Origin of the sequence: Winogradskyella haliclonae (assembly GCF_014635865.1) — a bacterium.
Lineage (GTDB): Bacteria > Bacteroidota > Bacteroidia > Flavobacteriales > Flavobacteriaceae > Winogradskyella > Winogradskyella haliclonae.
The window spans coordinates 402,973-518,315 of sequence record NZ_BMDQ01000001.1 but is presented as its reverse complement, the minus strand read 5'-3'; the positions used below and the strand labels follow the sequence as shown (position 1 = coordinate 518,315).

Annotated in this window: 107 protein-coding genes (2 of these 107 only partly in view); 44 read left to right on the top strand and 63 right to left on the bottom strand. The window is 34.1% G+C overall.

Going from position 1 to position 115,343, the window contains the following annotated elements; genetic code table 11:
- The 4 genes from IEV10_RS02370 to purN form a co-directional block, all read right to left on the bottom strand.
- Positions 1 to 401: the 5' portion of a PfkB family carbohydrate kinase gene (locus IEV10_RS02370; protein ID WP_188373090.1), read on the bottom strand. It extends 529 nt beyond the left edge of the window; only the first 401 of its 930 coding nucleotides appear in the window; its start codon is at positions 399 to 401; the stop codon falls past the left edge of the window.
- Positions 402 to 457: 56 nt separating this feature from the next.
- On the bottom strand, positions 458 to 1,075 hold the full coding sequence (locus tag IEV10_RS02365) for an START domain-containing protein (protein ID WP_188373089.1): 618 nt from the start codon (positions 1,073 to 1,075) through the stop codon (positions 458 to 460).
- Positions 1,076 to 1,156: 81 nt separating this feature from the next.
- Entirely contained in the window at positions 1,157 to 1,798 is a 642-nt protein-coding gene (locus IEV10_RS02360) for a ribonuclease H1 domain-containing protein (protein WP_188373088.1), read from the bottom strand.
- The gene (gene purN / locus IEV10_RS02355) at positions 1,791 to 2,357 is read right to left on the bottom strand and encodes a phosphoribosylglycinamide formyltransferase (protein WP_188373087.1); all 567 of its coding nucleotides are present in this window, start codon (positions 2,355 to 2,357) and stop codon (positions 1,791 to 1,793) included. The genes IEV10_RS02360 and purN overlap by 8 nt, the downstream gene beginning before the upstream one ends.
- A gap of 183 nt (positions 2,358 to 2,540) precedes the next feature.
- Between purN and IEV10_RS02350 the strand changes: the two genes are divergently transcribed.
- From IEV10_RS02350 to pyk, 5 genes are all read left to right on the top strand, one after another.
- On the top strand, positions 2,541 to 2,774 hold the full coding sequence (locus IEV10_RS02350) for an acyl carrier protein (protein WP_008269813.1): 234 nt from the start codon (positions 2,541 to 2,543) through the stop codon (positions 2,772 to 2,774).
- Between the two features lie 13 nt (positions 2,775 to 2,787).
- Positions 2,788 to 4,038, top strand: coding sequence for a beta-ketoacyl-ACP synthase II (gene fabF / locus IEV10_RS02345; protein WP_188373086.1), 1,251 nt, complete (start codon positions 2,788 to 2,790; stop codon positions 4,036 to 4,038).
- Positions 4,039 to 4,045: 7 nt separating this feature from the next.
- Positions 4,046 to 4,789 carry a ribonuclease III gene (gene rnc / locus IEV10_RS02340; RefSeq protein WP_188373085.1) on the top strand — a complete coding sequence of 248 codons (744 nt, stop codon included), beginning with the start codon at positions 4,046 to 4,048 and terminating at the stop codon, positions 4,787 to 4,789.
- 131 nt (positions 4,790 to 4,920) lie between these two features.
- Complete coding sequence (locus tag IEV10_RS02335) at positions 4,921 to 5,394, top strand: IPExxxVDY family protein (RefSeq protein WP_229719569.1); 474 nt, start codon at positions 4,921 to 4,923, stop codon at positions 5,392 to 5,394.
- 5 nt (positions 5,395 to 5,399) lie between these two features.
- Positions 5,400 to 6,839, top strand: a complete 1,440-nt coding sequence (pyk, locus tag IEV10_RS02330; protein WP_188373083.1) for a pyruvate kinase — start codon at positions 5,400 to 5,402, stop codon at positions 6,837 to 6,839.
- Between the two features lie 149 nt (positions 6,840 to 6,988).
- On the opposite strand, the gene IEV10_RS02325 is transcribed toward pyk, so the two are convergent.
- The 5 genes from IEV10_RS02325 to dinB all read right to left on the bottom strand — a co-directional run bounded on the left by IEV10_RS02325 (position 6,989) and on the right by dinB (position 10,559).
- Complete coding sequence (locus tag IEV10_RS02325) at positions 6,989 to 7,501, bottom strand: GNAT family N-acetyltransferase (protein WP_188373082.1); 513 nt, start codon at positions 7,499 to 7,501, stop codon at positions 6,989 to 6,991.
- On the bottom strand, positions 7,498 to 7,938 hold the full coding sequence (locus tag IEV10_RS02320; protein WP_188373081.1) for a GNAT family N-acetyltransferase: 441 nt from the start codon (positions 7,936 to 7,938) through the stop codon (positions 7,498 to 7,500). Before IEV10_RS02320 ends, IEV10_RS02325 begins: the two co-directional genes overlap by 4 nt.
- Before the next feature lie 95 nt (positions 7,939 to 8,033).
- Positions 8,034 to 9,023, bottom strand: a complete 990-nt coding sequence (locus IEV10_RS02315) for a TolB family protein (RefSeq protein WP_188373080.1) — start codon at positions 9,021 to 9,023, stop codon at positions 8,034 to 8,036.
- Positions 9,024 to 9,047: 24 nt separating this feature from the next.
- Positions 9,048 to 9,410 carry a DUF8817 family protein gene (locus IEV10_RS02310; RefSeq protein ID WP_188373079.1) on the bottom strand — a complete coding sequence of 121 codons (363 nt, stop codon included), beginning with the start codon at positions 9,408 to 9,410 and terminating at the stop codon, positions 9,048 to 9,050.
- A 39-nt stretch (positions 9,411 to 9,449) separates the two neighbouring features.
- Entirely contained in the window at positions 9,450 to 10,559 is a 1,110-nt protein-coding gene (gene dinB, locus IEV10_RS02305) for a DNA polymerase IV (protein WP_188373078.1), read from the bottom strand.
- A gap of 21 nt (positions 10,560 to 10,580) precedes the next feature.
- Between dinB and IEV10_RS02300 the strand changes: the two genes are divergently transcribed.
- Complete coding sequence (locus tag IEV10_RS02300) at positions 10,581 to 11,048, top strand: CYTH domain-containing protein (RefSeq protein WP_188373077.1); 468 nt, start codon at positions 10,581 to 10,583, stop codon at positions 11,046 to 11,048.
- Here IEV10_RS02300 and IEV10_RS02295 read toward each other — a convergent pair whose 3' ends face one another.
- Entirely contained in the window at positions 11,049 to 11,954 is a 906-nt protein-coding gene (locus IEV10_RS02295) for a PorP/SprF family type IX secretion system membrane protein (protein ID WP_188373076.1), read from the bottom strand.
- Between the two features lie 2 nt (positions 11,955 to 11,956).
- Complete coding sequence (locus tag IEV10_RS02290) at positions 11,957 to 12,901, bottom strand: endonuclease/exonuclease/phosphatase family protein (RefSeq protein ID WP_188373075.1); 945 nt, start codon at positions 12,899 to 12,901, stop codon at positions 11,957 to 11,959.
- Between the two features lie 124 nt (positions 12,902 to 13,025).
- Here IEV10_RS02290 and hflX point away from each other — a divergent pair, with 124 nt between their 5' ends.
- Positions 13,026 to 14,237 carry a GTPase HflX gene (gene hflX, locus IEV10_RS02285; RefSeq protein WP_188373074.1) on the top strand — a complete coding sequence of 404 codons (1,212 nt, stop codon included), beginning with the start codon at positions 13,026 to 13,028 and terminating at the stop codon, positions 14,235 to 14,237.
- A gap of 44 nt (positions 14,238 to 14,281) precedes the next feature.
- Here the strand turns inward: hflX and IEV10_RS02280 are convergent, their stop codons facing one another.
- The 18 genes from IEV10_RS02280 to IEV10_RS02195 all read right to left on the bottom strand — a co-directional run bounded on the left by IEV10_RS02280 (position 14,282) and on the right by IEV10_RS02195 (position 30,529).
- Complete coding sequence (locus IEV10_RS02280; RefSeq protein WP_188373073.1) at positions 14,282 to 15,190, bottom strand: DUF3078 domain-containing protein; 909 nt, start codon at positions 15,188 to 15,190, stop codon at positions 14,282 to 14,284.
- 77 nt (positions 15,191 to 15,267) lie between these two features.
- Complete coding sequence (locus IEV10_RS02275) at positions 15,268 to 15,777, bottom strand: DUF2480 family protein (RefSeq protein WP_188373072.1); 510 nt, start codon at positions 15,775 to 15,777, stop codon at positions 15,268 to 15,270.
- On the bottom strand, positions 15,777 to 17,219 hold the full coding sequence (locus tag IEV10_RS02270; RefSeq protein WP_188373071.1) for a hydroxymethylglutaryl-CoA synthase family protein: 1,443 nt from the start codon (positions 17,217 to 17,219) through the stop codon (positions 15,777 to 15,779). The genes IEV10_RS02275 and IEV10_RS02270 overlap by 1 nt, the downstream gene beginning before the upstream one ends.
- Before the next feature lie 10 nt (positions 17,220 to 17,229).
- The gene (locus tag IEV10_RS02265) at positions 17,230 to 17,556 is read right to left on the bottom strand and encodes an iron-sulfur cluster assembly protein (RefSeq protein WP_188373070.1); all 327 of its coding nucleotides are present in this window, start codon (positions 17,554 to 17,556) and stop codon (positions 17,230 to 17,232) included.
- A 2-nt stretch (positions 17,557 to 17,558) separates the two neighbouring features.
- On the bottom strand, positions 17,559 to 17,981 hold the full coding sequence (locus IEV10_RS02260; RefSeq protein WP_188373069.1) for a SufE family protein: 423 nt from the start codon (positions 17,979 to 17,981) through the stop codon (positions 17,559 to 17,561).
- Positions 17,982 to 18,006: 25 nt separating this feature from the next.
- The gene (locus IEV10_RS02255; protein ID WP_188373068.1) at positions 18,007 to 18,525 is read right to left on the bottom strand and encodes a hypothetical protein; all 519 of its coding nucleotides are present in this window, start codon (positions 18,523 to 18,525) and stop codon (positions 18,007 to 18,009) included.
- Between the two features lie 46 nt (positions 18,526 to 18,571).
- Positions 18,572 to 19,810 carry an aminotransferase class V-fold PLP-dependent enzyme gene (locus IEV10_RS02250; protein WP_188373067.1) on the bottom strand — a complete coding sequence of 413 codons (1,239 nt, stop codon included), beginning with the start codon at positions 19,808 to 19,810 and terminating at the stop codon, positions 18,572 to 18,574.
- The gene (gene sufD / locus IEV10_RS02245) at positions 19,811 to 21,124 is read right to left on the bottom strand and encodes a Fe-S cluster assembly protein SufD (protein ID WP_188373066.1); all 1,314 of its coding nucleotides are present in this window, start codon (positions 21,122 to 21,124) and stop codon (positions 19,811 to 19,813) included.
- Between the two features lie 11 nt (positions 21,125 to 21,135).
- Positions 21,136 to 21,888 carry a Fe-S cluster assembly ATPase SufC gene (gene sufC / locus IEV10_RS02240; protein ID WP_188373065.1) on the bottom strand — a complete coding sequence of 251 codons (753 nt, stop codon included), beginning with the start codon at positions 21,886 to 21,888 and terminating at the stop codon, positions 21,136 to 21,138.
- Positions 21,889 to 21,896: 8 nt separating this feature from the next.
- The gene (locus tag IEV10_RS02235) at positions 21,897 to 22,316 is read right to left on the bottom strand and encodes a hypothetical protein (protein WP_188373064.1); all 420 of its coding nucleotides are present in this window, start codon (positions 22,314 to 22,316) and stop codon (positions 21,897 to 21,899) included.
- Positions 22,316 to 23,197, bottom strand: a complete 882-nt coding sequence (locus IEV10_RS02230) for an N-acyl homoserine lactonase family protein (RefSeq protein ID WP_188373063.1) — start codon at positions 23,195 to 23,197, stop codon at positions 22,316 to 22,318. Before IEV10_RS02230 ends, IEV10_RS02235 begins: the two co-directional genes overlap by 1 nt.
- A 13-nt stretch (positions 23,198 to 23,210) precedes the next feature.
- Entirely contained in the window at positions 23,211 to 24,659 is a 1,449-nt protein-coding gene (sufB, locus tag IEV10_RS02225; protein ID WP_188373062.1) for a Fe-S cluster assembly protein SufB, read from the bottom strand.
- Between the two features lie 49 nt (positions 24,660 to 24,708).
- Positions 24,709 to 25,038 carry a HesB/IscA family protein gene (locus tag IEV10_RS02220; protein ID WP_188373061.1) on the bottom strand — a complete coding sequence of 110 codons (330 nt, stop codon included), beginning with the start codon at positions 25,036 to 25,038 and terminating at the stop codon, positions 24,709 to 24,711.
- Between the two features lie 161 nt (positions 25,039 to 25,199).
- Entirely contained in the window at positions 25,200 to 25,418 is a 219-nt protein-coding gene (locus IEV10_RS02215; protein WP_188373060.1) for a hypothetical protein, read from the bottom strand.
- Between the two features lie 109 nt (positions 25,419 to 25,527).
- Positions 25,528 to 26,604 (bottom strand): cytochrome-c peroxidase, encoded by a 1,077-nt coding sequence (locus IEV10_RS02210; RefSeq protein WP_229719567.1) that lies wholly within the window; start codon positions 26,602 to 26,604, stop codon positions 25,528 to 25,530.
- A 6-nt stretch (positions 26,605 to 26,610) separates the two neighbouring features.
- Complete coding sequence (locus IEV10_RS02205; RefSeq protein WP_188373059.1) at positions 26,611 to 27,381, bottom strand: MbnP family protein; 771 nt, start codon at positions 27,379 to 27,381, stop codon at positions 26,611 to 26,613.
- A 12-nt stretch (positions 27,382 to 27,393) separates the two neighbouring features.
- Positions 27,394 to 28,695 (bottom strand): hypothetical protein, encoded by a 1,302-nt coding sequence (locus IEV10_RS02200; RefSeq protein ID WP_229719566.1) that lies wholly within the window; start codon positions 28,693 to 28,695, stop codon positions 27,394 to 27,396.
- A gap of 43 nt (positions 28,696 to 28,738) precedes the next feature.
- Positions 28,739 to 30,529 carry a choice-of-anchor B family protein gene (locus tag IEV10_RS02195; protein WP_229719565.1) on the bottom strand — a complete coding sequence of 597 codons (1,791 nt, stop codon included), beginning with the start codon at positions 30,527 to 30,529 and terminating at the stop codon, positions 28,739 to 28,741.
- Positions 30,530 to 30,639: 110 nt separating this feature from the next.
- Here IEV10_RS02195 and thiL point away from each other — a divergent pair, with 110 nt between their 5' ends.
- The gene (thiL, locus tag IEV10_RS02190) at positions 30,640 to 31,701 is read left to right on the top strand and encodes a thiamine-phosphate kinase (protein ID WP_188373057.1); all 1,062 of its coding nucleotides are present in this window, start codon (positions 30,640 to 30,642) and stop codon (positions 31,699 to 31,701) included.
- Positions 31,702 to 31,808: 107 nt separating this feature from the next.
- On the opposite strand, the gene IEV10_RS02185 is transcribed toward thiL, so the two are convergent.
- Both IEV10_RS02185 and IEV10_RS02180 read right to left on the bottom strand, forming a co-directional pair.
- Positions 31,809 to 32,072, bottom strand: a complete 264-nt coding sequence (locus IEV10_RS02185) for a DUF1660 family phage protein (protein WP_188373056.1) — start codon at positions 32,070 to 32,072, stop codon at positions 31,809 to 31,811.
- Between the two features lie 61 nt (positions 32,073 to 32,133).
- Positions 32,134 to 32,910, bottom strand: coding sequence for an alpha/beta fold hydrolase (locus IEV10_RS02180; protein ID WP_188373055.1), 777 nt, complete (start codon positions 32,908 to 32,910; stop codon positions 32,134 to 32,136).
- A 98-nt stretch (positions 32,911 to 33,008) separates the two neighbouring features.
- On the opposite strand from IEV10_RS02180, the gene IEV10_RS02175 reads away from it, so the two are divergent.
- The gene (locus tag IEV10_RS02175) at positions 33,009 to 34,559 is read left to right on the top strand and encodes a serine hydrolase (protein WP_188373054.1); all 1,551 of its coding nucleotides are present in this window, start codon (positions 33,009 to 33,011) and stop codon (positions 34,557 to 34,559) included.
- On the top strand, positions 34,559 to 35,866 hold the full coding sequence (brnQ, locus tag IEV10_RS02170) for a branched-chain amino acid transport system II carrier protein (RefSeq protein ID WP_188373053.1): 1,308 nt from the start codon (positions 34,559 to 34,561) through the stop codon (positions 35,864 to 35,866). Before IEV10_RS02175 ends, brnQ begins: the two co-directional genes overlap by 1 nt.
- On the opposite strand, the gene IEV10_RS02165 is transcribed toward brnQ, so the two are convergent.
- On the bottom strand, positions 35,844 to 36,497 hold the full coding sequence (locus IEV10_RS02165; protein WP_188373052.1) for a hypothetical protein: 654 nt from the start codon (positions 36,495 to 36,497) through the stop codon (positions 35,844 to 35,846). The genes brnQ and IEV10_RS02165 overlap by 23 nt on opposite strands.
- A 108-nt stretch (positions 36,498 to 36,605) precedes the next feature.
- On the opposite strand from IEV10_RS02165, the gene IEV10_RS02160 reads away from it, so the two are divergent.
- Positions 36,606 to 37,934 (top strand): aspartate kinase, encoded by a 1,329-nt coding sequence (locus tag IEV10_RS02160; protein WP_188373051.1) that lies wholly within the window; start codon positions 36,606 to 36,608, stop codon positions 37,932 to 37,934.
- A 49-nt stretch (positions 37,935 to 37,983) separates the two neighbouring features.
- On the opposite strand, the gene IEV10_RS02155 is transcribed toward IEV10_RS02160, so the two are convergent.
- The 10 genes from IEV10_RS02155 to IEV10_RS02110 form a co-directional block, all read right to left on the bottom strand.
- Positions 37,984 to 41,109, bottom strand: a complete 3,126-nt coding sequence (locus IEV10_RS02155; RefSeq protein ID WP_188374172.1) for a type I restriction endonuclease subunit R — start codon at positions 41,107 to 41,109, stop codon at positions 37,984 to 37,986.
- Positions 41,096 to 42,310: an AAA family ATPase gene (locus IEV10_RS02150; protein WP_188373050.1), complete on the bottom strand. Its 1,215-nt coding sequence runs from the start codon at positions 42,308 to 42,310 to the stop codon at positions 41,096 to 41,098. Before IEV10_RS02150 ends, IEV10_RS02155 begins: the two co-directional genes overlap by 14 nt.
- 4 nt (positions 42,311 to 42,314) lie before the next feature.
- On the bottom strand, positions 42,315 to 43,514 hold the full coding sequence (locus IEV10_RS02145) for a restriction endonuclease subunit S (RefSeq protein ID WP_188373049.1): 1,200 nt from the start codon (positions 43,512 to 43,514) through the stop codon (positions 42,315 to 42,317).
- On the bottom strand, positions 43,511 to 45,055 hold the full coding sequence (locus IEV10_RS02140; protein WP_188373048.1) for a type I restriction-modification system subunit M: 1,545 nt from the start codon (positions 45,053 to 45,055) through the stop codon (positions 43,511 to 43,513). Before IEV10_RS02140 ends, IEV10_RS02145 begins: the two co-directional genes overlap by 4 nt.
- Before the next feature lie 106 nt (positions 45,056 to 45,161).
- Positions 45,162 to 46,289, bottom strand: a complete 1,128-nt coding sequence (locus tag IEV10_RS02135; RefSeq protein ID WP_188373047.1) for a DUF4268 domain-containing protein — start codon at positions 46,287 to 46,289, stop codon at positions 45,162 to 45,164.
- Between the two features lie 121 nt (positions 46,290 to 46,410).
- The gene (locus IEV10_RS02130) at positions 46,411 to 47,778 is read right to left on the bottom strand and encodes a hypothetical protein (RefSeq protein ID WP_188373046.1); all 1,368 of its coding nucleotides are present in this window, start codon (positions 47,776 to 47,778) and stop codon (positions 46,411 to 46,413) included.
- 1 nt (position 47,779) lies between these two features.
- Positions 47,780 to 48,325 carry a hypothetical protein gene (locus tag IEV10_RS02125; protein WP_188373045.1) on the bottom strand — a complete coding sequence of 182 codons (546 nt, stop codon included), beginning with the start codon at positions 48,323 to 48,325 and terminating at the stop codon, positions 47,780 to 47,782.
- 164 nt (positions 48,326 to 48,489) lie between these two features.
- The gene (locus IEV10_RS02120) at positions 48,490 to 48,786 is read right to left on the bottom strand and encodes a DUF2188 domain-containing protein (protein ID WP_188373044.1); all 297 of its coding nucleotides are present in this window, start codon (positions 48,784 to 48,786) and stop codon (positions 48,490 to 48,492) included.
- A 3-nt stretch (positions 48,787 to 48,789) separates the two neighbouring features.
- Positions 48,790 to 50,082 (bottom strand): aminopeptidase P family protein, encoded by a 1,293-nt coding sequence (locus tag IEV10_RS02115; protein ID WP_188373043.1) that lies wholly within the window; start codon positions 50,080 to 50,082, stop codon positions 48,790 to 48,792.
- A gap of 136 nt (positions 50,083 to 50,218) precedes the next feature.
- Entirely contained in the window at positions 50,219 to 50,518 is a 300-nt protein-coding gene (locus IEV10_RS02110) for a hypothetical protein (RefSeq protein WP_188373042.1), read from the bottom strand.
- Between the two features lie 205 nt (positions 50,519 to 50,723).
- Here IEV10_RS02110 and IEV10_RS02105 point away from each other — a divergent pair, with 205 nt between their 5' ends.
- The 10 genes from IEV10_RS02105 to IEV10_RS02060 all read left to right on the top strand — a co-directional run bounded on the left by IEV10_RS02105 (position 50,724) and on the right by IEV10_RS02060 (position 64,018).
- Positions 50,724 to 53,573, top strand: coding sequence for a WD40/YVTN/BNR-like repeat-containing protein (locus tag IEV10_RS02105; protein WP_188373041.1), 2,850 nt, complete (start codon positions 50,724 to 50,726; stop codon positions 53,571 to 53,573).
- Between the two features lie 150 nt (positions 53,574 to 53,723).
- Entirely contained in the window at positions 53,724 to 54,974 is a 1,251-nt protein-coding gene (locus IEV10_RS02100; RefSeq protein ID WP_188373040.1) for a hypothetical protein, read from the top strand.
- A 98-nt stretch (positions 54,975 to 55,072) separates the two neighbouring features.
- The gene (locus tag IEV10_RS02095; RefSeq protein WP_188373039.1) at positions 55,073 to 55,759 is read left to right on the top strand and encodes a succinate dehydrogenase cytochrome b subunit; all 687 of its coding nucleotides are present in this window, start codon (positions 55,073 to 55,075) and stop codon (positions 55,757 to 55,759) included.
- An 11-nt stretch (positions 55,760 to 55,770) separates the two neighbouring features.
- A complete protein-coding gene (locus IEV10_RS02090) occupies positions 55,771 to 57,771 on the top strand; it encodes a fumarate reductase/succinate dehydrogenase flavoprotein subunit (RefSeq protein WP_188373038.1) in 2,001 nt (666 codons plus the stop codon).
- 4 nt (positions 57,772 to 57,775) lie between these two features.
- Positions 57,776 to 58,318 (top strand): hypothetical protein, encoded by a 543-nt coding sequence (locus IEV10_RS02085; RefSeq protein WP_188373037.1) that lies wholly within the window; start codon positions 57,776 to 57,778, stop codon positions 58,316 to 58,318.
- Positions 58,319 to 58,330: 12 nt separating this feature from the next.
- On the top strand, positions 58,331 to 58,690 hold the full coding sequence (locus tag IEV10_RS02080) for a hypothetical protein (protein ID WP_188373036.1): 360 nt from the start codon (positions 58,331 to 58,333) through the stop codon (positions 58,688 to 58,690).
- 17 nt (positions 58,691 to 58,707) lie between these two features.
- A complete protein-coding gene (locus IEV10_RS02075; protein WP_188373035.1) occupies positions 58,708 to 59,454 on the top strand; it encodes a succinate dehydrogenase/fumarate reductase iron-sulfur subunit in 747 nt (248 codons plus the stop codon).
- A gap of 102 nt (positions 59,455 to 59,556) precedes the next feature.
- The gene (locus tag IEV10_RS02070) at positions 59,557 to 60,456 is read left to right on the top strand and encodes a M28 family peptidase (protein ID WP_188373034.1); all 900 of its coding nucleotides are present in this window, start codon (positions 59,557 to 59,559) and stop codon (positions 60,454 to 60,456) included.
- Positions 60,457 to 60,519: 63 nt separating this feature from the next.
- On the top strand, positions 60,520 to 62,214 hold the full coding sequence (locus IEV10_RS02065; protein ID WP_188373033.1) for a M61 metallopeptidase family protein: 1,695 nt from the start codon (positions 60,520 to 60,522) through the stop codon (positions 62,212 to 62,214).
- 31 nt (positions 62,215 to 62,245) lie between these two features.
- On the top strand, positions 62,246 to 64,018 hold the full coding sequence (locus IEV10_RS02060; protein WP_188373032.1) for a MutS-related protein: 1,773 nt from the start codon (positions 62,246 to 62,248) through the stop codon (positions 64,016 to 64,018).
- A gap of 61 nt (positions 64,019 to 64,079) precedes the next feature.
- Here IEV10_RS02060 and rpmA read toward each other — a convergent pair whose 3' ends face one another.
- Positions 64,080 to 64,340, bottom strand: a complete 261-nt coding sequence (gene rpmA, locus IEV10_RS02055) for a 50S ribosomal protein L27 (protein ID WP_188373031.1) — start codon at positions 64,338 to 64,340, stop codon at positions 64,080 to 64,082.
- 39 nt (positions 64,341 to 64,379) lie between these two features.
- Positions 64,380 to 65,075 carry a 50S ribosomal protein L21 gene (gene rplU / locus IEV10_RS02050; RefSeq protein ID WP_188373030.1) on the bottom strand — a complete coding sequence of 232 codons (696 nt, stop codon included), beginning with the start codon at positions 65,073 to 65,075 and terminating at the stop codon, positions 64,380 to 64,382.
- Positions 65,076 to 65,376: 301 nt separating this feature from the next.
- On the opposite strand from rplU, the gene IEV10_RS02045 reads away from it, so the two are divergent.
- The gene (locus tag IEV10_RS02045) at positions 65,377 to 66,714 is read left to right on the top strand and encodes a M16 family metallopeptidase (protein WP_188373029.1); all 1,338 of its coding nucleotides are present in this window, start codon (positions 65,377 to 65,379) and stop codon (positions 66,712 to 66,714) included.
- Positions 66,715 to 66,724: 10 nt separating this feature from the next.
- Entirely contained in the window at positions 66,725 to 68,803 is a 2,079-nt protein-coding gene (locus IEV10_RS02040) for an insulinase family protein (protein ID WP_188373028.1), read from the top strand.
- Positions 68,804 to 68,855: 52 nt separating this feature from the next.
- Here IEV10_RS02040 and IEV10_RS02035 read toward each other — a convergent pair whose 3' ends face one another.
- On the bottom strand, positions 68,856 to 69,734 hold the full coding sequence (locus IEV10_RS02035; protein WP_188373027.1) for a DMT family transporter: 879 nt from the start codon (positions 69,732 to 69,734) through the stop codon (positions 68,856 to 68,858).
- Between the two features lie 89 nt (positions 69,735 to 69,823).
- On the opposite strand from IEV10_RS02035, the gene IEV10_RS02030 reads away from it, so the two are divergent.
- The gene (locus tag IEV10_RS02030; protein WP_188373026.1) at positions 69,824 to 70,351 is read left to right on the top strand and encodes a cation transporter; all 528 of its coding nucleotides are present in this window, start codon (positions 69,824 to 69,826) and stop codon (positions 70,349 to 70,351) included.
- A 52-nt stretch (positions 70,352 to 70,403) separates the two neighbouring features.
- Here IEV10_RS02030 and IEV10_RS02025 read toward each other — a convergent pair whose 3' ends face one another.
- From IEV10_RS02025 to IEV10_RS02015, 3 genes are all read right to left on the bottom strand, one after another.
- The gene (locus IEV10_RS02025) at positions 70,404 to 70,766 is read right to left on the bottom strand and encodes a hypothetical protein (protein ID WP_229719564.1); all 363 of its coding nucleotides are present in this window, start codon (positions 70,764 to 70,766) and stop codon (positions 70,404 to 70,406) included.
- Between the two features lie 63 nt (positions 70,767 to 70,829).
- Positions 70,830 to 72,239, bottom strand: a complete 1,410-nt coding sequence (locus tag IEV10_RS02020) for a DUF5689 domain-containing protein (RefSeq protein ID WP_188373024.1) — start codon at positions 72,237 to 72,239, stop codon at positions 70,830 to 70,832.
- 30 nt (positions 72,240 to 72,269) lie between these two features.
- Entirely contained in the window at positions 72,270 to 75,131 is a 2,862-nt protein-coding gene (locus tag IEV10_RS02015; protein WP_188373023.1) for a TonB-dependent receptor, read from the bottom strand.
- 136 nt (positions 75,132 to 75,267) lie between these two features.
- On the opposite strand from IEV10_RS02015, the gene IEV10_RS02010 reads away from it, so the two are divergent.
- A complete protein-coding gene (locus IEV10_RS02010; protein WP_188373022.1) occupies positions 75,268 to 76,329 on the top strand; it encodes an endonuclease/exonuclease/phosphatase family protein in 1,062 nt (353 codons plus the stop codon).
- A 69-nt stretch (positions 76,330 to 76,398) separates the two neighbouring features.
- Here the strand turns inward: IEV10_RS02010 and IEV10_RS02005 are convergent, their stop codons facing one another.
- The 5 genes from IEV10_RS02005 to IEV10_RS01985 are packed head-to-tail and all read right to left on the bottom strand — an operon-like array spanning position 76,399 to position 85,986.
- Positions 76,399 to 76,836, bottom strand: a complete 438-nt coding sequence (locus tag IEV10_RS02005; RefSeq protein WP_188373021.1) for a hypothetical protein — start codon at positions 76,834 to 76,836, stop codon at positions 76,399 to 76,401.
- 52 nt (positions 76,837 to 76,888) lie between these two features.
- The gene (pbpC, locus tag IEV10_RS02000) at positions 76,889 to 79,240 is read right to left on the bottom strand and encodes a penicillin-binding protein 1C (RefSeq protein ID WP_188374171.1); all 2,352 of its coding nucleotides are present in this window, start codon (positions 79,238 to 79,240) and stop codon (positions 76,889 to 76,891) included.
- On the bottom strand, positions 79,240 to 79,548 hold the full coding sequence (locus IEV10_RS01995; protein ID WP_188373020.1) for an antibiotic biosynthesis monooxygenase family protein: 309 nt from the start codon (positions 79,546 to 79,548) through the stop codon (positions 79,240 to 79,242). The genes pbpC and IEV10_RS01995 overlap by 1 nt, the downstream gene beginning before the upstream one ends.
- Positions 79,549 to 79,552: 4 nt before the next feature.
- A complete protein-coding gene (locus tag IEV10_RS01990) occupies positions 79,553 to 85,126 on the bottom strand; it encodes an alpha-2-macroglobulin family protein (RefSeq protein ID WP_188373019.1) in 5,574 nt (1,857 codons plus the stop codon).
- A 29-nt stretch (positions 85,127 to 85,155) separates the two neighbouring features.
- Entirely contained in the window at positions 85,156 to 85,986 is an 831-nt protein-coding gene (locus tag IEV10_RS01985; protein ID WP_188373018.1) for an SH3 domain-containing protein, read from the bottom strand.
- Positions 85,987 to 86,222: 236 nt separating this feature from the next.
- On the opposite strand from IEV10_RS01985, the gene amaB reads away from it, so the two are divergent.
- The 3 genes from amaB to IEV10_RS01970 all read left to right on the top strand — a co-directional run bounded on the left by amaB (position 86,223) and on the right by IEV10_RS01970 (position 90,442).
- The gene (gene amaB / locus IEV10_RS01980) at positions 86,223 to 87,776 is read left to right on the top strand and encodes an L-piperidine-6-carboxylate dehydrogenase (protein ID WP_188373017.1); all 1,554 of its coding nucleotides are present in this window, start codon (positions 86,223 to 86,225) and stop codon (positions 87,774 to 87,776) included.
- 108 nt (positions 87,777 to 87,884) lie between these two features.
- Positions 87,885 to 89,252: a DUF1800 domain-containing protein gene (locus tag IEV10_RS01975; protein WP_188373016.1), complete on the top strand. Its 1,368-nt coding sequence runs from the start codon at positions 87,885 to 87,887 to the stop codon at positions 89,250 to 89,252.
- 2 nt (positions 89,253 to 89,254) lie between these two features.
- Entirely contained in the window at positions 89,255 to 90,442 is a 1,188-nt protein-coding gene (locus tag IEV10_RS01970) for a DUF1501 domain-containing protein (RefSeq protein ID WP_188373015.1), read from the top strand.
- A gap of 77 nt (positions 90,443 to 90,519) precedes the next feature.
- Here the strand turns inward: IEV10_RS01970 and IEV10_RS01965 are convergent, their stop codons facing one another.
- The 4 genes from IEV10_RS01965 to IEV10_RS01950 form a co-directional block, all read right to left on the bottom strand.
- Positions 90,520 to 90,720 (bottom strand): dodecin family protein, encoded by a 201-nt coding sequence (locus IEV10_RS01965; protein WP_188373014.1) that lies wholly within the window; start codon positions 90,718 to 90,720, stop codon positions 90,520 to 90,522.
- Between the two features lie 268 nt (positions 90,721 to 90,988).
- Entirely contained in the window at positions 90,989 to 92,122 is a 1,134-nt protein-coding gene (locus IEV10_RS01960; RefSeq protein WP_188373013.1) for an ATP-binding protein, read from the bottom strand.
- A gap of 5 nt (positions 92,123 to 92,127) precedes the next feature.
- Entirely contained in the window at positions 92,128 to 92,880 is a 753-nt protein-coding gene (locus IEV10_RS01955) for an SDR family NAD(P)-dependent oxidoreductase (RefSeq protein WP_188373012.1), read from the bottom strand.
- 34 nt (positions 92,881 to 92,914) lie between these two features.
- Positions 92,915 to 93,781: an aldo/keto reductase gene (locus IEV10_RS01950; protein ID WP_371862924.1), complete on the bottom strand. Its 867-nt coding sequence runs from the start codon at positions 93,779 to 93,781 to the stop codon at positions 92,915 to 92,917.
- Between the two features lie 196 nt (positions 93,782 to 93,977).
- Between IEV10_RS01950 and IEV10_RS01945 the strand changes: the two genes are divergently transcribed.
- The 12 genes from IEV10_RS01945 to IEV10_RS01890 all read left to right on the top strand — a co-directional run bounded on the left by IEV10_RS01945 (position 93,978) and on the right by IEV10_RS01890 (position 107,513).
- A complete protein-coding gene (locus tag IEV10_RS01945; RefSeq protein ID WP_188373011.1) occupies positions 93,978 to 94,979 on the top strand; it encodes an AAA family ATPase in 1,002 nt (333 codons plus the stop codon).
- Positions 94,980 to 95,053: 74 nt separating this feature from the next.
- A complete protein-coding gene (locus tag IEV10_RS01940; protein WP_188373010.1) occupies positions 95,054 to 95,920 on the top strand; it encodes a DUF58 domain-containing protein in 867 nt (288 codons plus the stop codon).
- Positions 95,921 to 95,923: 3 nt separating this feature from the next.
- Positions 95,924 to 97,630 (top strand): hypothetical protein, encoded by a 1,707-nt coding sequence (locus IEV10_RS01935; RefSeq protein WP_229719563.1) that lies wholly within the window; start codon positions 95,924 to 95,926, stop codon positions 97,628 to 97,630.
- Positions 97,630 to 98,634 carry a vWA domain-containing protein gene (locus IEV10_RS01930; protein WP_188373009.1) on the top strand — a complete coding sequence of 335 codons (1,005 nt, stop codon included), beginning with the start codon at positions 97,630 to 97,632 and terminating at the stop codon, positions 98,632 to 98,634. Before IEV10_RS01935 ends, IEV10_RS01930 begins: the two co-directional genes overlap by 1 nt.
- The gene (locus IEV10_RS01925) at positions 98,627 to 99,664 is read left to right on the top strand and encodes a VWA domain-containing protein (protein WP_188373008.1); all 1,038 of its coding nucleotides are present in this window, start codon (positions 98,627 to 98,629) and stop codon (positions 99,662 to 99,664) included. Before IEV10_RS01930 ends, IEV10_RS01925 begins: the two co-directional genes overlap by 8 nt.
- Entirely contained in the window at positions 99,651 to 100,553 is a 903-nt protein-coding gene (locus tag IEV10_RS01920) for an aerotolerance regulator BatC (protein WP_308693947.1), read from the top strand. Before IEV10_RS01925 ends, IEV10_RS01920 begins: the two co-directional genes overlap by 14 nt.
- Positions 100,554 to 100,567: 14 nt before the next feature.
- Positions 100,568 to 102,337 carry a BatD family protein gene (locus IEV10_RS01915; protein WP_188373007.1) on the top strand — a complete coding sequence of 590 codons (1,770 nt, stop codon included), beginning with the start codon at positions 100,568 to 100,570 and terminating at the stop codon, positions 102,335 to 102,337.
- Between the two features lies 1 nt (position 102,338).
- Positions 102,339 to 103,106: a tetratricopeptide repeat protein gene (locus IEV10_RS01910; RefSeq protein ID WP_188373006.1), complete on the top strand. Its 768-nt coding sequence runs from the start codon at positions 102,339 to 102,341 to the stop codon at positions 103,104 to 103,106.
- A gap of 36 nt (positions 103,107 to 103,142) precedes the next feature.
- Positions 103,143 to 103,433, top strand: a complete 291-nt coding sequence (locus IEV10_RS01905; RefSeq protein ID WP_188373005.1) for a hypothetical protein — start codon at positions 103,143 to 103,145, stop codon at positions 103,431 to 103,433.
- Between the two features lie 90 nt (positions 103,434 to 103,523).
- A complete protein-coding gene (locus tag IEV10_RS01900) occupies positions 103,524 to 105,113 on the top strand; it encodes a SulP family inorganic anion transporter (RefSeq protein WP_188373004.1) in 1,590 nt (529 codons plus the stop codon).
- A gap of 32 nt (positions 105,114 to 105,145) precedes the next feature.
- On the top strand, positions 105,146 to 105,775 hold the full coding sequence (locus tag IEV10_RS01895) for a carbonic anhydrase family protein (RefSeq protein WP_188373003.1): 630 nt from the start codon (positions 105,146 to 105,148) through the stop codon (positions 105,773 to 105,775).
- Positions 105,776 to 105,848: 73 nt separating this feature from the next.
- Positions 105,849 to 107,513, top strand: a complete 1,665-nt coding sequence (locus IEV10_RS01890; protein ID WP_188373002.1) for a SulP family inorganic anion transporter — start codon at positions 105,849 to 105,851, stop codon at positions 107,511 to 107,513.
- Positions 107,514 to 107,536: 23 nt separating this feature from the next.
- Here the strand turns inward: IEV10_RS01890 and IEV10_RS01885 are convergent, their stop codons facing one another.
- Positions 107,537 to 108,052: a CvpA family protein gene (locus tag IEV10_RS01885; RefSeq protein ID WP_188373001.1), complete on the bottom strand. Its 516-nt coding sequence runs from the start codon at positions 108,050 to 108,052 to the stop codon at positions 107,537 to 107,539.
- A gap of 70 nt (positions 108,053 to 108,122) precedes the next feature.
- Between IEV10_RS01885 and IEV10_RS01880 the strand changes: the two genes are divergently transcribed.
- Both IEV10_RS01880 and pheS read left to right on the top strand, forming a co-directional pair.
- Positions 108,123 to 108,479 (top strand): hypothetical protein, encoded by a 357-nt coding sequence (locus IEV10_RS01880; protein ID WP_188373000.1) that lies wholly within the window; start codon positions 108,123 to 108,125, stop codon positions 108,477 to 108,479.
- A 35-nt stretch (positions 108,480 to 108,514) separates the two neighbouring features.
- A complete protein-coding gene (gene pheS, locus IEV10_RS01875) occupies positions 108,515 to 109,534 on the top strand; it encodes a phenylalanine--tRNA ligase subunit alpha (protein ID WP_188372999.1) in 1,020 nt (339 codons plus the stop codon).
- On the opposite strand, the gene IEV10_RS01870 is transcribed toward pheS, so the two are convergent.
- A complete protein-coding gene (locus IEV10_RS01870; protein WP_229719562.1) occupies positions 109,535 to 109,933 on the bottom strand; it encodes a hypothetical protein in 399 nt (132 codons plus the stop codon). It abuts the gene before it with no gap.
- A 127-nt stretch (positions 109,934 to 110,060) separates the two neighbouring features.
- On the opposite strand from IEV10_RS01870, the gene IEV10_RS01865 reads away from it, so the two are divergent.
- Positions 110,061 to 110,456 carry a hypothetical protein gene (locus tag IEV10_RS01865; protein WP_188372998.1) on the top strand — a complete coding sequence of 132 codons (396 nt, stop codon included), beginning with the start codon at positions 110,061 to 110,063 and terminating at the stop codon, positions 110,454 to 110,456.
- Positions 110,457 to 110,476: 20 nt separating this feature from the next.
- On the opposite strand, the gene IEV10_RS01860 is transcribed toward IEV10_RS01865, so the two are convergent.
- Positions 110,477 to 111,478 (bottom strand): NAD(P)H-dependent glycerol-3-phosphate dehydrogenase, encoded by a 1,002-nt coding sequence (locus tag IEV10_RS01860; RefSeq protein WP_188372997.1) that lies wholly within the window; start codon positions 111,476 to 111,478, stop codon positions 110,477 to 110,479.
- A 133-nt stretch (positions 111,479 to 111,611) separates the two neighbouring features.
- Here IEV10_RS01860 and IEV10_RS01855 point away from each other — a divergent pair, with 133 nt between their 5' ends.
- Entirely contained in the window at positions 111,612 to 112,559 is a 948-nt protein-coding gene (locus tag IEV10_RS01855; RefSeq protein ID WP_188372996.1) for a nicotinic acid mononucleotide adenyltransferase, read from the top strand.
- A gap of 91 nt (positions 112,560 to 112,650) precedes the next feature.
- Here the strand turns inward: IEV10_RS01855 and IEV10_RS01850 are convergent, their stop codons facing one another.
- The 3 genes in view from IEV10_RS01850 to IEV10_RS01840 are tightly spaced (at most 56 nt apart) and all read right to left on the bottom strand, a layout consistent with a single transcriptional unit that may run on beyond the window.
- On the bottom strand, positions 112,651 to 113,169 hold the full coding sequence (locus IEV10_RS01850; protein ID WP_188372995.1) for a hypothetical protein: 519 nt from the start codon (positions 113,167 to 113,169) through the stop codon (positions 112,651 to 112,653).
- A 1-nt stretch (position 113,170) separates the two neighbouring features.
- A complete protein-coding gene (locus IEV10_RS01845) occupies positions 113,171 to 114,469 on the bottom strand; it encodes a TlpA family protein disulfide reductase (protein ID WP_188372994.1) in 1,299 nt (432 codons plus the stop codon).
- Between the two features lie 56 nt (positions 114,470 to 114,525).
- Positions 114,526 to 115,343, bottom strand: partial view of a DMT family transporter gene (locus tag IEV10_RS01840; RefSeq protein ID WP_188372993.1) — the 3' portion only. The gene runs 46 nt beyond the window's last position; the window shows 818 of its 864 coding nt (coding positions 47–864); its start codon lies beyond the right edge, outside the window — the gene reads right to left on this strand; the stop codon is at positions 114,526 to 114,528.

The following is a 115,343-nucleotide window of genomic DNA, read 5'->3' as shown; positions in this document are numbered from 1 at the left end:
CTTTGTTGTGTTAAAGGATGTAAGTTACCTAACATTACAATATCTGCATTTTGATAATTTTCAGGAACTACAGGTGTAAACGTCTCTAAAACATTTAGTTCGGTAGCTAAAGTATCACGAGAATTCATATCGTTATGGTATTTACCACTCCAAAAAAATGTTTTACCATCTTTTACGATTTCAACACCATCTATATTTACTTTTCTATCAGTTAAAAGGTCTAAGTATTCTTGTGGGAAATCACCACCAACTACAGAAACAGCAGCTGCATCTACATTGTCAAAATTGGCAGCAGAAAGTCCTATATATGTTGCTGCTCCGCCTAAAATTTTGTCGGTTTTACCAAAAGGTGTTTCAATAGCATCAAAAGCTACAGTTCCAACAATAACTAACTTGCTCATACGTAAAATTTCGAATTTCAGTGCAAATATAATGTGATTAATGACAATGACATATTTTATTTACCCAAAACAGTATCTTCGTAATTATTAAGTGTTGCTCTTAATTCTGAAAAGGTTTTAAAAGGTCCTTTAATAAGTAAACTATTGGTCACAAATGCTGGAAGTGAACCTTCTGGGTTTACAAAAAGTTGTTGGGTAACTTTAGTAGAATTATCGATTTCTTCCAATAACCAAAAACCCATGAGTTTTTTAATGCGAATCGTCTTTTCACGCTCTTCTATAGCATTTGGCAAAGATTCTAACTTTAATTTGTATTTAGTATCTGTGATTTTTTCCACGGTTAAGAGTGTTATTAAATCTCTATCCTTAACTGGCCACGGTAAATCTTTACGAGCGTAAAACAGATGTTGATTGTCTTTAAGTTTTTTTATGTGATAGCTAATCCCAGGTTCACATTGGTCATAATATTTTGGAGCAGATAAAAGTTCTTTAAGTACGTTTTCAATTGGTGTCTTGATGGTTGTTTCCGCTTTATACTCATCTAGCTTTTCATTGGGGATAGACCTCGTATATATTTTAATATTATCAGCATCTTTTTTTAGTTTCCATTCGGTTTGGGCAAATGAAAAAGATGTAATAATCACAAAAAATATTGAAAGTCTAAACTTTTGCATTGAAACTTAATTTATAAGTGCTCTTAGTAGTGGCAACTTTCGATGCATTACAAAACAAGCTGTTAAATTTTATGGAAAAGATTATTTACGACCAAAATCCGCTGGGATTTCGCCCCAAGCTTTGGTTTCCCACTTTACAATTGTGGTTTTGTAAGAATTGGTTTCTAACCATTTTATAGCACGGTCTATAAGCTCAAAAACTGGTTTGTTTTTTTCGTTACGTTCTAGCTTAGTATTACATGTTTTTTTTCGCACCCAGCTCATTGCTGTGCGAGAGTCGGTATACATAATACGGTCACTCTTGTGTTGTTTTAAAAATGCTAGACCATGTACCAAGGCCAAAAATTCACCAATATTATTTGTGCCTTCATCAAAAGGCCCTTGGATAAAGAGTTGTTTTTTGGTTTTGGTATCTACGCCGCGATATTCCATTTTTCCGGGATTACCACTAGAAGCTGCGTCGACTGAAATAGAATTATAATTTGGTTGCCCTATTTTTTTAAGCTGCTCATCAGAAAGTTCGCTTTTAAAGGTTTTAGATTTACCGATGTAATCCTTATAATTACCTTTTAATGCTTTTTTTGCAGCTTCAAAAGTTGCAAAAGATTTGTATTGTGCGCCTTCAAAGTTTTTAATTTGAGCTTTGCAATCATCCCAAGATTCAAAAACACCTGTGTGATGCCCTTTCCAAACAGTATAATATTTTGTTTTCTTTTTACTCATTTAAAAGTCTATCAACAACTTCAGGGAAGTACTCCATTTCTAATTCATGGATTTTTAAAGCCACATCTTCAGCAGAATCAGAAGTCAAAACCTCACATTTTGCCTGAAAAATAATAGCGCCTTCATCATAGTTTTCGTTCACATAGTGAATAGTAATACCAGTTTCGGCTTCATTATTTTCAACAACTGCTCTATGAACATGCATGCCATACATGCCTTTTCCGCCATAGTTTGGTAAAAGCGCAGGATGAATATTAATGACTTTATTCGGAAACTCTTTAAGAATGTTTTCAGGAAATTTCCATAAAAAACCTGCTAAAACAATGAGGTCCGGTTGAGATACTTTTAAAAGGTTAAGCACATCTTCGGTTTTTGTAAATGCTGTTTTATTGAACGACAAAGCAGATACACCAAGGCGTTTGGCGCGGTCTAACACTTTGGCATGAGGATTGTTAGTGAGTACCTGAATAACAGACGCATGTTCACTGTTTTGAAAAAACTTTATCAAATTTTCAGCATTACTTCCCGAGCCGGACGCAAAGATTACAATACGTTTCATATACAGTTAATCATGATTAGATTACTCAAACAAAAAAAAGAATAATAATTAACAATTAGGCTCAAAAATTAAATACTTATTTCTATTTTTATCTGTAAGAGGCACATTTTACTGGTAAAACTATTTTTTAAAATAAAGTTTTTTATTTTTGCCCTCTAATTAAAACTTAAAAACTAAAAGATTATGTCAGACATTGCATCAAGAGTAAAAGCGATTATCGTAGACAAATTAGGTGTTGATGAAAACGAAGTTGTAACAGAAGCTAGCTTTACTAACGATTTAGGAGCAGATTCATTGGATACAGTAGAGTTAATCATGGAATTCGAAAAAGAATTCGATATTCAAATACCAGATGATCAAGCTGAAAATATTGCAACAGTTGGTCAAGCTATCTCTTATATAGAAGAAGCAAAATAACAAACTAAATTTTATGGAATTAAAGCGAGTTGTAGTTACCGGTTTAGGTGCACTTACACCTATTGGCAATACCAAAGATGAATATTGGAATGGTCTTGTTAATGGAAAGAGTGGCGCTGCACCAATTACACATTTTGATGCTGAAAAGTTCAAAACACAATTTGCTTGTGAAGTAAAAAACTTTAACGTTACTGACTTTATTGACAGAAAGTTAGCAAGGCAAATGGATAAGTTTTCGCAGTACGCAATGGTAGCTTCAGATGAAGCAATTGCAGACTCAAAACTTGATTTAGATGCTGTCAACAAATTAAGAGTGGGTGTCATTTGGGGCGCTGGAATTGGAGGCTTAGAAACATTTCAAGAAGAAGTGTTAAACTATGCCAAAGGTGATGGAACGCCACGATTTAACCCACGATTCATTCCCAAAATGATTGCCGATATAGCACCAGGAAACATATCTATTAAATATGGATTTATGGGACCTAACTATACAACGGTATCTGCTTGTGCCTCTTCTGCTAATTCAATGATAGATGCTTTAAACAATATTCGTTTAGGACATTGTGATGTTGTAATTACAGGAGGAAGTGAAGCCGCTGTGACCATTGCTGGTATGGGTGGTTTTAATGCTATGCACGCCATGAGTACTCGTAATGATAGCCCAGAAACAGCTTCAAGACCTTTTGATGCAAATCGAGATGGATTTGTCTTAGGTGAAGGTGCGGGAGCTATCGTTTTAGAAGAGTACGAGCATGCTAAAGCTCGAGGCGCAAAAATTTATGCTGAAGTTGTTGGTGGAGGTTTATCCTCTGATGCTTATCATATGACGGCACCTCATCCAGATGGGATAGGTGTTATGGCGGTAATGAAAAATTGTTTGCATAATGCTGGCTTAAATCCTGAAGATGTAGATCATATAAACACACATGGAACATCAACGCCTTTAGGCGATGTTGCAGAATTAAAAGCTATATCTGAAGTATTTGGCGACCACGCTAAGAAGATTAATATTAATTCTACAAAATCTATGACGGGTCACTTACTAGGTGCTGCTGGAGCTATAGAGGCTATTGCTTCTATAATGGCAATAGAGCATGGTATTATCCCACCAACCATCAATCATGAAACAGTTGATGAAAACATAGATCCAGAATTGAATTTAACACTCAATAAAGCTCAAAAACGTGATATTAAAGTAGCAATGAGTAATACATTTGGATTTGGCGGTCACAACGCTTGTGTATTATTCAAGAAATTAGACTAAATCCCGAATGAGCTTCATTCGTAACATATTAAAAAATTCCCGTTCTGAAGAAGACGGGAATTTTTTTTTACAACTTCAACAGATTCTTGGGTTTAAACCCAAAAACAAATCGTTCTACATTAAGGCATTTACGCATCGTTCTATGAATATTAAGGACAAAAAAGGTAATCCTATTAATTACGAACGTTTAGAGTTTGTAGGTGATGCTATGCTTAGTTCTGTAATTGCCTCTTATCTTTTTAATGAAGTACCCCATGGCGATGAAGGTTATTTAACAAAGATGCGTTCTAAAGTAGTAAGTCGTGAGCATTTAAATGAATTAGGACGAGAGCTAAAACTTATTGATTTGGTAACCAGTAGAATACCAAAAGATAACTTTGGCAGTAATATTCACGGCAATCTTTTCGAAGCTATTGTTGGTGCCATATACCTAGATAAAGGTTATAAAGCTTGTGAGAAGTTTATTTATAAAAATGTTATTCTTCCGCATGTCGATATAGAAAAACTCGAAGGTAAAGTGATTAGCTATAAGAGTTTATTGATAGAATGGTGTCAAAAAGAGAAAAAGACCTTTGACTATGAAGTCTATGAAGACACAGGGAATGATGCGCTAAAGCATTTTGCAGTTAAGTTGAGTATTGATGACAAAGTGGTAGCAAAAGGTCGTGCAACTTCTAAAAAGAAGGCTGAAGAAAAAGCATCGAAGCGTGCATTTTTTGCGTTCCAAGGACAGATAAAGACACACACTTAATTACCCTAAAGCACTATCATTTAGCGCAAACGTTTTCGTAATTTTATTCTCTTAAGTTTGATATAAACTTAATATTTCCCCTAATTTTATACCTTATATTTACCTAATTATTTGCAAATAGGAATATGGCAATGCATAAGCTTTTAGTTGATGATTTTTATGACGATTCGTACGTGCTTATTGCCATTCATTGCGGGTTAGAAGATTACCGATTGGCGTATATGATTAATAAGTTTTTGGGTATCAATTTAGAACGAAAGGAAAAAGATTTGGACCTAAATTACACTTCGTCATCATATGCTGTATATGAGTATTACAATGTCTCTGGTGATACAACTTGGAATCTTATTGCAAATATTTGTAAAAAGGAAGAAGAGAGCTTATCTAGTAGTGGTGTTTTATTTAGTGAGGACAAAAGGGTAACCAAAACGTATAATTTGCTTCCTGAATTAAAACAAGTAGATTTTTTTATAAAAATATCTAACGAAACGCAACAAATTAACGAAAAACTGATGATTAGTAAGCTACAAAACGTACCTCAAATTATTACGAGTTACGCTGTAGATTTGACTAAAATAAAATCGAAGGAACATTTAATTTTTTAGAATTAATGAAGAATAAGAAAACAAAGATAGTAGCTACGCTTGGTCCAGCTACAAGCAGTAAGAGTGTTTTAAAACAAATGTTAGAAGAAGGCGCAAATGTGTTTAGAATTAACTTTTCTCATGCCGATTATGAAGGTGTAAAAAAGAGAATTAAGATGATACGTGACCTTAATGAAGAATATGGCTATAACGCAGCAATTTTGGCAGATTTACAAGGTCCAAAATTACGTGTTGGTACTATGAAAGAGGAGGTTGTTGTTAACCCTGGAGATGAAATAGTCTTTGCTACAGGAAAACGTTTTGAAGGCACTAAAGAGCGTGTTTACATGACTTATGATAAGTTTCCTCAAGATGCAAAACCAGGCGAACGTATTCTTTTAGATGATGGAAAATTAATTTTCGAAGTTGTTTCTACTAACGGAAAATCTGAAGTAAAAGCCAAAGTTATTCAAGGTGGACCATTAAAATCTAAAAAAGGGGTTAACCTTCCAAATACAAATATTTCTCAGCCCGCATTAACAGAAAAGGATGTTGAAGATGCCGTTTTTGCAATTGGTCAAGATGTAGATTGGATAGCACTATCTTTTGTAAGACATGCCGAGGATTTAATGGAGCTCCAGAAGTTAATTAGTGAGCATAGTAAAGAGAAAATTCCAATTATAGCAAAAATCGAGAAACCAGAAGCAGTAGCTAATATCGATAAGATTGTAGCCTATTGTGATGGCTTAATGGTAGCTCGTGGTGATTTGGGTGTCGAAATCCCAGCGGAAGAAGTCCCATTAGTACAAAAGCAATTGGTACATCGTGCAAAACGTGCACGCATACCTGTAATTATTGCGACACAAATGATGGAAACCATGATTTCTAGTTTAACACCAACACGTGCTGAGGTTAATGATGTGGCTAACTCTGTTATGGATGGTGCAGATGCGGTAATGTTATCCGGTGAAACCTCTGTGGGTAAATACCCAGTAGAAGTGATACGTCAAATGGCCAATATTATCCGTAGTGTTGAGGACTCTTCGTTGATTGAAGTGCCACAATTACCGCCACATATCCGTACCAAAAGATATATTACTAAATCTATTTGTTATCATGCTGCTAAAATGGCAAATGAGATAGATGCTAAAGCGATTTCAACATTAACTAATAGTGGTTATACAGCGTTTCAAATTTCGGCATGGCGACCTTCGGCACATATTTTAGTGTTTACCTCAAATAAACGCATGTTAACACGCTTAAGTTTACTTTGGGGTGTTACAGCATTTCATTACGATAAGTTTGTGAGCACAGATGAAACCATTGAAGACGTTAATGCTATTGCTTGTAAAAAAGGCTACCTGGGCGTTGGTGATATGCTCATTAGTTTAGCGGCGATGCCAATAAAAGATAAGGGTATGGTAAATACTTTGAGAGTTACTGAAATAGAGAGTTGTAATTTTTAGGGAGTTTCGTTATCGGTTTTGTGTATGATTTCGTTGCGTGGTTTAGGTACTAAAGTTAGCAAATAAATCACAGATAGAAAGTCCGCGAGGATTTTAAGAAATAGGTAAGTACTAGCAATGAATTATACAAGTTGTTAGCTACTGGCTTTTTAATTTAGTTTAAGTTTCATCATTATATCTGTTTGTTCATCATCTCCAAGTTTGAAAATATGCTTGTCAAATTCTACAAATCCATTTTTTTTATAAAATCGGATTGCTCTAGGGTTTTTTTCCCAAACACCTAACCAAATATATTCCACCTTTTTTTCATTCGCTAACTCAACAGCTTTTTCATAAAGAATTTGTCCAATTTTTTTTCCGTGAAACTTTTTTAACACATAAATCCGTTCAATTTCAAGTGAGTTTTCATCTTGTATCTCGGTTTGAGATTTTCCGCTATTTACTTTTAAATACCCTATTATCTTACTATCAAGTTCTGCAAAATAAAATTCAGCATTTGGGTCAGCGAGTTCAGTTCTTAGTTTTTTGGAAGAAAATCTGTTTTCTAAATATTCGGTCATATTTTCTTCACTATTTTCAGATGAAAAAGTTTCGAAAAAAGTTCGTTTTCCGATTTCTGCTAATTTATTAATATCTTGAATTTTTACTTTTCTGATTTTCATTTGTTGATTTTTTCCATTTCGTACAAATCAAGCCCTTTTCCCCAATAATTTTTTTCAACTCGAATAATTTCATAACCAAATTTTTCAAAAAACTTATATGCTAACTGGGAAGTGGTTACAATAAATTTTTCTACTCTACTATCTTCGCGTAGCAGTTTTAAACAGTATTCTACAGACTGCTTTCCTAACCCTTGCCCAGAATAATTTGGATCAAAGAAGATCCAAGTAATTCGTCCAGATTTATCATTTCCATTGACATAGTAACCAGTCCCGCCAACAATTTTACTATCCAGTTCTATTGTTAAATAAGTATTAGACTTTTTTTCAAGATACTCTTTGAAATCATTTAGTTCGTTTGTATCAAAATATTTAGGAATGTTAAGCTTAAATATTTTTAGTAAACTCTCTTTATCCTCTGGTATGTATGGTCGAATCATAGTTTTTTGCTTGCAGCTAATGCTTAGATAAATTCAGTTTTAATTGATTTTATCGGTCGATAACGAAGTTCGTGGTAAACTTTTAGAAAGTCAAATCAATCATTTAAAAGGCTGCTAAAATCCACTTTATAAATCCTGCTGGCTCCATTATCGTATCTGTTAATCTCTGAGAGTAATTCTTCAGCATTTGTATAGCCATCTTCTTTTTTTGTAACGTTACTTCTACGACTAGTAAAGTAAAGTGTTTCGTTATTTACAAAAGGGCAAAATTCCATGTCTTTAGAATTAATCTTTTCTCCAAGGTTTTCGGCTTTTGTCCATTCGCCATCTACATTTTTGCATATATACATATCGCCAGAGCCCAATCCATCTGTGCGTCGCCAACCACCAAAAATAATGTAAGACTCATCGGGAGCAATAAAGGCATTATATTCCGCACCTTTTGTGTTAACGCCTTCACCTAAAATTACAGGTTCAGTATATGTGCCGTTTTCCCATTTACTCATAAAAATATCATCTGCAGATTCTAGCTCTTTTTTTATGGTCGTAAAATAAAGATTGCCATTGGTAGCTACAGCAGGGTAAAACTCATCACCATCAGTATTAATAGGCGCACCAATATTTTTAGGGGTAGACCAAGCATCAGTTATTGTTGCGCGCTCCACATACCAAATGTCCATATCCTTAGTATTTGTACTATCTTTTGAAAAGGGTCTGTTAGACACAAAATAAAGTTTGAGGTTATCTGGTGATAAAAAGGGTTCTAAATCGGTAAACCTGCCTGAGAAGTTTGTAATTTCTGGTGCTTGCCAACGATTGTTTACTTTTTCAATTTTCATAATTACTGATAACTCTCGCGCTGGGCTTTGCAACGAAAAATAGGCTTCGGTTTCATCTCTATTTATTGTAAAATCTCTAACATTGGTAAATTTCGAAAAGATGTCTTTAGCAAATGGCTGAACACCTTCTTTTATGGCTTCGGTTTGTGTTGTTTTATTATCAACTTCAGGAGTTTTTACCTTTTCGTCACATGATAAAACAAGCGAAAAAGTAAATATTGAGATAAAAAGCTTTAGTAGTTTCATGATTGACGATGTGTTAAAAAAGGCTTATAAATCTTGAACAAAGAAAATAGCATTAGTATTCAAGTCATAAAAACCAAACTCGCTGGTACCCCAATCGGTTTTTAGTCTCAGTTTTTCAGGTTTTATAGTGCCACGTTCAACAAATTCTTCAAAAATAGGTTGTATATCATCAACAAATATTTTCATCACAGAACCGCCAAGTAAAGGATCGTCTTCAGTGTCGGCATGCCATTGTAAGTGAAAGTAGATATTTTCTCTTCGCATAACGGCATACATTGCGTCTTTGTATAAGAGTGAAAATCCAAGGTATTTTTCATACCAAGCCACATCTCTATCAATATCTTGACTAGGCAGTACAGGAGATGCATGTAATAGTTTTGTCTTCATAGTGGTTACAATTTACATGAATTAATACAAGGGCTTTTTTTAAAACTCAAATTTTAACTGTACGCTAACAGATTTCTTTTGCTTTTCCGTGGATTTCTTTTTTGTAACTTCAGTATTTAAATTAGATAGAGAGATGCCTAAAAGGCGAACAGAATTATTTAACTTTTCTTGATACAATAAATCTTTAGCAGTTTCTAAAATAATGGCTTTATCACTAATAAAATAAGGCAATGTCTTGCTGCGAGTCTGTAGTGTAAAGTCGCTGTACTTTATTTTTAGTGTTACTGTTTTCCCTGCTACTTTGCTTTTGTCTAATCGTCTAGAAACCTCTTCAGCAATGTGATTCAGCTTTTCGAGCATAAAAACCTCTGAAGACAGATTTTCGCTAAATGTGCGCTCAGCGGCTAGAGATTTTCGGATACGGTTTGGCTTTACTGGACTGTTATGGATGCCGCGAACAATATAGTAGTAATAGCTGCCAGATTTTCCGAAGTTTTCAGTGAGGTATTCCAATGATTTAGACTTTAAATTTTTACCTGTAAAAATGCCTTTTTGGTACATTTTTTCGGCTGTGACTTTACCGACACCATAGAATTTTCGGATATCCAAATCCTCTAAAAATTGTAAAACATCTTCAGGGTTTACCGTTTTTTGACCGTTAGGCTTGTTATAATCGCTAGCCACTTTAGCTACAAATTTGTTAATAGAAATACCAGCAGAAGCTGTTAAGCCAGTATCTTCAAAAATACGTTGCCTTATCTCTTGAGCAATAATTGATGCACTAGGCATTCCTATTTTATTTTCGGTCACATCGAGATAGGCTTCATCTAAGGAAAGTGGCTCGACTAAATCGGTATACTCATGAAATATTTTTCTAATGTTTTGAGACACTTCATTATAGCGTGCAAAGTTGGTTCTCACAAAAATAAGATCTGGGCACAATTTTTCTGCCAGACGACCAGACATGGCACTTCTCACACCAAATTTACGAGCTTCGTAGCTAGCAGCACTGATGACACCACGTTTGCCACCGCCACCAACAGCAATAGGTTTTCCTCGCAACTCAGGATTGTCTAACTGTTCTACAGATGCATAAAAGGCATCCATATCTACATGAATTATTTTTCGGATTGGTAAATCGTTAGACATACTGTAAATTTAGGCAATATTATGACTGAAATAGAACGAAAATTTTTAGTAAAATCTGAAGCTTTTAAAGACGCATCTTCTAATTCTTACCAGATAAAACAGGGATTTTTAAATAGCCACCCAGAACGAACCGTTAGGATTCGGTTAAAAAAAGATAAAGGTATTTTAACTGTAAAAGGAAAATCTTCATCGGATGGTTTAAGCCGTTTTGAATGGGAAAAAGACATCTCTAAAGAAGACGCCGAAGCTTTATTAGTACTCTGCGAAAAAGGGATTATTGATAAAACTAGATATGAGATTAAAGTTGGAAATCATATGTTTGAAGTTGATGAATTTTATGGAGATAACGAAGGATTAATTATAGCCGAAATAGAGCTTAATTCTGAAACAGAACCCTTTGAAAAACCTGAATGGCTAGGAGAAGAAGTGACGGGAGATGTTAAATATTACAACTCTAATTTAAGCCAATATCCATTCAAAAATTGGTAACTAAAAAAAGCGAGGAGATTTAATTCGGGTTTCTTTTTTAGTAAAACTGTAGCGTATCAATACTTCATGAGAAGACAGTGCAAATTCTCTGATGTCTGACGTAATTGCATCGTAAGCATATCCTATGTTGAGTTTTGGTGTTATGGCAAAGTTTACTAAGCCAGAAAACGAATCGTCATTACGATAAGAAATGCCAAGTTCAAGTTTGTTGTATAGAAGCACATTGGTATTTAAGTCAAAAGACAAAGGGGCATCAAAGGCAGACTTAACTAAAAATGAAGGCTTTAGTTTGGCCTTTTCAGAGCATACAAACACGTAACCTCCAGTAACAAAAAAGTGTTGAATCTCCGATCCTAAACGATTACCATTAGCGTTGAGATGCACTGAGCTTAAAAGATTAGGTACAGAAATACCTGCATAATAGTTTTCAGTAAAGTAGAATATTCCAGCGCCAATATTTGGGGTTGTACTGTTTATGTTTTCACTAAAAAAAGGGTCGTTTGGGTCAAAAACAATTAAATTATTTAGCCCAATATCATGGAATGTAGCTCCTATTTTTAATCCAAATGCAAGTTTATGATTTTCTTTAAGGCTTATGGTATAACCTATATCTGCATAAACATTAGTTTCTTTTACGGGGCCTAATTGATCTGCAATAATAGAAAGTCCAGCACCTATATTTTCAGAGAGTTTAAAGTTACCAAAAAAAGTGCTTGTTTGTGGCGCACCATCAATTTCTGTCCATTGATTGCGATATAATAGACCAAGATTTAGATTTTCTGTAGCACCAACATAAGCTGGATTTATCACAGGCATATTGTACATGTATTGGGTGTATTGTGGGTCTTGTTGTGAGAAGCCAATAAGACAATACAGATACAAAATTGTACAATAGAAATGTTTCATTTTTAGCCGTCTTCTTTCAATTCAATATAAACAGGGAAGTGGTCGCTATAACCGCCTTTGTAACGTTTACCTACATATGTCCTAAAAGGTTGCCCTTTGTATTTACCATGGTATTGCGTTAAGAATTTTGAGTTAAACACATCTGCTTCAGATAAATTGAATTGGGTAGAAGTAGCATTAAAAAAGTTGGTAGATATTAAAATTTGATCAAACAAATGCCATTCAAAATTATGGTTTAAGCTCCCTTTTTCTTGAGTAGAAACTTTTTTAAATGGGTTATAGAGATTTGATTTCTCTTCTATAGATAGCAAACTATTATTCTGAGGTGTATCGTTAAAATCACCCATGACAATGATTTTTGGATCATCATAGTTTTTTTGTAAGACTTCAATAATACGATTAACAGTATCCGCCGCAGTCAGTCGTTTGTGTTCAGTTTCTTGCTGTCCTTGACGTCTTGACGACCAATGATTAACTATAATATGTACTTGTTCATTATTCAAACGACCGGTAACTAATAGAACATCTCTTGTATAATCACGACTTCCATCTTCTTTTGTAAGGTAAACTGCAAAAGGTTCGGAATGTGAAACTTTAAACACATCAGCATTATAAATCAAGGCCACATCAATACCGCGTTCATCAGAGGAGTCGTAATGCACAATATCGTAATTGTAATGTTTTAGATATTTGCTTTTAATCAAATCCTTCACCACGTATTTATTTTCAACTTCAGCTAGGCCTACAATTGCGGGCGGAAAATCAACATCTTCTTCGCCAATTTGTGAAATAACCCGACCTAATTTCTTTAGTTTTTTCTCATAGCGTTTGGTGGTCCAACGTTTGGCAGAAGTTGGTAAAAAATCATCATCATTAGTATGTTCGTCATCTTTTGTGTCGAACAAGTTTTCTATATTATAAAATGCAATCGTGTATTTGTTACTCATAAGGCTAAAGATATGACTAAAATTGATAAATTGATATGAGGCAATTGCCTAAATTTGCACTTTAAATATTCCAAAACAAAACGGATTTAAAGCCTTATTTAATTTTAAGGCACTACACTAATCTATGCTAGAAAAAAAAGACACCAATCTGGAGAAGGTTGTGCTTATAGGAATTGTGACCAAAGACCAAGATGAAATTACATCTAAGGAATACTTGGACGAACTTGAGTTTTTGACCTATACTGCAGGAGGAGAAGTCGTAAAGCGTTACACTCAGAAACTGGATATGCCTAATCCAAAAACTTTTATTGGTAGCGGTAAGATGAATGATGTGCAGGAGTTTGTAAAAGCTCACGAAATAGGCACTGTTATTTTTGATGACGAATTATCTCCGGCTCAAGAACGTAATATTAGTAAAATCCTAAATTGTAAAATTCTTGATCGGACAAATCTTATCCTTGATATTTTTGCTCAGCGCGCGCAAACGAGTTATGCGCGTACTCAAGTAGAATTGGCGCAATGCCAGTATTTATTACCGCGATTAAAAGGCATGTGGACTCACCTTGAACGTCAAAAAGGAGGTATTGGTATGCGTGGTCCTGGTGAGACAGAAATAGAAACAGATAGGCGTATTGTACGCGATAAAATATCGCTTTTAAAAGCTAAGATTAAAACCATTGATAAGCAAATGGCTGTGCAACGTGGCAACCGAGGCAAAATGGTACGTGTGGCTTTAGTAGGTTATACCAATGTTGGTAAATCTACATTGATGAATGTCATTAGTAAGTCTGAGGTTTTTGCCGAAAATAAACTTTTTGCAACCTTAGACACAACAGTTCGTAAAGTAGTGATTGGCAATTTGCCTTTCTTAGTTAGTGACACGGTTGGTTTTATTAGAAAACTACCTACACAGCTTGTAGAGTCTTTTAAAAGTACTTTAGATGAGGTTAGAGAAGCGGATTTATTATTGCATGTGGTAGATATTTCGCATTCTAATTTTGAAGAACACATTGAATCTGTGAATCAGATTTTGGACGAGATACAAAGTAAAGACAAACCAACCATTATGGTGTTTAATAAGATTGATGCTTATGAAGCGCAACCCTATGATGAAGAAGATTTAATCATAGAGAGAACAAAAGCCAATTACTCTATTGATGAATGGCGACAAACATGGATGTCTAAAATTGGCGATAATGCGTTGTTTATTTCTGCATTAAATAAAGAAAACTTAGACGAGTTTAGAAAGCGTGTGTACAAAGAAGTCCGAGAAATACATGTGACACGTTTTCCGTACAATCATTTTTTATATCCTGACGTTGAAGATATTCAATAAAAAGAGGTCTCAATTGAGATCTCTTTTTATTTGACGGTTATTTTTTAAAAATTATAACTCATACCAATGGTGTAATACGATTGTAAATCGTTATCGGCTGCTTCTAAAGTAGTGCCTTGGAAGTTAGCAGCTTCTTGTCTATTACTACGTAGCCCAAAATCAAAACCGACACCAATACCTTTCCATAAAGTATAACTAAAAGAGTTAATCCATGTCCAGTTAGACAAGTCACTATCTTTATAGCTTTGAAAAGCTGATAGGTTAGTTTTAAATTTTACTTTACCTAATTGCTTCGTATAATCTGCTACGATTTTAGCACCAAAAGAAGAATCGAAAACAGTGTCACCGCTAGAGAATACAAAGTTGTAGTTAGCAGGATGGATTACAACAACTAAATCTGTAATTGGTGTCCAAGTAAAGCCAACACCAAGATCAAGGTAACCAGGGTCGTTAAAGTTATTTAATAATGTTGTTCTGTATTCCATTAATCCAGAAACAGCCCATTTATCATTTAACCTCTGTCCATAAAGTGATGTCAGGTTAAAAACATCAGTTGTTGGCTCAAAATCATCACTATCTAAAGGATTGTCTTCGTCATCTAGTTTTGTCCAGTTAAGATTTAAGTTTAAGCTATTTCTCCAGAAATAGGTGTCTTCTATTTTATTAGCAAATGCATTTACTGTAAAACCAATACTACCAGAAGAGTTATTTGGAGCACCTTGTGCATACCAATTGTTAAAGTTGCTTAAACTTCCTCCAATAGTTCCAAAAGCACCAACGCGCCAACCTGGTAAGGCATCTATTTGAGCTTGCAATGCATTTGCTTCACCTTGATATTTGTCAGCCTCAGCTTGCTTTTCGTCTTTTTGCTTTTGTAATTCTTCTTTAGTTTGAGAAAACCCAAAACTAAAGGTTATTACGAGTATTAATGATAAAATAAATTTGATCTTCATAAGTTAAAAGTTTTATGGATTGTTATACAAATATAGTAATTGTAAGAAATGAAGTACTTAGTTATATAAAACTCAGACTATTTTTTTCTCTTGTATAATGGCACAGAAGAACAAGCTTCACCAAACATAATAGATTTGGCAACAGGTTTTAATTTTTGTGATAATAAAACAAGAGCATTTGCTGGCACTGGTTTATTGGAACAGCCTTTGATAATAACAGGCATATCTTTATAAGCTGAAGTATCTAATTCTGAAATTATATGTGCGTAAATAATGGATTCTAAATGGTCTAAATTGCCTATTACACTCAATTTTGCAATATCTTGAAGCTGAAGAGAAATTAGCATGTATGCCCAATCAGGTACAATGGCATCTGTTGAGCAATACAATGCGACATAAGCATTTTGATATTGAGACCAATTGTGCTCAGCAACATGTTTTCTAAAGTCTTTTTCACGAAGCACTAAGCCTTCAAATAACCAATCCTTAATATCAAAGGCAATGCGTTTTCCTTCAGGATAAAAGTCTTCTAAATCAACAACTTGTAGCTTACTATTAGCTACCCTATTTATAATTTCATCTGGCATTATTCATTGACTTTATAGCGCCTTAAGCCATAATTAGTATCTTCTTTCTCAACGTAGTTTAAGGCAATTTTACTGCCGTTAAAGACTGGTTTTTCTAGTTTAGAACAATGAATTTTTTCATAGGTTTCTACATCAATTGAGGTTCTATGTTCTAAATATTCGAACAATTTTATGGTCTTAATTTTTGAAGCCCAATCTGATTGAACAGTGCCTTCAAAAACTTTAGATTTTGAACCACTACCATAACCAATAAACCCAATAGTATCACCTAAGATTTCTTTGGAAGTATTTAAACTATGAGATAAATAACTCAATAGCGACATAAATATTGATGCGGTATACATGTTACCAATCTCGGATGATGCTATTTCGCCAGCAGAAATATTTTCTGAAATAAAGTCACTATAAAGTTTAGATTTATAAGCGCTCTTTTGCCAAGTTTTTGCATCAGTATCTTCAGGCTTGCCCACTTCTTCGATTAAAGCTTTGTAAATAGGAGTTTCTTTTATCCAGTTCAACCAATTATCAAAAATAATACGGCGACCGTGATAAGCATAAGGCAAATGAAATACCATCTGGTTCCAGCTATTTGCAAAATCTGTTTTTTTCTGGGTATTAAAATGTTCTAAAGCTTCGGTTATTCTATCGGCATAACACGTATTAGAAAATTGACCATCAAAAACAGGTTCTTCTTTAAAGACTTCTACAACCTCATTAGTATCTGACCAAAACTGTGAGGATGTAGACTTTATGAACGTATCAATTGTTTCTGCAGAAGCATCAATGTTAAGTTCTGTAAGTACAGATTTTAATAATTCAGCCTTTTTATACGTGCGTCGAGGTTTAAAGAAATCACCTTCACTTTTAGACGCTACACCCCAAGTATTGTTTATAGATAAAATAGAAGGATTATGACTTACTAAAACAGCAACTGCTCCTGCGCCTTGAGTATACTCACCGGTAGAATTTATATCGTATTTAGATAAGTCTGAAGCAATAACCACAGCCTTTCTACTTTTATCTTGTTTTACCCAATCAAGACTATTGTGTAATGCATCAACAGCTCCAACACATGCAAAGGTCATATCTAGAATATCACAATTTTTAAAACTGCGTTCTCCATAAGTTTTTGCTAATTCTCTTTCTACAATTTCAACGGCATAAGTTGCTGTTGGTTTAGAACCATCGACAGCACTTTCGGTACCTAAATAAACACGACCAATGTCATTAGGTCTTATATTATTTTGAGAAATTAAATTTAAAAGTGCATTTGCCGCAAATGTTGCTGCATCCTCATCAATATTAGGCACAGCCATTTTCTGTAAGCCCAGACCACGTTTTAGTTTTTCTGCAGGAATACCTCTGGCTTCTGCCAAATTACCCATTGACACATAAAGTTGTGGAACGTAAAAAGCGATAGCATCAATTCCTGTGACATTCATAATTGTGGGGTTATAACATTCCTAATTCTAGTTTGGCTTCTTCACTCATTAAGTCATTTGACCAAGGCGGATCGAATGTAATTTCTACTTCAGCGCCTTTAACCTCGTTTATAGACTTTATTTTTTCTTCAACTTCTAGTGGCAAAGTTTCTGCTACAGGACAATTTGGAGATGTCAAGGTCATTAAGATTTTTACATCAAAATCTTCGTTTACAAAAACATCATATATTAATCCAAGTTCGTAGATATCTACAGGAATTTCAGGGTCGTAAATGGTTTTTATGACCTTCACGATTTTTTCGCCAAGTGCATTTGTATCTATTGTTGTTTCACTCATTTTTAATTCAATTGTGTTTGGTATGCTATGGCATACATTTTTAACTGCTTTATCATACTGACCAAGCCATTAGCTCTAGTTGGTGATAAATGCTCTTTGAGCCCAATTTTATCTATAAAATCGGTATTTGCCTCAATAATAGCTGTGGGATGCTGATTAGAAAATGCACGAATTAAAATGGCAATAATACCTTTAGTAATAATAGCATCGCTATCTGCTGTAAAAGCCACTTTGTCATCATTCATATTAGCATGGACCCAAACTTTACTCTGGCAACCTTTAATAATATTGTCATCCGTTTTATGGATGTCATCTATAAGAGGAAGTGTTTTCCCCAAATCAATCATGTATTGGTAACGTTCTTCCCAATTGTCAAACATTGAAAATTCGTCAATAATTTCGTTTTGAATCTCTTCAATTGTCATTGCTAATTCTTTGGAAACAAAATTACTACTGTTTTTTTACTTTCTCAGCTATTGCTAACACTTTATTAACGAGTTTTTCAATCTCTTTTGGTGGGAAACCCTCGTCAAAAGTAGGTGTCATATATACGACGTCACCTTGTTTGATAGATAAGGTCGTATGAGCTGCGCCATCGTAGAGTCGTTTATCTGTTGGAGCTTTAAGATTTTGAAATGTTTTTCTTTCAATAGCATCTAGTAGTTGCTCTATATCTTCCCAGTCTTTAGTATCGCATACATAATTGTCCATTTTTTGAAGACTTCTGTCTTCTGATAGCATTACTTTAGCTTTAGAGATATAGGCATACTTTGCAAAACCTCTTGAACGCGCTTCATATATAACTGCAACATCATAATTTTGACCAATAGTTTTTTGTTTATCTGATATCATTTGTTTTTCTGCTACTGAAGCTGCACTAGACGCTTTAGAATTTGTTGTTGCTTCCTTTTGCGAATTACATGACCCTGTTAAAAAGACTAAGGTCACTAAACTGAATAAAAATTTCATAATAAAGGTATTTTAAAAGTGTAAGTTACACTTTTGATGCCAAAGTTTAAGATAACATCATGACTGCCTTTTTAAGTGCAGCAATAAAAGTGTCTATTTCTTCTTTAGTGTTGTAAAACATAAAAGACGCACGAATAGTACCAGGAATTTGATAAAAGTCCATTATAGGTTGTGCACAATGATGACCCGTACGTAAAGCAATTCCCATTTTATCAAGTATAGTACCAATATCGTAAGGGTGAATATTGCCGACATTAAAAGAGATTACAGATGTTTTTTCTTTGGCTGTGCCGTAAATTTTTAAGCCGTCTATCTGAAGCATTTGATTAGTAGCATACTCTAACAGCTCGTTTTCGTAACTGGCGATAGCATCAAAACCAATGGCGTTCATATAATCTAAAGCAGCACCAAAAGCAATACCTCCGCAGACGTTTGGTGTCCCAGCTTCAAATTTATGAGGTAAATCTGCATAAGTGGTTTTCTCAAAAGAGACTTCAGCAATCATTTCACCACCACCTTGATAAGGTGGTAATTTTTTCAGCCATTCTTCTTTTCCGTACAACATACCAACACCTGTTGGACCACATATTTTGTGAGCAGAACACACATAGAAATCTACATCCAAAGCTTGTACATCTGGTCGTATATGCGGGCAAGATTGTGCGCCATCAACTAAAACGGCAGCATTAACAGCATGTGCTTTTTCTATGATGGCTTCGATAGGGTTAATTGTACCTAATGCATTAGATATGTGGTTCACAAAAACCAGTTTGGTGTTTGCATTTAAAAGCCTTTCGAATTCACTTAAAATTAATTCTCCATCCGTATTCATAGGAATAACTTTAAGCGTTGCGCCTGTACGCTCACATAACATTTGCCAAGGCACAATATTACTGTGATGTTCTAAAGCAGAAACGATGACTTCATCTCCCTTTTTTAATAAAGAAGAAAAGCTATTTGCCACTAAATTAATACCATGCGTAGTGCCTGAAGTGTATATAATTTCATGTGCATGTTTGGCATTAAAATGCTTCTGGATTTTTATACGAGCTTGCTCATAAGCGTCAGTGGCTTCTTGGCTTAAAGCATGTACACCACGATGAATATTAGCATTATAATTACTGTAATAATCGACAATGACATCAATCACCTGTTGTGGTGTTTGCGATGTGGCGGCGTTATCGAAATATATTAGAGGCTTACCATTGACTTCTCTATTGAGAATTGGGAAGTCTTTTCTTATAGCTTCGACATGAAAGTCAATATGTTTTTGAGTTGTACTCATCTACAAATCAAACCCGATATTTACGCCTAATTTTTGAGCGATTAGTTTTGTGATTCTACTTTTAATTTCAGGAATTTTCACAGAATCTAATACGTTGTTACTAAATGCAAACATTAACAACCCTCTTGCCTCTTTTTCAGGAATGCCTCGAGAACGTAAATAGAACATGGCACTTTCGTCTAATTGTCCAATAGTACAGCCATGCGTACATCTTACATCATCCGCAAAAATTTCTAATTGAGGTTTTGTGTTTATTGTTGCTTTATCACTTACTAAAATATTATTGTTAGCCTGAAAAGCATTTGTTTTTTGCGCTTCCTTTTCAACCACAACTTTACCATTAAATACGCCAGTAGAATTAGCATCAAAAATACCTTTGTAATCTTGATGAGATTCGCAATTAGGCTCTATATGATGCACTAAAGTATTGTGGTCAACATGCTGTTTATCGCCAATGATAGTAATACCTTTCATTGTAGAATCTATACGTTCACCGTTTTGATAAAAATTAAGGTTATTACGTGTTAATTTTCCACCAAAAGAAAAGGTATGAACTTTAGCGATACTTTCTTGTTTTTGATTGACAAATGTATTGTCTATAAGAGATGCGGATTGCTTGTCATTCTGAATTTTGTAATAATCTACAATGGCGCGCTTATTTGCAAAAATTTCAGTAACACTATTAGTAAGTACAGGGTTTTCCGTTAAGCTCTGATGTCTTTCAATAATCTGAACATGAGAATTCTCATCAACGACAATCAAATTTCTTGGCTGAAGCATTAAAGCGGCTTCATTCCCGGTGGAAAAATGAATAATTTGTATAGGTTTTTCAACCACTTTATTCTTAGGAATATGGATGTAAGCACCTTCCGCAGAAAACGCTGTATTTAAAGAAGACAGTCCATCTTTTGTGGCTATTTTATTGAAATAGTTGTCAATAATCACTTTATACTTTGGCTTAGCTAATGCAGAAGACATTAAGCAAACATCAATACCATCATGTGTGGTTGCAGACAAATGAGAAGAGTACTTTCCATCTACAAATATGATTTTGTAAGCATCTATATCATGAATAAAATACTTCTTGATGTCTTTATAATCTAAAGCTTCATTTTCCTTTGGGAATACACTAAAATCATGTTTTAAAATAGATTTTAAAGAGGTGTATTTCCACGCTTCAAGCTTTTTATGAGGAAACCCTTGAGCTTCAAATGCTTTCATAGCATCTATTCTTATATCATGCACCGAAGAATCTACATCTACAGTATTTTCAAAAGCCATGAAAGACGATACTAGTTTTTCTTTTAATTCCATGTGCTTATTAATTAAGCGTTTACTTCTTCTTTAATCCAGTCGTAACCTTTAGCCTCTAACTCATGAGCCAACTCAGCAGTTCCTGATTTTACTATGCGTCCATTGTATAAAACATGTACAAAATCTGGAACAATATGATCTAAAAGACGTTGGTAGTGTGTAATTACAACAACAGCATTGTCTTTAGATTTTAGTTTGTTAACACCATTAGCAACAATGCGTAATGCATCGATATCTAAACCAGAATCTGTCTCGTCTAATATGGCTAATTTTGGCTCTAACATTGCCATTTGAAAAATCTCGTTTCGCTTTTTTTCACCACCAGAAAAACCTTCGTTTAAAGAACGCGATAAGAACTTACGATCTATTTCTAATAGTTCAGCTTTTTCACGGATAAGCTTTAGCATTTGATTTGCTGGCATATCTTCTAAGCCTTTTGCTTTACGAGTTTCGTTTATAGCAGTTTTCATAAAGTTAGTAACACTAACCCCAGGAATTTCTACAGGATATTGAAAGGATAAAAATATACCTTTATGCGCGCGCTCTTCTGCACTTAACTCTTCTAAATCTTCACCATCTAAGATAATTTCGCCATCTTCTACTTCATAGTCTTCTTTACCAGCAATGACTGAAGCCAAGGTACTTTTTCCAGAACCATTTGGACCCATGATTGCATGCACTTCGCCAGGCTTAACATCTAGGTTAATACCTCTTAAAATTGGTTTGTCCTCAACACTAGCGTGAAGGTTATTTATTTTTAACATAATCTTACTTAGTTTTCTATTTTTATAACGTCGTTTTGTTCTGGGTTAGGTGCTTCGACTATAATTGTTTCTTTTATTTCTAGTCTAAAAGGCCAACCTTCTTCACCTTCAGGTTTTGCAAAGCGTTTGGCCCTAACTGTAACGGGTACCATATCTGTTGGTTCTTTTTTGAACGCTTTAACCTTTTCGTTTAAGGCTTTCATATTATCGTCGATAACAACACCGTAGATAGAATTCTGTGTTTGAATAACTGCGGCATTCTGATTTTCGTCATATATAAAATCGCCTTTCAATGTAATAAGACCATCATTTTGATCATAAGATTTTGAAACCTCAGCATCTGTATTTACCGTTTCAGTTTTCGAATCATTTTTACACGAAACAAATAGTGTAACGCATAAAAGAACTGTGAAAATATGTTTTATCATTAGTCTAGGTACTTTGGGTATTTTGGTAATCTATTGAAATCGTCTTTGCTATGCTGAATGTAAACATCTGCATTGTTTTCCTTGGCAAAAGCCTCAAAAGCATCCATACTTTTTAATGTCATTTCTACATCGAAATTAAAACTAGGAACACCACGAGAATCTCTATTTTCTTGAAAATGATATAAATCACCGGTAAGTAATATATTACCAGCATTTTCCAACTTTAAAAACAATACTTGATGTCCTGGTGTATGTCCAGGCATTGACTTAATAACTACTGTGCCATCTCCAAAAACATCATGGTCTCCATTAAGTTTTTGAATCTTAGTTAATACAGCGATTGGAGGATAGTTATCTCCTTTTTTCTGTTCTTCGCTAGTTATAAAATCATATTCTGCTTCTTGAACCAACCAAGTTGATTTAGCAAATTTTGAAGCAGAACCGGTATGGTCAAAATGTGTATGCGATACAGAAATATAATCGAAATCTTCTGGTGTTAGTTTTAGTTCTGCTAATTGAGACACTACAGAATCTTTACGTGATACAGTAAATGCACCATTTGGTGTTGTAAATGGTTCTTGACCTACAAGCCCTTCAGCTAAACCTCCATCCCATAATAATCGTCCTTTAGGATGCTCTATAATATAAAATGCATCTGCAAAAATTTTGGTTTGGCCAGTATAAGTTGTGTCTTGAGAGAATACTTCAAGCATATTTACTATTACAGTACCACCATCAAGAGTATATAGCTTTATACCTTCTTTTTTTGAAGCCTCAGCTTCTTTTTGAGCATCATTATAGCCATCCTTTACACCTTCTTTAAAGTCTTTACATGACGAAAAAGTTAAAGTAATTGCTAATAAAATGATTAATTTTTTCATGGTTGTATATATTTTATCCAACAGAACCTTCTAAAGAAATCTCAAGTAATTTTTGAGCTTCAACAGCAAATTCCATAGGGAGTTTATTTAATACGTCTTTGCTAAATCCGTTTACGATTAGTGCAATGGCTTTTTCTGTATCAATACCACGTTGATTACAATAGAAAATTTGGTCTTCACCAATTTTACTAGTAGTTGCTTCGTGTTCTATTTGAGCAGATTTGTTTTTAGCCTCTATGTATGGAAACGTATGAGCACCACACTCGTTACCCATTAATAAACTATCGCATTGCGAGAAGTTACGTGCATTTTCTGCACGCGAGCTAATTTGTACCAATCCACGATAAGAGTTTTGAGATTTACCTGCAGATATACCTTTTGATATAATAGTAGACTTGGTGTTTTTACCTAAGTGTATCATCTTAGTACCTGTATCTGCTTGTTGGTAATTATTTGTGACTGCTATAGAGTAAAATTCGCCAATAGAATTGTCACCTTTTAAAACACAAGAAGGATATTTCCATGTAACAGCACTTCCTGTCTCTACTTGAGTCCAAGATATTTTTGCGTTCTTTTCGCAAAGCCCACGTTTGGTTACAAAGTTATATACACCGCCTTTTCCTTCTGCATTTCCTGGATACCAATTTTGTACAGTACTGTACTTTATCTCTGCATCGTCAAGTGCAATAAGCTCAACAACTGCAGCATGCAGTTGGTTTTCGTCACGACTTGGTGCAGTACAGCCTTCAAGGTAACTTACATAACTGCCTTCATCAGCAACTACTAAAGTTCTTTCAAATTGTCCAGTTCCAGCTTGATTAATACGGAAGTAAGTAGAAAGTTCCATTGGGCAGCGTACACCTTTTGGAATGTAACAAAAACTACCATCACTAAACACAGCAGAATTTAGTGCTGCATAAAAATTATCTTTGGTAGGAACGACAGTGCCGATATATTTTTTCACTAATTCAGGATGTTCCTGAATAGCTTCTGAGATACTCATAAAAATAATCCCTTTTTCTGCTAAAGTCTTTTTAAAAGTCGTTGCAACAGAAACCGAATCTACAACCACATCCATCGCAACACCTGCGAGCTTCTTTTGCTCGTCAAGAGAAATTCCTAGTTTTTCGAAAGTGGCTAATAACTCTGGGTCAACCTCATCAATACTATCGTATTTTGGTTTGCTATTTGGTGCAGAATAATAAGAAATAGCTTGAAAATCTGGTTTCTGGTAATGTACGTTTGCCCATTCTGGCTCAGTCATTTCTTTCCAAACTTTAAAAGCTTCAAGACGCCAGTTGGTCATCCATTCTGGCTCTTCTTTCTTTTTAGAAATTGCTCTTACTATATCTTCGTTAAGACCATTAGGAAAAGTTTCAGATTCAATATCTGTATAAAAGCCATACTCATACTCTTTGGTTTTTAATTCTTCTCTTAAATCGTCTTCAGTATATTTTGACATCTTATATTTTTTTGAAATCTTTCCTTAAAAAGGAAGTTTTTAGAAAAGTTTATAGCGAAAATGATTCGCCACAGCCGCAAGTTCTATTGGCGTTAGGGTTATTAAATACAAAACCAGTTCCGTTAAGTCCTCCGGAATATTCTAGAGTTGTGCCTATGAGGTATAGAAAGCTTTTTTTGTTGACGATAATTTTTACACCGTTGTCCTCAAAAACTTTATCGCCTTCTTCTTGGTTTTTGTCAAACTTTAAATCGTAAGACAAGCCTGAGCAACCTCCGCTTTTTACACCAACTCTTACATAATCTGTAGAAGCACTAAAGCCGTCTTCTTGCATCAATTGCACGACTTTTTGCTTTGCTGTTTCAGAAACCTTTATCATATGCTTATATAGATTTTCTCTAAATAGAGTGCAAAGATACGATATAGCTAGGTTCTTACAACATTTACTAACATTATATTAATATATGATTTAATAGTATTTAGCTATACTAAAAAGCGAAAAGGGAAACAGCCATAACTATAAGGAAAATAAAAAACCAATTATGCAATTCTCCGTTTTAGAAGAAAAAGTTTACGAAGTGTGTTTTCAAATGTTTTGTCTGCACCACTTGGATTAAAGTCTCCATGCTTGTCCATGATTACAGTTGTATTGCAATGCTTACATTTTAATTGGTCATTTTTATAAGCCTCATTTTGAGACTTATAAAAATTATGACCAAAAATTATACAAGATATATTATCTGTATTAGTAGGTTTCATATTTGGTAATTTGGGGGAGACTAATATAGACAAATAATTGACCTAAACAAGCTGAAATACTTATTTTTTCGATGAAATGCATAAAATTTATAAGATTTTACTATAAATTTTAATTCTGAAAGTCTGGATTGGTTAAAAAAGAAGGGTCAGATAAGGTTAATAAGAAAGCTTTTAAGTCGGCTTTGTCTTGAGCAGAAAGTTGTACACCACCTTGAGCGATGTTTTTCATTAATGGATCTATGGTAGGTGAGTTTTGTAGTCCTTCACTGTAATGATCTATAACTTCATCTATAGTGGCAAAACGGCCATCGTGCATAAAAGGAGCAGTATATGCTAAGTTACGTAATGAGGGTGATCTAAATTTGCCATTGTCATTAGGGTCACCAGTTACTGCACCAAGACCTAAGTCAGTAAAAGCTGTATCTAGTCCATTGTTATGAAAATCGTTATCTGTCCAAAGCGGGTTATTAGGATTACCATGACAATGAAAACAATCGCCTTTATCCTCGCGAAGAAAAACATCTAATCCATTTAGCTCTTGCGATGTTAAAGTTTCTTGCCCCAATGAGTACCTGTCAAATTTTGAATTTGCAGAAATTAAGGTTCTCTCAAATTGTGCTATAGCTTTAGCCGCTAATTCTTTTGTTATGGTTGAGGTATTAAATGCTAGTCTAAAAAGTTCAGGATATTCGGGATGATTTTGAAGTCTATTAACTACATTCTCCCAATCACTATGCATTTCAATAGGGTTTTCAACAGGTTCTAAAGCTTGCCTTTCTAAACTTAGTTCTTTACCATCCCATGCAAAACGCTCATTATAATTCCATGCGAGATTAAAAAGAGGCATAGAATTTCTTGTTCCAAAAACACCATCTATTCCCACACTTGTTGGGGTGTTATCTGTGAACGCATTTTGGGGCGAATGACAACTTGCACAGGATATGCTTTGATCTCCAGACAGGATGTTATCAAAAAATAAACGCTTTCCTAAAGCAATACCTTCAACAGTTTGGGTATTATCATTTGGGATTACAGGAGGAATGATATTATTTGAAAAAATTTCTGGAATATCTAAATCTAAGGCATTAGGAGTCTCATCAACTGGTGTGAGGCCTTCATTTTCATTATCACTGGAACATGAAGAGAAAAGGAAACATAAACATATTATGTAGATTAGTTTTTTCAAATTAATTTATTGAGAAACAGAACCTAGGGTAAATACGCTTTGACCATTTTGATACATTTGTATTTGAGCTGCAGAATTTGGCATAAGAACTGTATTCAATTGGTTTAAATCCCATGTGTTAGGGTTTGTAAACCATTCTGCAATATTCATTTCAATATTAAGTGTCGTATCACCACTTACGGTAACAGCTCCTAAATTAACTGTAAAAAAGGTGTCTTGAGGAAATGTTGGGTTCATACCAGGATTATCGACGGCTCTAATTGCATGATAATTGAAATTTGCTTCCATATTCGTATTGTCTATATACTTTCCATCAAATTGCATATAATGATAACCGCCACCTAGCATATCAGGAACGTTAAAAGAAGCAGAGTTTAAGTCTAAATAATTTTGAGAATTATCTTCGTTATCAAATCCAAATGTAAAAGACACATTACTGTAACTTCCTGGAGGAATTTGTGTTCCTAAACTGAAATCAAGATTAGTACCATTGGTAAGATCTATTAGGTTATAATTATTCAAATTTAGAACCTCATTTGATGTTGTGGTAAAAGTGATGTCTGATATAAGGTAGCGTAGGCGTTCTATACTTAGCATTTCGCCATTCTCATTAGTAAATTGAATGGTATTAAAATCTGCATTACTTACAGGGGTGCCATTCCAGTTATGAGAAAAACTTAAAGTTGTAGAGGCTGGGCTTAAACCACTATTGTTATCGTCATCACTACATGATGCAAAGTATAAGCTGATAAATAATAGGACAAAAATCTTTTTCATAAGTTGTATTTTCTAATTTATTTTGAGAAGCAAAAGATCTGTAAATCCTTTGTTTTCTTCAATATCTCCATCATTACTTGAGGTGTCTCCAACAACGACTATAGATTGGTCATTTAACTCTGCAATACCATACGCAAAGTCAATATTACTGCCTCCAAAAGATGTTTCCCAAACCAGACTTCCATTAGCATCTACTTTAACGGCCCAGGCATCATTCTGCCCTTTATTTTCAGAAACATCACCATCGCTACTTCTTGAACTTCCAGATAAAACAAAGCCGTTATCTTGAGTTGTATTTATATCACGAGCGACATCAAAACCACTTCCGCCTAATGTTTTTTGCCAAATGAGGTTTCCATCTGTTGAAATCTTTATGAGCCAAAAATCAGCAGCTCCATTATTGCTAGTTATATCCAAATCATTACTTCTTGTTTCGCCTGCAATAACGATATTTCCATCATTAGTTTTTATCATGGCTCTAGCTTCATCAGTTTCTGTACCGCCAAAGGATTTTTCCCAAACTAGGTCTCCATTTGCATTTACACGTACAACCCAAAAGTCGTATGTGCCTTTATTTGCAGAAATATCAGTGTCTTCACTATCGGAACCTCCAGCAATTATGAATCCGCCATCATTCACTTCTACAGCGCCTACAGGAGTGTCGGTAAAATTTCCTCCGAAGTAGCGACTCCATTGTAGATTTCCTGAAGCATCTAGTTTTATTGCCCAATAGTCACCACCTGCATGACGTGCTGTGCTTCTATTTGTGTTTCCTTGCCCGTTAGATGAGGTAACATCAAGAACACCTGTTAAAAGATATCCCATATCTGAAGTTTGAATAACTGAAACGCCCATATCGTCTCCTTGAAAACCAAAAGATTTTTGCCAAGATATATTTCCCGTAGTATCTAATTTAGCTATCCAAAAATCTTGTGAACCGTTATTTTCTGTAACATCAAAGTCATTGCTTTCGCTAGTGCCAATTATAGCATAACCACCATCTTGAGTTTGTATAATTTCTTGACCTCTATCATCTTGAGAGCCGCCATATGTTTTCTGCCACTCAAGGGTGTTTTCAGGTGAAAATTTTAAAAGCCAATAATCAAAACTTTCGTCTTGTTTATCTGTAATGTCGTCATCATTACTTTGGGTAAATCCTAAAATGGCATAACCCCCATCATTTGTAGCTACAACAGATTGGGCACTGTCATTTTTTGAACCACCTAAAGTTGTTAATTCAAAACTAAGAGTATTGTTAGAATTAGAATTGCCTAGGTCATCTGTATCAGTACAACTTAAAATTAGACTGATCATTATAAAACATAATAAAGATTTTTGGGACTTCATTTTTAATACGTTACATACTTTTTTTGACAATAATAAGTCCACGTTCAATATCACCTATCATAATGTTTCCACTGGCAAAATAAGGATAAACACTCCAAACACCATTAAATTCTGAAGCATCATTAGGCAGGTATGTGTCTATAAAATGAGTTTCAGTCATTGGGTTTGTGGTTGAACTAATATTAGAAATATCCAAGATGCGTAATCCAGCTCTATAATTAGATAAGTAATACTCATTACCAACAACATAACCATTATGGTCAATTGCTGGTGTTGGACCAAAATAATTTGCCGATGGCACTGGGTTATCTAAATCTGAAAAATCGAATATTAAGGTTTTAGTATTAAAACCAAAATTACGTTCGTCAATTTCGTCACCAAGTATAAAGTATCTTTGATCTTCGGTAAACCAACCTTGATGCGCATATGCAGTTTGCGGATATGTAAAATCACTAATAGGAATAACGTTAGACTTATCTGTAACATCTAATATTACGACTCTATCTGTATTGCCATTACTTCCTACATAGATTTCTCGACCCTGATAATCTGGATCAGGACCAGTATAAGTAACAACTTGCGCATCGTGAGAATAACCGCCAGCAGTATAGTCTCCCAAGAATGTAGGATTCATTGGATTAGAAATATCAACAAAGATTGGTCCACCTCCATTTGTACCTGTACATCCAACTAAATACGCCACAGCCTCACTCTCGTTAATTACAATATTATGACAACTCCCAACACCAGTATAAAGCGCATCTACAGTAAAGGTTTCTGGAGGATTTGTTACGTTTCTTAAGCGTGTCAAGTCAAAGACTTGCATACCATGATTTCCTACATTGTCAGCAACTATAAACGCATGATTATTATATACTTTTACATCTCGCCAAAAATTTATACCCGCACTAGAATTTAATCGTCCCAGGAATATAGGATTGAATGGATCAGTTACATCTACGAATGCCGTAGTATTTGTCAGACCAACTAAAGCATATTCTTTATTTGTAGTTGGATCTGTCCAACCCCAAATATCACTACCTTCTATATTAGAGGCAGAACTACCACCAAGTGTTTCGGTATCTATGGCACCCATGACATCAATACCATTACAAGGGAAGATACCAGCCATTCCATTTACGCAAGGCGTATCTAATGTATAGGGGCTGATATCACAAGCGTTACCAACACCGTCGTTGTCAATATCTTCTTGATTAGGATTTGCTGTATTAGGGCAATTATCACAAGCATCGCCTATGCCATCACTGTCAATGTCTTCTTGATTAGGATTTTCTGTATCAATGCAGTTATCACAGGCATCGCCTATGCCATCACCATCAGTGTCTTCTTGGTTAGGATTTGCTGTATTAGGGCAATTATCACAAGCATTACCAATGCCATCACCATCAATGTCTTCTTGATTAGGATTTGCTGTATTAGGGCAATTATCCATTGCATCTTCTATGCCATCACCATCAGTGTCTATGTTGGAATCACAAGCATCGCCTATGCCATCATTGTCTATGTCTTCTTGATTAGGATTTGCTGTATTAGGGCAATTATCAGACTCGTTTGTAATGCCATCACCATCAATATCATCATCACAAGCGTCACCAACACCATCGTTGTCGGTGTCTTCTTGATTGGGGTTTGCTATATTTAGGCAATTGTCATTTATGTTTACTATAGTATCGTTATCTGAATCTTGATTACTTAAATCAACGGTCTCATCATTACAACTTAATGTAAAAAGTGTCATAAGACATAGTAGGGAAATAAGTGTAAGTTTTGATATTTTCATGGGGTGTTTTTTTGCAATTTAATCATTAATTAAGAATTGCTCTAAATACTTAACTGAAATTAGATGAATAAATTATGTGTTAATTGTTAAAAGCATAATATTTTTGCAGGATGATAGAAGATAAAAATCCACAAAGAACACCATTAAGTGAGCTCGGTGAGTTTAAACTCATTGAACATTTAACAGAGCAATTTAAAATAAATCATAAGTCTACAGTTAAAGGGATTGGAGATGATGCAGCTGTTTTAAGTCCTGAAAAAAAACAAATCGTTGTTACTACAGATTTATTGGTCGAAGGCGTACATTTTGATTTGAGTTATGTGCCCTTAAAACATTTAGGTTATAAATCGGTTATGGTTAATTTGTCCGATGTCTGCGCTATGAATGCCAATGCAACGCAGATTACAGTTTCTATTGCTGTATCTAATCGTTTTCCTCTTGAAGCTTTAGAAGAGTTATATGCGGGTATTGAAACTGCATCAAGGGTGTATAACATTGATGTTATAGGTGGAGATACAACATCTTCTACGTCTGGACTTATCATCTCCATTACTGCAATTGGTGAAGTAGAGGAAGATAATGTTGTGATGCGTTCAGGAGCTAAGCCTAATGATTTATTAGTCGTTACAGGTGATTTGGGAGGTGCCTATATGGGACTTCAGATATTGGAACGCGAAAAAGAAGTCTTTAAAGTTAACCCTCAGAATCAGCCAGACTTATCGATGTATACTTACATTGTTGAACGTCAGTTAAAACCTGAAGCTCGAAAAGATATTGTGGATTTGCTCAAGCAATTAGAGGTAAAGCCTACAAGTATGATTGATATCAGTGATGGCTTATCGTCTGAAATTATGCATATATGCAAACAAAGTAATGTTGGTGTAGATATATACGAAAATAAAATTCCTTTAGACCCGCAAGTTATTAACACCTGTGAAGAATTTAATATAGACAGTACAACTATTGCTTTAAACGGAGGCGAAGATTATGAGCTGTTGATGACTATAGCACAAGAAGATTTTCCAAAAATTAAAGGGAACCCTAATTTAACAGTTATTGGTTATATGACTGAAGCCAATCGAGGCTTACATTTAGTAACTCGAGCAGAAACTAAAGTGCCAATTATAGCCAAAGGTTGGAAAAATTTCAACGAGACTGAAAACGAAAATTAAGGTTAGTAGCTATTTACTTTTTAGCCTTACTTGTTTTATTTTTTAGAATACATTTAAGAGCCGAGAAACTTTTTTTAATGAGTAACAGATCATTATAGTCTATTAATTTATGCCGCAGAAGTATTAAACCTTTGCGCATTCATTCTCGATAGCTTATTAGAATAAATTTTAGCTAGGGTAGCATTTATCTCTTTGAATTTTGGTGTAAGTTCAGTAAGCCGACCATTACTGTTTGTCGTTAACTGTTTCTTACAACAAGAGCATGTATATTCTTTAACATGGTGTGTCACTTTTTTAGTGACTTTATAATTATGACCAAAAAAATCGCAATATAGTTTCAATGGAGTAATCGCTGAAGTAGATTTTTTCATAATTAGTTAGATTTGGAAAGACTAACATAATTAAAAAATCAAATTAAAACGCTAAAACGTATTATTTTTCGTTAAAATGATTTATAAAGTAAGATAATTCTTTCTTATTTTCAATATAACTCATATGCCCACCTGAAAATAGTTCTATTTTTATTGTAGTATCCTTTACTTTTTGCAGGACTAATTCTTGATTATAGATTGTATCTTTTTCTCCTATGATTATTACTTTTTTTCCTGTGATGTTTGCAAATGTTTCAAATCTATCTGGTCTTATGGCCATGCCTTTATGTGCGGCAATAAAACCTTGTTGAGATGTTTTAAGACCTATGGCTAATGCCTTTTCAAAATCATCCTTAAATTTTTCTTTACTATTTGGAGCAAACAAATTGGTAAATGACATCCGTACCAGAGCTTCGTAATTTTCCGTTGCCATTTGAGCGGCACGGGCTCTCAAAATTAATCGTTCATTATCATCTGCTTCAAATGTAGAATTCATTAAACAAAGATTCTTAATTAAGTTGGGTTTTAGCTCAGCTAAAGCCAAAGCTACATAGCCGCCCATAGAATGTCCTATACAACTTACATCATTAATTTTTAATTCATCTATTACAGAATAAACAGCTTCTGCCATAGTTTCCATACTATGTATATACCCAAGGCAGTTCGTTTTCCCGTGACCCAATAAATCGATGCAGAGCACATGATTATTTTCTGAAAGCTCTTCAACAAAATCATCCCACATGTGTAGAGTTTCTAAAAAACCGTGAAGCAATACTATTGTGGGTCCTTCTCCAATTGAAGTATAATGAATCTTACAATTTCTGTGAGTTACAAACATGATTGCAAAGATAAATTTATCATAGATTTATTCAGTACAAATCATCACTAACTATTCACTATATTTGAAACTATTCTAAATCAAAATATATAAATTTTATGGCTTTAAGACGCTGGATCATCCTATTTATTTTTGCACTATCTGCGGGCCTAAATGCTCAAATAGAAGAGGCAGAACTCGATAAACTTATTCAAGAAACATTAAGCACATTTGATGTTCCAGGCATATCCGTTGGAATATTAAAAGACAATCAAATAGTATATGCCAATGGTCATGGTGTGCGGTCTTTAGAGAATAACAGACCAATGGATCCAAACACGCTAGTGGGTGTGGCCTCTAATAGCAAAGGATTTACCTGTTTTGCTTTGGCTATGATGGTCGATGCAGGAAAATTAAATTGGGATGACAAGGTCCGTAAACATATTCCAGAGTTTCAGATGCAAGACCCGCATGTAACCGAAGCGTTTACAGTTAGAGATTTGGTGACTCACAGAAGTGGCTTGTCTCTCGGCGCTGGAGATTTAATGTTTTTTCCTGAAGGCAGTGATTTTACGGTTGATGATGTTATAGCTAATGTAAAACATCTAAAACCCGAATCTTCTTTTAGAAGTAAATTCCGATATAATAATAATATGTACATCATTGCTGGTGAAGTTTTAAAACGTGTTAGCGGCATGTCTTGGGAAGAATTTATTGAAACTAAAATCATGAAACCAGTCGGAATGTTAAACAGTAAAGCATCTTACAATCGTGTGACTGATAAAAGCAATATCATTGATGCTCATACGAGAACAGAAGGCAAGGTCATTAAAATTCCTCATGATTGGTCACCTTTAGCAAATCCTGCAGGCGGTATTATGAGTAATGTTCGTGATATGCTAACATGGGCTCAGTTTTTAATGAATGACGCCGTTACTGCAGACGGTACGCGTTTGCTTGATAAAGATTTATTCCATGAGTTATGGCAATTACAAACCCCTCTTAATGTTAGGGCTGGCGATTGGTATAATTCTAATTTTAGAGGTTACGGCTTAGGTTGGTTTGTCACTGATGTTAAAGGCGGACACAAGCAAGTCTATCATACAGGAGGTTTATTAGGTACTGTAACGCAGTTTACAATGATTCCTGACTTAAATTTGGCAATAGCCGTATTGACAAATCAGATGAATGGTTCTGCATTTAATACCATTACAAATACCATTAAGGATTCTTATTTAGGGTACGAAAATCGTAATTGGTTAAAAAATTATGGCGGAAGAAATGCCAGATATATTAAGTATAACGACAGCATTAAAGCTGCTGTTTATACTCAAGTCGACAAACTAAAAGGCAGTTCCAAATTACCAAAACCAAATCAAATTACTGGGACATTTAACGATGCTTGGTTTGGAAATATTCTAATATCTCATGATGGCAAAAATTATAAGATAAAATGCGAACGTTCCTCTCAACTCGTTGGAGAGTTATTACCATACAATGCAACAACGTATGTCGCCAAATGGAATAACAGGAGTTTTGATGCAGATGTTTTTGTAAAGTTTACCTTTGATAAAGACGGCAAAGCACAATCTGCCACTATGGAATATATAGCGCCAATTACCGATTTTAGTTTCGATTTTGGAGACTTAGAACTTAAAAGAATCGACTAGTGTATAAACGTAAAGTCCTCCTCGTAACAGCATTTGGCTTATTCTCTTTATTCTTTGGTGCAGGAAATTTACTAATCCCACCATTATTAGGTTACAATGCTGGTGAGCAATGGTTTTGGGTCACCTTAGGATTTATGATTACTGCGGTAATTATTCCTATTATTGGTATCATGGCACATGCTAAATTGCAGGGCACCATGTACGACTTTGGCAAAAAAGTTTCCCCATGGTTTAGTTCTATTTATTGTGTTATTGTTTATATCATTTCTATAGCAATTCCATCACCAAGGACTGCTTCTGCTACGCATGAAATTGCCATTCATCCAGCTTTTGGCACGGACCCATTATGGACAAGTTTAATTTACTTCGCTTTGGTATTGGTCTTTGTTTTAAACCGTTCGAAAATTTTAAATGTTATAGGTAAATTTTTAACGCCACTGATTGTTATTATGTTGCTTATGGTCATTGGAATTGGTTTGTATAATAGCAGTTTGGCTAATCCTGCAACATTTCAATCGCCAATTGTAAGCGGAATATTAGAAGGCTATCAAACCTTTGATGCTATTGGCGCTGTCGTAGTTGGTGCTTTTATTATAGTGTCATTAAAGTTTAAAACTATTGATGTTGAAGCTTATGAAGCCAAAAAATCTTTAATCCGAAAAGCAGGACTTATTGCTGGTTTAGGCTTGTTTGTTATCTATGCAGGATTGATTTCTGTAGGCGCCTATTATGGTACAGAAATTAGTGTCGATAGTACTTTGAGTAATGATATGCAACGCGCCAATTTGTTAAGAGGTATTAGTATTTCGGCATTGGGCACTTTTGGTAATACGGTGTTAAGTGTTCTGATTTCACTAGCTTGTTTCACTACAGCTGTTGGCATTGTTGCCGGAACAGCAGATTATTTTAGAGGCTTATTTCACAGTTCCAACAACGCGTATATTATTACTGCAATTTTAGCGTGTTTGGCTGGTGTTGGTGTTGGGCAACTTGATTTTCATTCTATCATAGTCATCGCTTATCCGATACTATTATTTATTTATCCGATAACTATCGTATTAATAATTTTGAATGTACTTCCTGAAAAGTTAGCCACACCATTGGTATTTAGAGCTGTAGTTATAACTACCTTTATCTTTAGTATACCAGATGTTATAGGCTTTATAAGTCCATCTGATAGCTTGAAAAATCTAACCAATTACATTCCTTTAGCAAACCATAGTTTAGGTTGGATATTGCCAGCTTTAGTCGCTTTTGTTTTAGCTAATGTATTTTTTAAGACATCTACTGAGCGTTCAGATTCTTAATGGCAGAAAAGGCTTGATCTACTAAATGACTTTCTACTAAAACGGTAAACTCGTTGGTTGTAGAAATCACTTCGTGAAGCGAAATTCCTTCCCAGGCAAAGCGCTTAAAAATTTGATAGTATAAGCCAGAAATTCGCTGATTATTTTTAGGCAAACGTATGCTTATGGACGATAGATTGTCTTGGGAATCTATCATTTTTTCATTTTTAAAGCCCTCTAAAACAATACGTTTTTCTGAAGCTGACACAACAATATTACTTTCGTAAACACCTTTAGAAAACCCATAGAACGATTTTGTATCTAAAGTTTCCATAACATTAGAGTGACTTTTAATTAAAGTATCCGAATTCTGAAACGTGTAGTCAATTAAGTTAGAGCGTACAGTAATATCTCCCAACTGTTTTAGTACAGCTTTTAGTTGATGCGATTGTCGTAAATGCACTGGTGGTGCATAACGTCTTAAGGCCATCATAATAGCACCCGTTTTTACAGGTTTGCCTAACATTTTACTTACAGGAGTTTGTAGCTCTTCCGATAAAGCCGAAAAGTTTATGATTTGTCTAAACAAGGCTTCTTCTAAAAAAGGTTGTTTAACTAAAATGTCTTCTACACAAGAGGCAATAGTTTTCATTTTTGTTTGTTATATAATTAACAATGTGTGCAAATATAAACTATTTCTTCAAAATATTAGTATCAAGGAAAAGTATAAACTTATTTTTGGGCTTTAAAATTGAAACACATGTTAGTATATAAGTTTGGCGGTACATCTGTTGGTTCTGTGGTGAATATGAATCATGTCAAAGATATCATCAATACCAATGACCAAAAAATAGTGGTATTGTCAGCCATGTCAGGCACTACAAATGCACTGGTTGCGATTTCAGAATCTATAGCCGCTGGAGATGTAAAAGCTGCTGAAGAACAAATAGACAATCTTAACGAAACTTACAATGCCACCGTTTACGATTTGTTGCATGAAGCGTCGTTACAGCAAGACGTGAGTGATTATGTTAATGGGATTTTTAGAAACTTGCGCCAAGCTGCCACCAGAAACTATTATGCACAATTACACAATAGTATTTTGGCCAATGGAGAGTTGTTGTCGACGTATATGTTCAGCCGGTTTTTAGAACAAGAAGGGTTTAATGTGGTAGTATTACCTGCTTTAGATTTTATGCGTGTAGACCGAAATAATGAGCCTGATAATTTTTACATTAAACAAAGTTTATTTCGTTTGATCGATAGCCAACCAACGGCAGACATCTATATTACACAAGGGTTTATTAGCTTGGATGCCGATGGCGCTATTACCAATTTACACCGTGGTGGTAGCGATTATACCGCAACAATTATTGGCGCAGCCATTGATGCCGATGAGGTACAGATTTGGACAGATATTGACGGCTTCCATAACAACGACCCACGTTTTGTAAACGATACACGAGCCTTATCGCATTTGTCTTATGACGAAGCAGCTGAGCTTGCCTATTTTGGAGCAAAAATATTGCACCCGCAAACGGTAATGCCTGTAAGGCGTTTAGACATCCCATTACGATTAAAAAACACCATGGCGCCAGAAGCACACGGCACATTAATTACCAACCAAATTCATGGCGAAGGCATCAAAGCCATTGCCGCCAAAGATGGCATTACTGCCATCAAAATAAAGTCGGTACGGATGCTTCTGGCACATGGGTTTTTAAAGAAAATCTTTGAAATTTTCGAAACCTACGAGACTGCTATTGATATGATTACCACCTCTGAGATTGCGGTGTCATTAACGATAGACAACACTACTAATCTTGAGGCTATTGTAACTGAATTGCAAAAGTTTGCTGAGGTCGAGGTTGAGGATTACATGAGTATTGTGTGTTTGGTGGGTAACCAAATTATTTACCATCCAGATACGCCAGAACTCTTCCAAATATTACAAGATGTTAATGTACGAATGATTGCTTATGGCGGTAGCAATAATAACATCTCCTTACTCGTTAATACCAGTGATAAGTTAGAAACTTTACAAAAGCTACAACGTTACGTGTTTAATGGTTATTCCGTATTAGTTTAGTAGAAGAAAAGCGCCGAAAGGCGCTTTTTTAATTTTTCAAGGTTAATTTTTATAATTGCCCACCAACATCTTTAAATTTCTCTACAAAAGATGAAATCTTTTGGAATACACTTTGTTTTTTAGTTAAATATTTAGGATTCAAAGGGCTCATTTTTGGTAAAATTGAATTTAGCTCTGTACCGTTATCACTCGCGTATTTTCGTTTTAAAGAAGTTAGAATATAACGTTTTGCAGCTTCCTCATTTAAATTCTCATCCACAATTAACTCTGATGCCTCTGTTTTCTGTTTTCCTTGAGCATAGGCAAAGAACGCATCTATTATAGTTGCTTTTTCTTTTATCTCATCTAAATCAGTTTCATTAATAAAATCTACAATTAACCCTTCTTTAGCTCTATTTCCTATACTTGCACGAATCACACGTCTAATTTCTTCTACTAATTCAGATTTATTTTTATTCTTTTTATTGTTTTCAAAAATTAATTCCAGAATATAATCCAAGTTAATTTCTTGTGATTTCAATAAATCTACTTCAAACACCACATCATCCCAATCGATATCTGATTCTTCTGCTTCTTTACCCTGTTTTTCTCTTCTTAACCAATCACGTATATCATTATATGTAGAGCGGTAATCTTGAAGTGTTCTTTCTGAGGGTACTTCTATTTCTTTCATAACAGCAATATCTTCATCTGATATAAAGTGTTTTAGTTTAAACTCTTCAATAGCATCAGGATTATCTAAATCAACTGATTGAAACGCTTTTAAATGAATAAACTCATCATAATTCTGAAGTATATTTTCAACACGTAAATACTCTCCAAAAAGTTTAGAAAATATTTTCTTGTCTTTCTCTGTTATTATAGATTCAGGGTCTGGAAACTTTTCATTTAATTCCTTTACCACTTCAATGAAGCCCATACGTGCTTTTCCTGTTACTATATCTGTAAAGCCTTCTAAATATTCTTTATAGCTTTTCTCTAATACTACATCTCTTGTGTTACTATCGCCAAAGGTTTTTATTGCATCAATCGTAGCTTGTTCTAAATCTCTAAAGGTGACTATGTTTCCAAAGGTTTTTGTTGCGTTAAAAATTCGGTTTGTACGAGAGAATGCCTGTATTAGTCCATGATAACGCAAATTTTTATCTACAAATAATGTATTGAGCGTAGGCGCATCAAAACCTGTTAAAAACATACCTACTACAATCAACAAATCAACCTCTTTCCTTTTAACACGATTGGATAAATCACGATAGTAATTCTGAAATTCTTTGCTTTCAACACTATAGTTCATTTTAAACATCGTGTTATAGTCATTAATAGCTTTGGTTAAAAATTCTTTTGCACTGACATCTAGCGCTGTTGGTTCAAAATTTTCATCAGGGATTTCACCAATAGCATTTTGCTCTTCATTGGCTGCAAACGAAAATATAGTAGCAATTTTTAAAGGTTTGTCACTACCTTGTTGCAACTTATTTATTTCATCGTAATAACATTTGGCTGCATCAACACTACTTACTGCAAACATGGCATTAAATCCAGTATTACCGCCTTTGGTTCTATGTGTTTTTTGTCTGTAGTTATTTAAAAGATATTGTGATATTTCTGTAATTCTTACAGGATGTAGAAATGCCCTCTTTTTTTCCGCAGCACTTAATTTCTTTTCATCTAACTCTGTTTCTATACCTCTAAATTGTGGCCTTACATCGTTATAATCTACTTTAAATTTTAATACTTTTTCGTCTCTAATAGCATCCGTAATAACATAGGAATGTAATTCACGACCAAAAATACTTGCAGTGTCTTCACTTCCTAAAGAATTTATCCCCGCAAAGATTGGTGTCCCTGTAAACCCAAATTGATAATATTTCTTAAATCTTTTCTTTAAATTTTTTTGAGCCTCGCCTTTGCCAGTTTTTCCAAATTGCGAGCGATGTGCTTCGTCAAATATGAATACGACTTGTTTTTGATATATAGACAAATCACTTTCACTTTTCATCAGATTATTTAGTTTCTGAATTGTTGTTACTATAATCTTATTATCTTCTTTGTTTATATTTCTTTTTAAACCTGCTGTACTATCTGAACCATTAACACTATCTGGTGAGAAACGTTGATACTCTTTCATGGTTTGAAAGTCTAAATCTTTCCTATCTACCACAAAGAATACTTTATCTACAAAGTCAAGTTTTGTTGCTAATCGAGCCGCTTTGAAACTTGTTAATGTTTTTCCAGAACCTGTAGTATGCCATATATAGCCACCACCCTCTGTATTAGACCATTTTTTAGAGTTAAATGAACTTTGTATTTTCCATAAAATACGCTCTGTTGCTGCAATTTGATAGGGTCTCATTATTAGCAGTGTATCATTTACATCGAAGACAGAGTATTTTAGTAATATATTAAGTAGCGTTCTTGTTTGAAAAAAAGTAGCTGTAAAATCTTTAAGGTCTTTAATTAATGAGTTATCCGATTTTGCCCAATTCATCGTGAAGTCGTAACTGTTTTTGTTACGCTGTACTGTATTAGCAAAATACCGACTGTCTGTACCATTAGAAATTACAAACATTTGTAGGTACTTAAAAAGTGAGTTGTCTGTATTAAAACTCTCTTTAGAATAGCGATGCACTTGATTAAATGCCTCACGAATAGGTACACCACGTTTTTTTAACTCTACTTGTACTAATGGTAAACCATTTACTAAAATAGTAACATCATAACGATTGGCATGTATGCCTTTCTGCTCAAACTGTGAAATGACTTGAACCTTATTACGTAAAATATTGTTCTTATCTACTAAATATATATTTTTAATACGCCCATCATCAAAAACAAAATCATAAATATAATTATCGTGAATCTTCCTTGTTTTATCTACAAGATTATCATTTGGTTTATCTAAAAATTCTTCTATAAAACGCTTCCACTCGCTATCTGTAAATTGCATATTATTGAGGTTCTGCAATTGTGTGCGCACATTAGCGAGCATACTTTTTTGATTGGTAAGATTAGGCAAATAATCATATCCTTGATTTTGTAAATCTTGAATAAGTTCTTTCTCTAAATCTGCCTCTGTCTGATAACCAGAAGGTGTTTCGTTTACCTCTGAAAACTTTTTGTAGTTATCTAAAACAATAAAATTGTTTGATTCTGCTATGGTTTTATACTGTTGCATTCTCTGTTTCTGTTGATGAAGCTTCATCTGCTATTGGTTGCGCTTCAATTTCTTCTATCCAATACTTGCTATTAACTAAATGGTCTAATAAAAACTTCACAATCTGCTTTTCTGGGTCAGTTGGTTCAGCTACGGCTTCATTTGATAATGTGGAATGGCTTGTAAACTGAATAATTCGATTATAATAAGTTTGCTTATCATCAGGTAATAACTCTGACCACTTAGGATATCCTAAAAAATTGGCTGTCTTTTCATATAGATTACGTAGTAATGTAAAGTGATATTTTTCAATAGTATTTGATTCTATTGCTTGTTCTATTGTATGTTTAAGATAAAGATGGTAAGAGAAGCTTTTATTTGAATCGCCCTTTTTCTCTTCAATTTCAAATGTACCATCTTCAAGTTTACTTAACATATAGCATTTTTTACTTCCTAATTCATTATACAAAACATTGTAAAAAAGTGGACTATGTGTAGAAACTATGAACTTTAAATTATTTGATTGCTTAATAAGTTCTGCTAAGTTAACTGCTAATTCTATTAAATGATTTTCATCTAACGAGCTAACAGGGTCATCAATAAAAACGTATTCTAAATCGTTGAATTGGTCAGTAGAACGATTTTCAATTTCTGGAATTTTTAATATTTCTACAGCCTGTTCTAATAAACTGTAAAATACGCACCAAATAAAATTACTTTCTTCTCCTTTAGATATTTTTACATTATTTAAAGTGTCGTCACCACCCCTTGTAATTGAAAATGTAACCTCTGAATATGCAGGAACAATTATATCTTCATCGTCTTCATTCTTAGTTGTATATTCCTCATTAAATAAAGGCGTTAATTTATCATTATTTGTATAGTGTTGTAAATTTGATGCTATATTACCATCTAAATCTTGGTCTTTAAGAAATTGAAGCACCAGATTTGTAAAGTTATTTGGGCGTATAATTAGTTTTCTGTCACTATCACCATGTAAATCATTATCCCAATAAAATAAATCTTCTGTAAAGGCATTGTAATACAGTACTTTAATACCTGATTCATCTTGCACATCTTCATCATCATCCTTTGGGTATACTAATGACCTAAAGATACGTGATAAGCGTGTTTTACCTGTACCATTAAAGGCATATATAAGTTGTACCTTTTTGTTAGCATCTCTAAGTGCTTCTGCTATTTGAGTTAATGATTGACTCATAGTTTTACGCTTCTGTTTTTTCTTTTGAAAAGGTTAGCAACTTTTCTCTATAATATTCGTATTGTTTTTTACGTAATTCTATTTCTTTTGGTAAACCTTCACTTATTGAAGTTGTTAAAACATCAAATTTATCTAGGATAGCAACGATACGTTCTTGTTCTTCCGGTGATGGAATTGGAATCAATGCTTTACCTAATCCTTTTGAGTTAATTGCTGAAATTTTACCTGTTCGGATATGTTTCTTTATTTGGTCATGAAATTGTCTTGTTCTGGTAAAATAAGCAACATATTTAGGGTTTAAATTGCTTTTATAATAAAAACAAGCATCATGAATAACAACTCCTTCTTCACCTAACCAAGCTGTTCCTTGTCCTATATCTTCTATGGTTTCACCGGCTGCTACAATGATAACGTCTCCTTTTTCGGCACGCCTTAGTTTTTTCCTTTCTACAAGTTCTGTACTTACAAATGATTTCGTTTTATCTGCCCAAGTACCATAATGTGTATACATTTCACCATAGTGTATGCATGGGACACCTTCAGAAATCATATCGGTTTTTACAAATCGTTTACCTCTAATAAATTCGCCAACTTTTTCATCTCCCATAGGTGCGTGTTGCACTTCATTTTCATTAAAAGTTAGTAATTGTTCCCGATAATAACTATACTGTTTTTTACGTGTAGTAAGTTCTGTAGTAAGTTCTGTAGTAAGTTCTGTAAAGGTTTCTAAAATGCTAACTATTTCTTTTTGGATTTCTATTGGTGGTACAGGAATTAAGATTTTCGCCATTTGGTTACTCATTAATTTAGGATTACCCATTCCAGAATAGACATGTTTTTTTGCTTCAATGGATAACCAATAAAACAAAAATTTATAGTTTAATTCTTCTACATCATTGATTTTTATTAACCCACATACATTTGTAATTGAAAATTTACTTGTTCGATAAAACACTGTGCCTGCATTAGCACCATCAGTTGTCCATGTCACTGTCTCACCATCAAAATCATAAGTTTTAATCTTTCCTATTTCACCATTATTGATAGTTTGAGAACTGTAAACTGGATATTTACCAGCGTTTTTGAGTAAATAAGTTTTTGACATTACACGCCCTCTTGTCAATTCTGCCAAACCATTTTCTTTATGAGATAAAGGTTTCCAAATTACATCAATACCATTTAACAATTCATCTAAATAACTCATGCTTCAATTTCATTTAAGATGGTATCAATATCGGCACGCAATTGGTCTATTTTCTCTACAGTCCTTTTAATCTGTTTATTCAATTCCACAATATCAATCTTCTCACGTGTATCTTTTGGTTCCACATAAGAACTTACAGAAAGGTTATAATCGTTTTCAGCAATATTGGTATTGTCTTTAGAGGTTGCAATGTGTGCTACTTCCTCTTTGCTGTCAAACATTTTAATAATGGCTTCAATGTGCGTATCTGTCATCACATTGTTATTCGTTTCTTTATTAAAGAAATCTTCTCCAGAGGCATCTATAAACTGCGTTTTAGTGTCTGTTTTACTTTTAGACAACACTAAGATATTTACAGCTATAGATGTGCCGTAAAACAAGTTAGGTGCTAATGAAATAACGGTTTCCACATAGTTATTATCTACCAAATACTTTCTGATTTTTTGTTCTGCACCACCTCGATAAAAAATACCAGGAAAACATACTAAAGCAGCTCTTCCTTTACTTGAAAGGTAACTTAATGCATGTAGTACAAAAGCAAAATCTGCTTTAGATTTTGGTGCTAACACACCAGCAGGTGCAAAACGGTCGTCGTTAATAAGAGTAGGGTCATCGCTACCTTTCCATTTTACGGAATATGGTGGATTAGATACTATAGCATCAAAAGGTTTATCATCTCTTAACTTTGGGTTTATTAATGTATTCCCTAAAACAATATGAAATTTGTCATAATTCACATTGTGCAAAAACATATTCATACGTGCTAAGTTGTAGGTGGTATGGTTTATTTCTTGCCCAAAGAAGCCTTCTTCTATAATATGATTATCAAATTGCTTTTTAGCCTGTAATAGTAATGAGCCAGAACCTACAGCAGGGTCATAAATCTTATTTACCTTTTCTTGTTTATGGATAGCTAACTGCGCAATTAATTTGGATACGTTTTGAGGGGTAAAGAACTCACCACCAGATTTACCTGCATTGGCTGCATAATTAGAGATTAAAAACTCATAAGCATCACCAAATAAATCTATTTTAGAGTTTTCGATACTTAGTTTTAAACCTTCTACACCTTTTATAACCGCGGCTAAACGTTGGTTTTTATTTTCTACAGTATTTCCAAGTCTGTTACTTGTAGTATCAAAATCTGCAAATAAGCCTTTTATATCTTCTTCTGACGGGTAGCCATTTGCAGAACTTTCTATAGCTGTAAATATTGATGCTAAGTCAGTATTTAAATTAGGATTGCTATTGGCTTCTTTTGCTACGTTGATAAACAACTGACTTGGATAAATAAAATAGCCTTTAGTCTTAATGGCGTCCTCTTTTATTTCAGGTGTAATGACGCTATCTGGTAAACTTGCGTAGTTAATATTTTCATCACCAGCTTCAATGTAATTGGTGAAATTCTCACTTATGAAGCGATAAAAAAGTGTGCCTAATACAAATTGCTTAAAGTCCCATCCATCTACTGAGCCACGTACATTGTTGGCAATACTCCATATTTGTCTCTGTAATTCTGCTCTTTGATCTATGCTTGTCATTGATTAGTTTTAAGATATTCTTCACCAATTTAACGAAATTGAATTGACTCCTTTAAAAGTGAATTTATAATCTATAAAAATAAAAATCTTTTATGGCTATACAGAATTAATTAAAAGCTTTTAGTTTTTTATTAATCGTATTAAGATGTGGTTGTATAGCTTTCTCTAACTTAACCATACTATCGGTCATAAATGTAATAGCTTCTGGCCAGAGTTCTTCTTTAAAGATATCAAAACTTGAATCCTGTAATTTAATACGGCAAGCTCTTTTAGTCTCTAGATATTCCCATTCTAAACCTTGACCTATCTTAGCTTCTAAACTTTCTTTATGTTTTAACAATTCATTGAACACAAACTCATTTTCTTCTTTATCACCTCTGTCAATATAGAGCTCTGCTCTCCCATAATTTTTTGACGCCGCGAAGTTAAATCCAACACCTCTTACTCCAGATCCAGCACCTATCCAATTATACTTTCCAGGACTGATATTTTGATACAACTTGGATTTTTGATTCATTGCCTTTATCAACTGAGTCCAGAATTTTATTCTCACTATATGTCTACTCTTAAGTTCTTCCTGTGCAGAAATATCATCTTGGGTTTTTTCTGCCATTTTAATGGCATACTCCTCAGCTTCTTTCATTGGTATAATTTGCTCTACATTTAAAATTAGCTGTTCAGCTAGTTGAAAGGGAGTAACTTTAAAACATTGGATTCTTAAATTATAATTGAGCAACCACAAAATGGTTGATGTGACTTCTTTTCTATAATTACCAGCCACAAGTATGACGCGTTGGGTGGTACCTTTATTAAGAAAAATTTCTTCTATATCTTGGCCATCAAAAAATTCAGATAAAGCTTCTTCGGCATTTTTTGACTCTCCAATCGAAACCAGATAGTCTTGATAAATTTTTATGATTTGAGATTTGCTTAAGCTGGAACAATAAGATGCATATTTTAAAACTTGCCATGTGACATCTCGACCAGTGTCATCTAATTTATTTTCAATAATCACAAGATTACCTTGCTTATCAAGAGCTAATAAGTCTAAACGTTCCCTTGTATCATTAAAGCCAGCAAATTCCTTTTGAATAATTAACAAATCCTCTCCTAAAGAAGAAGGATTATTGGCAAGCCATTCTTGAAGGTTATCTCGCTCTTTAAATTTTAATTCTGAGAATGTTTTTTCCTGTATTCTCTCTATACGGTTGGTTTCTTTATTGATTAAAAACATAGATTAAGTTATATATAAAAAGCATCTTCTGATGACTTACAATTATTAATTAGGGAATAGCTAAAGATAACAAAAGCCCTTGTTTGTAAAGAATTATATTAAATAAATATAGAGTAAATTTTTAATCCACTATCTCAGCTCCTTTGAAAGCGAATCTTGCGACTAAGCCAAATAATATCCTGTCTCCAAAAGTAGCTTCTGGTTTAGAATTAGCTCCAAATAAATCATTAGTTTGTACAAATAACCCACCCAATAATTGGTTTTTCTGTGTACTGAGCGCATATATACCTCCCCCTAAAACCATATGATCTTTTATCGTTTCAGCATTACTATAAAAACGTTGTCTTAAAAATCCATTTAAAGAAATATATAGTCCGTTGTCAGTTCTTGAAATTGGCACTAATTGAGTGTAATCTATGTTTATAGAATGTCTATTAAAATTATCTAAATCTCCTTCAAAGGCATTTATTGATTCTGTTGTTGTAAATGTACCTTCAGTAATTGTTAGGTCTTCTTTTCTGATTGAGTATGAAATTTCATCTAAGGCAGATAAATTATTTAAGTAAGCTGTTTCTCCACTTATTCCTATATACGTCCTACCAATATTAATATTATACCCTAGCTCTAGATTCCAGCCATTAAAATTTTTTTTTGCAAAACGTGTATCTACAGTCGTAGAGTCATTATCTAAATCATATCTAAAACTATTTCCATTAAACCCTCCTCTTAGATACAGTAGATGATTAATAAAAGAAACATCGAAAGTAAAATCAGTGTAATCCCTTGAGGCTTTTTCTGAATTTTTCGCTGCATTATATGCATTATTGAGATTAGAATTGATGGTATTATAAACGACTAGAGAATTAGTTTTAAATGCTTGAATTTGAAATTTTCTTGCATCAGGAGTAGTGCTTTTGGCATATTCTTCATTTAAATCTTCAACCTTGGATTTATATGCTTTTTTAAATTTGGATCTGACATCTCCTACTTTCTTTTTATTTATATTTCCACCGCTAATTTTACTATTATTCTTTAATACCCTAATTATGGGATTAGAGTTTGGGTTAGAAAGAGACGATATGTAGTTGTTGTTCGTTTGTACTAAATTATCCTTACTCTGTTCTGCACTTATTTTTCTGCTTAGAAGAGCTTGTTCCCGAGTTGATGTTCTATCAATTGTTACTCTGAATTTTCTCCCCACAAGAAAATTCATACTTGCACCGCCAGCAATTTTTTCTTCAGAAAAAATAACAGACACTCCATTTTCCGTTTTACCAGATAATCGTGCACCGAATATATACTTATCATCATTTGAGGGCTGCACAAACTCAAATGATGCAATGTTATTTGCTATGTCTAAACTTAATTGTGTTGCGGGCACAATGATATTTGTATATCCATCTCCATCTTGTCCAAAAGTCTGACAATTTATATAGTCGATAGAGACCACAAAAAATAATGCTATAAAAATTAAATTATATTTTTTCATTTTACTCTGGCTTTTCTGTAAAAATTAGATTTTTCCTAATATTTCTGTTCCCATCTGTATGCACATTATCACTTGGTTTTGGTGTAAGATTCCTTTTCTTTTCTTCATTTTCGTACTGTAAATCTGTAAGTTCTAATTTGTAATTCCCAATTCCATCCTTAATTGTAACTCTCGTTAATATTTCACCAGAGGAAAAAACATCTACACCTGAGATTTTACCATTAGAACTATTATTTACTTTCTCACCACCAATGATGATTTCAAAACTCACGATACTTTCATCTTTAATAAGTTTGTATTTAACAGTGGCGTTATCCTGAGATAGGAAATCATATTCTAATCGATTCATAGGACGAAAAAACCTTTCATCTAATTCTTCTAGACCTCTTTCTAGTGACAAGTCTTTGATACTAAAAAAAACTGCTTTCCTCTTTATTTCTTTTGTCTTAATGTCTTCTTTATTGCTTTTAGATGGTCTTCCACAATTAAAAACCATTAATAAGGGAAAAGTTATAATTAGTAAATAGATAAACTTTGTTGATTTCATAATTCGTTGGTTTTGGTTAGTTGATAAAATTAATAGCAAGCACCATAATAAAACATACCCAATGCTGGGTATTTTATATAGTGTACAACAACGAATTAACCTGTAAGTAACTGTGAATTAAATAGCTGAACTAAAATTATATAAAAATTCTTACAGCTCCAAAATTAATCTTTAAAACTTATGCGGTCTCGGATACCACCACTTTCGCGATGGATAATGACATCGGCTTTTTTACGTTTAGCTAAAGTCTTGGCTTTGTTAATGGCGGTAGATTGTTTGCGGTGTTTGGATGTGATGCGCTTGTTGCCTTCACGCCTAACTGCCCAACCGTCTTGGTAAGGCACCACATGTTGGTGCCATGTTCTTTTGGAAGCTGAGCCTGTCGAAGCACCCAAATCTTCCAGAATAACTTTAATAATATCTGAAAGCGCATTTATCCATGATTTTGAAGGTTTAGACATAGATTAAGCATTCATGATGTCTTCAATCTCCTCAGCTTCAATTGGGATATTGCGCATTAAGTTAAATGGCTCACCAGAATTTTGGATGACCACATCATCTTCTAAACGGATACCAAAACCTTCATCTGGAATATAAATACCAGGTTCTACGGTAAAGACCATATTAGCTTGCATTGGTTCATGTAATAATCCGTAATCATGAGTGTCTAAACCAATATGATGACTCGTGCCATGCATAAAATATTTTTTGTATGCTGGCCAATCTGGATTCTCGTTTTGTACATCAGCTTTGTCTAATAGACCTAAGCCTAATAATTCTGAAGTCATCAATTTGCCAACTTCTACATGGTATTCTTCCCAAAATGCACCCGGTACTAATAGTTTTGTGGCTTCGTTCTTTACACGATTTACGGCATTATACACCTGCTTTTGCCGTTCTGAAAAACGCCCAGAAACAGGAATTGTACGACTCATATCACTACTATAATTGGCATATTCCGCGCCAACGTCCATTAAAATTAAATCGCCAGCTTTGCATTGTTGATTGTTCTCAATGTAATGCAAGACATTGGCATTATTACCAGACGCAATAATTGGCGTATACGCAAAACCTTTAGAACGATTATTTAAAAACTCGTGCATAAACTCGGCTTCTATATTGTACTCCCAAACGTCTGGTTTTACAAAATTAAGCACTCGCTTAAACCCTTTTTCGGTAATATTACAAGCATGCTGCATCAAATCTAATTCTATCTGATCTTTGACCGAACGTAAACGTTGCAAAATAGGATTGCTCTTGGCAACAGAATGTGCAGGATACTTATGAGTTAGCCATTTGGTAAAACGATCTTCACGGGTTTGGGTTTCTACATTGGCACGATAGTGTTCATTGGTATTGATGTAAACGGTATCACATTGTGTCATGAGTTCAAACATGACTTTTTCCATATCCTGAAGCCAATACACGGTTTTGACACCCGAAGTTTCAAAGGCTTTTTCTTTGGTTAGTTTTTCGCCTTCCCATACCGCAATATGTTCGTTGGTTTCTTTTAGGAATAAAATTTCGCGATGTTTTGCTTTTGGACAATCTGGGAATAATACCAGAATACTTTCTTCTTGATCTACACCACTTAAATAAAAGATATCACGGTGTTGCGCAAAAGGTAAGGTGCTATCTGCACTTACTGGATAAATATCGTTAGAATTAAATACCGCTAAACTACTTGGCTTCATGGCTGAGGCGAAATTTTTGCGATTGTTTATAAAGAGATTGCGGTCGATTAGATTATACTTCATAGAAAGATTTATTTTTTGTTCCTTAAAACAAGGAGAAACAGACTAAACTAAGTTATAATCTCAAAAGTACCATTTTGAAAGGCATAAAAAAAGGCAATCTTTTAAAGACTGCCTTTTTTTAAGATATTATTAAAAGTTATTTTGCCATTGCCTTTTTAACAAAGCCAATAATAGCCATTAAGATACCACCGCCAACACCACCGCCAGCAACGCTACCTAAAATACTAGTAAGGTCCATTCCTGTTGATGCTTCAGCTGCTGCAGCACCACCTAGACCTAGCATTCCAAGAACTTTACCGCCAAGCCCACCTCCTAGAATACCAGCTACAGAATTCCATAGCGTACCTAATGAGGATCCTTTCATAAGTTTACCAGCGACATTTCCACCGACGGCTCCACTGACTAATTGAATAATTAAAGGTAAATACTCTTCCATTATAATAATATTTTGTTAGTTAATTCGCTCAAAAGTAATCAAAAGCTTTAAAAAAATGTTAAAAAATTAAATAAATATCATTTTTTAAGCAAAAATGATATCAAATAATTAATGATAAATTTTAAAGTGCTTTGTTAAACTTTAGTTTATACTTATGGTAGGTAATGGGTTTATTTTTAACTTGAATCCTTATAAACTAACCACCATGAAATATTCAAAATTTTTAGGCTTTGTCTTAAGTCTAATTTCTGTATTTGCCATTGCGCAACAACCAGCAACCTCTCCAGAAACTATTAAAAAAGCTTTAGAGCAAAAAAACGCAATGACAGAAGCTTCATTGGTTAAAAATGTGCCTTTCAAAAATATTGGACCAACGATTATGAGTGGTCGTGTTGTGGATGTGGATGTTAATCCTGATATGTCCTCAGAATTTTATGTAGGATATGCTTCTGGCGGCGTTTGGCATACTACAAATAACGGTACTACGTTTCAACCTATTTTAGATGCTTCTGACACACAAAATGTTGGTGATATTGCTGTGCATTGGCCTACACGAACCATTTATGTAGGTACTGGTGAGAATAATGCGTCACGTTCATCTTATGCAGGTATTGGCATTTTGAAATCTATAGATAACGGAAAAACTTGGGCCAATGTGGGGCTCATGGATGCACATCATTTTGCACCGATATTAATTCATCCAGATAATCCAGATGTGGTTACCGTAGGTGTTACAGGGCATTTATATTCTGAAAACGATGAGCGCGGGATTTACAAAACTACCGATGGCGGAGCAACCTGGAAACAAACCCTATTTGTAGATAATATGAGTGGGATTATTGACCTTCAGCAAAACCCTAATAATTACAACCTCATGTTTGCGACGTCTTGGACAAAAGACCGAAAAGCATGGAATTTTACCGGAAATGGAACGAATTCGGCCATTTATAAAAGTACTGATGCTGGGGAAACGTGGACTAAAGTTTCAGTAGAAGGAAGTGGTTTTCCAACTGGAGAAGGTGTTGGACGTATTGGTGTGGCTGTTTTTGATGACAATACGGTTTATGCCATCCATGATAGCCAATTTAGACGTCCAGATGACGCTTCGACAAGCTCAGACGCTAAGAGAGGTCTAACCAAAGATGATTTTAAAACCATGTCTAATGCAGATTTTTTAGCACTAGAAGACAAAAAATTGAATGCTTTTTTAAAGACCAACGGTTTTCAAGAAAAATACCGTGCCGAAAATGTGAAACAAATGGTACGTAGCGGAAATGTAAAGCCTATTGACTTGGCGAAATATCTTGAAGATGCCAACTCTATGTTGTTTGACACGCCTGTTGTTGGTGCAGAGGTATATAAAAGTACTGATGGTGGAACAACTTGGAAAAAAACACATGACGCTTATTTAGATGGTATTTATTTTAGTTATGGTTACTATTTTGGACATATCCACGTATCTCCTGCAAATGCAGACGATATTTATATCTATGGAGTACCAATTCTGAAGTCTAAAGATGGCGGACAAACATTTAAATCTATAAGCGCAGAAAATGTTCATGCCGATCATCATGCACTTTGGATCAACCCTAAAAACCCAAACCATTTAGTTAATGGTAATGATGGTGGTGTAAACATCACATACGACGATGGCGAAAATTGGATTAAGAATAATTCGCCTTCAGTAGGTCAGTTTTATGCAATTAATGTAGATAACGAAAAACCATATAATGTTTACGGTGGGCTTCAAGATAATGGGGTTTGGAAAGGTGCAAATACAGCTCGTGAAAATAAAAGTTGGCATCAAAGAGGGCAATATCCATGGAAATCGATTATGGGTGGTGATGGTATGCAAATTCAGATAGACAATCGCAATTCGGACATTGTTTACACGGGTTATCAGTTTGGAAATTATTTTAGATTAAATCTCGAAACAGGAGACCAAAAATACATTCAGCCTAAACATACTTTAGGCGAAAACCCTTATCGTTTTAATTGGCAAACACCAATTTTACTATCACCTCATAATCAAGACATCTTGTATTTAGGCGGTAATAAATTGATGCGTTCTATGAACCAAGGGAATGACTGGGAAGCTATTAGTGAGGATTTAACCAATGGTGGTAAAAAAGGAAATGTCGCTTATGGCACATTAACATCTATTAGTGAGAGTCCGTTCAGATTTGGATTAATCTATACAGGAAGCGATGATGGTTTAGTTCATGTGACAAAAAATGCAGGAGGTAATTGGACAACGATTTCGAACAGTTTTCCTAAAGATTTATGGGTGAGTCGTGTTGTGGCATCTCAACATAAAAAGGAACGTGTTTATGTAACACTTAACGGCTACCGTTGGGATGATTTTAATGTTTATGTCTATATGAGTGATAATTATGGTCAAACGTGGAAAAACATTAGTAGTAACATTCCGGCGTCTCCAGTAAATGTGATTACTGAAGATTCTGAAAATGAAAACATCTTATATTTAGGCACAGACAACGGTGCTTACGTGTCCTTTGATATGGGAAAATCTTGGGAAGTATTCTCTAATGGCCTGCCTAATGTAGCAGTGCATGATATTGTGATTCAGCCTGAAGCTAAAGATGTATTATTAGGTACACATGGACGAAGTATTTATAAAGCTAATGTGTCTCCATTACAGCAAATGAATGCTAATATGGAGGCTAAACCCTTGACGCTTTTTAAATTGAATCCTATTCGTCATTCCAGCCGATGGGGTAGTTCATGGAGCAAATGGCTAGATGCTTTTGAGCCAGAAGCTACGATTAAGTTTTTTAGCAATACTTCAGGCGAAAAGACGATTAAAATAGTATCAGAAAAAGGTGCAGAATTAAATCGTATATCGGTTAAAGCAGACAAAGGTTTTAATTATACAGATTACAATTTAGAGCTAACAAAAAAAGGCAGAAAAGCTTTGATGAAAGAAGATACAAGTATAGATGTTAACGAGGCTAGTAACAGAAAATATTACTTACCTAAAGGAGAATATAAAATTGAAATAGATGGTGTTAAAACCAATTTAAAAATCAAATAATTGACATTTCTTTTGCAAATTTTTTACAGTGTTTGAAGTTATAAACTCTAGTTTCGTACCATAATTTAGTGAGGATACTAAAATAATTTTTTTACGTTTTATAGTATAAGGCCATTTGGTCATAGATAAACAAGCATCAATCAAATTTATATGCTAAACCGCTTTTTTCTACTGGCATTTCTATGCTTTTCATGTCATCTTATTGCTCAAGAAGAACCTATTGAACAGGTTAAAATCTTCTTGGATTGCGACCGTTGTGACGACGAGTTTCAACGACAAAACCTTGGGAATGTTCAATTTGTAAGAGATCAAGATTTAAGTGATGTTCATATTTTCGTAGTAACCCAACGTAATGGTGCTGGTAGCCGTAGTTATGAGATGGATTTTATAGGCAAGAATGAGTTTGAAACGATTAATTATAAACTAACGTTTGCTACTGATGCAAATATGACCAACGATGAGGTTAGAAAGCGTGTTTTAGAATATTTGAAGCTTGGATTAGTGCGTTTTTGGATTGCCAAAGGTACCACTGCGGAGGTTGCAGTAAATGTCCCAACGCCTGAAAATGAAGAGGAAGAAGTTGAAGAGAAAGACCCTTGGGATTATTGGTTATTTCGTGTAGGTGCTAATGGGTTTTTTAATGGACAAGAGCTCAATAATAGAAGTAATTTTAATGTAAATCTTTCAGCAAGGCGAGTGACAGAGAAGAATAAATTTTCACTTTTTATGCGTTATGGTGAAAATAGATCCACATTTACATTTATTAATGATCTAGATGAAGAAGAGGACTTTAAAGTTTTTAATAACAACAAGCGTTTAAATGTTAATGATGTTTTAAGTATCAACGACCATTGGTCTTATGGTTTTTTTGGAAGTATAGGCACATCGACTTTTAGTAATTTTGACTTATTCGCAACATTTAGACCGGCTTTAGAGTATAGTTTTTTTGATTATGTAGATTCAGCAAAAAAGCAGTTAACCATTTCTTACCGAAATGGCATTAGATATAACGAATATATAGAGCGCTCTGTTTTTAATGAGACTGAAGAGCTTTTATGGGAGCACGGGATTCAGTTAGGTGGTCGTATTAATCAAGAGTGGGGAACTATTAATGCTGAAGTGTCTTTTAATCAGTTTTTAAACGACCCTACTTTAAATGCAACAAACTTCTTTTTAAGTACAAATGTGCGTCTATTTAAAGGCTTTAATTTTAATGTTAGCGGCAGTTATTCTATCACAAGAAACCAAGTCAATATTCCTGGCGGTGATCTAACCGTCGAAGAGTTATTACTACAACAACAGCAGCTTCAATCAGGCTTCAATTATTTTGTAAGTGTTGGATTTAACTACGCTTTTGGGTCTATTTACAATACGATAGTTAATCCACGATTTGATTTTTAATTATAACCATTCTAAATAACTAATTAGAAACAAGCACAGTTGTCAAAACCCTATCGGAGTAGTATCTTTGTTGGACTAACAAAAAGATTTATTCTACAATGAGCGGAATTTTAAATTCTTCGATTGGAAGAAAGTTTGCCATGGCGCTTTCGGCACTCTTCCTCATGTTTTTTTTACTTCAACATTTTGCTATAAATATCTTATCAGTTTTCAGTCCAGACACTTTTAATGAGGTTTCTCATTTTATGGGGACGTTTTGGGTTATTCAGTATGTGTTGCAACCCATATTAATTTTTGGTGTAATTTTTCACTTTGTAATGGGCTTTGTTTTAGAAATAAAAAACAATAAAGCTAGAAAAATAGGGTATGCAAAGACAAGTCGCGCAGCTAATTCTACTTGGATGAGTAGAAACATGCTTTTAACTGGCGCGGTGATTTTAGCTTTTTTGGTGTTGCATTTTATAGATTTTTGGATTCCAGAGATAAACACAAAATATATTGCAGGTGATATGAGCGGTCTTATTGACCCCGCAAACACTGAGAGTGGTTTTAGGTATTACGAAGAACTAGTACATAAGTTTCATAGCCCATTAAGAGTTGGTGCTTATGTCATAGCATTCGTTTTATTAAGTCTGCACTTATTACACGGCTTTAACTCAGCTTTTCAGTCTATAGGCGCAAATAATAAATACACAAACGGTCTTAAAGGCTTTAGTAAGGTTTATGCCATTGGTATTCCTTTAGGATTTGTATTTATTGCATTATTTCATCACTTCACCCACTAAAAAAATAGAATATGTCAATATTAGATTCTAAAATACCAGAAGGTCCTTTAGCGGACAAGTGGACAAAACATAAAAATGATATTAACCTCGTTAACCCTGCCAATAAGCGTCTTATTGATGTTATTATTGTGGGTACTGGTTTAGCAGGTGGTTCTTCTGCTGCAACACTTGCAGAATTAGGTTATAATGTAAAAGCATTTTGTTTTCAAGATTCTCCAAGACGTGCACACTCTATTGCTGCCCAAGGAGGAATTAATGCTGCTAAAAACTATCAAGGTGATGGTGACTCAACATACAGGTTGTTTTACGATACTGTAAAAGGAGGCGATTACAGATCTAGAGAGGCAAATGTTCATCGTTTGGCCGAGGTATCTACAAATATTATTGATCAGTGTGTCGCTCAAGGTGTACCTTTTGCTAGAGAATATGGAGGCTTATTAGACAACCGCTCATTTGGTGGTGTTTTAGTGTCGAGAACATTCTATGCTAAAGGGCAGACAGGACAACAATTATTACTAGGTGCCTATGCGGCTATGAATCGTCAGATTGGTCGTGGTAAAATAAAAATGTACACACGTCATGAGATGTTAGACGTGGTTATCGTAGACGGCAAAGCAAGAGGTATTATTGCACGTAACTTAGTGACTGGAGAGATTGAAAGACATTCTGCTCATGCTGTAGTTTTAGGAACTGGTGGTTACGGTAATGCGTTTTACCTTTCAACTTATGCCATGGGATCTAATGTTACTGCTGCTTGGAAAGCACACAAGCGTGGTGCATTCTTTGCAAATCCATGTTATACTCAAATTCACCCAACATGCATTCCTGTTTCTGGAGATCATCAATCTAAATTGACATTGATGTCAGAGTCGTTAAGAAATGACGGACGTATATGGGTGCCAAAGCACAAAAAAGATGTAGATGCTATTAGAAATGGTAGCTTAAAACCAACGGATTTAAAAGAAGAGGATAGAGATTATTACTTAGAGCGCCGATATCCAGCATTTGGAAACTTAGTCCCTAGAGATGTTGCCTCTCGTGCGGCTAAAGAACGTTGCGATGCGGGTTATGGTGTTAACCAAACTGGCGAAGCAGTTTACTTAGATTTTGCTTCAGCTATTGAACGTTACGGAAAAGAACAGGCTTACGTAAAAGGCTTAAATGTTGATGACACCAAATTAGTAACTGACCTTGGTAAAAAAGTGGTAGAGAATAAGTATGGAAACTTATTTCAGATGTACGAAAAAATTGTAGATCAAAATCCTTACGAAACACCAATGATGATTTATCCTGCAGTACACTATACAATGGGAGGACTTTGGGTAGATTATAATTTAATGACAACTGTACCAGGATTATATGCTATTGGTGAAGCTAATTTCTCTGACCATGGCGCAAACCGCTTAGGTGCTTCAGCATTAATGCAAGGTTTAGCGGATGGGTATTTTGTCTTACCATATACCATTGGAGACTATTTGGCTCACGATATTAGAACAGGAACAATTCCTACAGATACTAAGGAGTTTGACGAAGCTGAGGAAAACGTAAGAGCAGGTATCAATAAGCTTATCAATAACCAAGGCACAAAGTCTGTTGACCATTTCCATAAGCGTTTAGGAAAAATTATGTGGAATAAATGCGGAATGGCTCGTAATGAAAAAGATTTAAAATCTGCCATTTCTGAGATAGCTCAATTACGCGAGGAGTTTTATAAAGATGTATTTGTTCCCGGAACAGAAAACGAGTATAATGAAGAGTTGGCAAAAGCGGGAAGAGTAGCAGATTTCTTAGAATTAGGAGAGCTGTTTGCAAAAGATGCTTTAGAACGTGAAGAGTCTGCTGGAGGTCATTTTAGAGATGAGTATCAAACAGAAGGTGGTGAAGCGTTAAGGCGACCAGAGTTTCAGTATGTTTCTGCATGGGAATATAAAGGAAAACCAAGTGAAGCAGTACACCATAAAGAAGAATTAAAATACGAAAACATAGAAGTAAAAGAACGTTCTTACAAATAGAATTATGAGATTTTTAGTAGCCTTTTTTATTGTAATAGCCTCTTTTAGTAGTTATTGTCAAGTATTAAAAAAACCTTCTGAAGGTAAATCATTAGTTTACATAATGAGGAGTAATGATTTAGGAGGCGCAATGAATTTTAGAGTTTATGATAAAGATTTGTTTTTAGGAGCATTACCTTCAAGAGCATATTTTACTTATGAGTGCGAACCTGGTGAGCATTTGTTTTGGGCTGCTTCAGAAAATAGAGATTATGTAGAAGCAAATCTTGAAGCTGGAAAAAGCTATGTGATTGATTTAAGAGCAAAAATGGGCATGTTTATAGCTGCCGTTGGTGTTGAGCCTTATTCTCCCGATAACAAAAAACATATAAGGAGAGTAAATAAAGTGCTTAAAAAGCACATTAATGCCAATATTGTAGACGCTAGTCGTACTGAAGAAAAAGAAGAAAACATTGCTAAGGCAATGGACGCTTATAAAAGAGCAAAGTCTAGATCCAATAATAAGATTAAGACACTATTGCCAAGCATGAATTTTAATACTAACTAACACTAACTAACCATGACAAATCAAACATTAAAATTAAGACTTAAAAAAGTAGATCCTGTTAAGTATGCATTAGTAACTACATTGGTTTACCTTTCTATCCTATTAATTGTATACACACCATTTATTTTATTATTCTCATTAATTGGTGGAGCCAGCGACTTAGGAGCAGGAGCAATGGTACTTGGCGGAGGACTTTTTGGAATTATTATGATGTTAATTATTGGTGGAATTATCGTTTTCGTTATTACCATAATTGCAGCTCTAATTCTAAATTTCATTTTAAGTAAAACAGGAGGTTTAGATATCGATTTCGAAAAAATTGGTTTTGATTTTGATTCTCAACAAGGCGACCAAGGTCGTATAGAACAATAAAAAATAAAATTGCTATGATGAATTTAACGTTAAAAATATGGCGTCAAAAAAACGCTAGTGATAAAGGACAGATTGTAGACTACCCTATTAGCGGTATTTCTCCAGACATGTCTTTCTTAGAGATGCTAGATGTTTTAAATCAGGAGCTTATTGAAAAGGGTGAACAACCTGTTGCTTTTGATCACGATTGCCGTGAAGGTATTTGCGGAACGTGTTCGTTATATATTAACGGTAGAGCGCATGGTCCACAAACAAAAATCACAGCATGCCAATTGCACATGCGTAGCTTTAAAGATGGTGATACAATCTATATTGAGCCATGGAGAGCTGAGGCTTTTCCTGTTGTAAAAGATTTGATTGTAGACCGTACATCTTTTGATCGTATTCAGCAAGCTGGTGGTTTTATCTCTGTAAATACTTCTGGTAATACACAAGATGCCAATGCGATTCCTATTGAAAAGGAAAACGCAGACAAAGCCTTTGATGCAGCAACTTGTATTGGTTGCGGTGCTTGTGTGGCAAGTTGTAAAAACTCTTCTGCAATGTTGTTTGTATCTGCAAAAGTGTCTCAATTTGCCTTATTACCGCAAGGTCAAGTAGAAGCAACAGACCGTGTTTTAAATATGGTTAAACAAATGGACGAAGAAGGATTTGGAAACTGTACAAACACAGGAGCTTGCGAAGTAGAATGTCCTAAGGGTATTTCTTTAGAAAATATAGCTCGTATGAATCGCGAATACCTTTCAGCGAGTTTAAAAGGTTAAAAACTTTATAAGTCATACAGATTTATAAATAGTACTAATTTATTATCCTAAGGTAAATTTTATCTTAGGATTTTTTATTTATTTTGATGTCAAACCTCCCATATGAAAACTATAATTAATTCCCTTATGAGCCTTCTGTTTTTTATTACAATTGGCTATTCACAAAAAAGCATCCAAAAATTCAATGAAGATAAACTTTTAAATAGGTTAGAAGTTTTAAGCTCAGATAAGTTTGAAGGCAGACGAACAGGAGAAAAAGGAAATGATTTAGCAAGAGCATATATTATAAAAGAATTTAAAAGTTTGAATTTGCCTGGGTTTAATGGTAAATATGAGCATTCATTTTCTTTCGACTCGCGTGTAGGTAAATTTGATGCTAATAATATTCTGGTAGAAATTAAAGGAACAGAATTTCCTGATAAATATATAGTTGTTAGTGCGCATCACGATCATCTTGGTATTTCTGGAGATGTCATATATAATGGTGCCGATGATGACGCATCAGGTGTATCGGCCTTATTTGCCTTTGCAGAATATTTAAAGCAAAACCCACCAAAACATTCTGTGATATTAGCAGCTTTTGATGCTGAAGAACTAGGCTTAAGAGGTGCAAAGTATTTTGTGGATAAAATGAAGGAAGAAACCATAGTCGTTAATATTAATATGGACATGATTAGTAGAAGCTCTAAAAATGAATTATATGTTGTTGGTAGTCGATACAATAAGACGCTTCAAGAAGTCATAACATCTTTTAAAAACCCTACTGATACCAAATTGCTTGTCGGTCATGATGGCTCTGATGGAAAGCAAGATTGGACATATGCATCTGACCACGGCCCTTTTCATCGTGCTAATATTCCGTTTTTATATTTTGGAAACGAAGATCATGCCGCCTATCATAAACCAACAGATGATTTTAAAGATATAACGCCTAAATTTTATAAAAATGCTGTAGAAATTATAGTGTCAGTGTTTAGAGATATTGATAATAAGAGTTTATAAATAGTTTGTCACATTTATACATTTGATTCGTCTTTTAGTTGAAAACTGAAACCAATCAAAAAAATGAACAGACTAATTATTGCATTTATTATTTGCGGATTTTTATCTTCTTGTAATAAAAGCCCAAATTATAACATAAATTATGTTGTAAGCCCTGTATACGAAGAGACTTCTAATTTATTAAAAGTAAAAACCTCTTTTCAACCAAATGCAATAGGAGAAACTATACTATTATTTCAAGATGAAGCTTGGGGGCAAGATAGCTTACATAACGTAATTAAGGATGTTAAGTTAATATCTGAAAAGGGAGAGATAAAGGCTAATAGAGATAGTGGTTGGTATAGCATAAAGCATCCCAAAAATTTAGACATACTAGAAGTTGAATATACTATCAAGCAGGATAGTGAAGGGGAATTGACCACTTGGGATACATACAGGCCAATTATTCAAAAGGAGTATTTCCATTTATTTTCGCATAATTTTTTTATGCTACCAAAGCATATAATCAAAGATTCAGAAGATAATTTTAATGTTTCTATAAAATGGAAAGACTTCCCAAAAGATTATCACCTAGCAAACAGTTTTGCTATACCCAAAGAATATCAAGAAATTGAAAACACATCAGAAGAGGAGTTTCATACTGCAGTTTTTGTTGGAGGAGATTTTAGAGTTCATAATATAGATGTAAATAATAATAACATCGCTTTTATAATTCGAGGAAATTGGGAAGTGTTTAAAGATTCTACAATGGTAGATATATTAAAGTCAACAGTAAGTGCACAAAGAGATTTTTGGCAGGATCATTCACAAGATTATTTTGCTGTGACTATGATTCCTACAGTTCAAGAAAGAGGTAGTTCGTTTCAGGGGTCTGGACTAACAAATTCTTTTGCCACCAATGCCTCTAATAATAAGTATCTAGATATCGAAGGTTTAGTTTATTTATTTAATCATGAATTACAACACAATTGGACAGGACATGTTATTAAAAATGACGATGAAGAGAAACAATACTGGTTTAGTGAGGGATTCACGGAATATTATACCTTAAAAAATATTGCTAAGGCTAAAATCTATGATTTGGATGAAAGCTACTTCATAAAAAAGTTCAACGAGTTTGTTAGAGAGTTATATACTTCTCCAGTTAAAGAAATGCCAAATAGTGAACTGACTTATGAAACATTTTGGAGTGGTAAAGAAGGCGTTCAGAAATTACCTTATAGAAGAGGTGCTATTTTTGCTTTTTATTTGGACAACAAAATTAGAAAGGATACAAATGGAGAAAAGAGTCTTGATGACTTATTACTAAACTTCAAAGAAGATGCGCTTAAGAATGATCAAAAAATCAATCACGACTATTTTATAAAAACAGCTAACAAGTATCTAAAAGAAGATTTAAAGTCGTTTTTTGATAAGCATGTTGAAGATGGACAACTTTTTAGTTTAGAAGAAATTTATAAAGCCTTTGATTTTGAATTTGATTCAAAAACCAAAGCATATGACTTAGGGTTTGACTTTTCAGAAGATAGGAGTAGTATTAGTTCAATCGATATAAATTCTGAAGCTTATAAATCTGGTTTAAGAAAAGGAGATGTTTTTAAAAGTATCAGTTATTATCATAATTCTACGGATTACAAAGCAGAATTTATTGTATTAAGAAACAAAAAAGAAATTGAGATAAGCTATTACCCAGCTAAAGAAATAGACTTACCTCAATTAAAGGATAATATTCATAATAAATCTCGGTTAGATTTCTAGTTTTCTTATATTTCTGCTTTGTTAGAATATTATGCAGAACCCTTTAAAATTTTATAAAAATCAATTAGAAAACCATCAAGCCAAAGCTCGAGACTTATTTAAAACACTGAGCTTGTATAGTCTGCTGAGACTTACTGTTTTTGTAGTTACAACAATTGGTATATACTTTACGTTTGAGCAATGGCAATTAGCTACAGGCATAGCTATTTTTGGGATTGCTATTTTCCTGTTTTTATTGTCTAAATACACGGACTTAAAATCCGAAAGAGCGCGTTACAAGCGTTTAGTAAAAATCAATGAAGAAGAGATTGCAATTGCATCAGGAGATTTCCACAAAAGAGAGGATGGGTCTAAATTTCAGAATCCAAAGCATTTCTATAGTTTAGATATAGACTTATTTGGCAGAGGATCGTTTTTTCAGTTTATAAATAGAACTACCATAAAAGAAGGAACACAAAAGCTTGTTGATTTTTTATTAGCAAATACAATTACTGAAATTCCTAAACGTCAAGAAGCGATAAAAGAATTGTCTGGACAGGCAGAGTGGCGGCAAAATTATACAGCTATTGCTCAAGGTGTAGAGGTGGAACATTCCGCCAATACTATTATAAAATGGTTACAGCATTACAAACCATTTTTGAGTAAGACCTGGTTTGTAATAACCATAGGGTTTAGTATAGCCTCTTTGATTATTCTATGCTTGGCTATAACAGAAATGATACCTGTCGAATCTTTATTGTATTGGTTGTTATTAGGCCTCGGACTTACAGGACGTTATTTAAAACAGATAAATAGTATTTCTCAACAAACCTCAAGAGCCAAAGACACATTTAGGCAATATGCTTTGCTATTACATGAGATTGAAATCGCTACTTTTTCTTCAGATTTATTAAAAGAACAACAAAGCAGAATTGAACTGGAGGGTAGGAAAGCCTCAGAGATATTTTCTAAATTTTCTAAACATATAGATGCCTTAGATAATAGAAACAATTTGCTTTCAGCCATTTTTGGAAATGGGTATTTTCTCTGGGATATAAGACAGACCTATTATATTGAACAGTGGATTAAAACCTATGCCGATAAGGTCGAAGACTGGTTTGAGGTTGTCACCTTTTTTGATGCTTATAACAGCTTAGGAAATTACGGGTTTAACCATCAAACATTCTCTTATCCAGAAATCATAGAAACAAAACACACCATTCTGGCTCAAAATTTAGGACATCCGCTATTAGAACCAAACAAACGTGTGGATAGTAATTTAGACTTGCAGCAAGAGCAATTCTTTATTGTTACAGGTGCAAACATGGCTGGAAAAAGTACCTTTTTAAGAACAGTAGCCTTACATATCGTTATGGCAAATGTTGGACTGCCAGTTTGTGCAAAAAGCAGTAGATACAAACCAATTAAGCTCATTACAAGTATGCGAACAACAGATTCGCTTACGGATGATAGCAGTTATTTCTTTAGCGAACTCACCCGCTTAAAATTTATTGTAGATACTATTGAAAAAGACAATAACTACTTCATCATATTAGATGAAATTTTAAAAGGTACTAACAGTACAGATAAAGCGATAGGCTCGAGAAAATTTGTGGAAAAATTAGTGAAGCTTAACGCCACTGGAATTATAGCTACGCACGACTTAAGTCTTACAGAAATCGAAGCGGAGTTAGAAGCCGTTAAAAATTACTTTTTTGATGCACAGATTGTTAATGATGAACTTTATTTCGATTACAAACTCAAGCAAGGGGTTTGCCAAAACATGAATGCAAGCTTTTTATTGAAGAAGATGGAGATTGTTTAAAAAACAAAAAGCCCTTTCTAGAAATAGAAAGGGCTTTTATAAAATTATAAAGAGTGTTTGATTAAGCTTTAAAAGGCTCAATAGAAACATAAGACTTGTTGTCTTTTTTCTTTGTAAATTTTACAATACCATCAACTTTAGCATGTAAAGTGTGGTCTTTTCCTTGGTATACGTTTTCACCTGGGTGATGCGTGTTACCACGTTGTCTAATGATAATGTTCCCCGCGATAGCAGCTTGACCACCAAATATCTTAACACCTAAGCGTTTCGATTCTGATTCTCTACCGTTTTTCGAACTACCAACTCCTTTTTTATGAGCCATTGTCTTAAGGTTTTATAGTGTTATACTTAAGTGTTAAGCTTACGCTTTACCACCATCTAATTCGTCTTGCCATTTTTTAAGCTCGTCCCACTTACCATCAGCAGCTAATTTAGCTTGCTTTGGCCAAGTATCTGTAACATGGTTACCACGAACTCCTGCGATAATCTCAGAAATTTTAGCTGGCTTAGCTTTAGCTAAATCAGCAAAAGTAGCAATACCTGCTTCTACTAAAGTAGATGCAATCTTTGGTCCAATACCTTCAATTTTCTTTAAATCATCAGCTTTACCTGTTGCTTTTTTAGCAGCTGGTTTTGCAGCAGCCTTTTTAGGTGCAGCTTTTTCAGCTTTAGGAGCAGCAGCCTTTACTTCTGCTTTAGGCTCAGCTTTTTTAGTTTCTTTTTTTGGAGCTGCTTTTTTAGCTCCAGAAGCTTTAATTCCTTCGATTACGATTTCAGAAAGTGCTTGACGGTGACCATTCTTAACACGGTAACCTTTACGTCTCTTCTTTTTGAAAACAATAACCTTATCACCTTTAAGGTGCTTTAAGACTTTTGCACTTACTTGTGCTCCGTCTATAGCTGGGGCGCCTAAAGTTACCTTGTCACCGTCGCCAATTAAAAGAACGTTATCGAAATTTACTTTCTTCCCTTCTTCTGTAGCTAAACGATTAACAAAAACTTTTTGGTCTTTCTCAACTTTAAATTGATGCCCTGCTATCTCTACAATTGCGTACATAGCGTAACGTTTTTATTAATTTGTTATTCAATAAATTAAGCCTTCTTCTCAGAAAGCGGATGCAAATATACGCTTAAATTCGTAATTCACAAACGTTTTATTGCTTTTGAAAAACATTTAAAATCCTTGATATCAGCTTTATTGTCACCAAAATCATAAGATAATAGTTGAAAGGCATACTTATTTCACATTTTATTTAGATAAAAAGGCGCATTTGTTCGTTATTTTTGTGTGAATTGCTGTAACAAATAGTTATTAGACAAGACAAACACTTGAAACTTTATACTTAAAAAACACAAAAATGAAAAAAAACTTATTAAGTCTAGCACTTTTGATGTTTGTAGGATACTTATCCACAGCGCAAGAGGTAGAATTTGAAGAATTTGATTTGGATAACGGATTGCATGTAATCCTTCACCAAGACAATTCTGCACCTATTATTAGTGCAGGATTTATGGTTGATGCAGGAGGTAAAGATTTAGGAGGAAATAACAACCCTGAACGTACAGGTTTTGCCCATTTCTATGAGCACCTTCTAGCCTCTGGACCAACAAAAAATATAGAAAAAGGAACTTGGAGGAAAATCAGAGCAGCTAGAGGAGGTAATGGTAATGCCACGACTTCTTTAGACAGAACTTTTTATTATCAAACTTTTCCATCAAACAATTTAGAATTGGCCTTATGGATGGATTCTGAGCGCTTATTACACCCAATAGTAGATCAAGATGCTGTTGACACTCAAAACGAAGTTGTAAAAGAAGAAAAGCGTTTGCGTTACGATAACTCAGCCTATGGTCAAATTCTATTTGCAATAAACGAGAATTTATTCACCAAACATCCATACAAAAATAAGAATATTGGTGAAATGGAACATTTGGATGCAGCTACTTTAAAAGAGTTTCAAGATTACTTTAAAAAGTGGTACGTTCCGAGCAACATGGTATATGTGCTTGCAGGAGATTTTGATACCGATGAAGCTAAAAAAATGATTAAAGAATATTTCAGTGCTATACCTAAAGGAGATAAGCCTGTTAGAAATTTCCCAAAAGAAAGTCCAATTACAAAAACTAGAAAAGCTAAGTTCTACGATTCTAATATTCAATTGCCAGCAATAGTAGCGGCTTATCGCACACCTCCTCAAATAGAACGAGATAATTATGTGCTAACTATGATTTCCTCTTATTTAAGTGCTGGAAAAAGTTCTGTACTTTACAAAAAAATGGTAGATCAACAAAAGCAAGCTTTAGCTGTGCAAGCAGTTAATTTAAGTCAAGTAGATGGTGGTATTTATGCTTTATTTGCATTGCCTTTAGGTGATGTTACATTAAAGAATTTATTAGCAGAAATGGATGAAGAAATTGTAAAATTACAAACCGAATTGATTTCTGAAAGAGATTATCAAAAGCTTCAAAATCAGTTCGAAAATCAATTTGTGAATTCCAATTCTAGTATTCAAGGTATTGCAAGTTCTTTGGTGACTAATTACTTGTTATATGGAGACACTAATCTCATTAATACACAAATTGATATTTATCGTTCTATCACACGCGAAGACATTCAATCTGTTGCAAAGAAGTATTTAAATCCTAACCAACGCGTTGAAATAGAGTATTTACCTAAGAATGATTCTAATGATTAATAAAAAAACCATGAAAACAAAATTATTTTCTTTATTCCTAGCATTAGTATTTAGTCTAGGTATAACTGCTCAAATAGACCGTTCTAAACAACCAGAACCAGGTCCAGCTCCAAAAATTTCAATTGACAAACCTCAAGAGTTTGAATTAAAAAATGGCTTAAAAGTTTTGCTTGTAGAAAATCATAAGTTACCTCGTTTGTCTTATTCGCTTAGAATTGACAATAAACCAGCGGTTGAAGGCAATAAATCTGGTGTTTCTAGTATTTTAAGTGCAATGCTTGGTAATGGTACAACTTCAATTTCTAAAGATGAGTTTAACGAAGAGGTCGATTTCCTTGGTGCTAATATAAGTTTTGGCTCTTCTAGCGCCTTCGCTAGTTGTCTAAGCAAATATGCAGATAGAATTCTAGAATTAATGGCGGATGCAACTAAGAATCCACTTTTAACAGAAGAGGAATTTCAAAAGGAAAAAGATAAGTTAATAGAAGGTCTAAAAACAAATGAAAAATCTGTTTCAACAGCAGCAGGCAGAGTAAGCAATGCTTTATCTTATGGCGTTGCGCATCCTAGCGGAGAATTTACAACCGAAGAGACTGTAAATAATATCACTTTATCAGATGTATTAGCTTATTACGAAACACACTTTAATCCAAAAAACTCTTATTTAGTTGTAATAGGAGATATTGATAAAAAGACCTTAAAAAAATCTGTTGAAAAGAATTTTGGTTCTTGGTCTAACTCTGTGATTGAAGATGTAAATATCGTAGAGCCAATGTCTAATGTGCAACAGACACAAATTAATTTTGTTGACATGCCTAACGCAGTACAGTCTAACATTATTCTTACAAATAATGTAGACCTTAAAATGGGAGATGACGACTATCATGCGGCACTAGTTGCTAATAACATTCTTGGTGGAGGTGCCACGGGTTATTTATTTCAAAACCTAAGAGATGATAAAGCGTATACTTATGGCTCGTATTCTAGTATAGGTGCTTCTAGATTTGGTGCTTCTAGATTTTCAGCTACTGCAGAGGTAAGAAACGAAGTTACTGATAGTTCTGTGGTAGAAATACTTAAAGAAGTAGATAGAATTAGAACAGAGAATGTTGCTCCAGAGACTTTAGAAAGAGCCAAGGCGTCTTACTTAGGAAGTTTCGTTATGGCCTTAGAAAGCCCTCAAACTGTAGCTAATTTTGCAATGAACATTAAGCTTAATAAGCTGCCGAGCGATTATTATGAAAACTATCTCGAAAAAATTAATGCAGTTACTGTAGATGATGTAAAGCGTGCTGCCAAAAAGTATTTTGAGAAGGATAATGCAAGAATAATAGTTGTAGGTAAAGGAAGTGATGTGATACCTAACCTTGAAAAGGTTGGCCTTCCTATTAAATATTACGATAAGTACGCTAGCGCAACAGAAAAGCCAGTATTTTCAAAACCATTACCAGAAGGTTTAACTGCTTCGGACGTTGTTAAAAACTATGTAAAAGCTGTTGGAGGAGAAGCTAAATTAAGAGAGGTTAAATCTACTTTAACTATGGCAGATGTTACAATTACTGGAGCACCTTTCAAGCCAAAAGCTACGATAAAGCAAATGGCACCAAATAAGTTTTCTATGGAAATGAGCATTGAAGGTATGGGAACTATTATGAAGCAAAAGTTTGATGGTAATTCAGGTTATCAAGAACAACAAGGACAAAAAATCCCAATGTCTGATGATGATGTTAATTCTCGTAAAGCTGAAAAAGGTTTATTCCCTGAGTTATATATGGAAGCATCTAATATAGAATTAGAAAGCCTAACAGATGTAAATGGTGTAGACGCTTATAAGATTGTAGTTACTAAAGATGGTAAGTCATCTGTAAAATACTATGCTGCTGATTCAGGCTTATTACTTAGAACCGAAGAGACTAATGAAGCTGCTGGACAATCTATCACTACAGTTACAGATTATTCTGATTATAAAGAAGTGAATGGTGTTATGTTTGCACAAAAAATGAAAATAACTCAAGGGCCTCAAGTTTTTGAGATGGCTATTACAGAAGTAAAGGTTAACGAAGGTGTAACAGCTGAAGATTTTAACTAAGATTAAAATCATTAAATATATTTAAAACCGAAGCCTAATGGCTTCGGTTTTTTTATACCTTTTTTCTATTGGCAATATAAACCCCTGCTAATATAATTAGAGTAGCAATACCTTGTAGTGGTGTAAAATTTTCACCATCAAGCAACCCCCAAATCAAAGCCACTATAGGCATTAAATAGGTGACTGAAGTAGCAAAAACAGGTGTTGATATTTGTATAAGTTTATTGAATAAAACCTTAGCTAAAGCAGTTCCGAAGATGGATAATATAGCAACACAGATTATGGCATTCCATATGGTTTCAGAATTAAATGTTTCAGAAGAAAAGAAGTCCGTAAATAACAAAACAACAAATGCAGGAATAATAATAAACACGTAATTACCAGCAGCAATTGTTAATGGTTTTACATCCTGTAAATAACGCTTAATTATGTTAACATTGGCTGCATACATTAATGTAGAGATGATTATAAAACTGGCATATAGGTAATTCTGATTAGGATTAATTTCGGCCCCTTTAAGAATAAGTAATGCCGTGCCAATAAATCCAATAATAACACCAATAACTTGCCGCTTAGTCGAAGCAATCTTAAAAACCGCAGCTCCCATAAGAATAGTGTTAAGCGGCACAAGAGAGTTTAAAATAGAGGTAATGGAGCTATCAATTTCGGTTTCTGCGATAGCAAATAAAAACGCTGGAAAAAATGACCCTAAAAAACCAGAAATAGCAATCCATTTCCACTGTGTCTTTTTAATGCTTTTTAAACTATTGTATCCAAAAATTAACAAAATAATTCCTGTTAGCACATTACGTAAGCTTCCTATCTGAAAAGGCGTTAATCCAATTAAAGCTTTTTTAATAAGGATGAATGAACTGCCCCAAATCACTGATAGAATAACGAGATAAAGCCACTTAATGTTAATGTTCTTCATAAAGACAGGTTAGCGGTCACAAAATTCGTTAATTATTTTTCAAGAAACCTCGTATTTAGTAGATTTGTTCAAAATAAGATTTTTGACCCATGAAAGTATTTAAAAACATAATAACAATTGCAGTTTTAGCACTAGTTGTTGTTGCATGTAAAAATAATGCTGAACCAGAAGTAAAAACTGTTGAAGTTGCGGTTAGTAAAAAAGATGTAAAACCTACTTTAGACCCTAATGCGACTTATGCAAAGGTCGAATTTAATATTAAAGGAATGACATGTGCTGTTGGATGTGCCAAAACTATTGAAAAGAAAATGGCAAAGATGGAAGGTGTGAAAATGGCAAAAGTAGATTTTGATAAAGAACTAGCCATGGTAGAATTTGATGAAGCTAAAGTGACTCCTAAGTCTTTAAAAGAAGCGGTTTCTAAGGTAAGTGATATCTACGAAGTAAAAGAGATTAAAACGGTAGAAGAGTTTTCGTCTGAGAAAAAATCTGAAGTCAAGAAAGCGTGCAAGGCAGACTGTAAAATGGCATGTTGCAAAGACAAAGCTGCTACTAAAGACAAGATGGCTTGTGCTAAAGATTGTAAGAAAGACTGCTGTAAAACTGAAAAAGCGTAACACTTAAAAAAATAGAACAAATTACGTCGTCCATTGGATGACGTTTTTTGTTTTATATAGCCTGATAAAATATAATAGTTAAAACTATACATGCTATAGGAAACATTACTAATTTCCATTGCTGTACATTGTTTTTTGGGGATTTAGCATTTAATACATTTCTACGTTTACCATTATAACGCATCCAATTTTTTAAGTAAATAAAAAATACACATAATACAGAGAGTATTATGGCTTTTTCTGAGCTTATTTTACCAATATTAAGCTGACTAGCAAAAGCCGCAAAGAAAGATGTTATAAGACCATAAAAAGCGATTTCAACAACATTTACATAGTATAAAGATACTGGCATAGCTTTACGACCTAATTTAGATTTGGTGTAGTTTAAAAATGAGATGTAGAAGTTGTCAAACATAGTTGTAAAAATAAAAAACCGCATCTAATTTAGATGCGGTTTAAATTTTTAATACTAACCCTATTACATTGGATTTATTATTTTAACGTCACTTAAATCTATCGTAGTAGATACAGTGGCACCCATACTATCGTAAACAAAAGCTAGTTTTGCCATTCCAGTAATGCCTGAAAGGTCAATTAGGTTTGTTTGGTCATATTCGTTATTAAAGAAACCTGTATTGTCTGGTAAGGCATCAATTTCGTCAGCACCAATTTGAATCCATGTTGCTAATGATGGATCACCAGAATCATAGTCATTAGAATAAAAAGCTGTTAGTGGCTGACCATTGCTAAATGCATCGGCAATCTCTAAAACAAGGCTTTCGTTATCTTGAGCATCAAAATCGAAAGATTCTGAAATTAACCAACTTGTCATTTGAAGAATATTTCCACTTTGGAATGCAGAACCTCTAGCATAAAACTCTCCACCAAAATCTCTTGGATCCCATTCTCTTGTTCCAGATGTGTTTTCTACTGTCCAGTTTGCGAAACCGTTGTTAAAATCTTCTTCGAATAGGATATTGAAATCTGCAATATCAAAAGGATCGCAACGTTCTACACTATCAAAATTGATGTCTTCAGGAGAATTAACCACAACATAATAATCATCGCCGAAGAAGGTTCTTGATAATACAGCCGTCATAGAGCCACTGCCAGTTGGTAAATTCAATGATTTGAAATCAGAAAATGTGCTTGTAGCAAAAATACGTGTAGTACTAGAGTTACAACTTTCTAAGATACGTTCAGCATCAAACTGATCTCCAGGCTCAGAAGCAAAACTTAATTGCTGATTTACAGCTTCATCTTTATTGAACTGTACATTAGTGATTTCTATCATTAAGTTGGTTTTGTCTTCTGTAAAATCTTCCAAAGCCAATGGAAGTGGCACTATAGAGGCTACTTCAGTATCTCTTATAATAAATTGATTTTCTTGAGCCGCAGAAATTTTTCCTGGACGTTCACCGTCTAAAGGGCCAAGAGTAACAACACCATTAGAGATAGCAGCTACAAGGCCATTTAGTTTAACATATACTTTACGTCCCACTTCGTAGCGAATAAATAATGGATTAACATCTATAAGTACTCTAATACCTAAAGTTGGATTTTCAGGAGCATCCTGTAAAATTAATTCTTCAAAGTAATTCCCGCCTTCGTCAGAAGAGATAACATAACCTTCTACAAAAATGTCTGCGCCTTCAGCATCAAAGGTTAAAATAGTTTCATCATCGTCATAATCTAATTCACCACCAAAATTATTTTGTTCTTGGGCCAATTGCCCAGTAATTTCACTAATATCTTGAATCACACCCGAGATTACTGGTTGAACAACTGCAGTATTTGGCACATTAAAATCGTCGTCTTCTACACAGCTATTAAAAGCTACTAAGCCTATTAGTAGAAGTATTATTTTATTAATTTTTAAAGTTTTCATTTTGTGTGTATTTTATTTTTCTTTTTTCAATTAAAATCTTACATAAACATTAAGGTAGTACGTGGTACCATTACCAAAGAAATAACGTGAACCAAAAACAGGACCGTTATCTCTTGCTTTATCTTCTCTAATACGTCTAAAGTTAGCTAATCTAGATTGCTCAAAACCACCAGTTCTGTAATCTTGATCAAATACATTATTTATAGTCGCAAAGAAACCAATGAAATAATCATCGACTCTCCAGGATTTACCACCTATAATGTTTACCAACATATAATCATCAAATTGTTCTTGCTTTAATAACTCTTTTGCGAGTACAGGATCAAAATCATTAAATGTATTACCGTCAAAGTCCGATGTAAAGTTAGCAGATCTAGCTAAATTACTAACATCTATATAGGCATTAGAGAAAAAGTTACTCGTTACACCTATATTCCAGAAATCAGGATCTCTATATTCAAAGCCTAGTTGGAAAGCACGCTCTGGACCCCCAGCAACATGAACATCTTTTAGGTTAGTAGTACCATCTCCAAAAGTAAGTGGACCATCTATGTCAACACTAGTTAAATATAGATTTGGATTATTTTGGAATGTATACTGACCAATTGATGCAGCACCTTTAAGTTTTATTGTTGGTGTTACTTGCGCTTCAATACCAACTTCAACACCTACATGACGTCTTTCTACATTAGTAAGTACTTCTTGAACAAAGGCATCACCATTGTCTATACCTAAACCGGCTAAGTCTTCAGTAAAGTAAAATCCAATATCTGTTCCGTTTTTAAACCCTGAATAAAAACCAGTAACTCTGGCTTTTAATATTGGAGAACGGTAAATATAACTTACATCTACAGATTGAATATCTTCACTCTCTAAGCCAATTACTTTAGCATTGGTTTGTCTAGCATTACTAAAAGAACTTCTAATGCCTGGAGCTTTACTAAACATACTCCCGTTAACATCTACTAAATGCTTACCAGTAATCTTGTAAGTAAATCCAGCTTTAACACCATAATTTGTAAAATCTAGCTCATCACTCTTTCCAAAAGAACCATCATTTCCTCCACCTTGAAAATTACCATTTTCGTATAGACCATTTCTTTGATAAGATGTTTTAGAAATATTACCACCTAAGTAAAAATCTATTTTATTGTATTTAAACTGTACTTGTGCAAAAGCACTAGCTACTTCTGCATCAATCTCATAGTTGTACTTGTAACGGTCACCTTCTCTAACAATACGATTAGGATTCCGTACGTCACTTTGCGCAACTTCTTCTAATGTAGAACCAACTGTATTTGCAGTTTCTTCAGCAAAGAAGTCAACATCTAAATAACCTGTTCCGCCAAGTAAATCTTCTATTCTAGCATAGTTTTGACTATTTAAATTTCTGTAGTTTAAAGCAGCATTTAGGCGAATATTTTCAGCTAAATCAGCATCCAATATAGAATTGAAGCTCCATTGCTTATCTTCGACAACATCTGCTTGTATAGCATAAAGAGAATTTCCGCCTTGTGCTAATAAAGATGCATTAGCTTCGTATAATTGATTCCAATTCAATTGTCCATCATTAACAAAAGCTTCTTGTGCTAAGAACGCATTTTGAAAATCAAAAGCAGTTGGATTTGGGTCTTGCAAAAAGAAACTTGGTAAATTTTGATAATACTCTGGAGTAGGGTTACGAGCACCACCAATATAAGCACTTTGATTGCCAAAAGTAACTAAGCGTGTACCGCCATTATCTATACGTGTATTTGCAATTTCACCAAATTGGTAAGCTACATTTGTGTTTAAACGCACTTTATCAGAGATATCCCAATAGTGGTTAAGCATTAAAATAGGCTCTTCAATCTCTCTAATTCTAGAGTTGCGTTGTTCGCCGTTTAACTCTCCCCAAAACGGATTGTATTGTCTTCCTTTTAGTCTATTCACTTCGTCAGTTACAGCTGTAGAACGACCACGTCTGTTTTGAGCATATATACTCGTAAAGTTAATACTATGCTTATCGTTAATACGTTTTTCTACTGCAGCAAAAAATGAATTTGCATCATATAATGTACCGTCTATATAACCTTGATCACCAAAACGCCTAGACAATAACACAGAGTATGACCAGCCATCTTTTAAAAGCCCCGAGCTGTAACTTCCCATGATACGTCCTTGGTAACTTCTGTTGGCAGCAGCATAAGATATACGACCGCCTTTTCTGTATTGTGAGGCACGCATTACAATATTATTAGTACCTGCAAGATCACCAAAATTATAATCATTTGCAGACATCCCCATTGTAAATTCTTGATTACGTTGTACATCATTTAAGCCACCCCAGTTACCCCATTGTGGGCGACCGTTAAACTGCTTGTTCATTTCAATACCATTGATAAGAACTTTACCATTAGCATTGTCTAAACCTCTTGGTCTAAAGAATGTTGCACTAAAGTCAAAAGCTGCGGCACTTAAAAACACATCTCTAGAAGCTTGCAAAAGCCCAGAAATATTATCCGTTAGACCATCATCCTCACTATTTAAGTTGTCATCAGAAATAGAAATAGTGTACAAATCCTTTTTGTCGGTAGGGTCAAAATCTAATGTCATACCAGAGATATCAACGGTTTGACCTTCATTGACGACTATTGGATAACGTTTAGTCTCATAACCTACTTTTTCAATTTTAAGTACTTGCTCTCCAAGAGGGACATTAGCCGAAAAACTAAATTCGCCTTTTGCATCAGTAGTTGTACTTAAATCTGTACCTTCGATAGTTACAGTTACATCAGGAATAGGCTCTCCTGTTGTTCCATCCAAAACGCTACCTTTTACAAGTGTTTGCTGTGCAAAGCTTGTAAGCGAAAAAGCGATTCCAAACAGAAATAGTAAAAAACTTTTTTTCATGCTTAATTCAATATTGATTTTATTTAAGATACCCTTAACGATTTTTTAAAGGCGGACAAAGTTACATTATTTATAATAAATACATACTTTTGGCATCTAAATTGCTATAAACTTTACAATTAGATAATATAAACAAATGAGACCAATAAAATTACTATTAGTTTTAGTTACATTTTCTTTAACATTTAGTGCTTCTGCCCAAAAAGAAAAACGCTTTAAAATACATACCATTGCGTTTTATAATTTAGAAAATCTTTTCGACACCATTAATGATCCTTTAAAGTATGATGAGGCTAGTCCAATGATGGAAATGGCAGCTTCTAATAGAGGCGAAGTATACAAAAAGAAAGTAAAAGGAATGGCAAGAGTTATTGCTGATATCGGTCGTGATCAAAGTAAAAATTCGCCTGCAGTCATCGGTGTTTGCGAAATTGAAAATCGTAAAGTCTTAGAAGATGTGGTAAATGATCCATTACTATTAGGTAAGGATTATGGTATTATACACTTTGATGGTCCAGATGCAAGAAGTATTGATGTGGCATTACTTTATCAAAAAGCGCTATTTCAACCTATAACAACCAGTTCTCATGAGTTAAAAATATTTGATGATCAAACGAAAGAACGAAAATATACTAGAGATCAATTACTGGTAAGTGGTAAATTAGATGGTGATTTAATTCATCTTATTGTTAATCACTGGCCATCACGTAGCGGTGGTGAAGCAAGAAGCAGACCTAAGCGTGTAGCTGCAGCAAAAGTGAATAAACGCATTATTGATTCGTTACAATCTAATGACCCATATGCAAAGATTTTTACGATGGGTGACCTTAATGATGATCCAACAAATGAGAGTGTAAAAAAAGTGCTAAAAGCAAAAGCTAAAAAAAATAAAGTTGGATTAAAAGGGATATACAATCCTTTTGAAAGTATGTTTAAAGACAAAGGTTATGGTACAACAGCTTATCGTGATGCATGGAGTTTATTTGACCAAATTATGGTAACCAAACCTCTTTTAGAAAAAGATTATTCGTCTTTTAGATTTTATAAGGCAGGCATTTATAACAAGCAATATTTAACTAATAAACGCGGGAGATATAAGGGTTATCCATTTAGAAGCTTTGCTAATGGAAGTTACACAGGTGGATTTAGTGATCACTTCCCAGTATACGTATATGTTATAAAAGAAGTAGAAGAATAAGATTCTTTTAATTTTAAATTATAAAAAAGGCTTCAATTCAATTTTTGAAGCCTTTTTTATAATGTGTTTCTAAAACCATTGATTCCAAGGAATCATATATAATACTAGTGCTAATGCTATAGTATAAAAAATTGCAAGCACTTTAAACTTTGGTTTAGATACTAATTTCTTTTTATGTTTAGAGTAGCCAATAGTAACTAAGGCAACTGCAATAATCATGGTAGTAGGATGTTCAACAATAAGCTTTCTTAGAGCATCATTCTTCATGACTTCTCCCATACCACCAACTTGTTCAATAGTAGAAAAGTAATCTTTTAAGAAAAACAGGATGATACCTATGAGTAACTGAATATGCATGGTGATTAATGCAAAAAGCGATATTCTAAAATCTTTTGCATCAAATTCCTTATCACCAAAAAACTTAATAAGTGCATTAAAGGTTGCTAAAACTAAAACAATTAATACCAAATAGGCCCAATAAGAGTGGATAAACTGAACAACTTCCATACGTATATATTTATATTGAGTAGCAAAAATACACATTACGAGTTATAAGTAATTATTCCGAAATAGTTATTTTATGTTTCAATTCGTTTCCGAGCGCATCAACAACTGTAATAAGATGTTCGCCAGGTTGAGGCAAAATGGCCATATCATGAATATTTTTTGTTGCACCAATATATTTTGCATCGACATACCAAAACAATTCTAAATCGGGTTTTGAGTGGGCAACTTTTAAGACTAAATCGTTAGTAGTACCATCAAAATCTTTAGGTAAAAAAATTGTGCTTTGCTGATTAGGATAGATAAATTCCATTTTAGTGGATGCAGCCTTTATACAATCGGTTCTATATGCCGGAAGTTCTTTATAAAACGGATTTTTAGACTTGTAATAATAGGCTTGTAAAGGTGGAAGCGAAAACCAAGCTTGGCTTTTAATGTTTGAGATATCTTCGCAAGATGAATTAATCTGATAACGTCCTGATGCATCCAAATGAACGAGTTTATGAAACGGGCAAGGTGCCGTTTTTTGTCCACTCAGTTGAATATAGTCTTTAATGATATCATTACAGATAGATGATGCACGATAACCACTCTTTTTACAAATATCTACTTCAATCATTTCGTCATAGGGTTTTGCAAACCATTGGCTTTTTGGCAATAAATCAAAAATATCAAATAGAATTGGAGCAGCGGTTTGCACACCAACTAAACCAGGGCGCCCTTCTCCATCCGCATTACCAACCCATACACCAACTACATAATCTGAGGTTGTGCCAATTGCCCATGCATCTCTAAATCCAAAACTCGTTCCTGTTTTCCATGCGATGTCTTGTGCAGAATCGTAAAATTCCCAACTATCATCTTCTTCAGGTCTGTTAACTTGTTTCATACTCTCAAAAGTGAGGTAGGTTGAAGCCGCATCGAAAATGATTTTTTCTTGGGAGGGTTTTCCGAAATCAATAGACGCTATACTTTTAATTATAGGGTCACAAAATTCATTGCTATAATATTGACTACTATTTTCATTAAAATGATTTAATGTTGACGCCATAGCAGCATAACTTTTGCATAAGTCCCAGAGATTACTTTCTGCACCACCTAACACCAAAGACAAGCCATAATGATTAGCGTTGTATTTTAAATCTTTAAGTTCTAGTTGTTTTAGATATTGGTAAAAACGGTCTAAACCAAAGTCTTTAAGCATTCTCACAGCCGGCACATTCAATGAACGAGACAAAGCCCTTTTGGCAGAAACGGCACCATCGTATTGTTTATTAAAATTTTCGGGTTGGTAACTTCCAAATTGTGTTGGGACATCTGGCACTAAAGTATTAGGTAATAAATCTCCAGCATCTAGCATTGAAGCATATAAAAAAGGTTTTAGAATACTGCCTGTACTTCGAGGTTTATCAATAATATCTACTTGATTTTGATGAGCTTTGTCGGTTGGGGAATTACCAATGTAAGTCAATACTTTTCTGGTTTTTACATCTAAAACCAAAACCGAAATATTAAAAATCTCATTTTGTTTTAGCTGATTATAGTGCTGTTTTACAACAGTGTTTCCTTGCTCTTGTAATGCAATATCCAATGTTGTTTTAATTCGCTGACCTTTTTGAGTTTTGGCGATTTTTTGGAGTAAATGTGGTGCGATTTGAGGTAAAGGATATGGCTTTTGAGGTAAGCCTTCAGAAATAGATAATTGATAGGTTAGCTTATCAATTGTGCCATTATCAAACAGTTTTTTCAGTAATCGGTTGCGCTTTTTGAGCAAGCGTTTTTGATTTTTCCCAGGGTAAATAAGACTTGGCGAATTTGGTAAAACTGCTAGTGTAGCACTTTCTGCCCAGGATAAATCCGAAGCATTCCTGTTAAAATAACGCCATGATGCGGCATCTATACCAACGACATTTCCGCCAAAAGGCGCATGACTCACATAGAGATTTAGTATTTCTTCTTTTGAATGCCTAAACTCTAGTCTGGTAGCTAAAATCAATTCTTTCAACTTTTCAAAATACGTGCGTTTTTGGCCTTTTCGAGATAAGCGAATCACTTGTTGGGTAATGGTGCTTCCACCACGCTTTACTTTACCAGAACTTATATTTTGTTTTAAAGCTTTAAAAATTGAAATAGGATTAAAGCCTGGATGTTTGTAAAAATAATCGTCTTCAAAAAGAAGAATGCAGGTTTTAAATTTCTCCGGAATAGTATCCATCTTTGGGAACCGCCATTGTCCATCATCTGCAATTAATGCACCTAATAGCTCATCAGAATTACTAGTGATTACAGTTGCTGTTGGGTCTTTAAATAGTTGCTTTGGTAAACAGAAATAATAAGCAATTAATGCAATAGTTATAATTGCACTTTTAAGTTTATGACGTTTTATGTAAGCAAGAATTTTCAATATTATTTTTCAAATTCATATTCACGTTCTACTCTGCAAATGCGCACCTTATACCAGTTGTACCATTGTTCACGCCCCCTTTGTTGCGCAAATAGATGTTCGGAGTTTTGTTTCCACTGTTTAATAGCTTCTAAACTTTCCCAATAACTTACGGTTATTCCAACAGAGTTTCGAGCACTTTCTATGCCCAAATACCCTTTTTGTGTTTTGGCTAATGTTTCCATTTGATTTGCCATTTCAGAATAACCCACAATGTCTTCAGTCTGAGTTGAGGTAAAAATAACGGCGTAATACGGTTTTTGATTTTGCATATATTTATTTTTCTACTGTGACCCAACGGCCTTTATTTCTAACCAAATAATCATTGTCATACATCGCTTCTGCTTGTGTGCCAGGCAAATAGTAGGTGCCTAAATATGACGCATTCAACATAACAGTAAATGTTTTTGTGCCATGTTTACCTCTTCTATTCATATCAAAATAGAAATTAACGCGGTCGTCTCTAATATCAGTGTATCTCGCTTGACTAACCGTTGTATCACCAAAATCTGTAAATCTTGTATTTACAATATCCCAACCTGATGGAAAAACTTGAGTCAATGCCACATCTTTTACTACCTCGTTATTAAGGTTTGTAATGCTAACCGTTGCCACAAAATCCTGTCCTTGTTGTAATTTTGAAACATCAATTATGTTGCCTTGTAAATCTTTGAAAATTGTAGAAATTGAGAAACCTCGTTTAACCGAAAGCTCTTGTCCTAGTTTTAACTTACCAGAATTTAAAAGGCGGACATAAACCAAATTACCATCTTTATTTTCCAAAGCAATTTCATTTAATCCATCTATAACTGGAATTTTGCGTTGTGCAATTCCGTTTTTAGTAGTTATTGTTTCTGATGTCCCATTCACAGAATAACTAATATTTAAGTCTTTACCTCCATTTTTAGATATCAATTTTCCGATGGATAATAAACTATAAGCTGTAGTTTGCGTACTCATCCAATCGTTGCTTGATAAAGCTTTACCAATAGCTTTTGCTAAATCAACGGCTTTAGGATTGTCTGTAATAAGCATTGTTTCTAGAGCCATTGCACGATTTCTATTTAAAGAGCCATAGGTGTAATAGTTTGATTTTGGAGGCTGGAAATCGATATTTGCTGTTTTAGAAATGGCATTACTAGCTTCTTTTTGCCCCGCTAAAGCATAAGCTGCTGCTAGTCGCCACTTGGCTTCGTTAGAAATTTCGGTAAATTCTCTAAGTCTATTCATACTTGCTAAGTCTGGACTACCAGCTAAGGCCAATGTATATAATCTATAGGCTTGTGCTAAATCACTATTATAGTTTCTATAGCTTGGCCTCCAGTTTCTAGCGGCTTGTTTTTGATAAGCCAACCAATTGCTCTTAAAAGTAAGTGGAAGAACAAAGCCTTTTTTCTCAGCTTCTATCATAAAATGACCAGCATAACTCGTGCCCCAATCGTTAGAGGTGTTTTCGCCAATCCAATAACTCATACCACCATTGGCTTGTTGAAAATGAGATAATCGGTTGATGCCATTTTCAATATTACTCTGAATTTCTTTCTTCTTTTTTGAATCTAAATCAAAAATCTCAGCCAAGAATAATTGAGGGAACACACTAGAAGTTGTTTGTTCTACACAGCCATGAGGATAACGAATTAAGTATGCTAAGCGTTTTGTAAAATCCATTGGAGGTAATGTCGAAAACTCTACTGTTGCGGTATTTGTTCCTGGTACTCCAAAGGTGTTGAATGCTACTTTTTGAGTGGCGTTTGCTTGTAGTTCGACATCAACAATTTTTGAAGAAAAAGGGTTTGGATTTTCAACATCAATCTCAACCTTATAAGTTGATTTTTCGCCATGACCCGAAGCGACTACCTCAATAGTGTTTATCCCTTTTGCTTTAGAGACATCCAATTCAAAATACGTCATTTTTTCATCAGGATTATTAAAGCGAAGCGTTTGAGATGTATTGCCTTTTACTGAAATACCATCACTTAGTTTTACCTCTATGTTGACATTTTTTATTTTGTCTTCCATAGCAAAAACAGTAACAGGAAGTGTCACTTTTTCACCAGGACTTAGCTTACGAGGTAAGCTTGCTAAAACCATTAAGGGTTGTTTAACAGGAACTGTCTTTTCTGCATTTCCATACGCTTCTTCTGCATTATTACCTGCAATAACCATGGTACGAACAGCGCCAACATAATTTGGCATTTTTAACCGATGTGTTTTAGTTTCTTTAGCGTCTAAAATAAAAGGGCCTAAATAGGTGACTACAGGTTTAAAACGATTGGCTTTTTTGTTTTTTCCTTTTGCAGCACTGCCATCACCACCAATAGCAAATACCTGGTCAATACTGCCAGAATAGGCACCGATGACATCATCAAAAATATCCCAAGTCTTAACACCAAGAGCTTCACGAGCATAAAAGCTATCCCATACATTTGGTGTTTTAAATCGGGTTAAGTCTAACAGACCTTCTTCGACTACTGCAATGGTATAAGTCATAGGTTTGTTGTTCTTTTCTGATACTTTTATTTCATAAGAGGCCTCTGGTCTAATTTCGTTTGGCATTGAAATCTCAGGGCTTATTCGTGTTTCGGGATTTTCGACTAGCATCGGAATAACACCGTATAATCTAATTGGTAAATCATTAGATGTCACATCATGAGGTTGCAATAATGAAATATTAATAAACACATTTGGCGCCATAGCTTCTGTTACGGGAATGTCTATTGTTGTTTCTCCAGATGTTGTTGCTACCCATTGGTAATCGATAACTTCAGTTCCGTTTTCAATACTTACCAAAGCACGACCTTCACTTCCTGAAGGGAAGGTTAATTTTGCGATTTCACCAACATTGTAATTGTCTTTGTCTGTTGAGAATACTAGCATTTTTGCTACATCTTTATCTGAAGACGGTGCACTTTGCCACCAATTTTTATAAAAATATGCTGTGCGACCAGTTGCATGACCACTTTTAGGGTCTAGAATTCTAATTAGATAGCGACCACGTTGATGGTCTGGAATGTTGAGCTTAAAGTTTGCTTTGCCATTTTTATCTGTGTTGATAGTAAATTGCTGAATTGGTCTATGATAATTACTAGACACATAACTCGATAGATTATCGTAAGAAGAGTTCCACCACCAACGCCATTCAACTTTATAAACCTTCACTTCAAGATTTTTACGTTCAATAGGTTTCCCATCTGAATTGACAGTTGCAATATCAAACGTATGATTTTCATCCGTAAAATAGGATCCGTAATTATTACCTTCTGGAGATTGAAGCCCTACAAAACTTTCATAAGGCGCATAAGGCATTGTAAATGAATCAAGTGAAAAATCACCACCATTTTCAAAAGCTCTTACAAGAAATTGTGCATTAAGCATGCCTGGTGCATTCTTGCCAATATTAAGTTTACTATTAATTTCTGTGTTGCCTTTTGCATCGAGATTACCCTCAAAGACTATAGTTTCCTCACTAGTGAAATTTCGAGTGGGGTCATTAAAAACATAATTTTTATACCCATTAAAACTTGTTCTTTTCGTTGTAAATTTTGCTTTTACTTCAGCTTTGATATTTTTTGCTGGTGCTCCGTGAAGCCATGCTACATTTAAATCGCCTTTAAGTGGTGTATTGTTAGTTAGAATTTCATCTTCAAAATCTATTTTAATCTTTAGACGATTAGGTTTTACAGTTTCAATTTTTAATGTTTTAGTAAATGTAGCACCACCAACAGATACTTTGGCATAATAGTTTCCGGTTTTGTAACCTGTTGACGTAGGTACAGTAAAATTGTAGAAATGATTCACGTTATCTATTGACACGTGACGATGTACTAATTTGCCAACTGGATCTGTGATTTCTAGTTTTACCGGGTGACGTTTTGGGAGTTTGTTGGCATTATCATTTAGTACAAAAGTTAGAAACAAACTATCTCCCGGACGCCAAACACCACGCTCGCCATAAATATAACCTTTGAGTCCCCGTTGCAAGCGTTTACCAGAGACATCAAACTTACTAAGAGATAAAGAATTTCCGTCTAAAAGCTTTACGTAACTCGTACTTGTGCCTTTAGAAATTATAGCAAATGCAGCACGCTTTTCAGTTTTAAGTTCTGCAACGCCATCAAGGTTTGTAATCCCTTTTACAAGCAATTGTTGTTGAAAATTATATAGGCTAACATTAACACCTGCTTCCGGCTTAGTATTTAAAATATTAGTAACGGCAAGCAAATAATTATTAGCATTTCCTTTTTTAGCAATAACACCTAAATTAGAGCCTATTAAATTTTGCGCAACCACACGATTTGAATAATTGTAATACGAGTCAGTACATGGATTATCTTTATCTCGCCAACGGTAATTATTACTTCTGTAATTGTAGGTGATATTATCCCAATACTCTTCTTCTAAGCGGTTTTGATCTTCTTCGGAAATATCCTCTGAGGCGTAGTAATCGTCTTCATAATAATCGTCATAGTAGTCCTCTTCATCGGATGATTCTGATGGCGAATTTGCTTCACAATCGTATAGTGAATACTCTTTTTTAAAGCTTAACTCAACACGATAAATGGCACCAACGTCAGCCGTAAAATAGTTTGATAAATCGATGCTGTATGCGCTCCATTTCCCTGTGTTTTGAGCTTCTTCTTCAATTAGTGTAATGGTTTGTTTTGCAATGCGTCGACCGACATTTCTTATGCCATATTTGTTGTTGCTATTTATGTTATTGGTTTGTAGAAATTGAAGCACGTTGTCTTCATAAATCTTTATAATTCTTACATCAACTTTGCTCAAATTAACAGCCTCGAAATTAAATTTTAGCTCTTTAGAATTCGGAAGAATAGTGCCGTTACTTAATAAACGAACCTCAGGTTTTAGAGATTCAAAAGTAAGACGCTCTGAGAAACTGTTTTTTAATTTAAAATCATCCGTATTTGTTATTCCAGTATAGACATCGACCTGAATGTCACCAACCAATTTTGTGTCTGGATAAACTTTTAAAACATTACCATTAACTACATATTTTGGGTTTTTCACATTTTGTATACTAACTAATCCTGAAAAATTTTGCTGCTTTTTTAAAGGATCAGAAAAATTGATGGACAAGTATTGTTCAGGAGATTGAAATACTTCGGTATTAATAATTGTGAAGTTATTTTTTCCAGGAATTGCAATAGAATTTTCACCTTCATTTTCTGCATCTATAGCATCTCCATCCCATTTTACATCTATCTTACTATCTTCTACTAAACGCCTTATACTGTCAATTTTAAATTCAAAATATTTTGAATTCTCAGAAGCTTCATTCCATACTAGTTTTAAATCATTTCCATTTTGAGAAGCAGAAACCAGCTTTTTAGCATCGTTTAAATTAATGACATCTGCAGAGCGTAAATACGCTGAGACGTACTGCCACTCTTTACTGTATGATTGTAAATCTGAAGTCGTAATCGCAAAGCCAGGCGTTATAGTTTTAAACTGAAATTTGTATGAATTAAATTCTTTAGGAATTTTTTTGAAAATGTTGTCCAAATTCACCGTTACGGTATACTCTGTGTCTGGCTCTAAAGGTTCATCAGGCGTAAATAATAAGGTCGTTTTATTGAGGGCTTGTAATTTACCTTGAACAAATGGCTTTAATTTTATCAAATCAACATCTAAGTCTTGCCCTATGTCCCAGTCGCTAACTTCATCTGCCAAGAAAATCTTTATGGGTTCAATTACCGATACACGACCAGAAGTTGTGTAACTTATATAGTCTTTAAACTTAAAGATATTATTGGTTTCTGTTGATTTGTCTTTACAAGAAACAGCTAAGAATGCGAAGATTATAAGGGCGAAGACTTTGTTGATTTTCATGATTCAATGGATTTCTATGTTACTATAACTTACGACGCTTTGCTTAAAGGTAATTCAAAGATTATAATTTTTTCAGTTTTATAACCATCAATATCCGTCATGATAACTTTAAGCTCAATTTGGCTAGGAACAATAGTGTAGGATGACGTTTTTTCAAGGTTTAAAGTTGAATATAATTTTGCTTCATCAATAGCTCCGAAACGTTTAGAGTCTTTTTTAGATAAGGTCGCTGTTTTAAAGATGTTGCCTTTAGCAAATTCTAGTTGCAAGGGTTTCCAACTTGATGTGTAATGTTGATAATCTGTAAGCGACACATCGCCCTCTTTTGACTTTACTACAATACTATTTCTGTGGCGTTGTAATACTTCTATGGTTCTGTAATTTTGATGATGTTTTATTTTAAGATACCTGTTTTCTAAAGATGCATTAGTATTAATTTTGAATACAGGCATCACAGTTTCATTTTCTACAACTGGCAATTGCACTTTCACATTGGCGTGTAATTTATCAATATAAATGGTAAATGCATCGCCAGTTATTTTTAGAGGTTGCTCTATTTTTTCATCGGTTAAGAAACCATTAAAAACATAACCTCCTTCAAAGTATTCACCTACCGCAGGTCCTTTTATTTTAACCCATTTACCAGATACTTTTTTATTGCTATCCTTTACATCCATGTGTAAATTGGTCTGTTCGATAACTTCTACTGCTGTACCATAATCTAATATACCTATTTTAGTGGCACCTTGATTAGGTTGTTCTCTAATTACTAATCCATTTTCCGCTGAAACGTACTGGATGTCTTGGGCTTGTGCTATGCTAACCGCAAAGCAAACCACTGCTAAAATTCTTAAATGCATAATATTTTGGATTTTAATTAATACTGATTCTCATCGTATATGAGAATTCCTTAAAATCAAGATGTAGGCCTATTCTTGTTAATATAGTTACGTTGCTATTTTAACATTTAGATTTTAGCCTCTTGTTAAACTGTTCTTAAATTTTGTTGGGCTTTATCAAAGCAAAAGACAACTTTAAAAGCAACAATTTATTGTTATCTTCGCCGAAAATAATTAGACAAAAAAATCAATATAATATGGGAACAGTAGCTACTGATTTCGGAATAAAAGATGCCCTCGAGAAATTGGGTGTTAAAGCTATAAACTATGGAACTTCTACGGGTTCTGAAAATTTTTCTAATGGCGACATAATTGAATCATACTCACCAGTAGATGGCGAGTTAATCGGAAAAGTTAAAACGACAACGAGAGCAGATTATAATCGCGTTATGGATGCTGCAACAAAAGCTTTTAAGTCTTGGAGAGATGTACCAGCACCTGTTCGTGGAGAAGTGGTGCGACAGTTTGGAAATAAACTAAGAGAATTAAAAGAACCTTTAGGTAAATTAGTTTCTTATGAAATGGGCAAATCATTACAAGAAGGTTATGGCGAAGTGCAAGAAATGATTGATATCTGTGATTTTGCAGTGGGCTTGTCTAGACAATTAAATGGACAGACTATTCCATCTGAGCGTCCAGGACATGTTATGAGAGAACAATGGCATCCAATAGGTGTTGTTGGGATTATTTCTGCATTTAATTTCCCTGTTGCTGTTTGGGCTTGGAACACAGCTTTGGCTTGGATTTGTGGTGATGTATGTGTTTGGAAAGCTTCAGAAAAAGCACCTTTATGTTCAGTGGCTTGTCAAAATATTATTGCCGATATCTTAAAAGAAAATAATTATCCAGAAGGGATTTCTTGTATTATTAATGGAGACTATAAAGTAGGAGAGTTTTTAACTACTGATGCTAGAATTCCTTTAGTTTCTGCCACAGGTTCTACTAGAATGGGACGTATTGTTGGTGCAACAGTTGCAGAGCGTTTTGGAAAATCCTTGTTAGAATTAGGTGGAAACAATGCAATTATCATTACACCATCTGCAGATTTAAAAGTGGTTGTTCCTGGTGCTGTATTTGGAGCTGTAGGTACTTGTGGTCAGCGTTGTACAAGCACACGTCGTTTAATTATTCACGAATCTGTTTATGACAAAGTACGTGATGCCATTGTTGGTGCTTATGGGCAGTTGACAATTGGTAATCCTTTAGATGAAACCAATCATATAGGGCCGTTAATAGATAAAGATGCAGTAAACACCTATTTATATGCTATTGAAAAAGCAAAAGCTGAAGGCGGAAATGTGTTAGTAGAAGGTGGCGTTTTAGAAGGTGAAGGTTATGAGTCTGGATGCTATGTAAAGCCAGCAATTATTGAAGCTGAGAATCATTTTGAAATTGTACAACACGAAACTTTTGCACCAATATTATATTTAATGAAATATTCAGGTGAGATTGAGAATGCCATTGAAAAACAAAATGGTGTGGCTCAAGGATTATCTTCAGCAATAATGACTAACGAAATGAAGGAAGCCGAAAAATTCTTATCATATGCAGGTTCTGATTGTGGTATTGCAAACGTAAACATAGGAACTTCTGGTGCTGAAATCGGAGGTGCATTTGGTGGAGAAAAAGAAACTGGTGGTGGACGTGAGTCTGGCTCTGACGCATGGAAAGTCTATATGCGCAGACAAACGAATACAATTAATTATTCGGATCAATTGCCTTTAGCTCAAGGTATTAAGTTTGATTTGTAAAAAACAGTCAAAGTATAATTTTGTAAAACCGTTTCAGAAATGAAACGGTTTTTTTAGGCTTCATAGTTTTGAAATTAAACCTTCAGCCATTCATCAAGTCCTAATAGCATGAAACATGAGCACATAAAACATCTCTATTGGCGTGCAGGCTTTGGGATAACTCCAAAACAGTTAATGGAACATTCAAATAAATCCAGAGCTGAAGTTGTGGATACTTTGTTTCGGACTTCTGAAAGCATTAATTCGCTAAAAATTGACCTTTCAGAGTTTAAGAATTTGGATGTAATGACTCTAAAGTCTAAGCCAAAATTACTTAAAGAACTGGCCGTAAAAAGTAGAAAACGTATTCTAGATTTAAATACAGCTTGGATTGATAAATTGGTTTCTTCAGAGGAGGTATTACGAGAACGAATGACCTTATTTTGGTCAAACCATTTTGTTTGTGGAGATAAAAGTGTCGTACATTTACAGCAATATAATAACACCCTTCGGAGACATGCTCTTGGTAATTTTAGAGATTTTGTAAAAGCCATCTCTAAAGAAGCTGCCATGATAAAATACCTTAATCTAAAGCAAAACAAGAAGGCTGAACCTAATGAAAACTTTGCTCGAGAATTGATGGAGCTTTTTACTTTAGGCGCAGGTAATTATACAGAAAAAGATATTAAAGAAAGTGCAAGAGCATTTACAGGATATTTTAATCGTTTTGATGGTAGTTTTAGGCTAAGAAAATTTCAACATGACTATGGTTTAAAAACCTTTTTTGGAGAAACAGGAAATTTTGATGGGGATGACATCATTGACATTATTCTAAAAAAACGTCAATGCGCTAAGTTTATCTGTAAAAAAATCTATCGCTATTTTGTTAATGAAACGATTAGTGAGCTTCATGTAGAGGGAATGACCGATGTATTCTACAAGGATTACAACATCAAAAAACTAATGCACTTTGTGTTTACTCAAGATTGGTTCTATGAGGATAGAAATATTGGGGCCAAAATAAAATCACCAGTAGATTTCTTGGTCGGTTTATCTAGAACTGTACCTGTAAATTACAAGAATAAAAAAAGGTTAATTAAGCTACAAAAATTATTAGGCCAAACCTTGTTAGACCCGCCAAATGTTGCTGGTTGGAAAGGGCATAAAGCATGGGTAGATGCCAATACAATTATGGTTAGGCTAAAACTAGCGTCAATTTTATTAAATGACGGAATGATAGCATTAGATGATGAGAGAGACCATATGCGGCGTCAATTTTTTAATAAAAACAAAGGGCAATTACCAATGAAGACTTCGCCGAATTGGGATAGATTTCAAAAGAACTTTAAAAGTGCAGCTAGTGAAGATTTAAGCTCTATTTTAATTAATGGAAAGATTAATAAAGGGACGATGTCTTATATAGCATCTATGGACAAAGATTCAAAGCAAACCTTTTGTGTTCAGTTAATGTCTTTACCAGAATATCAAATGTGCTAGTTATGGAAAGAAGAGATTTTTTAAAAAATTCGGCATTGGCAAGTAGCCTCTTTTTTGTTCCTAATTTTGTGAGAGCATTTGAGACTTTTGATGCCCAATCAATGGGTTATAAACGTTTAGTTATTATTCAATTGTCTGGAGGAAATGATGGCTTAAATACTATTATTCCTTACAACAACGATTTGTATTACAAGGCTAGACCGACTTTAGCTATTAAAAATGATGTTGTAAGATTAAATGATGACTTAGCACTTCATCCTAGTCTAAAACCATTGCAGAATCTTTATGACAATGGCGAATTATCTATTATCAATAATGTTGGCTATCCAAATCCTGTTCGTTCTCACTTTAGATCAATGGATATTTGGCAATCTGGAAGTTCTAGTGATGAATATTTACAAAGTGGCTGGATTGGTCGTTTCTTAGATAAACACGGAAAGCAACCCTATAATGCTATTGAACTTGATGAAACATTGAGTTTGGCATTAAAAGGAGAACATTTTAATGGTATAGCCACAAACGATTACCAAACACTATATAAAACGGCAAGAGACCCGTATTTTCAGAAGGTATTAAATCATTACAATGACCAGCATTTATCGGAGCACAACTTAGGGTATTTGTATAAAAATATGATTGATGCTAAGTCATCTGCAACATATATTTATGAGAAAACTAAAGTGAAATTATCTCAAGAAGAATACCCGCAAAATAAGTTTGCAAAGCAGTTAAAAAATATAGCTCGATTTATCAATTCTGGTTTAGAGACAAAGGTGTTTTATAATGCCCTAGGTGGATTTGACACCCATGCGAATCAGCAAAACCCACAAAAAAGATTATTATCTGTATATGCAGAATCTTTATCTGCTTTTATTAAAGACTTAAAACGTAATGGTACTTTTGAAGACACGTTAATTCTTACATTTTCTGAATTTGGAAGACGTGTAAAACAGAATGCAGCCAATGGTACTGATCACGGCTCAGCAAATAATGTTTTTGTCATTGGTAAAAATCTGAAAACAGCAGGGATTTATAATAAGTTATCATCATTATCTGATTTAGATGACAATGGCGATTTAAAATTCACCATAGATTTTAGACAAGTCTATGCTACTATTATCGAAAACTGGTTAGGAACATCTACAGAAGGTATTATTGGTGCGCCACAAGAGACGTTGAATTTTATTTAATATAGCCTTATAATATCCAAAGAAAGCTCATAAAAACATAATGTTTTATGAGCTCTATTTTTTTTAAGCTTGAACGATTATTTTACTTCAAAAGTCAATTTCACATTAACTCTAAATTCAGTGACTTCACCATCATTTACTATTGCGCTTTGGTCCTGTACATAAACAGAACGTATATTCTTCACACTTTTAGATGCTTCCTTCACTGCTTTTTTAGTAGCGTCTTCCCAACTTTTGTTAGAGTTTGATAATACTTCAATAACTTTTAATACTGCCATCTTTTTAAAATTTAAGTTTAAATAAAGATAGTGATAAGACTAATAATAAAAATTATAAGGTGATAAAAATGATTATAATAAAAAACCTTACTTCAATGCCAAAGCGTTGTTGGGAGAAGTAAGGTTATATATGTTGTTGCTTTAATAGCTAAGTAAAGTTAATAACACATATCTGAAATTCAGATTATTATAGATTAATTACGAGAAAATTAGAGGATTAGTTTTTGTTGGTAAAAATAATCGACGAAAGTATCTGTTAAGTAGAGCTCTAGCTGTATTTTACTTTTCTTAAAATTCGCATAGTTAGCTTATAACCTTCATAAATTGTCTTGCTGTAAGACTTTAAAAGAGGTTTAGCTTCTTCTAACTTATCTATAGCATTTTCAAAATTATTGAGAAAACAAATAAGATAGGTTGCAGATAGGTTTTTTAAATCTTCAGTTTCATTAGGATGTAATGGTAATCCTTTTTTTAGTTTTTCAACTAATGCGTTATTAGAGTTGTAAATATGATGCAGTACTTTTTTATCAAATTGTGGAGGCTCGAATAGTAAATTGGTTTCAATCGAATAGTTGCCATTATGCCCAAAATCTATCACAGTCTCTTCTAACTTATAATACTTATCGTTATTATGAAGCCCTAACTTTACATATTCAATAATAGTAAAATAATTATCTGTATAAGAAATAGAAACCTCGTCTAAGGCAGAATAAAAGAGGCGCTTTTGCTCATTTATTAATTCGATATCTACACGAGAGAAGAAAACTTCATCTTTGACTTCCTTTTTTTGCCCAGCCCAACACAACACAAAATATTCTTTAAAGACTTTATAATTTGGATTAAAATCTTCTCGCTTTTTCATGAAGTCAAAGACGCCATCTAGAGTGAGCTCAATATTATTTAAAGCGTGATTTTCTATTGCTGAAACAATCTCAGAATTCGCATCTTTAATTTCAATATCAAAGACCTTGGGCATACTCATGCTACCATCTCTAAAAAAGACGGCGCCACCATAGTATTTCCAGATGTTTTTTCTAAGAGACGTAATCTGGTCGTTTGGTCTTATGGTTACTAAACCAACAACTTTGTCGTCCGCTAAATGCGGAAATGGAATATTCTCGTATTGTACAATTGGTGGATGTGTGAGATAGGCATTTATTAGGTTTTGAATTTTACTATCATCAAAAAAATCCACGCCAATAATTTTGTTGTCAGTATCATCGACACCAATGACGATATACGAGTTGTTTTTTGGGTTACTATTAGAAAGTGCGCAAATGTGTTTTAGAAATTTTGCTTTCCCTTCTTTATAACTAAGATTCAATTTTCGCTTTTTGTCATAAAAACTGTTCTCGTCGTTATGAGCGAGTAAGTTTTTAATTAAAAGGCGTTTGTTAATCAAGTTATTTAGATTTCTTTTTTCACAATAGTAGAACTCGCTTGCGCAGTACAAAACATTAAAATATCAGCAAGATTAACATGAGATGGTCTGCTAATTGCAAAATGGATAACCTCTGCAACATCTTCTGGTTGTAATGCTTTGTAACCTTTGTAAACATTATCGGCTTGTTGCCCACCTTTAAAACGCACTTGAGAAAATTCAGTTTCTACTAAGCCAGGATTAACGGCACTTACTTTTATGCCATAAGGATTAAGGTCTATGCGCATGCCTTCGGTAATGGCTAAAACAGCATGCTTACTTGCACAATAGACATTGCCTTTTGGGTAGACTTCTTTCCCAGCTGAAGAGCCAATGTTAATGATATGTCCAGACTTTCGTTCTGTCATTCCAGGAATAATGGCCTTGCTTACATAAAGTAGCCCTTTGACATTAATGTCCATCATAGCATCCCAATCGTCAGTACTTCCAGTTTCTATTGGGTCAAGGCCATGAGCATTACCTGCGTTGTTGATTAAAATATCAATGTTTTTAAACTTATCAGGTAGTGAGTTTATGGCTTCAAAAGTGTTGTCTTTATCACGGACATCAAAATTTAAAGTATGCACATCAGTTTCTCGAGATAAAGCTTTTTGTACAATATCTAAACGTTCTTGACGCCTTCCACATAATATTAAATCAATACCATGTTTGGCAAATTCATGAGCAGTTGCTCTACCTATACCGCTAGTAGCACCTGTAATTAATGCTGTTTTTTTCATATTCTATCACTTATCACTTATCACTTATCACTTATCATGGCACTTTATGCCCTTGAGCTGCAACTAAAATCAAGAACCAATCTTCTAGTTCTAAATTTATTTTAGTCGCTTCCATAGCTTGTTGTAATCTTATTTTGTTTGTCGTGCCAACAACTGGTGTAATGCTAGAAGGATGCTTTAGTAACCATGCCAGTAAAAGCTGATCTTCAGTTGCATTATATTTATCCATTAAAACACCCAGCTGTTTGTGAATGCGTCTAGTTTGCTCAGTATCTTCTCTAAAAACAGAACCCAAAGGAGACCATGCCATAGGTCGTATGCCATTAGTAAACATATAATCTAAAGTACCATCATGCATCGCTTGGTGCGCAGTTAATGAAAATTCTATCTGGTTCACATCGATATCCATTCGTAAACCAACCATATCCATTTGTGATGTTGTAAAATTTGAAACACCAAAGTCTCTAATTTTTCCTTGCTTTTTTAAAATTGTAATAGCTTCAGCAATTTCGTTAGGATGCATTAAAGGGCTAGGGCGATGTAATAAAAGTAAGTCGACATAGTCTGTTTGTAGATGTTTCAGAGACTCTTCAACAGACCATATGATGTAGTCTTTACTGTAATCGTAGTGTTTTACTTTATAATTTCGATTATCACTTATGTACTTAATACCACATTTCGAAATCAGCTGAATAGCTTCTCGTTTCACTCCAGAAGCAGTAAATGCTTTTCCAAAATCGGCTTCGGTGGTATAGCCGCCATAAATATCGGCATGATCAAAGGTGGTTATCCCAATAGAAAGACAATGTTGTATCATAGCCTCCATTTCAGCAGTTGAGAATTGTTTTCCCCAAGCGCCCCAAGTCATGGTTCCGCTAATTATTTTAGAATAGTTTGACACTCTAATAAAGTTAGTTTTTAGTTACAGTAAAAATATCTAATTTATATGTAAAAATAACCTTCTGAATCAGCTTAACACTAATTATAAAAAAGCGTAGTATTTTTAACCAATCGTTAACAGCATAGGTAGAATAATTTTAACAATTTGCGAAACTGATATTACAAGACGGATTAAACGGTTGAAAAACTTATAAAACATGGAAGAAACCAATACAATTGATATAAAATCAATTAACGAAAAGATAGAAAAAGAAAGTGCATTTGTAGACTTACTAACTTTAGAAATGAACAAGGTTATTGTCGGGCAAAAACACATGGTAGAACGATTGCTGATTGGTCTTTTAGGTCAAGGGCACATTTTGTTAGAAGGTGTTCCTGGATTGGCAAAAACTTTAGCTATTAACACACTGTCTAGAGCGGTTTCTGGGAGTTTTAGTCGTATTCAGTTTACGCCAGATTTATTGCCAGCAGATGTGGTTGGAACCTTAATTTACAATATCAAAGAGAATGATTTCTCCATTAAAAAAGGGCCAATATTTGCCAATTTTGTATTAGCAGATGAAATCAATAGAGCACCAGCAAAAGTGCAATCGGCTTTGTTAGAAGCCATGCAAGAAAAGCAAGTGACCATTGGTGATGAAACATTTGTTTTAGATAAACCATTTTTAGTAATGGCAACGCAAAATCCAGTAGAACAAGAAGGAACGTACCCTCTACCAGAAGCACAAGTTGACCGTTTCATGTTAAAAACGGTGATTGATTATCCAAAGCAAGCAGAAGAACAATTAATCATGCGTGCCAATTTAAAAGGAACATGGGATAAAGTAAACCCTGTGGTTTCTGTTGCGCAAATTTTAAAAGCTCAGGAAGCTGTTCGCGAGGTGTATATGGATGAGAAAATTGAAAAATATATTCTGGATATCATTTTTGCGACACGTTATCCAGAAAATTATAATCTTTCTGACTTAAAAGCATTGATTTCTTTTGGAGCTTCGCCTCGTGGAAGTATTAATCTTGCCGTTGCGGCAAAATGTTATGCTTTTATTAAGCGTCGCGGTTATGTCATCCCAGAAGATGTTAGAGCTGTAGTCCATGATGTGTTACGTCACAGAATTGGTATCACATACGAAGCTGAGGCAGAAAATGTAACGTCAGAAGATATTATCAATAAGATTGTAAATCAAATCGAAGTACCATAGAATTTTAGATTTTAGAATTACGAATAGCGATTTTAGAAATCGTAAATCAACAATCTTCAATCGTAAATTGAAAAATGGATACCAAAGAACTTCTTAAAAAAGTACGAAAAATAGAGATTAAGACACGCCGACTGTCTGATCATATTTTTGGAGGCGAATACCACTCGACTTTCAAAGGTCGCGGTATGACGTTTTCAGAAGTACGCCAATATCAATTTGGAGATGATGTTCGTAATATAGATTGGAATGTTACTGCCAGAACAAATGAGCCACATGTGAAGGTTTTTGAAGAAGAACGCGAGCTTACTATGATGCTTATGGCGGATGTTTCAGGGAGTAAGTTATTTGGGACGCAAAATCAATTTAAAGATGAAATTGTAACAGAGATTGCTGCAACCTTAGCCTTTTCTGCCACTCAGAACAATGATAAAATAGGCTTAATTCTATTTTCAGATGAAATAGAATTATTTATTCCGCCTAAAAAGGGACGTTCTCACGTATTAAGGATCATTCGTGAGCTATTAGAATTTCAACCAAAAAGTAAAAAAACAAACATTTCTGAAGCTCTAAAGTTTTTGTCTAATGTGATGAAGAAAAAAGCCATTGTTTTTATGCTTTCAGATTTTGTGGCAGACGATTATAAGCAAACGCTTAAGATTTCTGCTGGGAAACATGATATTACGGGTATCAGGATTTTTGATAAACATGAAGCTGAAATCCCTAATATTGGAATGGTGCAAATGCAAGACGAAGAAACTGGCGAATTGCTACTTGTCAATACGGCATCTAAAAAAGTGAGAACGGATTATGGTAAATTTTATAACGATAAAGTAGAATATTACAAAGACGCTTTTACCAAGTCTGGTGCAGGAACCATAGATTGTCGTGTGGATGAAAGCTATGTAAAAAAGCTGTTAGGTTACTTTAAACGAAGAGGATAAACAATGAAAGTTAAACGTATAAAATGTAAAGTTAAAAGTCTATGGTTTGGCGCATTAGTAAGTGCTAAGCCAAAGCTATTATCTATAGCCTTCCTTTTATATTCTTTCTTTTCTTTTTCTCAAGTTACGACCGAGGTTGATACTACGAATATCAGAATTGGGGAACAAATTTCATATAAAATAAAAGTCGAAACAGACTCAACTAAATTGGTTGTTTTTCCGGAAGGTCAAACGTTTATGCCTCTAGAAGTTGTGGAGGCATTAAAAATTGATACGACTAAAAAAGCTTCGAAATTTCAATTACTTCGCGAGTATAAACTCACTCAATTTGATTCTGGCTCATATTATATTCCAAGGCAAAAAATTATTGTAGGTGATACACCATTTTTTACAGATTCACTTAAAGTAGATGTTAATACTATAGAGATTGATACCACAAAGCAAGGACTCTACGATATAAAACCTATTATAGAAGTAGATAAAAGTGCAAGCAAATGGTGGTTGTATTTGCTTATTGTACTAGCAGCAATCGCTTTAATAGGATTTCTTTTGTATTGGTTTATATGGCGAAAAAAGCCATTAACTGAGGAAGAAGAAATTGCATTGTTGCCACCATATGATCGTGCCAAATTGGCAATATCAAAATTAGAAAATCAGAACTATTTAGAACGTTCTGATCTAAAAGGCTTTTATTCAGAATTAACGTTTATCATCAGAAAATTTCTAGACGAAAAAGTCTATGATCGTTCTTTGGAAAGTACAACAGATCAGTTAATAGAACGCCTTCAGCTTTTAAAAGATGGTAATCAATTTAACTTTCAAAAGGATACCATTTCTAATATCGACACCATTTTTAAACGTGCTGATTTAGTAAAGTTTGCAAAATCTCAACCAGACATTGCATTAGCAGAATTGGATAAGCAAACAATAAGTAATGAGTTAGATGCTGTAAAAGCAATACTTCCTGAACCAAGCGAAGAAGAAAAATTACTAAACCTGCAATACAAAGAAGCTCAAGAACGAAAGGAGAAGCGTAAGAAGATTTTGTTAACTACTGCAATCTCATTATTTATTCTTATTGCAACTTTTGTAGGCTTTGGTACAACCTATGGTTTTGGATACGTAAAAGATAAGATACTTGGCCATAATAGTATAGAATTATTAGAAGGTAATTGGGTGAAAAGTGCTTATGGTTTCCCGCCAATTTATATCGAAACACCTAAAGTTTTAAAGCGTGTTGAGGTTGAATTACCAGAAGAAGCTGAAGGTAAAGTAAAAACCTTAATTTTTAATTACACAGGTGAAAATGATGAATTTAATATTGCAACGCAAACAACAATAATTGGCAAGCAAAAGGAAGAAGATGCAGATGTACAGAAAGCGATTAATTTAAATAATATCATTGAGCAAAATCTCAAAAAATGGGAAGATAGCGGTGTACGTAATATCATTACAAAAAACGAAGAGTTTTTAACACCTAATGAAGCACAAGGGATAAAGACATTTGGTACTGCTGAATTCCCAACAAGCGAAGAGGATGAGTTCTACGAAGCGGAGTATATGCTTTTGAGTTTTACAACAGAACAAGTTGTGCAACAAATTACAATTGTTTGGAGAGTTAATGATAGTTATGCAGATGATATAGTGAAAAGAGTGGTTGATTCTATAGAATTAAACCCAAATGTTAACCGCGAAGAAGAAACCAAGTAATGTTAGAGAATATAGAATTTTTAAATAAAGAGTTTTTTTGGTTGCTACTACTTTTGCCATTAGCATCAGTTTGGTACATTTTAAAATCTAAAAGACAAACAGCCGAATTAAAAATATCTTCAGTACAAGGCTTTAAAACACCAGGTTCGTTTTGGACAAAATTTAAGCATGTATTATTTGCATTACGTCTAATAGTATTAGGACTATTAATCTCAGCTTTAGCTAGACCAAGAACTGTTGATGTATCAACTAAAACAAAAACTACACGAGGTATAGATATTGTTATGGCTATTGATGTTTCGGCAAGTATGTTAGCAAAAGATTTAATCCCAGATCGTTTAGAGGCACTTAAAAAAGTAGCTGCTGATTTTATAAACGGGAGACCTAATGATCGCATCGGTTTAGTAGAATATGCTGGCGAAGCATTTACCAAAACACCAATTACAAGCGATAAAAATATTGTGTTACGATCTTTAAGAGATATAAAATACAATACTATTATACAGCAAGGGACAGCTATTGGTATGGGTTTAGCAACCTCTGTAAATCGATTAAAAGATAGTAAGGCTAAGAGTAAAGTTATTATTTTGTTGACGGATGGTGTAAATAACGGCGGATTTATAGACCCTAAAACTGCAAGCGAGTTAGCTGTAGAATATGGAATTAAAACATATACTATTGGTTTAGGTACAAATGGCATGGCATTATCTCCAATAAGTATTAATCCAGACAGATCATTTAGATATGGTAGAGCTCCTGTGGAGATAGATGAAAAATTACTCAAAGAAATTGCTGATGCAACAGGCGGAAAATATTTTAGGGCGACTAATAATAAAAAATTAGCTGAAATTTATTCAGAAATTAACAAACTAGAAACTACCGAAGTAGAAGAACGAAAGTATTATAATTACGAAGAAAAATATAGACCAATTGTATTATTAGCAGCATTTTTATTGCTGTTAGAATTGATTTTAAAACACACAATTTTTAGAAGCTTTGTTTAGATTAGATGAGAAAATATGGTTTTGGACTTTGCTGATAATACCAGTACTTGTACTATTATTTATAGGCGTACAATTATGGAAAAAATCAGCACAACGTAAGTTTGCCGAGTCTAAATTATTGAAGCGCTTAAGTCCTAACCAGTCTTTATTTAAAAGTGTTTTAAAACTAGTTATACTTTGTACAGCTTTTGCTTGTCTCTCATTAGCATTAGTGAATCCGAAAATCGGGACTAAAATGGAAACTGTTCGTAGTCAAGGCGTCGATATTGTGTTTGCAGTTGATGTTTCTAAAAGTATGTTAGCCGAGGATATTGCACCAAACCGTATAGAAAAATCTAAGCAATTGGTAACACAGATTATTAATAGTTTAGGTAGTGATCGTGTTGGTATAATTGCTTATGCAGGTAAAGCATTTCCGCAGTTGCCAATAACAACAGATTATGCAGCTTCAAAGATGTTTTTGCAAAACATGAATACAGACATGATGACTTCTCAAGGAACTGCCATAAGAGAAGCCATTGAACTTGCGAAAACGTATTACGATGATGAAGAACAGACTAATCGTGTTTTGGTAATCATTTCAGATGGCGAAGACCATGAAGGTGATGCAGCTGATATTGCCGAAGAAGCCAACGAGCAAGGCATTCGTATTTTAACTATAGGAGTTGGCAATGAAAAAGGCGGACCAATACCAATTAAGAGAAATGGTATAGTACTAAATTATAAGAAAGATAAAAACGGAGAAACCGTTATTACTAAGCTTAATGAAGAGACTCTAAAAGATATTGCGAACGAAGCAAATGGTGTTTATATTAACGGATCTAATACCGAAAAAGTAGTAGATACTATTAAAGATTTGCTTGATAAAATGGATAAAAAAGAATTTGAATCTAAACAGATTGCTGATTTTAAGGATCAGTTTCAATGGTTTTTAGGATTCGGTTTTTTCTTTTTATTTGTAGACATATTTTTATTAGAACGAAAAACAGAATGGCTAAAAAAGCTCAATTTATTTAATGAGCAGTTTTAGTACTATTTTAACGCAATCAAAAAAGAGCTTTAGTAATTTAGGATTAATGAATGATAAAATGAAAACATACAGTCTAATTTTTGCGATGTTAGTTTCGTTTTTTGGATTCTCACAGGATTTCGAAAAGCAAAGACAAAAGGCAGAGCGTAAAGCAAAAGATTTGGTTTACGAGGCTAATTCTTTAATAGAAAAAGATGATTTTATTGCTGCGGAAATGGAGTATCGTAAGGCTATTTCTGAGCAAGAAAAGAATGTTGCCGGCGCTTATAATTTAGCGCATTCGTATTACAAAAAAGGAAATTTTGGAGAAGCTTTATATAGAAATCAAGAAGCAGCTAATAACGCAACTACCAAAGAAGAAAAGCATAGAGCTTACCATAATATTGGTAATATTTTAATGCAAAACAAAAAATGTAAAGAAGCTGTTGAAGCTTTTAAAAATGCACTTAGAAATAATCCTACTGACGAAGAAACCCGCTATAATTTTGCCCTAGCACAAGATTGCGCAAAACAGCAGCAAGATCAAGATGGTGGCGGCGATGATGAAAAAAAGGATAAGAAAGAAGACAAAGAAAAGGACAAAGAGAAAAAGAAAGACGACGAACAAAAAGAAAAAGATAAGAAAGAAGAGGAAGGCGATAAAGACAAAAAGAAAGGTGATGATGAAAAAGATGAAGACGGAAAGCCCAAAGAAGATAAAAAAGATGAAGGAAAAGGAGATAAGGAAAAAAACAAACAAAACAAACCAAAACCTCAACCAGGAAAAATGTCTCCTCAGCAGATAAAAAACATTCTAGAAGCCATGAATAATCAAGAACAGAAAGTTCAAGAGAAAATAAATGCGAGAAAGCAAAAAGGCGCTAGAGTAAAAACAGAAAAAGACTGGTAGTTTAGTTTGGTTTAATGAAACTTATCAAAAACATATCTATATTAATTCTTTTACTAGTGTCAAGTTTATCTATGGCACAAGTAAAGTTCGAGGCCAAGGTAAGCAAGAAAAAGCTTGGCGTCAATGAGCGTTTAAGGATTGACTTTGAGATGAATAAGGATGGCGATAATTTTGTACCACCAGATTTTAAAGACTTTCAGGTAGTTGGCGGGCCTAATACATCAGTAAGTAATTTTTGGTCAAACGGTAAACGCTCTTATACAAAAACCTATAGCTATTTTTTAGCACCAAAAAAGCAAGGTAGCTTTACAATAAAACAGGCTCAAATAGAAATTGATGGTCAGGTTTACAAAACGTTTCCAGTAACGATTAAGGTCACCAAAGCAATAGATAAGCCAAAAAACCCTAATGACCCAGTGTATATTGCTTCTAAAAATATTCATTTAGTGGCTGAGGTATCTAAGTCTAACCCTTATCTTAATGAAGCAATTACGGTAATCTATAAACTCTATGTTGCGCCAACTGTTGCGGCTAATATTGTTGGCGACAAGCAAACACCACAATACAAAGATTTTTGGAATCAAAATATTGAAGTAAAAGCCTTTAGGCCTGAAAATGGAAAGTATAATGATGAAGATTATAGATATGTCATTCTTAAAAAAGTGGTGTTATACCCTCAAAAAACAGGTAAGCTTAAGTTAGAGCCATATGTACTAGACTTAAATGTAGAAGTGCCTACAAGTCGGTATGATATTTTTGGTAACAGAATAGTTAGAAAAGTACCGCAAAGTATTACATCTGGGAGCAGAACTATAAATGTAAAGCCCTTACCAGAGCAGGGTAAACCAGCTGACTTTAATGGGGCCGTCGGTAATTTTACATTAAATGTGTCTTCTACAAAAATGAGCCTCGATGCTGGAGAGTCGCTTCAGGCTAAAGTTGAAGTTTCTGGCAAAGGAAATCTTAAGTTATTCGAATTACCAAAATTATCTGTACCTAGCTCTCTTGAAGTCTATGAGCCAGAACATGCTGAAAATGTAAGAACAAATTTAGGTGGAATGCAAGGCCGTATTTCTGACATATATACTATTGTTCCTCAGTATAAAGGTAAATATCCGATACCAGAAGTTTCATTTTCATATTTTGATGTCAACTCCAAAACCTATAAAAGATTAACCTCAAACGAGATAATTATAGATGTGGTTAATGGGCCTTCATCTGTAACAACATCAGAGAGTTCAACAGATAATAGTATTAAACAAACCGTAACTACAAATTCTAATACATTTGCTTTTATTAAAACAAATTCTGATTGGGTAGCTACTAATAAAAAGCCGTTTTTTAAATCTAACCTATTTTGGTCTCTATTATTACTACCTCTTTTGTTAATTCCTATTGCTATTTTATTGAGGAATACTAGAGAAAAACGTAATGCAGATGTTGTTGGTAACAAAAGAAGAAAAGCAGACCGATTAGCTAAGAAATATTTGAGTGAAGCAAAAAAAGCGCTAGGACAAAAAGAGGCTTTTTATATTGCTTTAGAAAAAGCATTTCATAATTACTTAAAAGCAAAATTGCATATTGAAACAAGTGATTTTAATAAGGAAAAAATTCAAGATTTACTGTTAGAACGTAATGTCGAACAATCTGTTGTTTCAGAATTTATTTCCATATTAGAAAACTGCGAATTGGCAAGATATACACCAATAACACAGGTTACAATGCAAAACGATTATGATAAATCGGTCAAGACCATTGGAGCAATAGACAAGCAAATAAGATAGTATGAGAGTAACTTTAGTTCTATTATTATGTTGCCTTAGTGTTTTTATTAATGCTCAGAATGATACACTTTTTAGTGAAGGAAATGCTTTATATAATAAAGGGAAATATGCTGAGGCGATAAAGAAATATGAAACTATTTTAAAAACAGATGAGCATTCAGCAGATTTGTATTTTAATTTAGGAAACGCACATTATAAGCTTAATAATGTAGCACCGAGTATTTTTTATTTTGAGAAAGCATTGCAACTCAGACCTAATGACCAAGACATAAAAAATAATCTAGGTTTTGCTCAGAACATGACTATTGATGCTATTGATAAAGTACCTACAGTCGGTTTCTCAAGGATTTTTAAGAATATAGTTAATACCTTTTCTGCCGACGTATGGTCTGTAATTGCTGTTTGCGGCGTCTTTATTTTTGTGCTATTGTTTTTATTATATCATTTTACCTATGCTACAAGTCAAAAGCGTATGGCTTTTATAGTTAGCGTTTTAGGGCTTTTTATCACAGGATTTTCTGTTGTGATGGCATTTCAGAAAAGCACCATAGAAAGTAAAGATAATCCAGCTATTGTTTTTGTATCTGAAAGTCGTATAAAAGCAGATCCAAATAAATCTAGTGAAGAAGTATTTAGGCTTCACGAGGGCACTAAGGTTCAGGTTTTAGAAAACTATGAAGATTGGTATAAAATTGAGATTGCTGATAAAACTTCGGGTTGGATTCTCTCTGAGGAAATAAAACTCTTAAACAATTTTAACAAAAATTAACAGAATTATCTTACCAAAATCTTATATTAGTTTTTTATGATTAAACCCACCAACCATAAGATTGCCATGTTTTTTGCAGTATTTTTTATTGCAATAATTGCTGCGCCTACAGTAATTATATCTATGGATGATAATGTGGATGTCACGTTTTTCTTTGGTGAAAATGAAGAGGAGGAAAAAGACTTTACACTTGTTTTTAAGATTTCTGAGGCTGATACAGAGAATCAGGATTTAGCAAAGAGTAACAAAAAAAAGGATAGATATACATTTAAAAGCTATCCAAAACCGTATTTAGATTTTATCTCTCCTCCACCTGAGATAGGATAATCTACATTCAATTCAACTAAAAAACAATAATCTATATTTTTTAACTCGGTCTTAGATGTCATTGTCTAAGACTAATCATACTTTATATTTATGTTTAAAACATTAAAAAATGACATACCAGCTAGTATTGTCGTATTCTTTGTAGCATTACCCTTATGTTTGGGGATATCAGTCGCCTCTGGAGCAGAGCCAATAACAGGTTTAATAGCCGGTATTGTTGGTGGTATAGTTGTGGGAGCCGCATCAGGCTCTAATATAGGTGTAAGTGGACCTGCAGCTGGATTAGCAGTTATTGTAGCAACAGCAATAGCAAGTTTAGGGTACGAAAATTTTCTTGTAGCTGTTGTACTTGGAGGTGTTTTACAAATTCTTTTTGGTGTATTTAAGTTAGGAATTATTGGGTATTATTTCCCGTCTTCAGTAATTAAAGGTATGCTAACCGGTATAGGTGTAGTAATTATTCTCAAAGAGATTCCTTACTTTTTTGGATTGGATAAAAATCCTGAAGGTGATTTTGCTTTTCTGCAAGTAGATGGTGAAAATACACTTACTGAATTATTAAAAACAATTAATGCCATAATAAGTGGAAACTTTGATCATGGTGCCACATTAATAGCTATAGTTGCCATGGCAATACTCCTTTTGTGGAGTAATGTATTGAGTAAAAAAGGGAAGATATTTCAATTAATACAAGGACCTTTGGTAGTTGTAGTTCTAGGGATAATATTCTATTTGTTAACTATAGACACAAACTTAGAGTTAACAAAAGACCACTTAGTGGCAGTACCTGTACCTGATGATTTATCTGGATTAAAAGATTTACTAACGTTTCCAAATTTTTCTGCGATAACAAACCCTGAGGTTTTAATTGCGGCATTTACTATAGGCTTAGTTGCCTCATTAGAAACGCTACTTTGTGTAGAAGCTACAGACAAGCTAGACCCTAATAAAAATGTGACACCAACCAATAGAGAGTTGTTTGCTCAAGGCTCGGGTAATATAGTTTCTGGACTTATAGGAGGGTTGCCTGTTACTCAGGTGATAGTACGTAGTTCTGCAAACATTCAATCTGGAGGTAGAAGTAAGGCTTCTGCAATTATTCATGGGTTTTTACTTTTGATATCTATAATAGCCATTCCTCATATACTCAATTTAATTCCGCTTTCTGTTCTTGCTGCCATACTTTTTATAGTAGGATATAAACTTGCTAAGCCATCTACGTTTAGAGCGATGTACAAAGGCGGTTGGATGCAATTTGTACCATTTATCATAACAGTTCTAGGTATTGTTTTTCTTGATCTATTAAAAGGTATTGGTCTAGGTCTCGCGGTAGGTATTTTTGTGGTGCTTTATAGGAGTTTTCAAAATTCTCATTTTCTTCATAAAGAAGGAGAAGATGTTGATGATGGTAGAATTAAAATGACTTTAGCTGAAGAAGTAACATTCTTTAATAAAGGTGCAATTTTAAAAGAATTAGATCGTATACCAGAAAACTCGTATCTAGAACTTGATGTTATGAAGACTAGGTATTTAGATAATGATATTATTGAAATTTTAGAAGATTTTGCTTTTAAAGCAAGAGAGCGAAATATAGATATTAAAATAATTTCTGAAAGAGGAATAGTGGAAAATCCAGATAGTTTTATCGAGTTTTTTAAACTAAAAAAGAAAGGCGAATAGTCTTAAAAGTAAATATTTAATATAAAAATAAAATGAAAAGTATAGCAATAACAAAAGAAGTTCAAAGTGCGCTTACCCCTAACGGTGTGCTACAAGATTTATTAGAAGGCAATAACCGTTTTATTAATGGAAATTTAGAAGGAGCAGATAATGCAGCATTAGTTAGCCAAACGACTGGAGGTCAATTTCCTAAAGCAGTAGTGTTGTCTTGTATAGATTCTCGAGTTCCTGTAGAGACAGTTTTAGATCAAGCTATAGGTGACATTTTTGTAGCTAGAGTAGCTGGTAACTTTGAGAATGCTGATATTTTAGGAAGCTTGGAATACTCCTGTAAAGTGGCAGGAAGTAAATTAGTTTTGGTACTTGGTCACGAAGCATGTGGCGCTGTAAAAGCAGCTTGTGATGGTGTAGAACTAGGAAATATAACACATTTATTAAGTAATATCTTGCCAGCAGTTCACCTGTCTGCAGATGAGGTTGAAGGCGAAGCCAATTCTTCTAATAAAGAATTTGTTGCAAAGACTGTAGAGAATAACGTAAAACTTACAATGGACCGCATTCGTGAGAAAAGTCCAATTTTAAAGGATATGGAAGACAACGGCGAAATTGCTATTGTAGGCGGCGTTTATAGTTTGCATACTGGTAAGGTAGAAATGCTATAATAAATATTGAAACTTATTTAAAACGTCTTCCTTAGTACAAATAACAATTTTTCAGTAACTAAACCCTTTTTTTATGCTATCTAAATTTTATGATTTTAAAAACTTTAAAGGTGATTTTACTGGCGGACTTGTTGCTGGAGTTGTAGCTTTACCATTAGCTTTAGCTTTTGGAGTGCAATCTGGTATGGGTGCTACTGCGGGATTATATGGTGCCATTGCTGTTGGTATTTTTGCCGCAATGTTTGGTGGCACACAAACACAAGCTAGTGGACCTACTGGACCTATGACAGTGGTTTCTGCGGCTTTGGTAGCTGCCGCAATAGAAATTACAGGAAGTTTAGAAAGTGCCATGAGTATTATTCTGCTTAGTTTTTTGTTGGGCGGGCTTTTCCAAGTGATTTTTGGGTTTTTGAATATTGCAGGTTACGTAAAATACTTTCCTTATCCTGTAGTATCAGGCTTTATGAGTGGCGTAGGTCTCATTATTGTAATATTACAATTGTTTCCTTTTGCAGGTCTGGATTCGGCAAAATCTACACTTACTGTGATTAAAGATTTTCCTAGATTGTTTGCAGAATTTAATTTATCCGCCTTGCTTTTAGGATCTATTACCATTATCATTTATTTTGTGTTTCCAAAAATAACTAAAGCTATACCAAGTGCACTTTTTGCTTTAATTGTTGCCACTTTAATAGCCTATTTCTTTAAAATGGATGTGCCTTTGATTGGCGAGATTCCTTCTGGATTACCGTCTTTTCAGCTAGGAGGGATTCTAGAGGTTGATGCTAGTGCTTGGGGTATTATTTTAGAGTATGCCATTGTATTAGCTGTGTTAGGAAGTATAGATTCATTATTGACTTCTGTTATTGCAGACAACATGACTAAGACCAAGCATAATAGTAATCGAGAACTTATAGGACAAGGTATTGGTAATATGTTAGCAGCAGCAATAGGAGGAATTCCTGGTGCCGGAGCGACAAAAGGAACAGTTGTTAATATTAATGCAGGTGGAAGAACGCGACTTTCAGGCATACTTCATGGAATTTTTCTATTGACTGTTCTATTAGGTCTTGGGCAATTAGCAGGTCATATTCCTTTGTGTGTATTAGCTGGTTTATTAATCCCTATAGGATTTAAAATTGTAGACTTTAAGGGCTTAAAGCATCTTGCAAAAGTCCCTAGAGCAGATGCAGTAGTCTTAATTTTAGTTTTAGCAATTACCACATTTGGTAGCTTAATTCAGGCTGTAGGAATTGGTGTTGCGTTGGCTTGTCTTCTTTTCATGAAAAAATCGGGAGATATTAGTGAAAAAGGAATGGAAGTTGGTGCCCTTTCAGATATTGATGGTTCAAAGCCATGGCAAGACGAAAAAGAATTTTATGAAGAATATAAAGACAAAGTCATTATTAAACACTTATATGGTCCTTTATTCTTTGGTTTCACGTCCTATTTTAAAGATCAGATAAAGGAATTGTCAAGTGAAGTAGAGGCAGTAATCCTTAGAATGGACCGTGTGCCATACATAGACCAATCAGGTTTGTATACTTTAGAGGATATTATATTTGACCTTCGGGAGCAGAATATTGAAGTCTTATTGATAGGACTTAAAGAACAGCCAATGGACATGCTAGGAGCAGTTGATATTATCTCCGACCTTGTGCCCAAAGAAGATGTTTTTGATGATATTGAAGATGGCTTTATTTATCTGAGAAATAAATTGAAAAATAACCGTTTATAAAGACTCATTAGTTTTCTGTAAACTTAATATAACAGTACTGTTTCTAAAGCATCTTCCCCACTTTTAATAAGGGTTGGAAAAATCATTGGTGCTAAAGATTTTACAGGCTCATAAAGTATACTTTCTTCTAAGTCTTCCTCTTCCATAAACGGCAATGTGTTATTCAACTTATTAAAAACAATAAGTAAAACACTTAGTATTAGCCCTATTTTTAGAGCGCCAAAAACACCGCCAAGTAATTTGTTAAGTACACCTAGAGCTGCAAAATCAGCAAGTTTGGTTAATGCTTTTCCTGCCAAACTTATGGCCAAAACGATAATAACAAACGTGATTGCAAAAGCGACTATGTTCATAGTTTTTTCATCCCAATCTACTTTGGGTTCTAATACATCGGCAGCAAAATAACTAAAATGTATAGCGCCCCAAACACCTAGAACTAAAGCACAAAGTGATGCAATTTCTACAAAAAGGCCTTTCATGGCACCTCTAATTAATCCAAACAATAAAAGGGCTCCTAAAACAATATCAATGATACTCATAATACTAGCGGTTTAAGCAAATATAAATTAACTTTGTCAATTCTATAACGCTATTATAGGTTAGTAAATTATGGCAAGAGACGAACAATTAAAAGAACGATGGGATTTAGTGGTAGAAAAACTCTCTACCCAATTTGCAGATGGTGATGCTTTAGACCTCGATTCTATAATATACCTTATAGGTGTTCAAGAACTTGGTCAGATTCATCGGGACTATAAAAAAGACCATAAGTTAGATCTCATGCACATTGCTATATGCAAGCTTTTAGAGCCTTATGGGTTTTATGAATTTGATTTTGTAGATGATGAAGGTTGGCCACATTATAAGGTAAAAGCGCAACTGCCCTACCTTAAGGCTGGTGAGCAAAGTGTGTTAATGAAAGAAGCTATTGTCAACTATTTTGTAGAAACTGATTATATCGAATAAGATTTTTTAAATTTGCGGATTCAATTGATGGAACTATGATAGATAAGTTAAAAGAACTCATTGCAGAAGCTGAGGCATTTACAGCACAGTCAAAAGACGAAGTAGAGCAGTTTCGTATCAAATATTTAGGCTCTAAAGGCTTATTGAAAGAGTACTTTGCAGAGTTCAAAAATGTAGCTAACGAGCAAAAGAAAGAGTTTGGACAAACGATTAATCAGTTAAAGAAAACGGCTGAAGATAAAGTTAATGCTCTCAAGGAGGCTCTTGAAAATCAGGAAGAAGATAATGGACTTTATGGCGATTTGTCTCGCCCAGGAGAACCTATAGCTCTTGGTGCTCGTCATCCTATATCTATTGTTAAAAATCAGATTATAGATATCTTTTCACGTATTGGCTTTAATGTTAGTGAAGGGCCAGAGATTGAAGACGATTGGCATAATTTTACAGCATTAAATTTACCAGAATACCATCCAGCACGTGATATGCAGGATACGTTTTTTGTGCAAACCAATCCAGATATTTTGTTACGAACTCATACAAGTTCTGTGCAAGTACGTTACATGGAAGAGAATAAACCACCAATCAGAACAATTTCTCCAGGACGTGTATACCGTAACGAAGCTATTTCGGCACGCTCGCATTGTTTTTTCCATCAAGTTGAAGGTTTGTATATAGATAAGGATGTAAGCTTTGCAGATTTAAAGCAAACACTTCAATATTTCACGACGGAGATGTTTGGGAAATCTAAAATCAGATTGCGACCATCGTATTTCCCATTTACAGAGCCAAGCGCCGAGGTAGATGTCTACTGGGGATTAGAAACTGAGACGGATTATAAAATGACTAAAGGTACGGGTTGGTTAGAAATTATGGGTTGCGGTATGGTAGATCCAAATGTACTAGACAATTGCGGCATTGACTCTAAAGAATATTCAGGCTTTGCATTTGGTATGGGTATTGATCGTATTGCCTTATTGTTGCACCAAATAAGTGATATTCGTTTACTAAGCGAAAATGATGTGCGTTTCTTAGAGCAGTTTAAGTCAGCGTTATAATTAGTTCTGTTTAGGCTCAGTAAAACTAGATACTGATTTTCTAAATTCAGCCGGTTTTTTATCGTTTAGTAATTTTAGAGGACCACTTTCTTTAATAAGTTCCTGAAAGTGCGCTTCTCGCTCATCGTATTGTGCTTTGTTTTTGTAAATAGTAACGAGCTTAATATGATAGGGATTAGTTTCAGAAAATTCAGTTTCAACAATGTCGAAGTTTAGGATATAATCTTTGATTATTGCTTTTTCTCTTAAGACTTTCCAATTGTTTTCAAAATAGAAAAGCGTTTCGGCTTTATAGTTGTTGAGAATTTCTACGGTTTCTGTCGTGGTTATGGTTTCTATTTTAGTATTACAACTAAAAAGGGTAAGCATAAAAAAGGAAAAAATAAAAAAGCGTCTCATAAAGATTGATTTGATTGAGATTCTAAATTAGTGATTATGATTTTTCTAAAAATCTATTTATAGTATAATTAACGTTCTGTTTTTTAGTTTTGCAGTATTAAATATAAACGATTGTCATCTCTGAATTATGAAAAAAGACATCCAAATACCTGAAGTTAAAGATGTGCACATTGCTGTTGTGCAAGAGCAACATTTAGAATACAAAACTTTGGATTGGAATGCCTACATCATTAATAATACGGACAAAGATTTAGAAACTGTACTTATTGTATCTCAAGGCTATAATGATGATAAAATGACACCACCAATGCGTCATACTATTACAAAACTACCAGCAAGGAGTTACGCTAAGATTGAATATTTACAAGAACAAGTTTTAGCACTTAACAATGTGTTTAAAGTCACTTTTTTTGAAGGCAATCAAATGTTTGATAAGACCTATACGTTCAGAAAAAATACAATCAATCCAAAAGCACTTCAGAAATTACCTTTAATGCAACTAAAAGGGGTTTTGGTGAAATAACAGTAAAGCTATTAGACGAGCTAATCCAACTTATCCGTTAGTTTCTTAAACACTTTCTTAGGGTTTTTATTTTCGTAGAGTATAGCGTATACAGCATTAATTATAGGTAAACGCGTTTTCTTTACATTCTTTTCGTTTAATAAATAGGCGCTTTTTGTAGCGTAGTAACCTTCAGCAACCATATTCATTTCTAGTTGTGCAGACTTTACAGTGTAGCCTTTGCCAATCATATTTCCAAACATTCTATTTCTAGAAAACACAGAGTAACCAGTTACTAGTAAATCGCCCAAATACGCTGAGTTATTAATGTTTCGCTTCATCTTATGCATTTTTTTAATGAAACGTTTCATCTCACGGATGGCATTACTCATTAATACACTTTGAAAATTATCACCATAGCCCAAACCATGCGCAATACCAGCGGCAATAGCATAGATATTTTTTAACATTACAGCATATTCAGTACCAATAATATCGTCACTAATTTTAGTTTTTATATACCTACTGGATAAGGCATTGGCAATATGTTGCGCTTTATTTGCATCTGCACAAGAAATGGTTAGGTAAGACAGACGCTCTAGAGCAACTTCTTCGGCATGACAAGGTCCAGCGATAACTCCAATATTTTCAAAAGAAATATTATAAATATCATGAAAATGCTCACCTACTAATAATCCAGTTTCTGGAATAATCCCTTTTACAGCTGAGACCACAACTTTATCGCTAATATCAGAAGTTAATTTTTGTAATTCGGAGTGGATAAAGGCTGATGGAATAACAAAAATGAGCACATCTGCCCAATCTGCGATTTCATTGATATCGTTACTTAGTTTTAATTGCTCTGTATGAAACTCAACAGAGCTTAAATAACTGGGGTTGTGTTTTTCTTTTAAAATATGCTCTTTGGCATAAACACTTCGCATATACCAACCTACTTCATCAAGGTTTTCGCAAAGCATTTTTACAATGGCTGTAGCCCAGCTTCCAGCACCAAATACGGCATATTTTGTGGTTTTATTCATGGACAATCAATTCATCTTATTATTTCAAAAGTACATAAAATAATATGGCTTTCAAACCTAGGCTAGTTCTAGGATACAGAGTTTGGCACGCGTTTTGAAATTCTTTTACTATAAACTTTAAAACCCTGTGATTATGAAGACAGTAAAACTACTTTTAGGATTTGTGCTAAGTGCAACACTATTAACATCTTGTGTTGTAGATGAGGTCATTATTACAGATAATAACCCGCAAACAATATCTTTAAATCAGTTACTTAACTCTTATGAGTTATGGTATGTAGATGTTAATGCAACACAAGGATTTGGAGAAGTACCGTTTATGCAAATTGCATTTACATTATCGTTTAGAAATGGGACATTATATGCCAATAATAATTTAGTTGGTATAGGTAGTCAAGGTAGCGGATTTGGAATACCAATTGGAGATTATAATACATACGATATGGTATTAGATGTTAACCATGATTTGGATGGTTATGATTCTTTTGATGTGTTTCAGATAGATAACAACACCATTGAGTTGTACAATCCTTTTACGGATACCTCATATTTTTTGGACGGTTACCAAAGATCTAATTTTGATTATGACTTTGTATTCTATGATAATATTCATTATTTCTTACAGGAATACGAAGCTTGGGAAAAGACTTACACAAGTGAATTTGGTGCCTTAAATGAATTTGATAACGAAAACTATTTACAGTTTTTGTCTGCAAACAATGATTCTGAGTTTAGAAGTTCTCAAGATGCAAATGTCTCAAACCCTAATAACATATTTTGGGATTATACAGGTGTGTATAATGTCAATGATGTTCCAGGGACATTGTACGATAAAACTTTAACACTTGATTATGACTTTTTCAGCAATGAATTCTTCAATTTAAGCGTTATAGATGACGGAACTATAGAGTTGCTTCATGCAGACTCAGGTACAGTATATGAGTTTAAAGGTCGAGGTTATATAGAGTTCTTAAGAACTGAAAATGTCGAAGGCCGAATGATACAGCAAGAAAATAAGCTGAAAAAACGTAAGCAAAAAACGGTTAAGAAAGATAACCCAAGAACAAATACACGAAGCTAAATTTTGGTTGGTTATTTAGTTTCAAAACGCTCAGTCGACATCTGTTGACTGGGCGTTTTTCTTTTTTAAGCTTAGCTCGTTAAAAAGTTAACTATTCAATCCTCCATTCAACTAGCACTATAGAAAGAATAATATCATTCCATAATTCATAATTTTCCAAATTTGGTCTAATAGGAATTATACTAGTTGGAATCCATTCAGTTCCTCCATTTAAATACATTAGAGCTTCATACTTCAACGTTTTATTAAAAGGATTTTTGACCGATAACATCATTCCATCATGTAATCTTCCTTTTGTATTTTGATTGAACTTTATTATGATGGTTTTCTCTGGATTCAAATTTTCATTTACCGTTTTCATTGAAAAAATGGAATCAGATTTAATTTCAGTTTCTATATATAGTTTTTCTGAAGGGTAAATTTGAAGGATCTTTTCCTTAACAAAATAAGGTGATTTAATTACCTCTTGTTGATAATAATTAACACTGTCAATTTCTACTCTTAGAAGAAAAGCATTTCTTTCTGGCTTATCATTTTGCCCATATAGTAAAAGAAAATTAAGAGAGATTAATTGAGTTAATAGGGTTTTGACTAATTTATAGTTAAACATATTACTTCTCTTCTTTAAAAAACGCTTCCAAACCTTCAAAGTCATAAGGCTTAGCAATAATCTTTTTACTAGCATCTAACACAAAATACGTTGGAGTTGCCACTATGGCAAACGTTTGTACTAAAGGGTTTTCCCACTTACCCAAACCAATACCATGTACAAAATCAGGATACTTTTTAATTTCTTCAGACCAATTTACACTGTCATTTTCCAAACCATAGGCAATCACTTTTGTGTCAGATACATTGTCGAACAATGTTTTTACTTTTGGCAACTCGTTAAGGCAATGTCCGCAACCGCTACTCCAAAAAATAAGCACATAAAAATTATCACCTTTTAGCTCAGAGAGTTTTAAGTTAGATTTGATCTCAAAATCTGGAGCAATAGCACCAATAGATGTGTTTTTATAACTGGTTAATTGCTGTTCTAAAATTTTATTTCCTGTGACTTTAGCGATAGCCAATAAATACTTGTCAGATATGTAATTGGCCATATCATGATTTTCGCGACGCTTAAACTCTTGCCATAATAACTCTAATAATGGCGATTGTACTTTTGCATCGTTATCTTTTATAGCATCGGCTACAATATCAACATGAGATATATACGTTTTGTTATCTGTTTTAGCAGACATCCCAAAAACAAAACCAGTAATACGATCAGTAATTAAACTAGAACTTTGTAAAAAAGTATCATTAAAATCTATGTTTTTAAAGAAGTTTGCCTTTAAGCTTTTAGAATAGGCTGACAAGTCTTCATAAGCCTCAGGAATATAGGGTTTATTAGCTTTTATAAAAGCTTCTACAAGTTTGCCTTTTGCTAAATCTTCATAAGATTGCTGTGTGTCTTTTAAGGTTTTAAAAATAGAAACAAATGCCGTTTTATCTGTACCGCCTTTGGTGTAAAAATTACTAATAGTTTGGTTGACGACATCCATACTATTAAGGTAAGAATCCCATAATTTGTTTTCAGAAGACTCGGTAAAATTTACACCCTCATCAAGACTAAAGGTAAAGTGGACATCTTCCTTACCGTTATAGACTAAATCAAAATTATTTTCCTCTGGCGGAATCGCGTATACTATTTTGTAGATTCCTGCTTTTGCAGTTTCATCTAAGGACAGCGAAAAATTCCCTAAACTATCTAATTGCGCACGATTTACATAATTAGCCCCATCTGGTGTAGCTTCATATAAAAAAGCATAGGTATAATCTTCTGCAGGAGAAAATGTACCGCTAATTTTATGCTGTGCAATGAGTAAGGTTGGGAGTAGTATAAAAGCGACTATTAATTTTTTCATGAAACTCTTTTTTGATTATAGTTGCATGCGCAACTATCACGCCAAGTTATAACATTTTATGTTTTCTTAGAACGAATACTTTCAATAATTACAGTTGCTAAGATGAGGCTTCCGCCAATATATGTGTTAGAAGTAGGAATCTCATTCAGAAAGAAGAATGCAATGATGATTCCAAAAACAGGTTGCGTGCTTGCTATAATACTAGCTGTACTTACTTTAAAATATTTTAGGCTATTAATAAACATGGTATGCCCAATAGCTGTAGTTAATAATGCCAATACTAATACATAAGGATATTGCGAACTGATATTGGATGTATCCATAAACAATAAAGCAGGTACCAATATAAAGGTCATAATAGCAACTTGATAAAACATAAGCATCGTGCCATTGTATTTTTTGACCTCATTCTTTAATAAAAAGAGTCTTATAGCATAGCATAAAGCAGATAGTAAGCCTAGTAAAGCACCTTGTAATTGAGAGTTTTCTAGATTGAATTCTGGTGCTAAAATATAAATACCAATAAGCACGAGAACGCCTAATAAAATATGAATAGGGTCTAATTTAACCTTAATAAAAATAGGTTCTAATAATGCAGTAATTACCGGAAATGTAAATAGCGTTAACATACCAATAGCTACATTAGATAATTTTAAGGCATAGAAATAGGTAATCCAATGTGCTGCCATAAATAAAGCAGCAAATAGAAAGGTCCACGAGTCTTTCTTGGATTCAATTTTTAAGGATATCTTTTTGTATTTACAGAATAAAAACAAAAAAACTGCTGCTAGAGCAGAACGCCACCAGACAAGTACTGGAGTTGGCATGTCTATAAATTTACCCAAACTACCAGATGTACTTATAAAAATTGTGG

What these genes read in the sequence shown, in the direction of transcription:
- IEV10_RS02365 (WP_188373089.1), bottom strand. Translation starts at nt 1,075, where the DNA reads ATGCAAAAGTTTAGACTTTCAATATTTTTTGTGATTATTACATCTTTT.
- IEV10_RS02360 (WP_188373088.1), bottom strand. Translation starts at nt 1,798, where the DNA reads ATGAGTAAAAAGAAAACAAAATATTATACTGTTTGGAAAGGGCATCAC.
- purN (WP_188373087.1), bottom strand. Translation starts at nt 2,357, where the DNA reads ATGAAACGTATTGTAATCTTTGCGTCCGGCTCGGGAAGTAATGCTGAA.
- IEV10_RS02350 (WP_008269813.1), top strand. Translation starts at nt 2,541, where the DNA reads ATGTCAGACATTGCATCAAGAGTAAAAGCGATTATCGTAGACAAATTA.
- fabF (WP_188373086.1), top strand. Translation starts at nt 2,788, where the DNA reads ATGGAATTAAAGCGAGTTGTAGTTACCGGTTTAGGTGCACTTACACCT.
- rnc (WP_188373085.1), top strand. Translation starts at nt 4,046, where the DNA reads ATGAGCTTCATTCGTAACATATTAAAAAATTCCCGTTCTGAAGAAGAC.
- IEV10_RS02335 (WP_229719569.1), top strand. Translation starts at nt 4,921, where the DNA reads ATGCATAAGCTTTTAGTTGATGATTTTTATGACGATTCGTACGTGCTT.
- pyk (WP_188373083.1), top strand. Translation starts at nt 5,400, where the DNA reads ATGAAGAATAAGAAAACAAAGATAGTAGCTACGCTTGGTCCAGCTACA.
- IEV10_RS02325 (WP_188373082.1), bottom strand. Translation starts at nt 7,501, where the DNA reads ATGAAAATCAGAAAAGTAAAAATTCAAGATATTAATAAATTAGCAGAA.
- IEV10_RS02320 (WP_188373081.1), bottom strand. Translation starts at nt 7,938, where the DNA reads ATGATTCGACCATACATACCAGAGGATAAAGAGAGTTTACTAAAAATA.
- IEV10_RS02315 (WP_188373080.1), bottom strand. Translation starts at nt 9,023, where the DNA reads ATGAAACTACTAAAGCTTTTTATCTCAATATTTACTTTTTCGCTTGTT.
- IEV10_RS02310 (WP_188373079.1), bottom strand. Translation starts at nt 9,410, where the DNA reads ATGAAGACAAAACTATTACATGCATCTCCTGTACTGCCTAGTCAAGAT.
- dinB (WP_188373078.1), bottom strand. Translation starts at nt 10,559, where the DNA reads ATGTCTAACGATTTACCAATCCGAAAAATAATTCATGTAGATATGGAT.
- IEV10_RS02300 (WP_188373077.1), top strand. Translation starts at nt 10,581, where the DNA reads ATGACTGAAATAGAACGAAAATTTTTAGTAAAATCTGAAGCTTTTAAA.
- IEV10_RS02295 (WP_188373076.1), bottom strand. Translation starts at nt 11,954, where the DNA reads ATGAAACATTTCTATTGTACAATTTTGTATCTGTATTGTCTTATTGGC.
- IEV10_RS02290 (WP_188373075.1), bottom strand. Translation starts at nt 12,901, where the DNA reads ATGAGTAACAAATACACGATTGCATTTTATAATATAGAAAACTTGTTC.
- hflX (WP_188373074.1), top strand. Translation starts at nt 13,026, where the DNA reads ATGCTAGAAAAAAAAGACACCAATCTGGAGAAGGTTGTGCTTATAGGA.
- IEV10_RS02280 (WP_188373073.1), bottom strand. Translation starts at nt 15,190, where the DNA reads ATGAAGATCAAATTTATTTTATCATTAATACTCGTAATAACCTTTAGT.
- IEV10_RS02275 (WP_188373072.1), bottom strand. Translation starts at nt 15,777, where the DNA reads ATGCCAGATGAAATTATAAATAGGGTAGCTAATAGTAAGCTACAAGTT.
- IEV10_RS02270 (WP_188373071.1), bottom strand. Translation starts at nt 17,219, where the DNA reads ATGAATGTCACAGGAATTGATGCTATCGCTTTTTACGTTCCACAACTT.
- IEV10_RS02265 (WP_188373070.1), bottom strand. Translation starts at nt 17,556, where the DNA reads ATGAGTGAAACAACAATAGATACAAATGCACTTGGCGAAAAAATCGTG.
- IEV10_RS02260 (WP_188373069.1), bottom strand. Translation starts at nt 17,981, where the DNA reads ATGACAATTGAAGAGATTCAAAACGAAATTATTGACGAATTTTCAATG.
- IEV10_RS02255 (WP_188373068.1), bottom strand. Translation starts at nt 18,525, where the DNA reads ATGAAATTTTTATTCAGTTTAGTGACCTTAGTCTTTTTAACAGGGTCA.
- IEV10_RS02250 (WP_188373067.1), bottom strand. Translation starts at nt 19,810, where the DNA reads ATGAGTACAACTCAAAAACATATTGACTTTCATGTCGAAGCTATAAGA.
- sufD (WP_188373066.1), bottom strand. Translation starts at nt 21,124, where the DNA reads ATGGAATTAAAAGAAAAACTAGTATCGTCTTTCATGGCTTTTGAAAAT.
- sufC (WP_188373065.1), bottom strand. Translation starts at nt 21,888, where the DNA reads ATGTTAAAAATAAATAACCTTCACGCTAGTGTTGAGGACAAACCAATT.
- IEV10_RS02235 (WP_188373064.1), bottom strand. Translation starts at nt 22,316, where the DNA reads ATGATAAAACATATTTTCACAGTTCTTTTATGCGTTACACTATTTGTT.
- IEV10_RS02230 (WP_188373063.1), bottom strand. Translation starts at nt 23,197, where the DNA reads ATGAAAAAATTAATCATTTTATTAGCAATTACTTTAACTTTTTCGTCA.
- sufB (WP_188373062.1), bottom strand. Translation starts at nt 24,659, where the DNA reads ATGTCAAAATATACTGAAGACGATTTAAGAGAAGAATTAAAAACCAAA.
- IEV10_RS02220 (WP_188373061.1), bottom strand. Translation starts at nt 25,038, where the DNA reads ATGATAAAGGTTTCTGAAACAGCAAAGCAAAAAGTCGTGCAATTGATG.
- IEV10_RS02215 (WP_188373060.1), bottom strand. Translation starts at nt 25,418, where the DNA reads ATGAAACCTACTAATACAGATAATATATCTTGTATAATTTTTGGTCAT.
- IEV10_RS02205 (WP_188373059.1), bottom strand. Translation starts at nt 27,381, where the DNA reads ATGAAAAAGATTTTTGTCCTATTATTTATCAGCTTATACTTTGCATCA.
- IEV10_RS02200 (WP_229719566.1), bottom strand. Translation starts at nt 28,695, where the DNA reads ATGATCAGTCTAATTTTAAGTTGTACTGATACAGATGACCTAGGCAAT.
- IEV10_RS02195 (WP_229719565.1), bottom strand. Translation starts at nt 30,529, where the DNA reads ATGAAAATATCAAAACTTACACTTATTTCCCTACTATGTCTTATGACA.
- thiL (WP_188373057.1), top strand. Translation starts at nt 30,640, where the DNA reads ATGATAGAAGATAAAAATCCACAAAGAACACCATTAAGTGAGCTCGGT.
- IEV10_RS02185 (WP_188373056.1), bottom strand. Translation starts at nt 32,072, where the DNA reads ATGAAAAAATCTACTTCAGCGATTACTCCATTGAAACTATATTGCGAT.
- IEV10_RS02180 (WP_188373055.1), bottom strand. Translation starts at nt 32,910, where the DNA reads ATGTTTGTAACTCACAGAAATTGTAAGATTCATTATACTTCAATTGGA.
- IEV10_RS02175 (WP_188373054.1), top strand. Translation starts at nt 33,009, where the DNA reads ATGGCTTTAAGACGCTGGATCATCCTATTTATTTTTGCACTATCTGCG.
- IEV10_RS02165 (WP_188373052.1), bottom strand. Translation starts at nt 36,497, where the DNA reads ATGAAAACTATTGCCTCTTGTGTAGAAGACATTTTAGTTAAACAACCT.
- IEV10_RS02160 (WP_188373051.1), top strand. Translation starts at nt 36,606, where the DNA reads ATGTTAGTATATAAGTTTGGCGGTACATCTGTTGGTTCTGTGGTGAAT.
- IEV10_RS02155 (WP_188374172.1), bottom strand. Translation starts at nt 41,109, where the DNA reads ATGCAACAGTATAAAACCATAGCAGAATCAAACAATTTTATTGTTTTA.
- IEV10_RS02150 (WP_188373050.1), bottom strand. Translation starts at nt 42,310, where the DNA reads ATGAGTCAATCATTAACTCAAATAGCAGAAGCACTTAGAGATGCTAAC.
- IEV10_RS02145 (WP_188373049.1), bottom strand. Translation starts at nt 43,514, where the DNA reads ATGAGTTATTTAGATGAATTGTTAAATGGTATTGATGTAATTTGGAAA.
- IEV10_RS02140 (WP_188373048.1), bottom strand. Translation starts at nt 45,055, where the DNA reads ATGACAAGCATAGATCAAAGAGCAGAATTACAGAGACAAATATGGAGT.
- IEV10_RS02135 (WP_188373047.1), bottom strand. Translation starts at nt 46,289, where the DNA reads ATGTTTTTAATCAATAAAGAAACCAACCGTATAGAGAGAATACAGGAA.
- IEV10_RS02130 (WP_188373046.1), bottom strand. Translation starts at nt 47,778, where the DNA reads ATGAAAAAATATAATTTAATTTTTATAGCATTATTTTTTGTGGTCTCT.
- IEV10_RS02125 (WP_188373045.1), bottom strand. Translation starts at nt 48,325, where the DNA reads ATGAAATCAACAAAGTTTATCTATTTACTAATTATAACTTTTCCCTTA.
- IEV10_RS02120 (WP_188373044.1), bottom strand. Translation starts at nt 48,786, where the DNA reads ATGTCTAAACCTTCAAAATCATGGATAAATGCGCTTTCAGATATTATT.
- IEV10_RS02115 (WP_188373043.1), bottom strand. Translation starts at nt 50,082, where the DNA reads ATGAAGTATAATCTAATCGACCGCAATCTCTTTATAAACAATCGCAAA.
- IEV10_RS02110 (WP_188373042.1), bottom strand. Translation starts at nt 50,518, where the DNA reads ATGGAAGAGTATTTACCTTTAATTATTCAATTAGTCAGTGGAGCCGTC.
- IEV10_RS02105 (WP_188373041.1), top strand. Translation starts at nt 50,724, where the DNA reads ATGAAATATTCAAAATTTTTAGGCTTTGTCTTAAGTCTAATTTCTGTA.
- IEV10_RS02100 (WP_188373040.1), top strand. Translation starts at nt 53,724, where the DNA reads ATGCTAAACCGCTTTTTTCTACTGGCATTTCTATGCTTTTCATGTCAT.
- IEV10_RS02095 (WP_188373039.1), top strand. Translation starts at nt 55,073, where the DNA reads ATGAGCGGAATTTTAAATTCTTCGATTGGAAGAAAGTTTGCCATGGCG.
- IEV10_RS02090 (WP_188373038.1), top strand. Translation starts at nt 55,771, where the DNA reads ATGTCAATATTAGATTCTAAAATACCAGAAGGTCCTTTAGCGGACAAG.
- IEV10_RS02085 (WP_188373037.1), top strand. Translation starts at nt 57,776, where the DNA reads ATGAGATTTTTAGTAGCCTTTTTTATTGTAATAGCCTCTTTTAGTAGT.
- IEV10_RS02080 (WP_188373036.1), top strand. Translation starts at nt 58,331, where the DNA reads ATGACAAATCAAACATTAAAATTAAGACTTAAAAAAGTAGATCCTGTT.
- IEV10_RS02075 (WP_188373035.1), top strand. Translation starts at nt 58,708, where the DNA reads ATGAATTTAACGTTAAAAATATGGCGTCAAAAAAACGCTAGTGATAAA.
- IEV10_RS02070 (WP_188373034.1), top strand. Translation starts at nt 59,557, where the DNA reads ATGAAAACTATAATTAATTCCCTTATGAGCCTTCTGTTTTTTATTACA.
- IEV10_RS02065 (WP_188373033.1), top strand. Translation starts at nt 60,520, where the DNA reads ATGAACAGACTAATTATTGCATTTATTATTTGCGGATTTTTATCTTCT.
- IEV10_RS02060 (WP_188373032.1), top strand. Translation starts at nt 62,246, where the DNA reads ATGCAGAACCCTTTAAAATTTTATAAAAATCAATTAGAAAACCATCAA.
- rpmA (WP_188373031.1), bottom strand. Translation starts at nt 64,340, where the DNA reads ATGGCTCATAAAAAAGGAGTTGGTAGTTCGAAAAACGGTAGAGAATCA.
- rplU (WP_188373030.1), bottom strand. Translation starts at nt 65,075, where the DNA reads ATGTACGCAATTGTAGAGATAGCAGGGCATCAATTTAAAGTTGAGAAA.
- IEV10_RS02045 (WP_188373029.1), top strand. Translation starts at nt 65,377, where the DNA reads ATGAAAAAAAACTTATTAAGTCTAGCACTTTTGATGTTTGTAGGATAC.
- IEV10_RS02040 (WP_188373028.1), top strand. Translation starts at nt 66,725, where the DNA reads ATGAAAACAAAATTATTTTCTTTATTCCTAGCATTAGTATTTAGTCTA.
- IEV10_RS02035 (WP_188373027.1), bottom strand. Translation starts at nt 69,734, where the DNA reads ATGAAGAACATTAACATTAAGTGGCTTTATCTCGTTATTCTATCAGTG.
- IEV10_RS02030 (WP_188373026.1), top strand. Translation starts at nt 69,824, where the DNA reads ATGAAAGTATTTAAAAACATAATAACAATTGCAGTTTTAGCACTAGTT.
- IEV10_RS02025 (WP_229719564.1), bottom strand. Translation starts at nt 70,766, where the DNA reads ATGTTTGACAACTTCTACATCTCATTTTTAAACTACACCAAATCTAAA.
- IEV10_RS02020 (WP_188373024.1), bottom strand. Translation starts at nt 72,239, where the DNA reads ATGAAAACTTTAAAAATTAATAAAATAATACTTCTACTAATAGGCTTA.
- IEV10_RS02015 (WP_188373023.1), bottom strand. Translation starts at nt 75,131, where the DNA reads ATGAAAAAAAGTTTTTTACTATTTCTGTTTGGAATCGCTTTTTCGCTT.
- IEV10_RS02010 (WP_188373022.1), top strand. Translation starts at nt 75,268, where the DNA reads ATGAGACCAATAAAATTACTATTAGTTTTAGTTACATTTTCTTTAACA.
- IEV10_RS02005 (WP_188373021.1), bottom strand. Translation starts at nt 76,836, where the DNA reads ATGGAAGTTGTTCAGTTTATCCACTCTTATTGGGCCTATTTGGTATTA.
- IEV10_RS01995 (WP_188373020.1), bottom strand. Translation starts at nt 79,548, where the DNA reads ATGCAAAATCAAAAACCGTATTACGCCGTTATTTTTACCTCAACTCAG.
- IEV10_RS01990 (WP_188373019.1), bottom strand. Translation starts at nt 85,126, where the DNA reads ATGAAAATCAACAAAGTCTTCGCCCTTATAATCTTCGCATTCTTAGCT.
- IEV10_RS01985 (WP_188373018.1), bottom strand. Translation starts at nt 85,986, where the DNA reads ATGCATTTAAGAATTTTAGCAGTGGTTTGCTTTGCGGTTAGCATAGCA.
- amaB (WP_188373017.1), top strand. Translation starts at nt 86,223, where the DNA reads ATGGGAACAGTAGCTACTGATTTCGGAATAAAAGATGCCCTCGAGAAA.
- IEV10_RS01975 (WP_188373016.1), top strand. Translation starts at nt 87,885, where the DNA reads ATGAAACATGAGCACATAAAACATCTCTATTGGCGTGCAGGCTTTGGG.
- IEV10_RS01970 (WP_188373015.1), top strand. Translation starts at nt 89,255, where the DNA reads ATGGAAAGAAGAGATTTTTTAAAAAATTCGGCATTGGCAAGTAGCCTC.
- IEV10_RS01965 (WP_188373014.1), bottom strand. Translation starts at nt 90,720, where the DNA reads ATGGCAGTATTAAAAGTTATTGAAGTATTATCAAACTCTAACAAAAGT.
- IEV10_RS01955 (WP_188373012.1), bottom strand. Translation starts at nt 92,880, where the DNA reads ATGAAAAAAACAGCATTAATTACAGGTGCTACTAGCGGTATAGGTAGA.
- IEV10_RS01945 (WP_188373011.1), top strand. Translation starts at nt 93,978, where the DNA reads ATGGAAGAAACCAATACAATTGATATAAAATCAATTAACGAAAAGATA.
- IEV10_RS01940 (WP_188373010.1), top strand. Translation starts at nt 95,054, where the DNA reads ATGGATACCAAAGAACTTCTTAAAAAAGTACGAAAAATAGAGATTAAG.
- IEV10_RS01935 (WP_229719563.1), top strand. Translation starts at nt 95,924, where the DNA reads ATGAAAGTTAAACGTATAAAATGTAAAGTTAAAAGTCTATGGTTTGGC.
- IEV10_RS01930 (WP_188373009.1), top strand. Translation starts at nt 97,630, where the DNA reads ATGTTAGAGAATATAGAATTTTTAAATAAAGAGTTTTTTTGGTTGCTA.
- IEV10_RS01920 (WP_308693947.1), top strand. Translation starts at nt 99,651, where the DNA reads ATGAGCAGTTTTAGTACTATTTTAACGCAATCAAAAAAGAGCTTTAGT.
- IEV10_RS01915 (WP_188373007.1), top strand. Translation starts at nt 100,568, where the DNA reads ATGAAACTTATCAAAAACATATCTATATTAATTCTTTTACTAGTGTCA.
- IEV10_RS01910 (WP_188373006.1), top strand. Translation starts at nt 102,339, where the DNA reads ATGAGAGTAACTTTAGTTCTATTATTATGTTGCCTTAGTGTTTTTATT.
- IEV10_RS01905 (WP_188373005.1), top strand. Translation starts at nt 103,143, where the DNA reads ATGATTAAACCCACCAACCATAAGATTGCCATGTTTTTTGCAGTATTT.
- IEV10_RS01900 (WP_188373004.1), top strand. Translation starts at nt 103,524, where the DNA reads ATGTTTAAAACATTAAAAAATGACATACCAGCTAGTATTGTCGTATTC.
- IEV10_RS01895 (WP_188373003.1), top strand. Translation starts at nt 105,146, where the DNA reads ATGAAAAGTATAGCAATAACAAAAGAAGTTCAAAGTGCGCTTACCCCT.
- IEV10_RS01890 (WP_188373002.1), top strand. Translation starts at nt 105,849, where the DNA reads ATGCTATCTAAATTTTATGATTTTAAAAACTTTAAAGGTGATTTTACT.
- IEV10_RS01885 (WP_188373001.1), bottom strand. Translation starts at nt 108,052, where the DNA reads ATGAGTATCATTGATATTGTTTTAGGAGCCCTTTTATTGTTTGGATTA.
- IEV10_RS01880 (WP_188373000.1), top strand. Translation starts at nt 108,123, where the DNA reads ATGGCAAGAGACGAACAATTAAAAGAACGATGGGATTTAGTGGTAGAA.
- pheS (WP_188372999.1), top strand. Translation starts at nt 108,515, where the DNA reads ATGATAGATAAGTTAAAAGAACTCATTGCAGAAGCTGAGGCATTTACA.
- IEV10_RS01870 (WP_229719562.1), bottom strand. Translation starts at nt 109,933, where the DNA reads ATGAGACGCTTTTTTATTTTTTCCTTTTTTATGCTTACCCTTTTTAGT.
- IEV10_RS01865 (WP_188372998.1), top strand. Translation starts at nt 110,061, where the DNA reads ATGAAAAAAGACATCCAAATACCTGAAGTTAAAGATGTGCACATTGCT.
- IEV10_RS01860 (WP_188372997.1), bottom strand. Translation starts at nt 111,478, where the DNA reads ATGAATAAAACCACAAAATATGCCGTATTTGGTGCTGGAAGCTGGGCT.
- IEV10_RS01855 (WP_188372996.1), top strand. Translation starts at nt 111,612, where the DNA reads ATGAAGACAGTAAAACTACTTTTAGGATTTGTGCTAAGTGCAACACTA.
- IEV10_RS01850 (WP_188372995.1), bottom strand. Translation starts at nt 113,169, where the DNA reads ATGTTTAACTATAAATTAGTCAAAACCCTATTAACTCAATTAATCTCT.
- IEV10_RS01845 (WP_188372994.1), bottom strand. Translation starts at nt 114,469, where the DNA reads ATGAAAAAATTAATAGTCGCTTTTATACTACTCCCAACCTTACTCATT.